This window comes from Streptomyces scabiei 87.22 (assembly GCF_000091305.1).
Lineage (GTDB): Bacteria > Actinomycetota > Actinomycetes > Streptomycetales > Streptomycetaceae > Streptomyces > Streptomyces scabiei.
In genome coordinates this window covers 2,764,169-2,879,511 of sequence record NC_013929.1, presented here as the reverse complement: position 1 = coordinate 2,879,511, position 115,343 = coordinate 2,764,169, and the positions used below count along the sequence as shown (strand labels likewise).

The following is a 115,343-nucleotide window of genomic DNA, read 5'->3' as shown; positions in this document are numbered from 1 at the left end:
AGGCGGAACGGTTCGACCTGCTGCGCCGCCTGGTCGTCGCCGACCCGGCCACCGGTGAGGGACCCCGCTATCTCGACGTGGTCTCCCGGCTCCTCGCGGCCCGCCCCGCCGCCGTACAGCCGCTGCTCACCCGCTGGTTCCTCGAGGACACCCCCCTGGTCGCGACCCCTGACGCCACCGTGGCGACGGCCGCGCAGGCGCTGCTCCACACCCATCGGCGGTGCGCCCTGGACGACCTGACCGAGGCGCTGGTCGACAGCGCGCACCGGCGCGGCGACGAACTGCTCGCCGTGCTGTCCGAGGAGGAGCCCTCGGCGGTCTGCCGGGCCGTCGACCGATGGGCGCACGACGACCGCCCGGCCCGCCGGGTCGCCGGGCTCACGTACGGGCTGCGGACCGCCGCGCACGTGAGCACCGAGGCCGACCGCGGACTGCTCCGCCACGCGGCCCTCGCCCTGCTGGGCCGTCCCGCCGACGTCACCCTGCACAGCGGCGCCCTCGCCCTGCTCGTACGGGATCCGCTGACCAGGCCGCGGTATCTGCCGCAGGCGCTGGAGCGCTTCGCCGCCGGGGACCCGCATCTGCCCGCGAGCGCCCTGGCCGGCGCGCTCACCACCCACCCGGACCCGGTGCTCGACGCCTTCCGCACCCGGCTGCGGACTCCGGGCGCCGAGGGCTCGGACGGCGAGGCCCTGCGCACCCTCGCCGAGGTCACGACGCCCGGGCTCGCGCGCCGCGTCACCGTCCTGGTGCGTGAGGTCGTCGCGCTGCGCCCGGAGGTCGCCGGACACGTGGCCGCGTACGTCGACCGCAGGCTGGAGCACGGTCCGGGCACCCGCGCCGTACTGTTCCCGCTGGTGAGCGGTCTGATCGTCGAGGGGCCCGTGCAGGTCCGCGCGGCCCTCGCGGCGGTCGTCGCCGACCCGGGAACCCCTGCCTCCGGCCCGTTGCGGCGTGAACTGCTCGACCTGGTGACGGCGACCGAGCGGGACCCGTCCGTCCTCGACGCCCTCCTGCGGGCGGCCGCCTCGCGCGGTGTGACCACGGATGCGCGGGGCACGAGGCCGGCCGGGGACGTCGCGGCCACGCGCTCGCTGGTCCACCAGGTGGGGATGCTGCTCGTCCGCACGCCGGAAGGGGCCACCCGGTTCGACTGGGCGCTCGTCGACCTGGCCCGTCATGTGCCGGGTTTCGCGGGGCTCGTGGCCGGCTGGCTCAACGGCACACCCCAGGAGTGGGCGGCGGTGGTCGGGCCGAGCACCCGGCGGATGATCGAGAACCTGGCGGGGGTACGGGGAGTGCGGGTGCCCGCGTGAACCGGTCCTTCCCTGTGTGGTCCCGGTCACGGCTTCCGGTGCTCCGGGTCACAGCCAGGATGCCGATGCGGGGCGAGGGCACCGGGCATGGCACCCTTAGACCTGCGTAAGGGATAGGCGTCAATACGGACACGGGTTCGACGAGGAGCGGTCACAGTGCAGCGCTGGCGTGGCTTGGAGGACATCCCCGAGGACTGGGGGCGCAGCGTCGTCACCATCGGTTCCTACGACGGGGTGCACCGTGGGCACCAGCTGATCCTTCGGCACGCCGTGGAACGAGCCCGGGAACGGGGCGTTCCCGCCGTCGCCGTGACCTTCGACCCGCACCCCAGCGAGGTCGTGCGCCCCGGCTCCCACCCTCCGTTGCTCGCCCCGCACCACCGCCGTGCCGAACTCATGGCCGACCTGGGTGTGGACGCCGTGCTGGTCCTGCCGTTCACGTCCGAGTTCTCGCGGCTGTCCCCGGCCGACTTCGTCGTCAAGGTCCTGGTCGACAAGCTGCACGCCAAGGCCGTCGTCGAGGGCCCCAACTTCCGCTTCGGCCACAAGGCCGCCGGAGACGTGGCGTACCTGGTCGAGCTGGGCAAGACGTACGACTTCGAGGTCGAGGTCGTCGACCTGTTCGTCACCGGCGAGGCGGGCGGCGGACAGCCGTTCTCCTCGACCCTGACCCGCAAGCTGGTCACCGAGGGCGACGTGGAGGGCGCGCGCGAGATCCTCGGCCGCCCCCACCGTGTCGAGGGCGTCGTCGTACGCGGGGCGCAGCGCGGTCGCGAACTGGGCTTCCCCACGGCCAACGTGGAGACGCTCCCGCACACCGCGATCCCGGCCGACGGCGTCTACGCCGGCTGGCTGCACGTCGACGGCGAGGCCATGCCCGCCGCGATCTCCGTCGGCACGAACCCGCAGTTCGACGGCACCGAGCGCACGGTCGAGGCGTACGCCATCGACCGCGTCGGACTCGACCTCTACGGCCTCCACGCCGCCGTCGACTTCCTCTCCTTCGTGCGCGGCCAGGCGAAGTTCGACTCGCTGGACGCGCTGCTCGTGGCGATGGGCGAGGACGTGAAGCGGTGCCGGGAGCTGATCGGTTCGTACCGGCCGGAATAGCCGGACCTGCCGGCCGGGCCTGAGCCTGAGCCGGCAGCCGAGAGGGCCCGTACCGTTCGTGGATCGCGAACGGTACGGGCCCTCTGGCTTGTTCGGCTGCTGCGTCTGCCCTGCCCCTACTGCGGCGGAGCAGGCGGGTAGGGCTGGCCCTGCTGCGGGTGCTGCGGGTGCTGCGGGTGCTGCGGGTGCTGCGGTTGTTGGGGCGGGTACGGGTGGCCGTAGGGCTGCGGGGCCTGGCCCGGGGCCGGCTGACCCGGGTAGGGCTGACCGGGGTACGGCTGGCCCTGCTGCTGCGGGTACGGCTGCTGACCGGGGATCTGCTGACCGGGCAGCGGCGGCGCCACCACCGGCGGCGGGTTGCCGTCCGAGGTCCACAGGCCGTGCGACTGCTGGTGCCTGGCGATGTCCTCGGCGACCATCGCGGCGAGGGTGAAGTACGCCTCCCGCACCTTCGGCCGCATCATGTCGAGGTCCAACTCGGCACCGGCCGACAGGTGTTCGTCGAAGGGCACGACCACCACACCGCGGCAGCGCGTCTCGAAGTGGGAGACGATGTCGTCCACCTTGATCATCTTCCCGGTCTCGCGCACCCCCGAGATGACCGTCAGGGAACGCGCCACCAGATCCTGGTAGCCGTGCGCGGACAGCCAGTCCAGTGTCGTACTGGCACTGCTCGCCCCGTCCACGGACGGCGTCGAGATGATGATGAGCTGGTCCGCGAGGTCGAGCACCCCGCGCATGGCGCTGTAGAGCAGTCCGGTACCGGAGTCGGTGAGGATGATCGGGTACTGCTTGCCGAGGATGTCGATCGCGCGGCGGTAGTCCTCGTCGTTGAACGTCGTGGACACGGCGGGGTCGACGTCGTTGGCGATGATCTCCAGCCCCGAGGCCGCCTGCGAGGTGAACCGCCGGATGTCCATGTACGAGTTGAGGTACGGGATCGCCTGGACGAGGTCACGGATGGTGGCCCCGGTCTCGCGCCGCACACGACGGCCGAGCGTTCCGGCATCCGGGTTGGCGTCGATCGCGAGGATCTTGTCCTGCCGCTCGGTGGCGAGCGTCGAGCCGAGGGCCGTGGTGGTGGTCGTCTTGCCGACGCCGCCCTTGAGGCTGATGACCGCGATGCGGTAGCAGGACAGCACCGGCGTCCTGATCAGCTCCAGCTTCCGCTGCCGCTCGGCCTCCTCCTTCTTGCCCCCCAGCCTGAACCGCCCGCCCCCGGACGCGGGGCGGCTGCTCTTCGTCTTCTGCTTCTTGCTGTTCAGCAGCCGGTCGGACGACAGCTCCACCGCGGCCGTGTAACCGAGGGGCGCCACACCGGGGTTGGTGGGCTGCCGCTGATCGTGCTGCACGGGCTGCGGCCAGGACGTGCCCGTACGGGGGTCCACGGGAGCGGACGGGTACCCCGGCGCACCGGGCGGGCCGGGGTGTCCCGGGTGCTCCGGCTGACCGGGCTGACCGGGCTGGGGGAAGCCGTACCCGCTGGGGGGAGTGGGGGCGCCGGGCGGACCCTGGGGGGCCGGGGCCCCGGGCGGGAAGCCGTAGCCGGGCTGAGGCGCGTGCTGTTCGGCCGGCGGCCCCGGCTGCGCCGGCTGCTGGGGGAAGCCGTAGCCGGCCTGCTGCGGGACGGGTGCCTGCGGGGGCACGGGTGCCTGCGGGGGCACGGGTGCCTGCGGGGGTACGGCCGCGCCGGGCTGCGGGAAGCCGTAACCGGGGGCGGGCTGGGCCGGGGGCGGGGTGGGCGCGGGGGCGCCGGGCTGCTGAGCCGAGGGCGCCACCTGCTGGGGGAAGCCGTATCCGGCGTGCTGGGGGACAGGCACACCAGGGGTCTGGGGGAAGCCGTAACCGGCGGGGGCGGGAGGGAGGTTGGGGGCTGGGGAAGCCGGCTGCTGCTGGTCGGGCGCGGGCGCCGGGGCCGACGGCTGGTGGTGGGGGGCGGGCGCCGGGGCCGGGGGCACCGGCGCGGCGGAGGGGTCAGGGGTGCCGGGTGCCGGGGGCGCACCGGGGGTGACCGGTGGACCGAAGGCATGGGGGCCGTCGGGGGGCACGGGTGCGCCGGGCGCGTCCGGAGCGCCGGGCGCGTCCGGAGCGCCGGGCGCCGCGGGGACGCCAGAAGCGCCGGGGGTCGCGGGCGTGCCCGGGGCGACCGGTGCGCCGAAGGCATGGGGGCCCGGCGGCACGGAGGCGCCAGGGGTGCCGGGCTCACCGGAGGCCAAGGGGACCTCGGGGGGAGCGGGCGTACCGGATCCGACAGATGCGCCGGGCCCATCGGCGGCACCGGACGAGGCGGTCACCGGGGCGCCCCAGGCCGCGGGCGGCGCACTTTGCGGTACCTGCGGGGGGAACGGCTGCTGCGGCGGCACGGGCGGCTCGCCCTGCGCTGCCGCGGGCTGAGGGCCGGGAGCCGCGGGCTGCTCCGGTGCCGTCGGCACGACCGGCGGCCACTGTGCTCCCACGCCGGGCGTTGCCGGTGCGGCCGGCTGATACGCGGGCGGCAACGGCGGAAGCGCACCCTGCGGCGCCGGAGGCGTCCAGGAGGGAGGCGTCTGCGCTACGCCACCGGGGGCGCCCGCGGCGACCTCGGGCGCGACCGCCTGCGGCGCGACGGCCCGGGGCTCGACCGGCTGAGGCGCGACCGGCTGAGGCGCGGCGGCCTGGGGCTCGACCGGCTGAGGCGCGGCGGCCCGGGCCCCGGCGCCGTCGCCGGGCTCGACGGGGGCGGCATCGTGCGAACCGGCGTTCTGCGCAGCGAGATCCTGCGGCGCGGCTGCCTGCGGAGCCGCGCCCTGAGCGGGAGCATCCTGCGGGGCGGACCCCGGCGACACGGCACCGTGCTCGACGACAACAGCCGCCTCGGCCCCGCCGGACACGACATCGGGGCGCACGGCACCAGCGGGCTGCTCGCCATCGGCGTCACCGGCATCGGCCGCACCGGTCGCATCGGCCACACTGGCCACACCGGCTTTCTCCCGCACGGCGTCGCCCTCTACGGCGACGGCCTCGGTGGCCCCGGCCTCGCCGGACGCATCGGTGGCGGCCGAACCCTCGACGGGCTGCGCGGCACCGGAGTCACCAGCACCACCGGCGTCACCGGCCGCAACCGCACTCTCCGCAACGGCATCGGCTCCCTCTGCCGCCTCCGCCGCCTCCGCCACCTGCGGCCCCCTCGGCGCGGCCGCGCCCTCGCCGCCACCCGAGGCCACCCCGGCGTCGGCGGACGCGGCACTCTCCGGCTCTCCGGCAGCGGCCTGCGGCGCGTGCAACGGGAAGTCACCGGCACCCTGGACAGAAGCCCCGTCCCCAGCCCCGTCACCGGTCTCACGCTTCATCGCGGCGGCGGAGATCCGCATGGTCGCGCCGCTCTCGATGTCGCCCTCGCTCCCGTCCTCGACGTCAGCCGCAGCCGCAGCCGCGGGCGCCGACGGAGGCCGAGGAGGCGGATACGAGCCGGGCACGCCGGACATGTCGAGAGGAGCGCCGACGGGCGGCGCGAACGGCAGCCCGGGCGGCGGCGTCACGGAGCCGGCGGCCGGAGGAACGCTCCCCGCGGCGCCGCCAGGACCGGCATCCGTGTCCGTGTCGGCGCTCGGCACCCACCCGGCTCCCGAGGTGGCGTTCTGCGTGTACCAGGCAGGCGGCGCGTAGTCGATGGTGAACTCGCCCGTCATCTCGATGGCGGACTCCGCGTCGGGCTGGTCATCGTCGGGTGTGGCCCAGCCCCCGCGCGTCCCGTCCCGATCGCTGCTCACAGTTCCTCCTGGTGTGGTCGAGCACCCTCATGGCGTGCTGGGGCGACCGTTGCTGTCGTCCGATGTCGCCGGGCCGATCCCCCTCGGGCCCCGGGCCAAGTCACACAGCCCGTACCACCCGCGTGCGGGCGACTCGCGACGTGCTGCACCCCAGCCTAATCATCACCACCCCGGGCCCGGCAGGCCCGTCTCTCCCGACCGGCGCCGACGAAGCGCCCAACCAGCCTGAAAAGGAGGAAACTTGGGCATGCCTCCCAGAATGGATCTTCGACGTCGGCCTCCCCACGCCCCGTCTGCCCCGCGCCCGGCCTCCTCACGCCGGCCGTCCCGTCGACGACCGAGGGCGCCCGGCCCACGAAGCGCGAGGGGCAGGCAACCGCCCCCGGCTGCCTGCCCCTCGCACCGCCGCCGTGGCGCCGCGCCCGCTACGCGCCCGGCCCGCTACACGCCTGACCCTCTATGCGCCCGGCCCGCGGCCCCCCGGAGCCGGCTCCAGATCGAACTCGCCGTCGCGCGCCCCCAGCACGAAGGCCCGCCATTCCCCCTCCGTGTACCGCAGCACCGTGTCGTGGTCGAGCGAGGACCTCATGGCGACGGCGCCCCCGGGGAGGTAGGCGATCTCGACCCGCTCCTCCTGATCCTCGGTCCCCGGCGCGCTGTGCCACTCGACGCCGGAGATGTCGAGGGCGTACAGCTCGTCCTTCTCCCGCTCCTTGCGCGCCTTGAGTTCCTTGTCCTCGGCCTCGGCCATCGCGGCTGGGTCCCTTCGTCCGTGCCGACGGGCTTCGTCGTGTCGACGAGCGTCGTGTCAACCAGCTGTCAGGTCACCCTACTTGTCCTTGTTCGCCCTGGTCAGGGGTTTGCCGATGTCCGCACACCGCCGTGCCGGCCCGCGCGCTGCCCGGCCGCCGGACGATGTCCGCCCGCCCCTTCGGGATGAAGGTTTCTCCTCCTGCGGGGATACGCCCGACAGGGCCGGGTCGGGCGTATCCCCGCAGGCTGGTACTCTGTCCCGTGGCCGTTTGTGTGCGCACCCCCGGATTCCGGAGGTAGCCCCCAGCGGACCCCGCCACCCGAGTCACAGAAGTCCCCCTGAGACGCAGACCAGGGGCACTCGGTGGCATCAACGAGACTCATGAGGAGTATCGCGTGTCGCTCGACGCCGCTACGAAGAAGCAGATCATCACCGAGTTCGGTACCAAGGAGGGCGACACCGGCTCCCCCGAGGTCCAGGTCGCGATGCTCTCCCGCCGCATCTCGGACCTGACCGAGCACCTCAAGACCCACAAGCACGACCACCACTCCCGTCGTGGTCTGCTGATCCTGGTCGGTCAGCGTCGCCGCCTGCTGCAGTACCTCGCCAAGAAGGACATCCAGCGCTTCCGTGCGCTGGTCGACCGCCTTGGCATCCGTCGCGGTGCGGCGGGCGCCAAGTAGGACGCGGTGAGGGGAGCGGTTCCCGGGAGATCGGGGGACCGCTCCCTTTGCTGTACGCACCCGCACGGCCGCGCACCGGAACGCCGGCCGCCCCCGGGAGGGGGCGCGCGGCCCCGACGCACGCGGGACGTACGGGTGGAAACGTGCGGAGTGTCACCACCCCTTTGTAGTGTGGTAGCACAACGCACGAGGCACGACATGGCGTGAGGCGCCCGGAGGGCACCGCACGCACACGTACGAGGAGAAGCGCACCTCGCCGCCGCCGGTCCTCGGTAGTGGCCCCCGGGGGATTGCGAACCCCGTGGGCTTCGATCGAAGACCGGCCCGCACCAGACGGAGCGCTTCTCCGCCACCGTCCCCCTGCCACACGGGCAGGCCCAGGGACGAAAGACGAAAAGTATCGGAGAATTTGCTAGTGGAGAACGAGACCCACTACGCCGAGGCCGTCATCGACAACGGCTCCTTCGGCACCCGCACCATCCGTTTCGAGACGGGCCGTCTGGCCCGCCAGGCCGCCGGTTCCGCCGTGGCCTACCTGGACGACGACACCATGGTGCTGTCGGCCACCACAGCTTCCAAGAACCCCAAGGACCAGCTCGACTTCTTCCCCCTCACGGTGGACGTCGAGGAGCGGATGTACGCCGCCGGCAAGATCCCCGGCAGCTTCTTCCGCCGTGAGGGCCGTCCCTCCGAGGACGCCATCCTCACCTGCCGCCTGATCGACCGCCCGCTGCGCCCCTCCTTCAAGAAGGGCCTGCGCAACGAGATCCAGGTCGTCGCCACGATCATGGCGCTCAACCCCGACCACCTGTACGACGTCGTCGCGATCAACGCCGCGTCCGCGTCCACCCAGCTGGCCGGCCTGCCCTTCTCCGGTCCGATCGGCGGCGTCCGCGTCGCGCTGATCAACAACCAGTGGGTGGCCTTCCCGACGCACACCGAGCTGGAGGACGCCGTCTTCGACATGGTCGTCGCCGGCCGTGTGCTGGAGGACGGCGACGTCGCGATCATGATGGTCGAGGCCGAGGCCACCGAGAAGACGATCCAGCTGGTCCAGGGCGGCGCCGAGGCGCCGACCGAGGAGGTCGTCGCCGCCGGTCTGGACGCCGCGAAGCCCTTCATCAAGGTCCTCTGCAAGGCCCAGGCCGACCTCGCGTCGAAGGCCGCCAAGCCGACCGGCGAGTTCCCGGTCTTCCTCGACTACCAGGACGACGTCCTGGAGGCGCTCAGCGCCGCCGTCAAGGACGAGCTGACGCAGGCGCTCACCATCGCGGGCAAGCAGGACCGCGAGGCCGAGCTGGACCGCGTCAAGGGCCTCGCCGCCGAGAAGCTGCTCCCGCAGTTCGAGGGCCGCGAGAAGGAGATCAGCGCCGCGTACCGCTCGCTGACCAAGTCCCTCGTGCGTGAGCGCGTCATCAAGGACAAGGTCCGCATCGACGGCCGTGGCGTCACGGACATCCGTACGCTCGCCGCCGAGGTCGAGGCCATCCCGCGCGTGCACGGCTCGGCGCTGTTCGAGCGTGGCGAGACCCAGATCCTGGGCGTCACCACCCTCAACATGCTCCGGATGGAGCAGCAGCTGGACACCCTCTCCCCGGTGACCCGCAAGCGCTACATGCACAACTACAACTTCCCGCCGTACTCCGTCGGCGAGACCGGCCGCGTCGGCTCCCCCAAGCGCCGCGAGATCGGCCACGGCGCGCTCGCCGAGCGCGCGATCGTGCCGGTCCTGCCGACGCGCGAGGAGTTCCCCTACGCGATCCGCCAGGTGTCCGAGGCCCTCGGCTCCAACGGCTCGACGTCCATGGGCTCGGTCTGCGCCTCCACCATGTCGCTGCTGAACGCCGGTGTGCCGCTCAAGGCCCCCGTCGCCGGTATCGCCATGGGCCTGATCTCGCAGGAGATCAACGGCGAGACGCACTACGTCGCCCTCACCGACATCCTCGGTGCGGAGGACGCCTTCGGCGACATGGACTTCAAGGTCGCCGGCACCAAGGAGTTCGTCACCGCCCTCCAGCTCGACACCAAGCTGGACGGCATTCCCGCCTCCGTCCTGGCCGCCGCCCTCAAGCAGGCCCGTGACGCCCGCCTCCACATCCTCGACGTGATGATGGAAGCGATCGACACGCCGGACGAGATGTCCCCCAACGCCCCGCGGATCATCACCGTCAAGATCCCCGTGGACAAGATCGGTGAGGTCATCGGCCCCAAGGGCAAGATGATCAACCAGATCCAGGAGGACACCGGCGCCGAGATCACGATCGAGGACGACGGCACCATCTACATCGGTGCCCAGCAGGGCTCGCAGGCCGAGGCCGCCCGCGCCACGATCAACGGCATCGCCAACCCGACCATGCCGGAGGTCGGCGAGCGCTACCTGGGCACCGTCGTGAAGACGACGACCTTCGGCGCGTTCGTGTCGCTGCTCCCGGGCAAGGACGGTCTGCTGCACATCTCGCAGATCCGCAAGCTCGCCGGCGGCAAGCGCGTGGAGAACGTCGAGGACGTCGTCGGCGTGGGCTCCAAGGTCCAGGTCGAGATCGCCGAGATCGACTCCCGCGGGAAGCTCTCCCTCATCCCCGTGATCGAGGGCGAGGACGGTTCCGAGGACAAGAAGGACGACGGCGACAAGTGACGTCCCGTAGCTCCAGGACGACGGCCCGCACCTCCACGGAGGCGCGGGCCGTCGCCCGTACCCAAACCCTGGTCAAGGGCAGAGACGGCATCGGCACGGTCCGCAAGACCACCCTCCCGGGCGGGCTGCGCATCGTCACCGAGACCCTGCCGTCCGTGCGCTCCGCCACCTTCGGCATCTGGGCGCACGTAGGCTCCCGCGACGAGACTCCCGCGCTCAACGGTGCCACCCACTACCTGGAGCACCTGCTCTTCAAGGGCACCGGACGCCGCAGCGCGCTCGACATCTCCTCCGCGATCGACGCGGTCGGCGGCGAGATGAACGCGTTCACGGCGAAGGAGTACACGTGCTACTACGCGCGCGTGCTCGACACCGACCTGCCGCTCGCCATCGACACGGTCTGCGACATGCTCACCGGCTCCCTCATCCGTGAGGAGGACGTCGACGTCGAGCGCGGCGCCATCCTCGAAGAGATCGCGATGACCGAGGACGACCCGGGCGACTGCGTGCACGACCTGTTCGCGCACACCATGTTCGGCGACACCCCGCTCGGCCGGCCGGTCCTCGGCACGGTCGACACCGTCAACGCGCTCACCGCCGACCGCATCCGCCGCTTCTACCGGAAGCACTACGACCCGACCCACCTCGTGGTCGCCTGCGCGGGCAACGTCGACCACAACAAGGTCGTACGCCAGGTCCGCGCGGCCTTCGAGAGCGCCGGCGCCCTCACCCGCGCCGACGCCACCCCGATCGCCCCGCGCGACGGCCGCCGTGCCCTGCGCACGGCCGGCCGGGTCGAGCTGGTCGGCCGCAGGACCGAGCAGGCCCACGTCGTGCTCGGCATGCCCGGCCTCGCCCGCACCGACGAGCGCCGCTGGGCCCTCGGTGTGCTCAACACCGCGCTCGGCGGCGGCATGTCCTCCCGCCTCTTCCAGGAGGTCCGCGAGAAGCGCGGCCTCGCCTACAGCGTGTACTCGTACACCTCCGGCTTCGCCGACTGCGGCCTGTTCGGCGTGTACGCCGGCTGCCGTCCGTCCCAGGTGCACGACGTGCTGAAGATCTGCCGCGACGAACTCGACCAGGTAGCCGAGCACGGACTGCCGGACGACGAGATCGAGCGCGCCATCGGCCAGCTCCGCGGCTCCACGGTCCTCGGTCTGGAGGACACCGGCGCGATCATGAACCGCATCGGCAAGAGCGAGCTGTGCTGGGGCGAGCAGATGTCCGTCGACGAGATGCTGGCCCGTATGGCGGCGGTGACCCCGGACGAGGTCCGTGAGGTGGCCCGCGAGGTCCTGGGCCGACGGCCCTCCCTGTCGGTGATAGGCCCGCTCAAGGACAAACAGGCGTCCCGTCTCCACGAAGCCGTCGCCTGACACCCCAGTTAAGGAACCAAGCAATGAGCAAGCTGCGCGTGGCGGTCATCGGTGCCCGGGGCCGTATCGGCTCCGAGGCCGTACGGGCCGTCGAGGCCGCCGAGGACATGGAGCTGGTCGCCGCCCTGAGCCGGGGCGACCAGCTGGAGACCCTGGCCGGGAGCGGCGCCCAGGTCGCCGTGGAACTGACCACCCCCGCCTCGGTCATGGACAACCTGGAGTACTGCGTCGGCCACGGCATCCACGCCGTCGTCGGCACCACGGGCTGGACCGACGAGCGCCTCGCGCAGCTGAACGGCTGGCTGGCGAAGTCCCCGGAGACGGGCGTCCTCATCGCGCCCAACTTCTCCATCGGGGCCGTCCTGAACATGAAGTTCGCGCAGATCGCCGCGCCGTACTTCGAGTCGGTGGAGGTCGTCGAACTGCACCACCCGAAGAAGGTCGACGCCCCCTCGGGCACCGCCACACGCACGGCCCAGCTCATCGCCGAGGCACGGCGCGCGGCAGGCACGGCCCAGGCCCCGGACGCCACGGAGACGGCTCTGGACGGTGCGCGCGGCGCGGACGTCGACGGGGTCCCCGTCCACTCCGTCCGTCTGCGCGGTCTGCTGGCCCACCAGGAGGTCCTCCTCGGCGGCGAGGGCGAGACCCTCACCATCCGCCACGACTCCCTCCACCACAGCAGCTTCATGCCGGGCATCCTGCTCGGGGCCCGACGGGTGGTGACGACCCCGGGTCTCACCTTCGGCCTCGAACACTTCCTCGACCTGGGCTGATCGGGCCGGGAGACGTCATGCGCGCGAAGCTCACCTACGCCGTCACGGCAGCCGTCCTGGTCGTCTACTTCGTCCTCGTCGGCAGCCGCGGGATCCTGCTCATAGAGACCGGCACACCGATCACGATCGCCTTCGGTGTCGCCGTGCTCGTGCTGCCCGCGATCGGCCTCTGGTTCCTCTGGAAGAACACCCAGTTCGTCCGCAGGGCCAACCAGCTCGCCGCCGAACTCGACGCCGAAGGGGGCCTCCCCGTCGACGAGTTGAAGCGGACCCCGAGCGGACGCATCGACCGCGACTCGGCCGACGAGGTCTTCGAGCGGCGCAAGGAGGAGACCGAGGACGCCCCCGACGACTGGCGCACCTGGTTCCGCCTCGCCGTCGCCTACCACGACGCCCGCGACACCCCCCGGGCCCGCAAGGCCATGCAACGCGCGATCGCCCTGCACGACGGCAGACCGGCACCGACCGCCTGACCTCCCGCCGCCGGCACACGCGTACGAGCGAGGGGCCGGTCCGCACCCGCGGACCGACCCCTCGCTCGTGTGTTCGCTACGCGGCGCGCCGGTGCTCCGCCGCCCACGCCTCGATCTTGTCGGCCGCCCGGTCGAAGGCTTCCGTACGCGCCAGGAAATCGGCGTTGTGCGTGGTCATCAGCGGTGTCACGTACTCCTGCACCCGGTCCGTGCGGACGAGGAGCAGCGCCTGCCCCTGCACGGACCGCGGCAGCCCGAGCCACCGCACCGGCTGCTGCACGGTGCGCACCGAGACGCCGGGCTCCCAGGACGCCGTACGCGTGCGGAAGAACCCCACCTGGCGCACTCCCCGCGCACTCACCCAGATGCCGACCCGCAGCAGCCGCAGGGCGCAGGCGATGACCAGCAGGGCCGCCCCGAAGCAGATCGCGCCGGCCCGCGGTGTCCCGGCAGCCGTGATGATGACCGCCGCCACCAGCACGTACGAGGTGAGCAGCAGCAGGAGCGCGGCCGCGCCGACCCGCCAGGGGCCGGGCCGGTAGGGGCGCCGCCAGCGGTCGCGGTCCTCGAACGGCAGCGCTTCGTCCACCGCCTGGTCGAAGGCGCGGTCGGCGGTCAGGAAGGGCAGGGGCACGGCTGGTCCTCACTCGATCCACGCACAGCTTTCGCCGGGTGAGGCTACCGAGCCGGGCCCCCGCCCACCACTTCCGGGGGGCCAACAGGGGCACAAGGGGCGCAACTCGGGGCATCCGGCATCTCATCGGCGTCGGCCCGTAGAGTGGGCGCCGCCCGAGAGCAGCCATGGGAAGGACCCTCCGCACCGTGTCAGAAACCCCCGCCGACGATCTCAAGCCCAGCTTCCGCAGTGATGTCACCGTCGACCTGGTGAAGCACAGCGCGGCCGACTCGGACGTGCTGTGGGCCGCCCGGGTCTCCACCGCCGGCGAACAGTCCCTGGAGGAGCTGCAGAAGGACCCCGAGCGCTCCAAGGGCCTCATCAACTACCTGATGCGGGACCGGCACGGCAGCCCCTTCGAGCACAACTCGATGACCTTCTTCATCAGCGCCCCCATCTTCGTCTTCCGCGAGTTCATGCGGCACCGGGTGGGATGGTGCATCGCCGGGGACACAGAGATCACGCTGGAGAGCGAAGCCGGCCATCTCAGGCGGCGCTCCATCGCAGAGCTCTACAAGCTCTGGCACCTCGGAGTCGAGGACCGTCTCCCGCATTCCGCCGGCGGAGTGACCTGGCACAGCCGGGCCGGTAAATGGATGGCGCAGGTCCGGCGCGGTGAGCAGAACCACTATCTCGGCCTGTACGAGAGTCGTGAGGCCGCCGAGTCCGCCGTGGCGGAATTCCGGGAACTGCACCCCAGCACTCGTATCCGCAAGCTCGAATCGGTCCGTCGCAACCATGTGCGCTGCTACGACGAGGAGACGCTGCTGGCCCAGCGAGCCAGGATCGTCGACGTCATCGAGTCCGGGGTGAAGCCGCTCATCAGGATCACCACGGAGTCCGGGAAGACGCTTCGCTGCACGGTCGATCACGCGGTGCTCACGCCCGAGGGCTGGAGCAAGGCCGGGGAGTTGGCCGTCGGCGACGCGGTCATGGCGGCGGGAACCGTCCCCCGCCCGTCGGAGGCACTGGTCCCGCCGAGCCTGCGTCGCGGCATCGGCGTGTGGACCTCCATGCAGCGAGAGCGGCTGATCAAGGAGGTCGACGCCTGCCACCTCTGTGGCCAGGACTACCCCCGGGCGGAACTCGCCCTGGACCACGTGGTTCCGGTGGCGGGCGACCTGACCCAGGCCCTCGACGAGAAGAACCTCGCCCCCGCGTGTGAACCGTGCCATGCGATCAAGAGTGCGGGAGAGCAGGCCCTGGCCCGTCGCGGCGGGAAGTTCGCCGAAGCCGTTCCGGACCGGATCGTCGTCGTCGAACAGGACGGCGAGGAGATGACGTACGACCTCTCCGTGGAAGGCCCCTGGCACAACTTCCTCGCCAACGGGATCGTCGTCCACAATTCGTACAACGAGGAGTCCGGCCGCTACCGGGAACTCCAGCCCCACTTCTACGTCCCCGACGAGGCCCGCAAGCTCGTCCAGGAGGGCCGGCCCGGCAAGTACGTGTTCGTGGAGGGCACCCAGGCGCAGCAGGAGCTGGTCGGGCGGGTCATGGAGGACTCGTACGTCCACGCCTACGAGGCGTACCAGGAGATGCTCGCCGCCGGAGTGGCCCGGGAGGTCGCGCGCGCGGTGCTGCCGGTGGGTCTCTTCTCCTCGATGTACGCCACCTGCAACGCCCGCTCGCTGATGCACTTCCTCGGCCTGCGCACCCAGCACGAGCTCGCGAAGGTGCCGTCCTTCCCCCAGCGGGAGATCGAGATGGTCGGTGAGCGCATGGAGGCGGAGTGGGCGAAGCTCATGCCGCTCACGCACGCGGCCTTCAACGCGAACGGTCGTGTCGCGCCCTAGCGGACCGTCGACTTTCGGCCAGGCACAGATGTACGGGTCAGCCGAGCGAAGTGTCCGTATTGCGGCATTTCGAGAAGTTCATCTAGCCTGATCAAACGGACCCGGCACTGCTTGAACCCCCGAGCAGGCAGTGCCGGGCTCCGCATTTGTCCTGACTTTTCCCGCCCCCCGGGGGCAGACCGTGCCCTGAGCAGCGAGTAGCGTGTTACCCATGGCTCCGACCTCGACTCCGCAGACCCCCTTCGGGCGGGTCCTCACCGCCATGGTCACGCCCTTCACGGCGGACGGCGCACTCGACCTCGACGGCGCGCAGCGGCTCGCCACCCACCTGGTGGACGCAGGCAACGACGGCCTGGTCATCAACGGCACCACCGGCGAGTCCCCCACCACCGGTGACGCGGAGAAATCGGACCTGGTACGAGCCGTCCTCGAAGCCGTCGGTGACCGTGCCCACGTCATCGCCGGCGTCGGCACGAACGACACCCGCCACAGCATGGAACTGGCCCGCGCCGCGGAGAAGACCGGCGCGCACGGCCTCCTCGTGGTCACGCCGTACTACAACAAGCCCCCCCAGGAGGGCCTGTACCGCCACTTCAAGGCGATCGCCGACACCTCCGCGCTGCCGGTGATGCTGTACGACATCCCGGGCCGCAGCGGCGTCCCGATCGACACCGAGACGATCGTCCGGCTCGCCGAGCACCCCCGCATCGTCGCCAACAAGGACGCCAAGGGCGACCTCGGCCGCGCCAGCTGGGCCATCGCCCGTTCCGGCCTCGCCTGGTACTCCGGCGACGACATGCTGAACCTCCCGCTCCTCTCGGTCGGCGCGGTCGGCTTCGTCTCGGTCGTCGGCCACGTCGTCACCCCCGAGCTGCGCGCCCTCGTCGACGCGTACGTCTCCGGTGACGTCCAGAAGGCCACCGAGATCCACCAGAAGCTGCTCCCCGTCTTCACCGGCATGTTCCGCACCCAGGGCGTGATGACCACCAAGGCGGCGCTCGCCCTCCAGGGCCTGCCCGCCGGACCACTGCGCGCCCCCATGGTCGAGCTCTCGCCCGAGGAGACGGCCCAGCTCAAGCTCGATCTCGGCGCCGGCGGGGTACAGCTCTAACACCGGACCCCGCACGACGTCACCACCAGACTTCACAACTGAATAGGCAGGACGACAAGCGCCTGCGTTCCCATCCACAACTGCTTCTGCACGAACGTCATGCGCGCCACGTGCCCCAGGTACGTGGCGTGCATGGTGAGGAGAGTCTTTTGAGTCATCCGCATCCTGAACTCGGCCCGCCGCCACCGCTCCCGGAGGGTGGCCTGCGGGTCACCCCGCTGGGCGGCCTCGGTGAGATCGGCCGGAACATGACCGTCTTCGAATACGGCGGCCGACTGCTCATCGTGGACTGCGGGGTGCTCTTCCCCGAGGAGGAGCAGCCCGGAATCGACCTGATCCTGCCGGACTTCTCGTCCATCAGGGACCGCCTCGACGACATCGAGGGCATCGTCCTCACGCACGGCCACGAGGACCACATCGGCGCGGTCCCGTACCTGCTGCGCGAGAAGCCCGACATCCCGCTGGTCGGCTCCAAGCTGACCCTCGCGCTCATCGAGGCCAAGCTCCAGGAGCACCGCATCCGTCCGTACACCCTTGAGGTGGTCGAGGGGAACCGCGAGCGCATCGGCCCCTTCGACTGCGAGTTCGTCGCGGTCAACCACTCCATCCCGGACGCCCTGGCCGTGGCCATCCGCACGCCCGCGGGCATGGTCGTCCACACGGGCGACTTCAAGATGGACCAGCTCCCGCTGGACAACCGTCTCACCGATCTACACGCGTTCGCGAGGCTGAGCGAGGAAGGCATCGACCTCCTCCTCTCCGACTCCACGAACGCGGAGGTGCCGGGCTTCGTTCCGCCCGAGCGCGACATCTCCAACGTGCTGCGCCAGGTCTTCGCCGGCGCCAGCAAGCGGATCATCGTGGCCAGCTTCGCCAGCCACATCCACCGCATCCAGCAGATCCTCGACGCCGCCCACGAGTACGGCCGCCGGGTCGCCTTCGTCGGGCGCTCGATGGTCCGGAACATGGGCATCGCCAGGGACCTGGGCTATCTCAAGGTCCCGCCGGGCCTGGTCGTGGACGTCAAGACGCTCGACGATCTGCCGCAGCACGAGATCGTCCTCGTCTGCACCGGGTCGCAGGGCGAACCGATGGCCGCGCTGTCCCGCATGGCCAACCGGGACCACCAGATCCGCATCGTCCAGGGCGACACGGTGATCCTGGCCTCGTCCCTGATCCCCGGCAACGAGAACGCGGTCTATCGCGTCATCAACGGCCTGACCCGCTGGGGCGCCAACGTCGTCCACAAGGGCAACGCCAAGGTCCATGTCTCCGGGCACGCGTCGGCCGGCGAGCTGCTGTACTTCTACAACATCTGCCGCCCGAAGAACCTGATGCCGGTGCACGGCGAATGGCGGCACCTGCGCGCCAACGCCGAACTGGGCGCCCTGACCGGCGTACCGCACGACCGCATCGTCATCGCGGAGGACGGCGTGGTCGTCGACCTCATCGAGGGCAAGGCCAAGATCTCCGGCAAGGTCCAGGCCGGTTACGTCTACGTGGACGGCCTCTCGGTCGGTGACGTGGGCGAGCCCGCCCTGAAGGACCGGAAGATCCTGGGCGACGAGGGCATCATCTCGGTCTTCCTCGTCCTGGACTCCTCCACCGGCAAGATCACCGGTGGCCCGCACATCCAGGCCCGCGGCTCCGGCATCGAGGACTCCGCGTTCGGCGCGGTCGTCCCGCGGATCACCGAGGTCCTGGAGCGGTCGGCCCAGGACGGGGTCGTCGAGCCCCACCAGCTGCAACAGCTCATCCGTCGGACCCTCGGCAAGTGGGTCTCCGACACCTACCGGCGCAGGCCGATGATCCTGCCTGTGGTGGTTGAGGTCTGACCCTCCGTCAGTGCCCGACCGGAGCGGGGCCCCTCGATTTGCATCGGGGCGCCCCGCTCCAGTACGTTTACGGCTCCGCCCAGGGGGGAACCCGACACAACTGCGTGTCAGGAGCCGCCCGGACCGGGTGGAAATTCCGACTCAGAACTTCTGATAAAGTCGGAACCGCCGGAAAGGGAAACGCGAAAGCGGGAACCTGGAAAGCACCGAGGAAATCGGAACCGGAAACGGTCTGATAGAGTCGGAAACGCAAGACAGCAAGACCGAAGGGAAAAGCCCGGAGGAAAGCCCGAGAGGGTGAGTACAAAGGAAGCGTCCGTTCCTTGAGAACTCAACAGCGTGCCAAAAATCAACGCCAGATATGTTGATACCCCGTCTCCAGCATCTGCTGGGACGAGGTTCCTTTGAAGTAAAACACAGCGAGGACGCTGTGAACCATCGGACTATTCCTCCGGTGGTTCCGCTCTCGTGATGTGTGCACCGACGCTTTTAATTAAGCACAGTCGGGTAAACATTCACGGAGAGTTTGATCCTGGCTCAGGACGAACGCTGGCGGCGTGCTTAACACATGCAAGTCGAACGATGAACCACTTCGGTGGGGATTAGTGGCGAACGGGTGAGTAACACGTGGGCAATCTGCCCTTCACTCTGGGACAAGCCCTGGAAACGGGGTCTAATACCGGATACGACACTCTCGGGCATCCGATGAGTGTGGAAAGCTCCGGCGGTGAAGGATGAGCCCGCGGCCTATCAGCTTGTTGGTGAGGTAACGGCTCACCAAGGCGACGACGGGTAGCCGGCCTGAGAGGGCGACCGGCCACACTGGGACTGAGACACGGCCCAGACTCCTACGGGAGGCAGCAGTGGGGAATATTGCACAATGGGCGAAAGCCTGATGCAGCGACGCCGCGTGAGGGATGACGGCCTTCGGGTTGTAAACCTCTTTCAGCAGGGAAGAAGCGAAAGTGACGGTACCTGCAGAAGAAGCGCCGGCTAACTACGTGCCAGCAGCCGCGGTAATACGTAGGGCGCGAGCGTTGTCCGGAATTATTGGGCGTAAAGAGCTCGTAGGCGGTCTGTCGCGTCGGATGTGAAAGCCCGGGGCTTAACCCCGGGTCTGCATTCGATACGGGCAGACTAGAGTGTGGTAGGGGAGATCGGAATTCCTGGTGTAGCGGTGAAATGCGCAGATATCAGGAGGAACACCGGTGGCGAAGGCGGATCTCTGGGCCATTACTGACGCTGAGGAGCGAAAGCGTGGGGAGCGAACAGGATTAGATACCCTGGTAGTCCACGCCGTAAACGGTGGGAACTAGGTGTTGGCGACATTCCACGTCGTCGGTGCCGCAGCTAACGCATTAAGTTCCCCGCCTGGGGAGTACGGCCGCAGGCTAAAACTCAAAGGAATTGACGGGGCCCGCACAGGCAGCGGAGCATGTGGCTTAATTCGACGCAACGCGAAGAACCTTACCAAGGCTTGACATACACCGGAAACGGCCAGAGATGGTCGCCCCCTTGTGGTCGGTGTACAGGTGGTGCATGGCTGTCGTCAGCTCGTGTCGTGAGATGTTGGGTTAAGTCCCGCAACGAGCGCAACCCTTGTTCTGTGTTGCCAGCATGCCCTTCGGGGTGATGGGGACTCACAGGAGACTGCCGGGGTCAACTCGGAGGAAGGTGGGGACGACGTCAAGTCATCATGCCCCTTATGTCTTGGGCTGCACACGTGCTACAATGGCAGGTACAATGAGCTGCGAAGCCGTGAGGCGGAGCGAATCTCAAAAAGCCTGTCTCAGTTCGGATTGGGGTCTGCAACTCGACCCCATGAAGTCGGAGTTGCTAGTAATCGCAGATCAGCATTGCTGCGGTGAATACGTTCCCGGGCCTTGTACACACCGCCCGTCACGTCACGAAAGTCGGTAACACCCGAAGCCGGTGGCCCAACCCGTAAGGGAGGGAGCTGTCGAAGGTGGGACTGGCGATTGGGACGAAGTCGTAACAAGGTAGCCGTACCGGAAGGTGCGGCTGGATCACCTCCTTTCTAAGGAGCATCTAGCTGCCGCAAGGCAGCCAGGGCCACAACGTCGGCGAATGTTCGACGGTGGTTGCTCATGGGTGGAACGTTGATTATTCGGCACTTTCAGTCATCTCGGGCTGCCAGTACTGCTCTTCGGAGCGTGGAACGCTGATCATGAGTGGCGAGGGTGTCGGGCACGCTGTTGGGTGTCTGAGGGTATGGCCGTATGGCTGCCTTCAGTGCCGGCCCCGGTAAAAATTCGCGTGAAGCGGGTTGTGACGGGTGGTTGGTCGTTGTTTGAGAACTGCACAGTGGACGCGAGCATCTGTGGCCAAGTTTTTAAGGGCGCACGGTGGATGCCTTGGCACCAGGAACCGATGAAGGACGTGGGAGGCCACGATAGTCCCCGGGGAGTCGTCAACCAGGCTTTGATCCGGGGGTTTCCGAATGGGGAAACCCGGCAGTCGTCATGGGCTGTCACCCTTGCCTGAACACATAGGGCAAGTGGAGGGAACGCGGGGAAGTGAAACATCTCAGTACCCGCAGGAAGAGAAAACAACCGTGATTCCGGGAGTAGTGGCGAGCGAAACCGGATGAGGCCAAACCGTATGCGTGTGAGACCCGGCAGGGGTTGCGTATACGGGGTTGTGGGATCTCTCTTTCACAGTCTGCCGGCTGTGAGACGAGTCAGAAACCGTTGATGTAGGCGAAGGACATGCGAAAGGTCCGGCGTAGAGGGTAAGACCCCCGTAGCTGAAACATCAGCGGCTCGTTTGAGAGACACCCAAGTAGCACGGGGCCCGAGAAATCCCGTGTGAATCTGGCGGGACCACCCGCTAAGCCTAAATATTCCCTGGTGACCGATAGCGGATAGTACCGTGAGGGAATGGTGAAAAGTACCGCGGGAGCGGAGTGAAATAGTACCTGAAACCGTGTGCCTACAAGCCGTGGGAGCGTCGGGCAAGCACTTGTGCTTGCCTCGTGACTGCGTGCCTTTTGAAGAATGAGCCTGCGAGTTTGCGGTGTGTTGCGAGGTTAACCCGGGTGGGGTAGCCGTAGCGAAAGCGAGTCCGAACAGGGCGTTTCAGTAGCACGCTCAAGACCCGAAGCGGAGTGATCTAGCCATGGGCAGGTTGAAGCGGAGGTAAGACTTCGTGGAGGACCGAACCCACCAGGGTTGAAAACCTGGGGGATGACCTGTGGTTAGGGGTGAAAGGCCAATCAAACTCCGTGATAGCTGGTTCTCCCCGAAATGCATTTAGGTGCAGCGTCGTGTGTTTCTTACCGGAGGTAGAGCACTGGATAGGCGATGGGCCCTACCGGGTTACTGACCTTAGCCAAACTCCGAATGCCGGTAAGTGAGAGCGCGGCAGTGAGACTGTGGGGGATAAGCTCCATGGTCGAGAGGGAAACAGCCCAGAGCATCGACTAAGGCCCCTAAGCGTACGCTAAGTGGGAAAGGATGTGGAGTCGCAGAGACAACCAGGAGGTTGGCTTAGAAGCAGCCACCCTTGAAAGAGTGCGTAATAGCTCACTGGTCTAGTGATTCCGCGCCGACAATGTAGCGGGGCTCAAGCGTACCGCCGAAGTCGTGTCATTCCAGCGTATAGGGCCAACGCCTGCTGGGATGGGTAGGGGAGCGTCGTGTGCCGGGTGAAGCCGCGCCGGAAGGCAGTGGTGGACGGTTCACGAGTGAGAATGCAGGCATGAGTAGCGATACAAACGTGAGAAACGTTTGCGCCGATTGACCAAGGGTTCCTGGGTCAAGCTGATCTGCCCAGGGTAAGTCGGGACCTAAGGCGAGGCCGACAGGCGTAGTCGATGGATAACCGGTTGATATTCCGGTACCCGCTGTGAAGCGTCAAACATCGAACCAGGCGATGCTAAGTCCGTGAAGCCGCCCCGGAGCCTTCGGGCAAAGGGGAGTGGTGGAGCCGACGAACCAGACTTGCAGTAGGTGAGTGATGGGGTGACGCAGGAAGGTAGTCCATCCCGGGCGGTGGTTGTCCCGGGGTAAGGGTGTAGGCCGTGATCTAGGTAAATCCGGATCACACAAGGCTGAGACCTGATGCCGAGCCGATTGTGGTGAAGTGGATGATCCTATGCTGTCGAGAAAAGCCTCTAGCGAGTTTCATGGCGGCCCGTACCCTAAACCGACTCAGGTGGTCAGGTAGAGAATACCGAGGCGTTCGGGTGAACTATGGTTAAGGAACTCGGCAAAATGCCCCCGTAACTTCGGGAGAAGGGGGGCCATCACCGGTGATAGCACTTGCTGCTTGAGCTGGGGGTGGCCGCAGAGACCAGCGAGAAGCGACTGTTTACTAAAAACACAGGTCCGTGCGAAGCCGTAAGGCGATGTATACGGACTGACGCCTGCCCGGTGCTGGAACGTTAAGGGGACCGGTTAGTCACTCTTCGGGGTGGCGAAGCTGAGAACTTAAGCGCCAGTAAACGGCGGTGGTAACTATAACCATCCTAAGGTAGCGAAATTCCTTGTCGGGTAAGTTCCGACCTGCACGAATGGCGTAACGACTTCTCGACTGTCTCAACCATAGGCCCGGTGAAATTGCACTACGAGTAAAGATGCTCGTTTCGCGCAGCAGGACGGAAAGACCCCGGGACCTTTACTACAGTTTGATATTGGTGTTCGGTTCGGCTTGTGTAGGATAGCTGGGAGACTGTGAAGCTCGGACGCCAGTTCGGGTGGAGTCGTCGTTGAAATACCAGTCTGGTCGTGCTGGATGTCTAACCTGGGTCCGTGATCCGGATCAGGGACAGTGTCTGATGGGTAGTTTAACTGGGGCGGTTGCCTCCCAAAGGGTAACGGAGGCGCCCAAAGGTTCCCTCAGCCTGGTTGGCAATCAGGTGGTGAGTGTAAGTGCACAAGGGAGCTTGACTGTGAGACCGACGGGTCGAGCAGGGACGAAAGTCGGGACTAGTGATCCGGCGGTGGCTTGTGGAAGCGCCGTCGCTCAACGGATAAAAGGTACCCCGGGGATAACAGGCTGATCTTCCCCAAGAGTCCATATCGACGGGATGGTTTGGCACCTCGATGTCGGCTCGTCGCATCCTGGGGCTGGAGTCGGTCCCAAGGGTTGGGCTGTTCGCCCATTAAAGCGGTACGCGAGCTGGGTTTAGAACGTCGTGAGACAGTTCGGTCCCTATCCGCTGCGCGCGCAGGAATATTGAGAAGGGCTGTCCCTAGTACGAGAGGACCGGGACGGACGAACCTCTGGTGTGCCAGTTGTTCTGCCAAGGGCATGGCTGGTTGGCTACGTTCGGGAGGGATAACCGCTGAAAGCATCTAAGCGGGAAGCCTGCTTCGAGATGAGTATTCCCACCCACTTGATGGGGTAAGGCTCCCAGTAGACGACTGGGTTGATAGGCCAGATATGGAAGCCCAGTAATGGGTGGAGTTGACTGGTACTAATAGGCCGAGGGCTTGTCCTCAGTTGCTCGCGTCCACTGTGTTGGTTCTGAAACCACGAACAACCCCATTCCCGTTTGGTCACGGGGGATGGTGCGGTTGAGTGTTTCATAGTGTTTCGGTGGTCATAGCGTGAGGGAAACGCCCGGTTACATTCCGAACCCGGAAGCTAAGCCTTACAGCGCCGATGGTACTGCAGGGGGGACCCTGTGGGAGAGTAGGACGCCGCCGAACAAATATTGAGAGCTGGTCCCCGAATTTCGGTTCGGGGACCAGCTCTTTTTTGTTGTGCGTCACTTGGAGTTCACGTTGCCCCACCAGGATCCGCAGCATGGGTACCGTTGGAATGCTCAGGGCCGCGGGTGTCGGCGCCGGTGACGAGGTCGTAGTGCCGGCGTTCGGTAATCCGGAGGTCGCGCAGGCGGTGAGTCTGGCGGGCGCCGTGCCGGTCTTCGCCGACATAGACCCGGCGACGTACTGCCTCGACGCGGCGGCCGTCGAGGCCGCGGTCACCTCGCGGACGGTCGCGGCGGTCGTCGTCCACCGCTTCGGCAGGTCGGCCGATATCGCGGCGCTGCGTCAGGTCGGGCAGCGCAACGGGCTGTTGGTGCTGGAGCAGGGCGAGTCGGAGACGCCGTACAGCGAACTGGGGGAGCGTCGGCGGCGGGCCGCGTACCTCAGTGCGAAGCTGAAGGGCGTACGGACGCCCGAAGGATGTGACGGGCACACCTTCCAGCAGTACGTCGTGAGGGTGCCCGGGAACGGGCGGCCCGACCGGGACGCGTTCGCGCGGGCCGTACGGGCCAAGGGAGTTGCGTGCGGCGTGCCGGTGAAGACACCCGTGCACCGGATGCCCGGATTCCGGCGGGACGTGTGCCTGCCCGAGACCGAGCAGGCGGCCGACGAGACGCTGGCGCTGCCGATCGGTGGCGAGATGTCGCGGCGCGAGCTGCAGAAGCTGGTGTCCGTGTGCAACGCCCTCGGCGGGCTGCTCCAACCGGCCTTCTAGGGCCGATCGGCAGCGGGCCGGGTGGTTCGAGACGGGCGCCGGTTCGGGGTATGATCTATCTCGTTGCCGCGAGGGAAACCTCGAACAGGTGACAGGCCCCTATAGCTCAGTCGGTAGAGCGTCTCCATGGTAAGGAGAAGGTCAACGGTTCGATTCCGTTTGGGGGCTCAGACGAAAGGCCCCGCCCTCTTGGGCGGGGCCTTTGTCGTACCCGGAGTCAGTCCGTCTGGAGGCCCGGGACCCGCATCGCCAGGATGGCCATGTCGTCGGAGGGCGCGTCGGAGGCGAAGCGTTCGACCGCGCGCATGACGCGGGCCGCGACCGCGCCCGCGGTGAGGCCGGTGCAGGTGGTGAGGACCTCGGCCAGGCCGTCGTCGCCCAACATGCGGGTGCCCTCGCGGCGTTCGGTGACGCCGTCCGTCACACACAGGAGCACGTCACCGGGGTCGAGGGTGACCGTCTGCTCGTACAGTTCCAGGTCCTCCATCACACCGAGGAGGGCCTGAGGTTCGGCGGCGGGCTCGACCGTGCCGTCCTGGCGCAGGCGCAGCGGGAGCGGGTGGCCGGCGCAGACCACCTTCAGGACGGCGCTGCCGTCCTCCTGGGGCCACAGCTCGCCGTACAGGAGCGTCAGGAAGCGGCTGCGGGCCCCCTCGTCGATGATGGCGGAGTTGAGGCGGTCCAGGACCGCCGGGCCGGCGTAGCCCTCGCGGGCGAGCAGGCGCAGGGCGTGGCGGGCCAGGCCGGTGACGGCGGCGGCCTCGGGGCCGGTGCCGCAGACGTCGCCGATGGCGAAGCCGTACGCGCCGTCGCGGATGGGGAAGAGGTCGTAGAAGTCACCGCCGACCTCGTTGCCCTCGCCGGCCGCGCGGTAGATGACCTCGACCTCGACGCCGTCGATCTGCGGGAGCTCGGGCGGGAGGAGGCTGCGCTGGAGGGACTGGCTGATGGCCACGCGCTCCGAGTACAGGCGGGCGTTGTCCAGGGCCAGGGCCGCGCGGCGGGAGAGATCCTCGGCCAGTTCCAGGATCTCCTGGCGGAAGTGTTCGTCGGTGGGCTTGCCGAGGGTCAGCATGCCGATGACGCGGTTGCGGGCCACGAGGGGCAGGACGACGGTCTCGCCGCCGACCGCCGAGGCGGTCGCCAGTGTCGTGCCGATGCCGGAGCTGACCGTGGCGGGCTCGCCGAGGCCGAGGCTGCGCATGGAGGTGCGCAGGGCCGCCTGGTGGGCCGCTTCGGCGGGGGCCGTCCAGACGCGGGCTCCCGGGGTCGGGATGGGCTCGGGCGGGCGGATCTTGGACAGGAGGGCCTTGAGGCCGTCGATGAGGTCCTCGTCCTCGTGCAGGACGTAACTGAGGTACGGGTCCGATGCCTGGTCGGCGATCGTGTAGACGGCGCACCAGGTGGCCAGTGTCGGGATCGTCATCTGGGCCATGAGGGCCAGGGTCTGGTCGCGGTCGAGGGTGCCCGCGAGGAGGTCGGATGCCTCGACCAGGAAGCTCAGCGAGCCGCGGCGCAGGCGTTCCAGCTCACCGAGCCGGGCGGACTCGACGGCCAGCGCGATGCGGTCGGCGGCGAACTGCAGGCGCAGGGCTTCCTCGTTGGAGTACCGGCCGTGGGACTCCGCGGCGACGCCCAGGGAGCCCGTGAGGCGGCCCTCGACCTTGAGGGGGACCGTGACGACGGAGCGCATGCCGGTGCCGTTGAGCAGGGGGACGGCTCCGGGGACGGCCATGAGGTCGTCGTGGACGGCGGGCATCCGGGCGGAGCCGTAGCGGCCGGGGCCGGCGTCCACGGGGACGCGGGCGAAGCGTTGGCGGGCGGAGGGGAGGCCGGTGGAGGCCCGGACCTCCAGCTCCGTCTCGTCGTCGGTCGCGAGGAGGAGGAAGGCCGAGTCCCCGTCGAGCATGTCGCGGGCGCGCTCGACCGTGCGCTGGAGGAGGCCGTCCAGGTCGTCGGGCGCGGGGGAGCCGATGAAGACCTCGAAGGGGTCCGTGGCCTGGCCCTCGCCGGAGCCGTCGCCGGCGGACATGCGCAGCGGAGTCTGCAGGACGGCGCGCTCGTGGTCGCGGACGAGGAGGCAGACCGTGGAGGGGTCGCCGGCGGTGTCGCGGACCCGGAGGTGGGAGGCGTAGACCGGAATCACACGGCCGCTGGCGCCGCGGATGCCGTAACTGCCTTCCCAGCGGGAGAGTTGGAGGGCCTCGGCGACGCCGGTGCTGGTGCCGGGGGTGTGCGGCCAGGCGGCGAGGTCGGTGAGGGGCTTGCCGATGACGTGGTCCGGGGCGTATCCGAAGAGTTCCTCGGCGTCCTCGTTCCAGGCGCCGATCGCGCCCGCGCGGTCGATCTGGACGACCGCGACGCGGACCCGGCCGTCGGCGAGCGGGAGCAGGTCGGGGGGCAGGGCCGGGCCGGCCGAGCGAGTGCCCACCGGGCGGTCGGGGAGGTCGAGTTGGAACCAGACCTGCTTGTGGGTGGAGGTGTACTCCACGCCCCAGCGGGAGGCCATCGCCGCGCACAGCTGCAGTCCGCGGCCGCCTTCGCGGTCCGGGCTGCCCATGTTGACGTGGCTGCCCTGGAGGGGGATCTCACGCTCGGGATATCTGTCCGCGACCTCGATGCGTACGCCGTCGTCGGCCCGCAGGCACAGGACGTCGGCGGAGGTGCCCGCGTGGACGACCGCGTTGGTGACGAGTTCGCTGGTGAGGACGACCGCGTCGTCGACGATGTCGGCGAAGCCCCAGCCCTGGAGGGTGTCGCGGACGAACGAGCGGGCGGTCGCGACGGATCGTGAGACGGCAGCGAAGCTGGCGGCCGCGCGCGCGGTGATCACAGCACTCCTTGTCCGGTTCTCGGTGTGGGGGGATCCTGGGACGGCCTCCTGCCGGGGCAGGGGCTGGTTCTCCGTCGGCCTGGGGTCCTGGGGGGTCTCCCCGGGATGCAGTCCGGTGGTCATGGTGAGGCCGCCCCTCCGATGCCTGCCCGCTCGTGCTCGTGCGCCACCGTCCAGGCCGGACGGGACCGGCATGGCTGGACAGCCGCATGCAAGGTTACTTACCTTCGCCGTCCATGCGGATGCCGGTCGTCTGTGTTTCCGTCCGGAGGTGTGCGGACCGTGTGCGAAGCTGCCGAACTGTTATGGCCTGGTTCGGCCATGGTGAAACACTGGGCAGGCTCCCAGGAGCAGGCCGGGCGGGTCCGAGTGCCTTTCCGGTGCGGCGGAGGGCGTCAGCCGGTCCGCCGGGTGTGAGTACCCGCGTACGAAGCGGTACGAGTGGTACGAGTGGTGTGAGCGATATGAAGCGTTCGAATGCGGCGTAGTACGTCCAGTAGGACCGGTCGACCCTTGCGGGAGGGACACAGTGGAGTCTGGCGCAGCGACGCGAGGCACGAAGGCGCGCGCGAAAGGCGGACCGTCCCTGAGTGAGCAGCGCAAAGCACGCAAATCGCGCAATGGGACCACCACTGTGGACACCGCTGCCCTGAACCGGCTGCTCACGGCGTTGGAAGCGATGCGGGACGGCAACTTCCGCAAGCGGCTGACGGTGTCGGGCGACGGGGTGATGTCCGAGATCGCCGCCGTGTACAACGAGGTGGCGGACCGGAACCTGCATCTGACGGGCGAGCTGTCGCGGGTGCGGCGCGTGGTGGGGCGTGAGGGCAAGCTCACCGAGCGGCTGGAGACGGGCGCCACCGAGGGGTCCTGGGCGGCCGCGATCGACGCGTCGAACGCGCTGGTCGACGACCTCGTACGGCCTGTCTCCGAAGTCAGCCGGGTGCTGTCGGCGGTCGCGGAGGGGGATCTGTCGCCCCGTATGGAGCTGCGGTCGCAGGGGCCGGACGGGACGGGGCATCCGCTGCGCGGTGAGTTCCTGAAGGTCGGACGTACGGTCAACAACCTGGTCGACCAGCTGTCGACGTTCACGGACGAGGTCACGCGCGTGGCCAGCGAGGTGGGCACCGAGGGCAAACTGGGCGGGCAGGCCAAGGTGCGGGGGATGTCCGGTTCGTGGAAGGACCTGACGGAGTCCGTCAACACCATGGCGCACCGGCTCACCGCGCAGGTGAGGGACATCGCGCTGGTGACGACCGCGGTCGCGAAGGGTGATCTGTCGCGCAAGGTCACCGTGCACGTGGCCGGCGAGATGCTGGAGCTGAAGGAGACCGTCAACACGATGGTCGACCAGCTCTCGGCGTTCTCCTCCGAGGTGACCCGGGTCGCCCGGGAGGTGGGCACCGACGGGCAGCTCGGCGGGCAGGCCGAGGTGCCGGGTGTGGCGGGTGTGTGGAAGGAACTCACCGATTCGGTGAACACCATGGCCGGCAATCTCACCGCGCAGGTGCGGGGGATCGCCCAGGTCACCACGGCGGTCGCCAACGGTGATCTGTCGCAGAAGGTCACCGTGCCCGCACGCGGTGAGGTCGCCAAGCTCGCCGAGACCATCAACCAGATGACCGAGACGCTGCGGATCTTCGCCGACGAGGTCACGCGGGTGGCGAACGAGGTGGGTGCCGAGGGCCGGCTGGGCGGTCAGGCGCAGGTGCCGGGCGCGGCGGGGACGTGGAAGGACCTCACCGACTCCGTCAACACGGTCTTCCGGAACCTCACGATCCAGGTGCGGGACATCGCGGCGGTGACCACGGCGGTCGCCGACGGCGATCTCTCGCAGAAGGTCACCGTGGACGTGGCCGGGGAGATGCTGGAGCTGAAGAACACCGTCAACGGGATGGTCGACCAGCTCTCCTCCTTCGGTGACGAGGTCACGCGGGTGGCGAACGAGGTGGGGGCCGAGGGCCGGCTGGGCGGTCAGGCGCAGGTGCCGGGCGCGGCGGGGACGTGGAAGGACCTCACCGACTCCGTCAACACGGCGTTCCGGAACCTCACCGGACAGGTGAGGAACATCGCGGCGGTGACCACGGCCGTGGCCAACGGCGACCTCTCGCAGAAGGTCACCGTCGATGTCGCGGGCGAGATGCTCGAACTGAAGAACACCGTGAACACGATGGTGGACCAGCTGTCGTCCTTCGCCGACCAGGTGACGCGGATGGCCCGGGACGTGGGCACCGAGGGGCGGCTCGGTGGTCAGGCCCGGGTTGACGGTGTGTCGGGGACGTGGAAGGAACTCACCGACTCCGTCAACTCGATGGCCGGCAACCTCACCTCGCAGGTGCGCAACATCGCGCAGGTGACGACGGCGGTGGCGCGGGGCGACCTGTCGCAGAAGATCGACGTAGACGCGCGCGGCGAGATTCTGGAACTGAAGAACACCATCAACACGATGGTCGACCAGCTCTCCTCCTTCGCCGACCAGGTGACCCGGGTGGCCCGGGACGTGGGTACGGAGGGCCGGCTCGGCGGTCAGGCGCAGGTGCCCGGGGTCGCCGGTGTGTGGCGGGACCTGACCGAGTCGGTGAACGGCATGGCCGGCAACCTGACCGGCCAGGTCCGCAACATCGCGCAGGTCGCCACGGCGGTGGCCCGCGGCGACCTGTCCCAGAAGATCACCGTGGACGCGCGCGGCGAGATCCTGGAGCTGAAGAACACGCTGAACACGATGGTGGACCAGCTGTCGTCGTTCGCGGAGGAGGTCACCCGGGTCGCCCGCGAGGTGGGTACGGAGGGCCAGCTCGGCGGTCAGGCCGAGGTGCAGGGCGTCTCCGGCACCTGGAAGGACCTCACGCAGTCGGTGAACTTCATGGCGAACAACCTGACGATCCAGGTGCGCCAGATCGCCGAGGTCACTACCGCCGTCGCCAAGGGCGACCTGTCGAAGAAGATCACCGTCGACGCCAAGGGCGAGATCCTCGAACTCGTCACCACCGTCAACACGATGGTGGACCAGCTGTCGTCCTTCGCCGAGCAGGTGACCCGGGTGGCCCGTGAGGTGGGCACCGAGGGCATCCTGGGCGGCCAGGCCCACGTGCCGGGCATCACCGGCATCTGGAAGGACCTCAGCGGCAATGTGAACCTGATGGCCAAGAACCTCACCATGCAGGTGCGGAACATCTCCCAGGTGGCGGCCGCCGTCGCCAACGGCGACCTGACCCGTACGGTGACGATCGAGGCGGCCGGCGAGGTCGCGGAGCTGGCCGACACCTTCAACAGCATGGTGAAGACGCTCAGTTCGTTCGCCGACCAGGTCACCAAGGTGGCCCGTGAGGTGGGCACGGACGGCATCCTGGGCGGCCAGGCGCACGTGCCCGGTGTGGCGGGCACGTGGAAGGACCTCACCGAGTCCGTGAACTCGATGGCCTCCAACCTCACCGGACAGGTCCGCAACATCGCGATGGTGACGACCGCCATCGCCAAGGGCGACCTGACCAAGAAGATCGACATCGATGCCCGTGGCGAGATCCTGGAGCTGAAGACGACCATCAACACGATGGTCGACCAGCTGTCGTCCTTCGCCGAGGAGGTCACCCGCGTGGCCCGCGAGGTGGGCACCGAGGGCCAGCTCGGCGGCCTCGCGCGCGTGCGGGACGTCGACGGCACCTGGCGGGACCTCACCGAGTCGGTGAACGAGATGGCCGGGAACCTGACCCGGCAGGTGCGCGCCATCGCGCGCGTGGCCACCGCGGTGACCCGGGGCGACCTGAACCTCAAGATCGACGTCGACGCGTCCGGCGAGATCAAGGAGCTGCAGGACTACATCAACAAGATGATCGCCAACCTGCGGGACACCACGATCGCCAACCAGGAGCAGGACTGGCTCAAGGGCAACCTCGCCCGGATCTCGGCGCTGATGCAGGGCCGCCGGGACCTGGACGACGTGGCCTCGCTGATCATGAGCGAGCTGACGCCGGTGGTGTCCGCGCAGCACGGCGCGTTCTTCCTCGCGCTGCCGTTCCTCGACGGCAAGGACCTGGCGCCGGACAACGACGAACAGTACGAGCTGCGCATGCTGGGCTCGTACGGCTACTCCATGGGGTCCATGCCGGCGTCGTTCCGGCCGGGTGAGGCGCTGGTGGGGACGGCCGCGAAGGAGAAGCGCACGATCCTGGTGGAGAACGCCCCGAGCGGTTATCTGAAGATCTCCTCCGGGCTGGGCGAGGCGCCCCCGGCGCAGGTCATCGTGTTGCCGGTGCTCTTCGAGGGGACCGTGCTCGGTGTGATCGAGCTGGCGTCGTTCACGCCGTTCACGCAGATCCAGAAGGACTTCCTGAACCAGATCGCGGAGATGATCGCGACCAGCGTCAACACCATCTCCGTCAACACCAAGACCGAGGTGCTGCTGAAGCAGTCGCAGGAGCTGACCGAGCAACTGCGGGAGCGGTCGGACGAGTTGGAGAACCGGCAGGAGGCCCTCCAGGCGTCCAACGCCGAGCTGGAGGAGAAGGCCGAGCTGCTGGCCCGGCAGAACCGTGACATCGAGGTCAAGAACACCGAGATCGAGGAGGCGCGGCAGGTCCTGGAGGAGCGTGCCGAGCAGCTCGCGGTCTCCATGCGCTACAAGAGCGAGTTCCTGGCGAACATGTCGCACGAGCTGCGCACTCCGCTCAACTCGCTGCTGATCCTCGCCAAGCTGCTCGCGGACAACGCCGAGTCGAACCTGACGCCCAAGCAGGTCGAGTTCGCCGAGACGATCCACGGGGCGGGCTCGGACCTGCTCCAGCTGATCAACGACATCCTGGACCTGTCGAAGGTCGAGGCGGGCAAGATGGACGTCTCGCCGACCCGTATCGCCCTCGTCCAGCTCGTCGACTACGTGGAGGCCACCTTCCGGCCGCTGACGGCGGAGAAGGGCCTCGACTTCTCCGTACGGGTCTCGCCGGAGCTGCCCGCCACGCTGCACACGGACGAACAGCGCCTGCTGCAGGTGCTGCGGAACCTGCTGTCCAACGCGGTGAAGTTCACGGACTCCGGGGCCGTGGAACTGGTCATCCGGCCGGCCGGCGCGGACGTGCCGGTGGCCATCAAGGAACAGCTGCTGGAGGCCGGTTCGCTGCGGGACGCGGACGCCGACATGATCGCGTTCTCGGTGACGGACACCGGCATCGGGATCGCGGCCAGCAAGATGCGGGTCATCTTCGAGGCGTTCAAGCAGGCGGACGGCACCACGAGCCGCAAGTACGGCGGTACGGGCCTCGGGCTGTCCATCTCGCGGGAGATCGCCCGGCTGCTGGGCGGTGAGATCCACGCACAGAGCGAGCCGGGACGCGGGTCCACGTTCACGCTGTACCTGCCGCTGCACCCGAGCGAACTGCCTCCGCAGGGCTACGCCCAGGCCGCCCCGGCCGCGCTGGAAGCGGGAGAGTTGCTGGCCTCCGAGAACGAACTGGCCGAACGCAGCGAGACACCGGCGGAGGTGAAGTCGTACCGCGAGACCCAGAACGGGGCCGCGGCGCTCTTCCGCCGGCGTCGCAGGTCCGTCCCGGCGAGCTCCGGCTCCGACCTGGTCCAGCAGGGCAACGGGCAGCCGCAGGAGCACTGGGCGCAGCAGGCGGCGGCGCAGCCGCGCCGGACCGTCCGCTTCGAGGGCGAGAAGGTGCTCATCGTCGACGACGACATCCGTAACGTCTTCGCGCTCACCAGCGTCCTGGAGCAGCACGGCCTGTCGGTGCTGTACGCCGAGAACGGCCGTGAGGGCATCGAGGTCCTGGAGCAGCACGACGATGTGACGGTCGTCCTGATGGACATCATGATGCCGGAGATGGACGGTTATGCGACGACGACGGCGATCCGCCGGATGCCGCAGTTCGCCGGGCTGCCGATCATCGCGCTGACGGCCAAGGCGATGAAGGGCGACCGGGAGAAGGCGATCGACTCGGGGGCCTCGGACTATGTGACGAAGCCCGTGGATCCGGATCATCTGCTGGGGGTCATGGAGCAGTGGATGCGAAGTGAGTGACAGGTGGTGCGGTCCGCGGTCACAATCCGTCGAAAGGCGTGCGGAGTTGCTGACTGAGTGTCGCCGAAGCCGTGTAGGAGCCCGCGATTCGGGGAACCTTCTGGTCCCCGCTTGCGTTTCTGCTACGAGCACAGTGACATCACGGTGACAGGGTGTGGCGACGGGCGGGGTGCGGCTACGATGACCGGCACAAGGACGGGTGGCGCGAGGGAGTCGTCCCCTGGGGTGACACCGACCGGTGTCGCGCCGAGTCCTGCGGACAGGGGAGGCCCCAAGCCGGGGCGAGGAGGACGGGCCATGGTGCAGAAGGCCAAGATCCTCCTGGTCGATGACCGGCCGGAGAATCTGTTGGCGCTGGAGGCCATCCTCTCCGCGCTCGATCAGACACTGGTGCGGGCATCGTCCGGGGAGGAAGCGCTCAAGGCGCTGTTGACGGACGACTTCGCGGTCATCCTGCTGGACGTCCAGATGCCGGGCATGGACGGCTTCGAGACGGCCGCGCACATCAAGCGGCGGGAACGGACCCGGGACATCCCGATCATCTTCCTCACCGCCATCAACCACGGACCGCACCACACGTTCCGCGGGTATGCGGCGGGTGCGGTCGACTACATCTCGAAACCGTTCGACCCCTGGGTGCTGCGCGCCAAGGTCTCGGTTTTCGTCGAGCTGTATATGAAGAACTGCCAGCTCAGGGAGCAGGCGGCGCTGCTGCGGCTTCAGTTGGAGGGCGGCGGCAAGGGCGCCGCGGGCGGTGCGAAGGAGCCTTCCGGCGGCATTCTCGCCGAGCTGTCCGCGCGGCTCGCGGCCGTCGAGGAGCAGGCGGAGGCGCTGTCCAAACAGCTCGACGACGACTCGGCGGACGCCGCGGCGGTCGCCACCGCGGCGCATCTCGAACGCAAACTCACCGGCCTGCGCCGGGCGCTGGACGCGTTGGAGCCGGGCACGGGCGGTCCGCCGTCGCTGCCGTCGCAGAACTGAGTGGGTTCCCGGGCATGTTCCGCCGGGGAATCCCGGGTGCGTGAACCGGTGGGTTGTCGGGCGCGGGCGGGGTCGGACAAGTGACCTCGGGCCGCGCCCGTTTCGTGCGGTCCCTGTGCGGGCCGAGGCCGTGTCACATCGCGTCAGCTTCGGGGCCCGGAGTTCGCGACACGAACGGGTGAAGCAGTGGGCACACGTGTCGGCTGTGGTCTCCACCGGTAACCTCACACCCATGGCCTCACGTCAGTCCGCAGCGAAGAAGCCGCCCGCGAAGAAGGCGGCCGCTCCGACGAAGGCTCCGGCGAAGAAGGCCCCCGCGAAGAAAGCCGCCGCCAAGAAGGCACCCGCCAAGAGGGCGGCGGCGAGGAAGACGGCCCCTCCGAAGCCGGCGCCCAGTCCCACCGGAGGCGTGTACCGCCTCGTACGCGCCGTCTGGCTCGGTGCCGCGCACGCCGTCGGCGCCGTCTTCCGCGGCATAGGGCAGGGCGCGAAGGGTCTCGACCCGGCGCACCGCAAGGACGGCGTCGCGCTCCTGCTGCTCGCCCTCAGCCTGATCGTCGCCGCCGGTACCTGGTCCAACCTGCGCGGTCCGGTCGGCGATCTCGTCGAGATGCTCGTCACCGGCGCCTTCGGACGCCTCGACCTGCTCGTGCCGATACTGCTCGCGGTCATCGCCGTGCGGTTCATTCGGCATCCCGAGAAGCCCGACGCCAACGGCCGCATCGTCATCGGGCTGTCCGCGCTCGTCATCGGCATCCTCGGCCAGGTCCACCTCGCGTGCGGCTCGCCCGCGCGCAGCGCCGGGATGCAGGCGATAAGGGACGCCGGGGGGCTCATCGGCTGGGGCACGGCCACCCCGCTGACCTACACCATGGGCGAGGCCCTGGCCGTGGCCATGCTCGTGCTGCTCACCGTCTTCGGACTGCTCGTCGTCACGGCGACACCGGTCAACGCGATCCCGCAGCGGCTGCGGCTGCTCGGGCAGAAGCTGGGCATCATCGCCGACGACGAGGACGATGTCGCCGAGTACGGCGAGGACGACGCCCGCTACGACGAGCAGTGGCGTGACGCGCTGCCCGCACGCCCCCGCGGGCGCGGCGCCGCCCCCGATCCGTACGACCCCGACGGCGCCGAGCAGGAGGCCCTCACCCGGCGTCGCCCGAGGCGTTCCGCGGTACGGCAGCCGGACCCGAACCGGCCGATGGACGCCGTGGACGTCGCGGCGGCGGCCGCCGCCGCGCTCGACGGGGCGGTGCTGCACGGAATGCCGCCCTCGCCGGTCGTCGCGGACCTCACCCAGGGCGTGAGCGTCGGCGACCGGGAGGAGACCACGCCCGTCCCGGCAGCGCGCAGCAAGCCGGCCAAGGAGGCACCCCCCGCCACCAGGCCGCCCAAGGGCGCCCGGCAGGACGCCCTGGTGCCGGACCTGACCAAGAAGGCCCCGGACGAGCCCCGCGAGCTGCCGGCGCGCGCCGAGCAGCTGCAGCTCTCCGGCGACATCACCTACTCCCTGCCCTCGCTCGACCTCCTGGAGCGGGGCGGCCCCGGAAAGACCCGCAGCGCCGCCAACGACGCCATAGTGGCCTCCCTGTCGAACGTGTTCTCGGAGTTCAAGGTCGACGCCGCCGTCACCGGCTTCACCCGCGGCCCGACGGTCACCCGGTACGAGGTCGAGCTGGGCCCGGCGGTGAAGGTCGAGCGGATCACCGCGCTGACCAAGAACATCGCCTACGCCGTCGCCAGCCCGGACGTGCGGATCATCAGCCCGATCCCCGGCAAGTCGGCCGTCGGCATCGAGATCCCCAACACCGACCGCGAGATGGTCAACCTGGGCGACGTCCTGCGTCTCGCGGACGCGGCCGAGGACGACCATCCGATGCTGGTCGCGCTCGGCAAGGACGTCGAGGGCGGCTATGTGATGGCCAACCTGGCGAAGATGCCGCACGTGCTCGTCGCGGGCGCGACCGGCTCCGGCAAGTCGTCGTGCATCAACTGCCTGATCACCTCGGTCATGGTCCGCGCGACCCCCGAGGACGTCCGCATGGTCCTCGTCGACCCCAAGCGCGTGGAACTGACGGCGTACGAGGGGATCCCGCACCTCATCACGCCGATCATCACCAACCCCAAGCGGGCCGCCGAGGCACTGCAGTGGGTCGTGCGCGAGATGGACCTGCGCTACGACGATCTGGCCGCGTTCGGCTACCGGCACATCGACGACTTCAACGAGGCCATCCGCAACGGCAAGGTCAAGCTGCCCGAGGGCAGCGAGCGGGAGCTGTCGCCGTACCCGTACCTGCTGGTGATCGTGGACGAGCTGGCCGACCTGATGATGGTCGCGCCGCGCGACGTCGAGGACGCGATCGTGCGGATCACGCAGCTGGCGCGTGCGGCCGGCATCCACCTGGTGCTCGCCACACAGCGGCCGTCGGTGGACGTCGTCACCGGTCTGATCAAGGCGAACGTGCCCTCCCGGCTCGCCTTCGCCACCTCCTCGCTCGCCGACTCCCGCGTCATCCTCGACCAGCCCGGTGCCGAGAAGCTGATCGGCAAGGGCGACGGGCTGTTCCTGCCGATGGGGGCGAACAAGCCGACCCGTATGCAGGGCGCGTTCGTGACCGAGGACGAGGTCGCGGCGATCGTGCAGCACTGCAAGGACCAGATGGCGCCGGTCTTCCGGGACGACGTCACCGTGGGCACCAAGCAGAAGAAGGAGATCGACGAGGAGATCGGCGACGACCTCGACCTGTTGTGCCAGGCGGCCGAGCTGGTCGTCTCCACCCAGTTCGGCTCGACCTCGATGCTCCAGCGCAAACTGCGCGTCGGCTTCGCCAAGGCCGGACGGCTCATGGACCTCATGGAGTCGCGGGGCATCGTGGGGCCGAGCGAAGGCTCCAAGGCACGTGACGTTCTTGTGAAACCCGACGAGCTGGACGGAGTGCTGGCCGTGATCCGGGGGGAGACTGAGGCGTAGGGGCCGCGGGCGGGACCGCGGAGGGGCGCGAGAAGGGCGCACGGCAGAAAGAAACCGGTTGTCCGGCGGGCTGAACGCGGATGCGACTACGGCATCCGGGTATTCGAACGTGACTCACCCGTAAGGAAATGGTGAGCAACCGTTTCCCTTCGGCGTACGTCAAGTTGGACGAGGGGACAGCCCCGTGCCCCACCCTCACCACCAGCAGGATGACCGGCCATTCTGATGGCGTACAAAGTCCCACCGCCCGGTTGCCCCACCCTTTCGTACCCCCCCTAGACTGAACCTCCAGCACAGGTGGCTACACGCTCGAAAGGCGCCCCCGTGTCCATCGGCAACTCCCCTGACGGCAACTTCCCCGAAGACGAGCGTCCGTTCGAAGACGACCGTGACGAACGCCCCTCGATCGGTCGTGCCCTCCAGCAGGCACGCATCGCGGCCGGGCTGACCGTCGACGACGTCAGCAACGCCACCCGGGTCCGCATCGCCATCGTGCACGCGATCGAGCAGGACGACTTCGCCCCCTGCGGTGGCGACGTCTACGCGCGCGGTCACCTCCGCACCCTCGCGCGTGCGGTGCGCACCGACCCCGCCCCGCTGCTCGAACAGTACGACGAGGCCCACGGCGGACGGCCCGCGCCGACGCCCGCGGCCCCCTTGTTCGAGGCGGAACGGATCCGGCCCGAGCGGCGCGGCCCCAACTGGACCGCCGCCATGGTCGCCGCGATCGTCGCGGTGATCGGCTTCGTCGGCTTCACCGCCTTCGACCGCGGGGACGACGACGGCTCCTCCGCCCGGGTCGCCGAGGGCTCCACGCCCACGACCAGCAAGCCCGCCCCGTCCAAGCCCAAGACCGACAAGCCCGACGCCGACCCCAAGGCCGACCCGACCGACAGCGCCATCGCGGCAGCGCCCCGCGACAAGGTGACCGTGCGGGTCAGCGCCTCCGACGGGCGCAGCTGGATCTCCGCCAAGGACCACAACGGCCGGCTCCTGTGGGACGGCCTCCTCAAGCAGGGCGAGTCCAAGACCTTCCAGGACGGGTCCAAGATCGACCTCGTCCTCGGCGACGCCGGCGCCGTCCAGCTCTACGTCAACGGCAAGAAGATCCAGGACGACTTCCGGCCCGGCCAGGTCGAACGACTGACGTACACGAAGGGCGACCCCGAGGTCGGCTGAGCGCCCGCCGGGTCCGGGCCACGCACCTCCGGACGCTGCGAAGAACGTGAGGGACGGGGTTGGCCAAGATCGGCCAACCCCGTCGACGTGGGCCGTCACTGGGACGAAGTAGTCTTGAGCCCATGCCTGAACGCCGTACCGTCGCACTCGTCACTCTTGGCTGCGCCCGTAACGAGGTGGACTCGGAGGAGCTCGCAGGCCGCTTGGAGGCGGACGGCTGGGAGCTCGTCGAGGACGCCGAGGAAGCGGACGTCGCCGTCGTCAACACCTGTGGCTTCGTCGAAGCCGCCAAGAAGGACTCCGTCGACGCGCTCCTGGAGGCCAACGACCTCAAGGGCCACGGCAGAACCCAGGCCGTCGTGGCGGTCGGCTGCATGGCCGAGCGGTACGGCAAGGAGCTGGCCGAGGCGCTGCCCGAGGCCGACGGCGTGCTCGGCTTCGACGACTACGCGGACATCTCCGACCGCCTCCAGACCATCCTGAACGGCGGCATCCACGCCTCGCACACCCCGCGGGACCGCCGCAAGCTGTTGCCGATCAGCCCGGCCCAGCGCCAGGAGTCGGCGGCCGAGGTCGCGCTCCCGGGCCACGCCCCGGTCGATCTTCCGGAAGGGCTCGCTCCGGCTTCCGGGCCGCGTTCGCCGCTGCGCCGCCGCCTGGACGGCTCGCCCGTGGCCTCCGTGAAGCTCGCCTCCGGCTGCGACCGCCGCTGCTCCTTCTGCGCCATCCCCTCCTTCCGCGGCTCCTTCATCTCCCGCCGCCCCTCCGACGTCCTGAACGAGACCCGCTGGCTGGCCGAGCAGGGCGTCAAGGAGGTCATGCTGGTCTCCGAGAACAACACCTCGTACGGCAAGGACCTGGGCGACATCCGGCTGCTGGAGTCCCTGCTGCCCGAGCTGGCCGAGGTCGACGGCATCGAGCGGGTGCGCGTCAGCTACCTCCAGCCCGCCGAGATGCGGCCCGGCCTCATCGACGTGCTCACCTCCACACCCAAGGTCGTGCCCTACTTCGACCTCTCCTTCCAGCACTCCGCCCCGGCCGTGCTGCGCTCCATGCGCCGCTTCGGCGACACCGACCGCTTCCTGGAACTGCTCGACACCATCCGCGGCAAGGCACCCGAAGCCGGCGTGCGGTCCAACTTCATCGTCGGCTTCCCCGGCGAGAGCGAGGACGACCTCGCCGAGCTGGAGCGCTTCCTGAACGGCGCGAGACTGGACGCGATCGGTGTCTTCGGCTACTCCGACGAGGACGGCACGGAAGCGGCGACGTACGAGAACAAGCTGCCCGAGGACGTCGTGGCCGAGCGGCTCGCACGGGTCTCGCGGCTGGCCGAGGAACTGGTCTCGCAGCGTGCCGAGGAGCGCGTCGGACAGACCGTGCGCGTGCTGGTCGAGTCCGTCGACGGCGAGGAGGGCGCGTACGGCCGGGCCGCCCACCAGGCACCCGAGACCGACGGTCAGGTGCTCTTCACGAGCGGCGAGGAACTGAGCGTCGGCCTTATGGTCGAGGCGAAGGTGGTCGGCACGGAAGGCGTCGATCTGGTGGCCGAGGTGCTTCCGGGCTCGCACGGCTCCCACGCGTGTACTGAGGAGGCGGCCAGATGACGGGAGTCCCGGCATCCGCGGCGGGCGGCACCTCCGGCGCCAAGGGCACGACGAGCGCCCCGGGCGTTCCCGGCGCCCCGGGCGCCGCCGCCTCCAGTGATGCCGGGGAGGCGCGGGCCGTGCGTGGCGGGAAGCTGGGAGCCGCCGCCGTCAACCAGGCCAGCCTCTGGAACATCGCGAACATCCTGACCATGGTCCGCCTGGTCCTCGTGCCGGGCTTCGTCGTGCTGATGCTCATGGACGGCGGATACGACCCGGTCTGGCGGGCCTGGGCGTGGGCCGCCTTCGCCGTCGCCATGATCACCGACGTCTTCGACGGCCATCTGGCCCGGACCTACGACCTCGTCACCGACTTCGGCAAGATCGCCGACCCCATCGCCGACAAGGCGATCATGGGGGCCGCGCTGATCTGTCTGTCCTACCTCGGTGACCTGCCGTGGTGGGTGACCGGCGTCATCCTCGGCCGCGAACTCGGGATCACACTGCTGCGCTTCGTCGTCATCCGGTACGGAGTCATCCCGGCGAGCCGCGGCGGCAAGCTGAAGACCCTGACCCAGGGCATCGCCGTCGGGATGTACGTCCTGGTACTGGAGGGTCCGCTGGCCACTCTGCGGTGGTGGGTGATGGCCGCGGCCGTCATTCTGACAGTGGTCACCGGAATCGACTATGTGAGACAGGCCATTGTGCTGCGCCGACAGGGAACCGCCGAACGCCGAGCCTCGGCGGAGGGAGCGGAACATTGACGTCCACGGCCGCCGAAGTGCTGCGACTACTGACGGTGAGGGGTGAGACGCTCGCCGTCGCCGAGTCGCTGACCGGTGGTCTGGTCGCGGCCGCGCTCACCGCGGCCCCCGGCTCCTCCCAGGCGTTCCGTGGCTCCGTCACCGCATACGCCACGCAGCTCAAGCACCAGTTGCTCGATGTCGACGCCACCCTCCTGGAGCAGCGGGGGGCGGTGGATCCGCAGGTCGCGGCCCAGATGGCCGAGGGTGTCCGTAAGGCGCTCGGCGCCGACTGGGGAATTTCGACCACCGGAGTGGCGGGTCCCGAACCGCAGGACGGCCAAGCCGTCGGCACCGTCTACGTGGCCGTCACCGGGCCGTCCGCCTCCGATTCCGGCGTATCACGTGGCGGGAAAGTGTCGTCGTTGCGGTTGAACGGCGGCCGGGCGGAAATCCGTATGGAGAGTGTACGGAGCGTACTCGCACTGCTTCTCGAGGAGCTTGCGGGCGAACAGACCGGAAATGAGCGGGCACAGGATACGGAACAGAACGGGGGGACCTGATGTTTGCAGCCCTGAGTGAACACAACAGCGCTCCCCGCACGGCCGCAGCGCAAGGCGGTACGGTGGGGCGTGAAGGATGCGGCTACGCGGTCCGAGGAGGGAGCCACCGATGATTCTGCTCCGTCGCCTGCTGGGTGACGTGCTGCGTCGGCAGCGCCAGCGCCAGGGCCGTACTCTGCGCGAAGTCTCCTCGTCCGCCCGAGTCTCACTCGGCTATCTCTCCGAGGTGGAGCGGGGGCAGAAGGAGGCGTCCTCCGAGCTGCTCTCCGCCATTTGCGACGCGTTGGACGTACGGATGTCCGAGCTCATGCGGGAAGTGAGTGACGAGCTCGCCCTTGCCGAGCTGGCCCAGTCCGCAGCGGCCACCGAGCCGGTGCCAGCACCAGTGCGTCGACCGATGCTCAACTCCGTCTCGGTGGCCGGTGTGCCGCCGGAGCGGGTCACGATCAAGGCACCCGCCGAAGCGGTGGACGTCGTCGCGGCCTGACCTGCCGCGAAGGTGTGCGTGCTGTGAGGCGCGTGCCGGTGAAGCAGTGAAAGAAGCGCAGTGGAGCCCCGGTCGGGGCCTCCAGGGAGACCTGGGGGCGCCGGCCGGGGCTTTCGCGTCACCCCTGCCGCGGGATCGAGGCCGAGGCAGGGAGCGGGGCCGGGGCCCGGATCGGGGGCCGGTGGCGTCCCGTTTGCCGGGGTGGTGGTGTGCGGTCATGGTGGAGAGGCGGAACGGGGACCTGCGCGCGACGCGTACACATGTGCGGGCGCACGGGGTCGTACGGTCGTCTCAAGAATCCGGAGCTGCGCTGATGTACGTGGTGAAGAGCCCGCTGTCCGAGGCCGACCTCAGGACCGTCTCCGAGGCGCTGCAGGGCGCCCTCGTCGATCTCGTCGACCTCTCCCTGGTGGCCAAGCAGATCCACTGGAACGTGGTCGGGCCGCGCTTCCGCTCGGTCCATCTCCAGCTCGACGAGGTCGTGGACACCGCACGGCTGCACTCCGACACGGTCGCCGAACGGGCCTCCACCCTGGGTGTCCCGCCGGACGGGCGGGCCGGGACGGTGGCCGGGAGCAGCGGCATCGGCACGGTCCCGGACGGCTGGGTCAAGGACGCGGACGCGGTGGGCACCCTGGTGGAGGCGCTCGGCGCGGTGATCACCCGCATGCGGACGCGGGTGGAGAGCACCGCGGAGGCGGATCCCGTGAGCCAGGACATCTTCATCCAGATCACGGCCGATCTTGAGAAGCACCACTGGATGTTCCAGGCGGAGAACGGTTAGCGCGACGTCGCCCCACGGCGCGGACCCGTGCCGTTCTTCCGCGCGCCTCCGGTCCGGTGGGCCGTGCGCCCCGGCGCCGGTGGGCGCGGCGGGGGCGTGCGGACGGCGGTGCATGGCCCCGGGGCGCTCGTGTGCGCCGGGTGCGCGGTTCGCGTGAGAGGGGCGTGCGTCCCTGTGCCGGTGGTGCGCCCTCTCCGGCCGCGACGAGGGCCCTCTAGCGTCGTGTCGGGGGCCCGGAGGCCTTGGAGGTGGCGGCCATGCGGATAGTTCGCTGGGGGGCGGCTCTGGGGCTCGGTGCGCTGTGGTGGTGGGGTGTGCTGCGGCTCGCGCTGGTGCCGGACGCCGGCGCGGTGGAGGGGGCCGTCGCGGCCGGGGGGTGGGGGCTGAGCCTCCTGCCTGTGCACTGCGTACCGAAGGGACGGGCACCGGGACGGCCGGGGGGCGCGTCAGGGGGCGCGAGGGGTGGTCCGGTTCTGGAGGACGCGGTGGGGGCCGCGATCACCAGGGCATGGCCACCCCGCCGTTCGGGCGGAGAATCTGACCCGTCGTGAACGCCGAGGCGTCGGAGGCGAGATGCAGCACGGCGTGCGCGATGTCCTCGGGCTCGCCGACCCGGCTCAGCGGTGACAGCCGCGCCATGAAGGACTCCGTGCGCGCCTGCGCCTCGCCGTCGTGGCGGTCGGTCATGGGCGTACGGACCCAGCCCGGGGCCACCGCGTTGACGCGGATGCCGTGGGTGCCGACCTCGGTGGCCAGGGTCTTCGTCAGCTGGACCACCGCCGCCTTGGTCACGCCGTAGCAGAGCAGCCCCGGCCCGCCGGTGTCGACCGCGCCCGAGGCCATGGTGACGATGCTGCCGCGGGTCCCGTCGGCGATCATCCGGGCGGCCGCCGCCTGGCAGGCGTGCAGGACACCCTTGAAGTTGACGCTCCACACCCGTTCCAGGTCCTCGTCCCGGGTCTCCAGAACCGGGCTGCTGTGCATGATCCCGGCGATCGCCGCCATCACGTGGAGCCGCTCGCAGGCGGCTACGGCCCGCGTGAGCCGGGCGCGGTCGGTGACGTCGACATGGTGGGTGTGGGCGGTGGCGTTCCTGGCCTTGATGAGGGTCGCCGTCTCGTGCAGGCCGGCCGCGTCGAGGTCCGCGCAGTGCACGGCCGCGCCCGCCTCGGCGAGCAGGACCGCCGTCGCGCGGCCGATACCGCTGCCGGCGCCGGTGACGAACGCGGTGCGGCCGCTGAGGTCGTACGCCGGGAGGGGCATGACTCGACGGTACGAGCGTTTCTAACGGTCCGTCAATTAGTCGTGCGGCGCTGAACTCGGCTATGCGAGCGGGGCGTTCGCGTGGCTCCCGGGAGTGGGGCCGGGCCCGGCTGGCAGGTCGGGCACCAGTAGGTGGGGCGTTCGCGGGAGCCGTCCCCCTGGTCGGCCGCGCGCACGGGGGTGTGGCAGCGCAGACACGGGCGGGGGGCCCGGCCGTACACGAACAGGTCATGGCGGCGGTGGCCCGTCGTGTTGCGGATCGGGCGGTCGCGGTTGGCTTCGAGCACCTTCTTGGCGAGGTCGGGCAGCCGCGCGGCGACCTCCGCCGGGAGGGCGCCCACGGGGATCCACGGGGTGACCCTGAGCAGGAAGCACAGCTCGCTCTTGTACACGTTGCCGATACCGGCGAGGTTGCGCTGGTCCAGGAGCGCCTCCCCGAGCGCCCGGCCCGGGTCGCCGAGGAGGTTGGCGAGAGCGAGTTCGGGGTCCCAGTCCGGGCCGAGCAGGTCGGGGCCGAGGTGGCCGACGGCACGGTGTTCGTCGGCGGTGCGCATCAGCTCCAGTACGGGCAGGCGGTAACCGACGGCCGTGCGCTCGGTGGTGCCGAGGATGGCGCGGATCTGGTGCGTCGGGCCCCCGCGCCAGCGCTCACCGCTGGCGTACACCTTCCAGGAACCGTCCATCCGCAGATGCGAGTGCAGCGTCAGGCCGCCTTCGACGCGGGTGAGGAGGTGCTTGCCGCGCGGGGTGACGTCCAGGACGGTACGGCCGGTGAGGTCGGCCGTGGCGTACTTCGGCACACGAAGGTCGGAGCGGGACAGCATCTGGCCGGCGAGGGCGGTGTCCAGTCGCCTCGCCGCTTGCCAGACGGTGTCACCTTCGGGCATGGGTCAAGGGTGGCACGGGTTCGGGAGCGCGGGCAGGCGTCGGGCGGCCGGGGGCGGGAAGCTGGCTGTGGCTGTGGCTGTGGCTGTGGCTGTGGGCGTGGGCGTGGGCGTGGGCGTGGGCGTGGGCGTGGGCGTGGGCGTGGGCGTGGGCGTGGGCGTGGGCGTGGGCGTGGGCCTGGGCCTGGGCTTCGGTGGTCATGCTCGGATGCGCAGGCCGCGCGGGGTCGCGATGAAGCCCGCCGCTTCCAGGAGGGGGCCGTGGGGGGAGGTGAGGGCGGAGGCGCCGTTCACGCGCTCCACCGTGACCGTGCCGAGGGAGCCCGCGCGGGCGGCTCCCGCCAGGGCTTCGGCGGCCGGGCGGAGGCGCGGGTCGTCCAGGGGCCTGGCGTCCGGGTCGGCGGGCCAGGCCAGGAGTGTCTTGCCGCCGCGCTCCATGTACACGGTCAGCTCGCCGTCGACCAGGACGACCAGGGAGCCCGCCTTGCGGCCCGGCTTGTGTCCGGCCTCCGTGGGCGGATCGGGCCAGGGGAGGGCGGCGCCGTAGGCGTTCGCGGGGTCGGCCGCGGCCAGGACGACGGCTCGGGGGGAGGGTGCGCTGCGGGTGCGGTGCGGGTCCCGGCCGGCGCGGGCGCGGGGGCCGGCCTCGAAGGCCGCCGGGGCGGGGAAGGCGGCAGCGGCGTACGGCTCGTCCGGGCCGGGGGCGCGGAGGCCGGGTACGTCGGGGAAGTCGTCCCAGGGGGTGTGGGCCGGGAGTGTGCCGGGGGTCTCGGCCGGGCCGTTGGGTGCCGAGCCGTCGGGTGCCGAGCCGTTCGGCGCGGGGTTTCCCAGGGGCTCGCCGCGGTCGCGGGCGTTGGACACCGCGCGGAGGCGGTCCACGGCGCCGTCCATCGCGAACTGGGCGGCGCCCAGACCCTCGACGACGTAGCCGCGGCGGGCCTGGCCGCTCTCCTCGAAGACGGACAGGACGCGGTACACGGCGGAGAAACCGCCCTCGACACCCTCGGCGCCCACCGCGCCACGGGTCACCACGCCGTGGCGGTCGAGGAGTGTGCGGGCCCGGGCGTGGGCGCGGACGGTGGCGTCGGGTTCGTGGGTCGGCAGGAGGGACCAGCGGCCGGCGACCGTGGGCGGGCCCGTACGGGACTGGGGCCGGGCGGCGGCGGTCAGGGATCCGTACCGGCCGCGCGGGATCGTGCGCTTGGCACGGTGGGCGGTGGAACCCGCGGTGCGGCCCGAGCCCAGGAGGGAGCGCATGGGGGTGAGCGTGTCGTTGGTGAGCCGTCCGGACCAGGCGAGATCCCATACGGCATCGGCCAGTTGGGGATCGGTGACGTCGGGGTGGGTGGTCGCGCGGATCTGGTCGGCGATCTGGCGGAAGAAGAGGCCGTAGCCGCCCGAGAGGCTGGTCATGATCGACTCATGCAGTGCGGTCTGCTCCAGGGGGTGCGGCGGTGGAAGGAGGAGCGGGGCCGCGTCCGCCAGATACAGCGAGACCCAGCCGTCCTTGCCGGGGAGTGCGCCGGCGCCCGCCCAGACGACCTCGCCGGCCGCGGTGAGCTCGTCGAGCATCGCGGGGGCGTAGCCTGCGACCCGGGACGGCAGGACCAGCTTCTCCAACGCGGAGGCGGGCACGGAGGCCCCCTGCAGTTGCTCGATCGCACGCACCAGTCCGTCGATGCCGCGCAGTCCGTGACCGCCGCCCACGTGCTGCCACTGGGGCAGGAACTGGGCGAGCGCGGCGGGCGGCACCGGCTCCAGTTCGTGCCGAAGGGCCGCCAGCGAGCGGCGGCGCAGGCGGCGCAGCACGGCCGCGTCGCACCACTCCTGGCCGATGCCCGCCGGATGGAACTCACCCTGGACGACACGGCCGTTCGCCGCCAGGCGATGGAGCGCCCCGTCCGTGACGGCCACGCCGAGGCCGAAGCGGGCGGCGGCCGTGGCCGAGGTGAACGGGCCGTGGGTGCGGGCGAACCGGGCGAGCAGGTCGCCGAGGGGATCCTTGACGGGCTCGGTGAAGGCTTCCGGGACACCCACCGGCAGGGCCGTGCCGAGCGCGTCCCGCAGCCGGCCCGCGTCCTCGACCGCCGCCCAGTGGTCGGTGCCGGCGATACGGACACGGATGGCGCGGCGGGCCCCGGCCAGCTCCTGCGCCCACCCCGGCTCGGCGCCGCGCTCGGCCAGCTCGGCGTCCGTGAGCGGGCCGAGGAGCCGGAGCAGGTCCGCCACACCCTCGGCGTCCTTGGCCCGCCGGTCGTCTGTGCGCCACTGGAGCTCCCGCTCCAGCTCGGCCAGCACCTCGGCGTCGAGCAGTTCGCGCAGCTCCGCCTGACCCAGCAGCTCGGCCAGCAGCCGGGAGTCCAGCGACAGGGCGGCGGCGCGGCGCTCGGCGAGCGGGGAGTCGCCCTCGTACAGGAACTGGGCGACGTATCCGAAGAGGAGGGAGCGGGCGAAGGGGGAGGGCTCCGGGGTGGTCACCTCGACGAGGCGGACCTTGCGGGACTCGATGTCGCCCATCAGCTCGCTGAGACCGGGGACGTCGAACACGTCCTGCAGGCATTCGCGGACCGCCTCCAGGACGATCGGGAACGAGCCGAACTCGCTGGCCACCTGAAGCAGTTGGGCGGCGCGCTGACGCTGTTGCCACAGGGGCGTGCGCCTGCCCGGATTGCGGCGGGGCAGCAGCAGCGCGCGGGCGGCGCACTCGCGGAAGCGGGACGCGAACAGCGCCGATCCGCCCACCTGGTCGGTGACGATCTGGTCGACCTCGCCCTTGTCGAAGGCGACGTCCGCCGCGCCGAGCGGGGCCTGCTCCGTGTCGGCCGCCGTGTCCAAGGGGGTGCCCGTCTTCATGGGCTCCATGTCGAGCAGGTCCAGGCCCATCAGATCGGCGTCGGGCAGGCGGAGCACGATGCCGTCGTCCGCGTGCATGACCTGGGCGTCCATGCCGTACCGCTCGGCGAGCTTCGCCCCCAGGGCAAGGGCCCAGGGGGCGTGGACCTGTGCGCCGAAGGGGGAGTGGACGACGACCCGCCAGTCGCCCAGCTCGTCGCGGAAGCGCTCGACGACGATCGTGCGGTCGTCGGGGACGTGGCCGCAGGCCTCGCGCTGTTCGGCCAGGTAGGACAGGACGTTGTCGGCGGCCCAGGCGTCGAGTCCGGCGGCCAGCAGACGCAGCCGGGCGTCCTCCTCGGAAAGGGCGCCGACCTCGCGCAGGAACGCGCCCACCGCGCGCCCCAGTTCGAGCGGGCGGCCGAGCTGATCGCCCTTCCAGAACGGCAGGCGCCCCGGGACGCCGGGCGCGGGGGAGACCAGCACCCGGTCGCGGGTGATGTCCTCGATCCGCCAGGAACTGGTGCCGAGGGTGAAGACGTCCCCGACCCGGGACTCGTACACCATCTCCTCGTCGAGCTCCCCGACCCGGCCGCCGCCCTTCTTGGGGTCGGAGCCGACGAGGAAGACCCCGAAGAGGCCGCGGTCCGGGATCGTGCCCCCGGACGTCACCGCGAGCCGCTGGGCGCCGGGCCGTCCCGTGATCGTGCCCGCGACCCGGTCCCAGACCACGCGCGGGCGCAGCTCCGCGAACGCGTCGGACGGATAGCGGCCCGCCAGCATGTCGAGGACGGCCGTGAAAGCGGACTCGGGAAGGGCGGCGAAGGGCGCCGCGCGCCGGACGGTGGCCAGGAGATCGTCGAACTGCCAGGTGTCCATCGAGGTCATGGCGACGACCTGCTGCGCCAGGACGTCCAGGGGATTGCCGGGGATCCTCATGGACTCGATGGCGCCGCTGCGCATCCGTTCGGTGACGACGGCCGACTGGACGAGATCGCCGCGGTACTTGGGGAAGACCACGCCCGTCGAGACCGCGCCCACCTGGTGGCCCGCGCGGCCCACGCGCTGCAGTCCGGAGGCGACCGAGGGCGGTGACTCCACCTGGACGACGAGGTCCACCGCGCCCATGTCGATGCCCAGTTCGAGGCTGGAGGTGGCGACCACCGCCGGCAGCCGGCCCGCCTTGAGATCCTCCTCGACCAGGGCGCGCTGCTCCTTGGAGACCGAGCCGTGGTGGGCCCTGGCCAGCACCGGGGGCGCCCCCTGGGCCGCGCCGGAACCGCCCATCAGCTCCGCCGGCCCGTGGTGTTCGTCCAGGGGCTCACCGGTGGCCCGCTCGTACGCGATCTCGTTGAGCCGGTTGCACAGCCGCTCGGCGAGGCGGCGGGAGTTGGCGAACACGATCGTGGAGCGGTGGGCCTGCACGAGGTCGGCGATCCGCTCCTCGACGTGCGGCCAGATCGACGGGCGTTCCGCACCCTCGTTGCCGTCGGCGACCGGGGAGCCGCCCAGCTCTCCCAGGTCCTTCACCGGCACGACCACCGACAGGTCGAACTCCTTGCCGGACGGAGGCTGGACGATCTCCACCCTGCGGCGCGGGGAGAGGTAGCGCGCGACCTCGTCGACGGGACGCACGGTGGCGGACAGGCCGATGCGGCGGGCCGGCCGGGGCAGCAACTCGTCCAGGCGCTCCAGGGTGAGGGCCAGATGGGCGCCGCGTTTGGTGCCCGCGACCGCGTGCACCTCGTCGAGAATGACCGTCTCCACGCCCGTGAGCGCGTCACGCGTGGCCGACGTCAGCATCAGGAACAGGGACTCGGGCGTGGTGATCAGGATGTCCGGCGGCCGGGTGGCCAGGGCCCGGCGCTCGGCGGGCGGGGTGTCCCCGGAGCGGATGCCCACCTTCACCTCGGGCTCGGGCAGTCCCAGCCGCACCGATTCCTGGCGGATACCGGTCAGCGGACTGCGCAGGTTCCGCTCCACGTCCACCGCGAGCGCCTTCAGCGGTGACACGTACAGGACCCGGCAGCGCTTCTTCGGGTCGGCCGGGGGCGGGCTCGACGTCAGCTGGTCCAGCGCGGCGAGGAACGCGGCCAGCGTCTTGCCGGAACCGGTCGGGGCGACCACCAGCACGTCCGAGCCCTCGCCGATCGCCCGCCACGCCCCGGCCTGGGCCGCGGTGGGCGCGGAGAACGCCCCCGTGAACCAGCCGCGGGTCGCGGGGGAGAAGCCGTCGAGGGCTCGATCTGCGGAGCTGACCATGCCACCATCCTGCACCCGACCACTGACAATGGCCCGGACCTGCGAAGACGCAGGGGCGGCGGTCCGGTTCGCCGATCGGGCCGTCACCTCCTCCGTTCCTCCGTCCACTGGCGCGGCACGGCGCTGCCGTCACGCCTCCGCAGCGGTGACCACGTCCCCGCATCCGTGCACTTCGCCGCCGGGACCGGCCACCCCGCACACTGGGGACATGGCGGGTTCGGCGGAGCGGGCGAGGCACTGGCGCTACGAGGAGCTGCCCGGTGTCGATCTGCTGCGGGCGAGGTACGTCGAGAAGAAGTTCGTACGGCACACCCACGAGCACTTCGTGATCGCGGCGATCACCGACGGGGTCGAGGTGTTCCACCACGGGGGCGCCGACCGGTACGCGGGCCCGGGAGCCCTGGCCCTGGTCAACCCCGACACCCCGCACACCGGCCGCGCGGGCGTGCCCGAGGGCTGGCGGTACGGCGCCGTCTACCCGTCGCCGGACGTGGTGGCCGAGATCGCCGCCGAGACCACCGCGATCCGTGGCACCCCCGGCTTCGTGAACCCCGTGCTCCAGGACCCGTACGCCGCGGGCCTCGTCCACCAGGTGCTGCGGGCCGTCGACGAGGGCAACGCGCTGGCGGCGGACACCCTGCTGCGCGTGGCAGTGACCCGGCTGCTGCGCCTGAACGGCGGGCCGCTGCCCCAGCGCACCGTCCGCACGGCGGGGGCGACCGTCGCGGCACGCGCGCGTGCCGTGCTCGAGGAGCGGATGACCGACCCGCCGACCCTGGAGCGGCTCGCCGCCGACCTCGGCACCAGCCCCTTCGCCATCCTGCGGGCCTTCCGCACGGCCTACGGCATGCCGCCGCACGCCTGGCTGACCGACGCGCGCGTGCGCCGGGCGCGCGGCCTGCTCGACACGGGTACGTCTCCCGCCGAGGCCGCCGTCGCCGTCGGCTTCACGGACCAGCCGCACCTCAACCGCCACTTCAGTCGCATCGTGGGTGTGCCGCCGGGCGCGTACCAGCGGGAACGCGCGAGCGGCCGGATCGACGACGCACCGCGGGGCCGGGCACGCCGTTCGTGAGCGGCGGGACGGCGGGGGCGCGGCGGCCGGCGCGGGCGCGCGGAAGAACGCGGGCGTGCGCTAGAACGCCGGATGTGCGGAGGAACGCGGGCGTGCGCAAGAACGTACAAGACCCGTGTACACACCCGCGCGTACCGTCCCGGGCGTGGTGACTGAACAGACTGGTCTCGTGGAGACGCAAGAACATGCCGGCGCGAAACCCGACAAAGCCGTGGTCAGGGACGCCCTCGGCGTCGGGGTCGCCGTCGGTCTGTCCGGGTTCGCGTTCGGAGTGACCTCGGCCGGCAGCGGGCTCAGCCTGCTCCAGACCTGCGCGCTGAGCCTCCTGGTGTTCACCGGGGCCTCCCAGTTCGCGCTGGTGGGCGCGCTCGCGGCCGGTGGCAATCCGTTCACCGCGGCGGCCGGAGCGTTCTTCCTGGGCGTGCGCAACGCGTTCTACGGGCTGCGTCTGTCCCAGGTGCTGGCCCTCCCGCGCACGGTGCGGCCGTTCGCCGCCCAGTGGGTCATCGACGAGACCACGGCCGTCACCCTCGCCCAGCCCACCCGCCGAGCCGCCCGCATCGGCTTCACGGTCACCGGGCTCAGCCTGTACGTCCTGTGGAACCTCACCACGCTGCTCGGCGCGCTCGGCGCCGAGGCCATCGGCGACACCGACACGTGGGGGCTCGACGCGGCCGGGCCCGCCGTCTTCCTGGCCCTCCTCGCGCCCATGCTGCGGACCACCGCGGAACGGGCCGTCGCCGGCATCGCCGTCGTCCTGGGACTCGGCCTGCTGCCCTTCCTGCCCGCCGGGGTCCCGGTCCTCGTCGCCGCGGTGGCCGCCCCGGCCGTCCTCTGGGCGGAGGGCCGCCGCCGGGCCGACGACCCGGAAGGCGGAGACCCGGAGCGCGGGGACCTGGAAGGCCACGACCTGGAAGGCGGCGACCGATGAACGTCTGGGTCGCGATCATCGGCACCGCCGTCGGCTGTTACGCCGTCAAGCTCATCGGTCTGCTCGTCCCCGAGGGCGTGCTCGAACGTCCGATCGTCCAGCGGCTCGCCGCCCTGCTGCCCGTGGCCCTCCTCGCCGCCCTCACGGCCCAGCAGACCTTCGCCGACGGGCACGCCCTGGTGCTCGACGCGAGGGCCGCCGGGCTCACCGCCGCCGCCGTGGCACTGCTCCTGCGGGCCCCGTTCCTGGTCGTCGTGGCCGCGGCGGTGATCGTGACGGCGGGGGTGCGGGCGCTGGCGGGCTGACGCGCCCAGCCGTGCCCCCGCGCGTCGTGGCGTCCGGTCTCAGCCGATCGGCCGTCCATACGCACGCAACGTCCGCAGCGCCTCGATCGTCACGGTCGGACGGCTCTCCATCGCGGTGCTCGGTGCCCACTGGCGCCAGCGGACCGGCCAGCCACCGTCCTCCGCCTGTTCGCTCGCCAGGAAGTCGAGGGAGCGCGACATCTCCTCGTCGGTGAACCACGCGCGTGCCGGCGATTCCGGGGTGGGCGCGAAGTCGTGCGGGTAGTGGTGCTCACCCGGCGCGTAACCGGCGGACACCGGGTAGTCGTCCGGCCGTCCCGGATCCAGCGTGGCGAGCCGGTGTTCGCGCACCAGGCGCCCGAGCCGGTCGGCGGCGGCCCGGGCACGCGCGCGGTCGGGCGCGGACTCCAGGAACGCCACGGCGGCGTGCACCTCGTAGGGGTGTGACTTCTGCAGGGACTCGATCGCCTGCCAGCAGAAGTCGGTGGCCCGGAACAGCCACGCGTGCCACACCTGGTTGCGGTGCAGCAGACCCACCACGGGCCCGGTGGCCAGCAGATCACTGGGCGGGTCGTCGACGATCGGCACGAACGGGGCCACCGGGTAGCCGCGCTGGCCGGGATGCACGGCGGGAAGGGCACCGTCCCGCGTCGACACCGACGTCAGATAGCGGCACACACGCTCCACCCGCTGTCCGCCGCAGCGGCCGATCGAGTCCAGCACCCGCAGCGCGTGCGCGGTGTGCAGCGGCTGGCTCACGGGTCCGCGCAGATCGGGTTCGAGCGCGTGACCGTAGCCGTCGTCGGCATTGCGGTACGCGGACAGCGCGGTCTCCACCGCGTCGGCTCCCCCGTCCAGGAAGTGGTACGCGAAGCGCCGCTGCTCCAGTACGCGCGCGGTCAGCCAGACGAACTGTTCGGCGCGAGCCAGCGGGGTCTGCGCCGGGGACGACAGGGGGAGGGGGGATGCTCCGGTTTCGGACATGGCTCCGACCGTAGGGCGGAAAGCGGTATCGGCAAGCCGTCCCGGCCAGGCCCACCCCCTGGGGCGGGATACTGGACTCATGCGGTTGACGGTCTTCTGGCAGCGGATGGCGGATCACTTCGGTGAGGGGTACGCCGACACCTTCGCGCGCGATCATGTGATGTCCGGCCTGGGCGGGCGCACGGTGAGCGAGGCGCTCGACGCCGGCTGGGAGGCCAAGGACGTGTGGCGTGTGGTGTGCGCGACCATGGGTGTTCCGGCGGAAAACCGCTGAAAAGCAACGCACTTCACCGAACGGACGCCACCCGTCGGCCCGGAAGGACCGGGGGCGGCGTCTGATTGTCGGTGTCGTGGGCGAGACTTGGTCCGTGGCACCCACTGACGAGACCGCGCAGTACCGGCACCAGACACCCCCGTCCGGCACGACACCGCCCCCGGGCCCGCCGGCCGGCCCGGGACCCGGTGCCGCGTCGGACGGACGCATGCCCCGCTGGCTGCCGCGCGCGATGGTGCTGGCGCTCTCCCTCATCGCGGTCTTCCAGTTCGGCAGCTGGGCGTTCCATCAGCTCATCGGCTTGCTGGTCAACATCCTCATCGCGTTCTTCCTGGCGCTCGCGATCGAGCCCGCGGTGAGCTGGATGGCCTCCAAGGGGATGCGCCGGGGCTTCGCCTCGTTCCTGGTCTTCCTGATCACGCTGATCGGGGCCGCCGGATTCGTCACCCTGCTCGGTTCGATGCTCGCCGGCCAGATCATCAAGATGGTCGAGGACTTCCCGGCGTACCTCGACTCCGTCATCAGCTGGATCAACACGAGCTTCCACACCGAGCTCAGACGCGTCGACATCCAGGAGGGGCTGCTCCGCTCCGACTGGCTGCAGAAGTACGTGCAGAACAGCGCCACGGGGGTCCTCGACGTCTCCGCGCAGGTGCTGGGCGGCCTCTTCCAGCTCCTGACGATCGCGCTGTTCTCGTTCTACTTCGCCGCCGACGGCCCCCGGCTGCGCCGCGCGCTGTGTTCCGTCCTGCCGCCCTCCAAGCAGGCCGAGGTGCTGCGCGCGTGGGAGATCGCGGTCGACAAGACCGGCGGCTATCTGTACTCCCGCGGCCTGATGGCACTGATCTCCGGAGCGGCGCACTACGTCCTGCTGGAATACCTCGACGTGCCCTACGCGCCCGCGCTCGCGGTCTGGGTCGGCCTGGTCTCGCAGTTCATCCCCACGATCGGCACCTACCTGGCCGGTGCCCTGCCGATGCTGATCGCCTTCACGGTCAACCCGTGGTACGCGCTGTGGGTCCTCGTCTTCGTGGTCATCTACCAGCAGTTCGAGAACTACGTGCTGCAGCCCAAGCTGACCGCCAAGACCGTGGACATCCATCCGGCCGTCGCGTTCGGCTCGGTCATCGCGGGCACCGCGCTCCTCGGCGCCGTGGGCGCGCTCATCGCCATCCCCGCCGTCGCCACCCTGCAAGCCTTCCTGGGCGCGTACGTGAAGCGGTACGACGTCACGGACGACCCCCGTGTGCACGGGCATCGCAGACGCGGCACGGGAAACCTCGTCGCCAGGCTGCGCGGACGCCCGCTCCGGACGGAGGAGGACGAGGACGGGGCCGACGGCGACGTCCTGACCCGTATGCGCAGGCGGCTGAAGGACAGGCTCGGCCACAGGCGCGGCACGAGACCGTCGGCGGACGATTCCACGCAGGCCCGCGGGGACGGCGACGACTCCACGGACACGCGCGGGGACGAGGACGGCACCGCCCCGTAGGGCTGCTGCCGCGGTACCCCCGCCCGCTGCCGCCACCCGGCGCCGGGCCTTCCTCTCGGCCGCGGCCCCCGGGTCTCCAGTGGGCCGTCCCGTGTCACCCGCTCTCCCGGAAGTGCTCCGGGTGCCGCGTGGTGCGCTTGACACTAAATTCGAACATCCATTCTTATGGAGGCTCCGGCGAAGGATCTCGGCCGGAGTTCGGCAGGGTTTTCGTGGAGAAGCGCCCGAGTTATCCACAGGCCGGGCGGACGTCGGGGCCCATTGTCAGTGGCAGGCGTTAGCGTCTTTCACGTGAAGCGAACGACTCAAGCAAATCGGGTGGAACCCATGGCAGGAACCGACCGCGAGAAGGCGCTCGACGCCGCGCTCGCACAAATTGAACGGCAGTTCGGCAAGGGTGCGGTGATGCGCCTGGGCGAGCGGCCGAACGAGCCCATCGAGGTCATCCCCACCGGGTCGACCGCACTCGACGTCGCCCTCGGTGTCGGCGGCCTCCCGCGCGGCCGGGTGATCGAGGTGTACGGCCCGGAGTCCTCCGGTAAGACGACCCTGACCCTGCACGCGGTGGCCAACGCACAGCGGGCCGGCGGCCAGGTGGCCTTCGTGGACGCCGAGCACGCCCTCGACCCCGAGTACGCCAAGAAGCTCGGCGTCGACATCGACAACCTCATCCTGTCGCAGCCGGACAACGGCGAGCAGGCCCTGGAGATCGTGGACATGCTGGTCCGCTCCGGCGCCCTCGACCTCATCGTCATCGACTCCGTCGCCGCGCTCGTCCCGCGCGCGGAGATCGAGGGCGAGATGGGCGACAGCCACGTGGGTCTGCAGGCCCGTCTGATGAGCCAGGCCCTGCGGAAGATCACCAGCGCGCTCAACCAGTCCAAGACCACCGCCATCTTCATCAACCAGCTCCGCGAGAAGATCGGAGTGATGTTCGGCTCCCCGGAGACCACGACCGGTGGCCGCGCGCTCAAGTTCTACGCTTCGGTGCGCCTCGACATCCGTCGCATCGAGACCCTGAAGGACGGCACCGACGCCGTGGGCAACCGCACCCGCGTCAAGGTCGTCAAGAACAAGGTCGCGCCGCCCTTCAAGCAGGCCGAGTTCGACATCCTGTACGGACAGGGCATCAGCCGCGAGGGCGGCCTGATCGACATGGGTGTGGAGAACGGCTTCGTCCGCAAGGCGGGTGCCTGGTACACCTACGAGGGCGACCAGCTCGGTCAGGGCAAGGAGAACGCCCGCAACTTCCTGAAGGACAACCCCGACCTCGCCAACGAGATCGAGAAGAAGATCAAGGAGAAGCTGGGCGTCGGCGTCCGGCCCGAGGAGCCCACCGGACAGCCGGGCGCGGACGCGGCGGTCTCCGCCACACCCGCGGACGACACCGCGAAGGCGGCTCCGGCGTCGGCTGCCAAGACCGCCAAGACCAAGGCCGCGGCGGCGAAGAGCTAGTCCGTGACACGCAGAACGGACTGGGGCGAGTACGCATCCCCCCAAGCCCCCGAGGGCCGGGGGCGCGGGGGAAGCGGTGAGGGCACCGGGGCAGTCACCGCGGACGGGCACGGACGTGGACCGTACGACGACCCACCGTCGTACGGCACGGACGGGCCCGGGGACGGTGAGCCCTACGACGACCGACCGTACGACGATAGGCCGGACGACGATCGGTCGTACGGCGACCGTTTTTTCGACGGCGAAGGCCTAGGGGGCGGTGACGCCGGTCCGCGGGCGGACGACTCGCGCTCCGGTGCGGGTTCGGCCGCCGGCACCCGTCGGCGCGGCGGCGGTGACGCACGTGGCACGCGGGGCAGACGCGGCGGCCGGGGCGAGCGGCGGCGTGGCTTCGGGGAATCGGGCGACGGCCCGGACGGCGGGGGGCCACAGGACGGGGGTTCGTCTTTCTCGTCGAGGGCCGAGAAAGAGGAATCCTCAGGGGACCCGGCTGAGCGGGCGCGCGCCATCTGCCTGCGCCTGCTCACCGGGACCCCGCGCACCCGCAAGCAACTCGCGGACGCCCTGCGCAAACGAGAGATCCCCGAGGACGTGGCGGACGCGGTGCTGTCGCGGTTCGAGGAGGTCGGTCTGATCAACGACGGCGCGTTCGCGGAGGCATGGGTGGAGTCCCGGCACCACGGCCGGGGCCTGGCCGGGCGAGCGCTCGCCCGGGAGCTGCGCGCCAAGGGCGTCGACTCGACACTGATCGACGAGGCCGTCTCCCAGCTCGACTCCGAGCAGGAGGAGACCACCGCGCGCGAGCTCGTCGCCCGCAAGCTGCGCTCCACGCGAGGTCTCGACCGCGACAGACGTCTCCGCCGTCTCGCAGGCATGCTCGCCCGCAAGGGCTACTCCGAGGGCTTGGCCCTCCGTGTGGTCCGTCAGGCGCTGGAGGAAGAGGGGGAGGACACGGAAGGGCTGGAGGGCGAGGGGTTCTGAGCTGCGGCCGCGGCTACGGACGCGGCCATGGGACGAGGGACGGCGAGGCGGAGTACCGGGCCGAGCGACGAGAGGCGATTCCCGCGTCGACCCACGGCGTTCGGGACGCCCGGACCCTCGCTCGGGCCCGGCCGGCCCCGAGCCGGGATCACTGCCAGTCGGTCGGACGCTCCACGTGCTCCAGACGCAGCACCTGTCCTGTGCGGCTGTAGCGGCGGATGCGCGGGAGGGGCGGGTAGTAGGCGTGGACCGACACCGCGTGCTCCTCGGTGGACTCGTTGAGCACCTCGTGGATATGGTGGCGCCCGAAGGAGCGGCCCTTGCCGGCGGACAACCGACGTTCACGGTCGACGCCTTCGGTGAGTTCGAGGGTCTTCCAGCCGTCGGTGGGCAGCCGGGCGGCGAGTGAGTACTCCTTGAGTGCGCCCGCGGCGGTCACGAAGGCGCCGACCGAGTCGGCGTGGTCGTGCCAGCCGGTGCCGGTGCCGGGCGGCCAGCCGATGAGCCAGGCCTCGCTGCCACCGGGGCCTTCGAGCCGCACCCACGTGCGGCCCTCGGGGTCGAGCGGGAGCGAGGCGATCAGTTCCGCGTCGGCGGCCGTACGGCGCGCGAAGTCGAGCAGTTCGGCCTGCGTGGGGGCGGAGAGGGGCGGGACGGGGGCGGGGGTGGGGGGAACAACGGGAGACACAGACACGGGTACCGTCCTGAAGTGCGTTCGCCCCGAAGCGCGCGGCGGCACACGGAAGGCGCGCGCGGAGGGCGAAAGGATGCCGAGGGATGCGAGTTCAGCAGGACGGACGACACACGCAGCCCGCGTAGCGGACGAGGTCCATATGGACCCTCCGCCACAGGCGCGTCGAGGTGTCGGTCACGGTCCGGAGTAGACCATGACGGCGCGGACCGGTCAACCGACCGTCACTATGTGGACACACAGTGACGGTCGCCCCGACGGCCGCGGGGGTGTCACCGGGTGCTCGAAGCCGCCCCGGTCGCCTCGGACCGCTGTTCCGCCCCGCCCAGCGTCGCCGCTGCCGCCGTGTACAGGTCGGCCGGGCGCACACCGCTCAAAGCTGTGACGAGGTATCCGTCGGGCCGGACGAGGAGGACGGTGTGGGCGCCCGCACCCGGATAGGACTCGGCGACCAGCAGCTCGGCCGGACGCGGCAGGGCGGAGACGGCGGCGGCCAGGCGCGGCATGATCCCGGCGCTCATCCAGTGCTTGCGCGCCCACACACCGGTACCCGGCGCGATCAGCACCACCAGCAGCGCCCCGCGCCCGAGCCGGTCCCGCAGCGGTACGAAGGAGCCGTCCTCCGCGGTCACCTCCACGTCCACGACCTGAGTGCCCGGCAAGGTGTCGATCGGGGTCTCCGCGTCGGAGTGCGCAGGCATGAGCGGGGAGTCGGTGTACGCCCCCGGCGCACCCAGCGCTCCGCGCCCCAGATGCCCGTCGGAGAGCAGCGCGTCATGACCCCGGGAGGAGCCGGGGACGTACGAGCGCAGCCCCTTGGCGCCGCGCAGCAGGGGAAGTACCTGGTCGGCGGCGCGCAGACGGGTGGCGACGACCGCGCGCCGCTCCGCCTGGTAGCTGTCCAGCAGTGCCTCGTGCGGGCCGTGGTGCCAGGCCAGAGCGAGTTTCCAGGCGAGGTTGTCGGCGTCCCGCAGGCCCTCGTCGAGACCCTGGGTGCCGAGCGCCCCGAGCAGGTGCGCGGCGTCCCCGGCCAGGAAGACCCGGCCGACCCGCCACCGCCGGGCGAGCCGGTGGTGCACCGTGTGGACGCCGGTGTCCAGCAGGTCGTACGGCGGGGTGGAGCCGCCCGTCCAGCCGGCCAGGGTCTCCCGGACGCGGGCCACGAGCAGCTCGGGCGTCACGAGGTCCTTGCCCGGAGGCAGGAGCCAGTCCAGCCGCCAGACCCCTCCGTCGAGCGGCCGGGCGGTGATCTCGCCGCCGGAGGGGCCCGACGTGCGCCACGGCGGCATGCGGTGCAGCAACGCCTCGCCGGGCCAGGGAAGTTCGGCGCGCAGTGCGGCGACCGCGTGCCGCTCCACCGCGGTGCGGCCGGGGAAGCGGATGTCCTGGAGCTTGCGGACCGTCGAGCGCGGGCCGTCGCAGCCCACCAGGTAACTGCCGCGCCACCAGGTGCTCTTGGGCCCGCGTGTGTGGGCCGTGACGCCGGACTTCTCCTGCTCGATCGCGTCGAGACGGCTCTCCACGGCGACCTTGACGAGCGGTTCGCCGATGATGGCCTCGCGCAGAGCGGCGGTCAGGACGTGCTGGGCGATGTGGAGCGGAGGGAGGCCCGCGGAACCCTCGACGACCTCCTCCGGGCCGCCGCGCCCCGCTGTCGGGCCCTCCCGGGGCGGGGTGTCCTGCTCGTCGAGGCCGCCGTCCCCGAACCGGACCTGACGCATCACCTGCTTGCGCCGCATCGACCGCCATCCGGCCCAACGGCAGCCGGCCCGGGAGAGCGGGACTCCGGACAATCGTTCCAGCAGTGCGGCCGTGTCCTCGTTCAGCACCACCGTCCGGGCGAGCCGCTGCTCGTCCTTCCCCGGTCCCTCGTCGAGGACCACGGACGGCACCTGCTGCCGTGCCAGCGCAAGGGCGAGCGTGAGCCCCACGGGCCCCGCTCCGACGATGATCACCGGGTCCACGGCGCGGCGCCCCCTGCCCGACGTGACGTCCAGGCGGACGTGGGTGAACAGAAAGTTGGAGCAGGGTGCGCGATCACAGAACGTATGCAACCCATTGCCGGTGCTTGCGTCAAGTGACGGAGGGCAGTGGCGATCATGCCACTGCCCTCCGAGGAGTGAAACGGGGGACATCCTGGGCGGACGTCACCTGATCATCTGTCAGGTCCCGCCGCCGCCCGCGCCGGTCGCCGCGGTGCCCTGGACCGTCTCGGGAGCGAGAACGGCGCCGGTCGACTTCTTGCCCCGCCGCAGCCGCTGCTCCAGCCAGCTCGCGAAGCTGGTGATGATGAAGTTCAGGATGATGTAGATGATCGCGACGACGACGAAGCTGGGCACCACGTTGGCGTACACGGCAGCCAGCGTCGCGCGTCCGCTGAGCAGTTCGGTGAAACCGATCATCACGCCGCCGAGCGCGGTGTCCTTCACGATGACCACGAGCTGGCTGACGATGGCCGGCAGCATCACCGTGACGGCCTGCGGCAGCAGGATGAAGGACATCGTCTGGCCCTTGCGCAGACCGATCGCCTGGGCGGCCTCCGTCTGCCCCTTGGGCAGGGCGAGGATGCCGGCCCGTACGACCTCGGCGAGGACCGAGGCGTTGTACAGCACCAGACCGGCGACGACCGCCCAGAGCTGCCGTTGCTCGGTGGTGACGTTCATCGAGCGGGCGATGACCTCGTTGGCGAACAGCATCAGCAGCAGGACCGGGATGGCGCGGAAGAACTCGACCACCGCACCGGCCGGGACGCGGACCCACAGGTGGTCGGAGAGACGTGCGATGCCGAACAGCGCACCGAGGGGCAGGGCGATCACGACGGAGATCGCCATGGCCTTGAGCGTGTTGGCGAGACCGGGCAGCAGATACGTCGTCCAGGCCTCGGAGGTGAAGAACGGCTTCCAGAGCTTCCACTCCAGCTGGTTCCTGCTGTCCAGCGCTCCCCAGAGCCACCACGCGAGGAGGGCCAGCAGGACGACGAAGACCACCGTGAGGATCACGTTGCGCCGTTTGGCCCGGGGGCCGGGGGCGTCGTAGAGAACGGAACTCATCGCTTCACCGCCAGTCGCTTGCTCAGCCAGCCGAGGATCAGGCCGGTGGGAAGGGTCAGAACCACGAATCCGAAGGCGAAGATCGCGCCGATGAGCAGGGTCTGCGCCTCTTTCTCGATCATGCCCTTCATGAGATAGGCGGCTTCCCACACGCCGATCGCCGCGGCCACGGTCGTGTTCTTGGTCAGCGCGATCAGCACGTTGGCCAGCGGTCCGATGACGGCCCGGAACGCCTGCGGCAGCACGATGAGGCCGAGGACCTGGGTGAAGTTCAGTCCGATGGCGCGCGCCGCCTCCGCCTGGCCGACGGGCACGGTGTTGATGCCCGAGCGCAGCGCCTCGCAGACGAATGCCGCCGTGTAGGCCACGAAACCGAGAATGGCGAGCCGGAAGGCCGTGGCCTTGACGTCGTTGCCCGCGCCCATCGTCACCCGGAAGATGTCGGCGAGGCCGAGCGAGCTGAAGACGATGATGACGGTCAGCGGAATGTTCCGCACGACGTTCACATAGACGGTGCCGAAGCCGCGCATCAGGGGTACCGGGCTCACGCGCATGGCCGCGAGCACTGTCCCCCAGATCAGGGAGCCGATGGCTGAGAAGACGGTGAGCTTGACCGTCATCCAGAACGCACCCAAGAAGGTTGGGTCGTTGTAGTTTGAAAGGAAGTCGAACACAGTCTCCCGCGCTTCCGGGTGTGTGGCGTACGAGGCAGGCGACGCACCGCGCCGCCGCCTCTACCGCGCGGAGCGGCGGGCGACGGCGCGACTACGAGAACCGCGCTGGGTGCGGATGTCCGCTTACTTGATGTCGCCGATCTTCGGGGCGGGCTCGTTCTTGTAGTCCGCCGGGCCGAAGTTCTCCTTGACCGCGGTCTCCCAGGCGCCGTCGCTGACCATCTTCTCCAGGGCGGCGTTGATCTTGTCGACGGTCGCCTTGTCGCCCTTCTTGACACCGATGCCGTAGTTCTCGTTGCTGAGCTTCAGGCCCGCGAGCTTGAACTGGCCCTTGTAGTTGTCCTGCGCGGCGAAGCCCGCGAGGATCGAGTCGTCGGTGGTGACCGCGTCCACGGCGCCGCTCTGCAGACCGGCGATGCACTCCGAGTAGCCGCCGTACTCCTTCAGCTGGGCCTTCGGAGCGATGTCCTTCTTGACGTTCTCGGCCGAGGTGGAGCCGGTCACCGAGCAGAGGGTCTTGCCGTTGAGGTCGGTGCCCTTGCTGATGTCGGAGTCGGCCTTCACCAGCAGGTCCTGGTGGGCCAGCAGGTACGGGCCGGCGAAGTCGACCAGCTTCGCGCGCTCGGGGTTGATCGAGTAGGTGGCCGCGATGAACTTGACGTCGCCACGGGCCAGCGCGTTCTCGCGGTCGGCGCTCTTGGTCTCGACGAACTCGATCTGCTTGGGGTCGTAGCCGAGCTCCTTGGCCACGTACGTTGCCACGTCCACGTCGAAGCCGGAGAAGGAACCGTCGGGGTTCTTCAGGCCGAGACCTGGCTGGTCGTACTTGATACCGACCTTGATCTTGTCGCCGCCACCGGAACCGGAGCCCGAGCCACCCTCCTTGTTGCTGCTGTCGTCGCCACCGCAGGCGGTCGCGGTCAGGGCGAGGACGAGGGCGGTGGCGGCTGCGGCGGAGACCTTGCGGAGCTTCATGGTGAACATCCTTTGACTGGTGAACAGATGCGGACCGTCATGGTGCGGGTGCCGGTGGCCGTACGCGGCGTCGGCAGGGCCGTCAGTGGTGCAGGATCTTCGACAGGAAGTCCTTGGCCCGGTCGCTGCGGGGGTTGCTGAAGAACTGGTCCGGCACAGCCTCTTCGACGATGCGGCCGTCGGCCATGAACACCACCCTGTTGGCGGCCGAACGGGCGAAGCCCATCTCGTGGGTGACCACGACCATGGTCATGCCGTCCCGGGCCAGCTGCTGCATGACCTCAAGGACCTCGTTGATCATCTCGGGGTCGAGCGCCGAGGTCGGCTCGTCGAAGAGCATGACCTTGGGGTCCATGGCCAGCGCCCGTGCGATGGCGACGCGCTGCTGCTGACCGCCCGAGAGCTGTGCGGGGTACTTGTCCGCCTGGGTGCCCACGCCGACCCGGTCCAGCAGGTTGCGGGCCTTCTCCGCGGCCTGCTTCTTGTCGGCCTTGCGGACCTTGATCTGCCCCAGCATCACGTTCTCGAGCACGGTCTTGTGCGCGAAGAGATTGAACGACTGGAACACCATGCCGACGTCCGCGCGCAGCCGGGCGAGCGCCTTGCCCTCGGCGGGCAGCGGCTTGCCGTCGATCCGGATGTCGCCGGAGTCGATCGACTCCAGCCGGTTGATGGTGCGGCACAAGGTGGACTTGCCGGACCCGGAGGGTCCGATCACCACGACGACCTCGCCCCTGGTGATCGTCAGATCGATGTCCTGGAGTACGTGCAACGCGCCGAAGTGCTTGTTGACGCTCTTCAGGACGACCAGGTCGTCGGCCGCGGGCACCGCGTCCTTGACCACCGAAACTTCGGTCATCGCTTTAAGGCTCCGTCCTCCTCGGTTTCGGAGGACAGTAGTGACCCGCGACGACCAGCGTCATTACATCTGAGCGAGAATTGAGCATAACGATCTGGTAGCCGGACGATCACTGCACGTGACGGGCTCGCGGGGGCGGGTTCCGGCAGAGCGGCGGAACCCGTTCGGAACTCGTACGGCCTTGACGGCGTCCTCACTCATCAGTGTGACCGGCAAGAGAGCGATGCGCCCGTGCCTGGGATGCGGATCCGCGTAATGTGTGGCAGCCGAGGCGTACACATGACCGAACTCGGCAGACTGACGCGAGTCGGAAAACCGGTTGAGCCTCAAAGGACCGAGCGAACCCCGAAAGACCGACTGAACCTCGGGAAAACGACCGAAACCCGAAAGAACGGCTGAATCCCGGGAAACCGACCGAAGCCGAAAAACTGATCTGACCCGAAAGACTGATCGAACCGGAAGGGGCCGAATGAGGCTGCTCCTCGTCGAGGACGACAACCACGTCGCCGCCGCCCTGTCCGCGGTCCTGGCCCGGCACGGCTTCGACGTCACCCATGCCCGCAGCGGCGAGGAGGCCCTCCAGGCTCTCGTCCCGGAGGGGAACGGCTTCGGCGTCGTCCTGCTCGACCTCGGCCTGCCCGACCAGGACGGCTACGAGGTCTGCGGCAAGATCCGCAAGCGCACCAGCACCCCGGTGATCATGGTGACGGCCCGCTCCGACGTCCGCTCCCGGATCCACGGCCTGAACCTCGGCGCCGACGACTACGTGGTCAAGCCGTACGACACCGGCGAGCTCCTCGCCCGTATCCACGCCGTCGCCCGCCGCCGGGCCCCGGACGAGGCCGCAACGCCCGGTGACAGCGGGCTGCGCCTCGGCCCCGTGCTCATCGAGCTGCCCACCCGCCAGGTCAGCGTGGACGGCACGCCCGTCCAGCTGGCCCGCAAGGAGTTCGACCTGCTGGCGCTGCTGGCGCAGCGGCCCGGGGTGGTGTTCCGCCGCGAGCAGATCATCAGCGAGGTGTGGCGGACCAGCTGGGAAGGGACCGGCCGCACCCTGGAGGTGCACGTCGCCTCCCTGCGGTCCAAGCTGCGGATGCCCGCCCTGATCGAGACGGTGCGCGGGGTCGGGTACCGGCTGGTCGCCCCGACGCCGTAGCGTGCCCGCGTGCGCACTCGTCTTCTTCCGCTGCTCATCGTCCTGATGGCCGCCGTGCTGCTCGCCCTCGGCGTTCCGCTGGCGGTGAGCCTCGCGGCGGCGCGGCAGCAGGAGGTGGTCGTCGACCGCATCGACGACACCGCACGCTTCGCGGCGCTGGCCCAGTTCGTCACCGAGGCGCCGAGCGGGTCCCGGACCGACGGCGCGACCGACGGCCGCCGGGAGACGTTGCAGCACGAACTCGATCAGTACTTCCGCGTCTACGGCATCAAGGCCGGTGTCTTCTACCGCGCCGGGAACGGCCGGACCATGGCCAATGCCCCCTACAACTGGGCGGTCCCCGACGAGGGCGAGGGACTCGCCGCGTTCGACGAGGCGCTGCTGGGGCGCCGCCCGCACAACCCGGACCAGGTGTGGCCCTGGCAGCGCGGCCGGCTCGTCGTCGCCTCGCCGGTCATCCACGACGGCGACGTGATCGCCGTCGTCGTCACCGACTCGCCCACCGGCCAGATGCGGTCCAAGATCCTGCGAGGCTGGCTGGTCATCGGCGCCGGCGAGTTCGCCGCGATGCTCCTCGCCGTCGGCGCCGCGCTGCAGCTGACCGGCTGGGTCCTCAAGCCGGTACGCGTCCTCGACACCACCACTCACGCCATCGCCTCGGGGCGGCTGAAGTCCCGGGTCGCCGTGGCCAGTGGACCACCCGAACTCCGGCGTCTGGCACGGTCGTTCAACGAGATGGCCGACAACGTCGAGGACGTGCTGGAGCAGCAGCGCGCCTTCGTCGCCGACGCCTCGCACCAACTGCGCAATCCACTGGCGGCGTTGTTGCTGCGCATCGACCTCCTCGCGCTCGAACTGCCCGAGGGCAACGAGGAGATCGCCTCCGTGCGCACCGAGGGCAAGCGGCTCGCTCAGGTCCTCGACGACCTGCTCGACCTGGCCTTGGCCGAACACGTCGAGGCCGATCTGCGGCTCACCGACATCGGCGAGCTGGCCGCCGAGCGGGTCGCCTCCTGGTCGCCGCTGGCCGACGACAAGGGGGTGACGCTGATCGGCGAATGTCCCGCCACCACCGCCTGGGCCGACCCGGTCGCGCTGTCCAGCGCCCTGGACGCGGTGATCGACAACGCGCTGAAGTTCACCCCTGCCGGGGAGAGCGTCGAGGTCAGGGTCGCCTCGAACGGGCAGGTCTCCACGGTCGTCGTCACCGACGCCGGGCCGGGTCTCAGCGACGAGGAGCTGGAACGGGTCGGCGACCGCTTCTGGCGCAGTACCGCACACCAGAACATCAAGGGGTCCGGGCTCGGCCTCTCCATCTCGCGGGCACTGATCGTGGCGGGCGGCGGCGCCATCGCCTATGCCCACCACGAACCCCACGGCCTGAAGGTGACCGTGACGGTGCCCAGGACCCGCCCGACCCACTGAGAGCTACGGCTTGACCGACCGGTAGTACTCCTTGGCGCCCTTCTGCAGGTACAGCGGGTCCGTGTAGATGGCGGTGCGCAGGTCCACCAGCTGCGCCGCGTGCACTTCCTTGCCGATCCGGTCCCGGCTCTTGATGACCATGCGGGTCAGCCACTCCGTCAGCCGGGGATCCATGTCCTCGCGGGTGATGAGCAGGTTCGCCACCGTGATGGTGGGCACGGTGGAGTTCCGCAGGATGGCCGGGTAGGCGTCGGCGGGCATCACGGCGGCCCGGTAGTGCACGAAGGAGTCGTCCTCGCCGTGCAGCTTCGCCACCAGCTCGCTCCCGATGGGGATGAACCGGAATTCGTACCCCGTCTTCGCCAGATCGGAGAGGCCCTTCGTGGGCAGCCCGCCCGACCAGAAGAAGGCGTCGATCCGGCCGCGGCGGAGCTCGCCGGGGCTGGTGCGGATGGTGTCGGGTCGGGACCGGATGTCCTTGTCGATGTCCAGCCCCTCCGCGGCCAGCACGCGCCCCGCTATGAGCCGTACGCCGGAGCCCTCGGGCCCGACGGCCACGCGTTTGCCCTTCAGGTCCGCGACGGTCTGGATCGGCGAGGTGACCGGGACGACCACCTGCACATAGTCGTCGTACAGCCGTGCCAGGCCCCGCAGCTTCCCGGCGCCGGGCCTGTTCTCGTCCAGGTACGTCTGCACGGCGTCGGCCGCGGCGATGGCGAAGTCGGATTCGCCGGTGGCGACCCGTTCGACGTTCTCCTGGGAGCCGTCGCTGGACTTCAGGTCGATCGTCAGGCGGGGCATGTCCCGGGCGATGGCGGTCTTCATCTGCTGGCCGTACTGCTGGTAGACACCGCTCTCGGCCCCGGTGCTGAGCGTGATCGTCCCGCTCGGCGGCTCCTCGCGCGGCCACAGCCACCACGCGAGCAGCCCGAGGACCACCAGCGCGGCCACCGAGCCCAGCAGCGCCTGCCGCGTGCCGATGCGTGGGAGTACCTGGACCATGCGCGAAATCCTGCCAGGTCACCGGACGGGCGGCCAGGACCGGACCCATCCGGTGCGAGGCTGTGACCTCGCCCACCGCCTTCTCCTCCCGCGTGCCGCTCGGGCGCGGGTGCAGAGGGGTCCGCCCCGACGGCCGGTCGATAGGGTCGCCGGATGAGTTCCTCTCCCGCACACCTGGTCCGCGAGTTCCACCGGGCCTTCGGCCTCGACACCCGGACCGCGCCCACCGAGGTGTCGCCCGAGCTGGCCGCCCACCGTGGCGAGCTGCTGGCCGAGGAGGCCGCGGAGGTGGCCGAGGTGGCGGTCGACGGGCCGCTCGACCGGCTGGCCCACGAGCTGGCCGACGTCGTGTACGTGGCGTACGGCACGGCCCTCGTCCACGGCATCGACCTCGACCCGGTCATCGCCGAGATCCACCGCTCCAACATGACCAAGCTGGGCCCGGACGGACGGGTCGCCCGCCGGGAGGACGGCAAGGTGCTCAAGGGGGACCACTACCGGGCGCCCGACGTCTCCGCGGTGCTGCGCCGGCAGGGGTGGACCGGCGGGACGTCCTGACCGACGAGCGGGCCCCGGCCGCTGCCTTAGGCTTACGGAGTGACCAACAGCAGCGACCGGAGTCAGGCAGTGGGCGTCAAGACATACGAAGTGCGTACTTATGGATGTCAAATGAACGTCCATGACTCCGAACGCCTGTCCGGTCTGCTGGAGGACGCCGGGTACGTCCGCGCACCCGAGGACGCCGGCGAGGGCAACGCCGACGTCGTCGTCTTCAACACCTGCGCCGTACGGGAGAACGCCGACAACCGCCTCTACGGCAACCTCGGCCGCCTCGCCCCGATGAAGACCGCCCGCCCCGGTATGCAGATCGCCGTCGGCGGCTGCCTGGCCCAGAAGGACCGGGACACCATCGTCAAGAAGGCGCCCTGGGTGGACGTCGTCTTCGGCACGCACAACATCGGCAAGCTCCCCGTCCTGCTGGAGCGCGCCCGCGTCCAGGACGAGGCCCAGGTCGAGATCGCCGAGTCCCTGGAGGCCTTCCCCTCCACCCTGCCGACCCGCCGCGAGAGCGCCTACGCCGCCTGGGTCTCCATCTCCGTCGGCTGCAACAACACCTGCACGTTCTGCATCGTCCCGGCCCTGCGCGGCAAGGAGAAGGACCGCCGCACCGGCGACATCCTCGCCGAGATCGAGGCCCTGGTCGCCGAGGGCGTCTCCGAGATCACCCTGCTCGGCCAGAACGTGAACGCGTACGGCTCCGACATCGGCGACCGCGAGGCGTTCAGCAAGCTGCTGCGGGCCTGCGGAAAGATCGAGGGCCTGGAGCGCGTCCGCTTCACCTCGCCCCACCCCCGCGACTTCACCGACGACGTGATCGCCGCGATGGCCGAGACCCCGAACGTGATGCCGCAGCTGCACATGCCGCTCCAGTCCGGTTCGGACACGGTCCTCAAGGCCATGCGCCGCTCGTACCGCCAGGAGCGCTACCTCGGGATCATCGAGAAGGTCCGCGCCTCGATCCCGCACGCGGCCATCACCACCGACATCATCGTGGGCTTCCCCGGCGAGACCGAGGAGGACTTCGAGCAGACCATGCATGTGGTCCGCGAGGCCCGGTTCACCCAGGCGTTCACCTTCCAGTACTCCAAGCGGCCCGGCACGCCCGCCGCCACCATGGAGAACCAGATCCCCAAGCAGGTCGTGCAGGCCCGCTACGAGCGCCTCGTCGCCCTCCAGGAGGAGATCTCCTGGGACGAGAACAAGAAGCAGGTCGGCCGCACCCTGGAGCTGATGGTCGCCGAGGGCGAGGGCCGCAAGGACGGCGCCACCCACCGCCTCTCCGGCCGCGCCGCCGACAACCGGCTGGTCCACTTCACCAAGCCGGACCAGGAGGTCCGCCCGGGTGACGTCGTGACCGTCGAGATCACGTACGCCGCCCCGCACCACCTCCTCGCCGAGGGCGCGGTCCTCGACGTGCGCCGCACCCGGGCGGGGGACGCCTGGGAGAAGCGCAACGCCGCGCCCGCGCAGACTCCGGCGGGCGTGATGCTGGGGCTGCCGAAGATCGGGGTCCCGGAGCCGCTGCCGGCGGCCGCCACGGGCGGCTGCGGCAGCCACTGACCGGCGCACCATGAGCGTCGGCCGCACCGGCAGGCGGTGAACGGGGCGGGCTCCCTGAACAGGCCGCCCGCCCTCGCGCCCGTCGCGGAAGTTACCCTGCGGATCATGCTTGTAGCCGCCGCCGTGTGCCCCTGCCCCCCGCTGCTCGTACCGGACGTCGCCGCGGGCGCCGCGCCCGAGCTGGACCCGGCGCGGGACGCCTGCGCGGACGCGCTCGGGGTGCTCGCCGCGGCCCGGCCCGACCGGCTGGTCGTCGTGGGACCCGGCGGGCGGGACGCCTCGTATCCGGAAGGCGCGCGCGGCTCCTTCCGTGGCTTCGGTGTGGACCTCGACGTCCGGCTGGGACGCGGGGCGGAGAGCGCGCCCGCCACGCTGCCCGCCTCCCTCGCCGTGGCCGCCTGGCTGCTCGACCGCACCGGCTGGGCCGACGCGCCCGTGGAAGGGCTCGGCGTGGCGGAAGCGCTCCCCGTCGAGAGCTGTGTCCGTACCGGACGCGACCTCGCGGGGCGGGCCGGCCGGGTGGCCCTGCTGGTGATGGGGGACGGCAGCGCCTGCCGGACGCTGAAGGCCCCGGGGTACCTGGACGCCCGCGCGGCCGGCTTCGACGCGGAGATCGCCCGGGCGCTGGGCGCCGCCGACCTCGCGGCGCTGCGGGCGCTGGATCCCGGCCTCGCGCGCGAGCTGCGGGCCGGCGGCCGGGCCCCCTGGCAGGTGCTCGCCGGCGCCGCGGAGGACGCGGGCCTGGGCGGCAGCCTGCTGTACGACGACGCGCCTTACGGCGTGGGGTATCTGGTGGCCGCCTGGTCGTAGGCCGGACACGGCGGACGGCCGGGAGCGGGGTGCTCCGCGGCCGTCCGGCGATGTGAACCGTTCAGGAAGCCGGCGGCGGCGTGGTGCCGCCACCCGGAGGCGGGGGCGTGGGACCGCTGTCCGCGGGCGGAGGGGCGTGTCCGCCGCCCGCCGGCGGCGAGGTGCGCCCGCCGTCGTCCGTGTGCGCGAGTCGGCCCATGGCGTGCTTCGCCTTGCCCGTGCCCGACTGGATCCGGTCGCTGTACTTGCCCTTGGTCTTCCTGTCGACCGTGTGCGCGGCCTTGTCGAGACCGTGGTGGATCTTGTCCTCGTGCTTCTGCGCGAGGTGCGCGACCTTGTCCTTGGCCGGGGAGAGTTTGGCCTTCAGGTTATGCAGCAGACTCATGGTTCACCTTTCCGCGCGGGGCAGTCATGTGCGGGCGCCCTCGCCGGCCTCGTTGTCGGCCGCCTGGTCGGCGGTCTGCTGCTTGGGGATCTCCACGTCGTCCGCCGCCTCGACGGTCTCCGCCGCGGGCTCGGCCGGTTCGCTCCCGGTCGTGGCCTCCTCCTCGGGCCGGGCGGCCTCGGTGGATCCCTTCGCCTCCGACTCCTCCGCCTCGGTATCGGCGCCCGGTGCGGCCGCCGTCACGACGGCGTCGTCCGCGTTCTTCGCCTTGCGCCGAAACATCGAAAAAACGCCCATATCAACCTCAATGCTAATCATGCGGGCTAATTCCCGCGCTCTCCCGGAGCGTCCCATTGCGTCATCCGGGCCGCCGGAACTCGCGTCCGGCGCTACGAACTCGCAACACGCAACGACGCCGGCTCCCTCGCGTCACGTAGCTCGTTCGAGATGAGGCACCGACATTTGCGAGACTGGGGCGGTGAGTAGCGCAGTTCCCCCTTCGCGGGTCATCGCCGTCGTCGGACCGACCGCGGCCGGAAAGTCCGATCTCGGCGTCTTCCTCGCCCAGCGTCTGGGCGGCGAGGTCGTCAACGCCGATTCCATGCAGCTCTACCGGGGGATGGACATCGGCACCGCCAAGCTGACGCCCCTGGAGCGCGACGGAGTCCCGCACCACCTCCTGGACATCTGGGAGGTCACGGCCGCCGCCAGCGTCGCCGAGTACCAGCGGCTGGCCCGCGCGCGCATCGACGCCCTGCTCGCCGAGGGCCGCTGGCCGATCCTCGTCGGCGGTTCCGGGCTGTACGTGAGGGGGGCCGTCGACAACCTGGAGTTCCCCGGCACCGACCCCGAGGTCCGGGCCCGCCTGGAGGAGGAGCTGACCCTGCGCGGGTCCGGCGCGCTGCACGCCCGGCTCGCCGCCGCCGACCCCGAGGCCGCCCAGGCGATCCTGCCGAGCAACGGCCGCCGGATCGTGCGCGCCCTCGAAGTGATCGAGATCACCGGAAAGCCCTTCACGGCGAATCTGCCGGGCCACGACTCCGTCTACGACACCGTCCAGATCGGTGTCGACGTGGCGCGTCCCGAACTCGACGAGCGCATCACCCGCCGGGTCGACCGCATGTGGGACGCCGGGCTGGTCGAAGAAGTGCGCGCACTGGAGGCGCAGGGGTTGCGCGAGGGGCGTACGGCGTCGCGTGCGCTCGGCTACCAGCAGGTCCTCGCGGCGCTGGCGGGGCAGTGCACCATGGACGAGGCGCGAGCCGAGACCGTACGTGCCACCAAACGCTTCGCGCGCCGCCAGGATTCATGGTTCAGACGCGACCCGCGGGTGCATTGGCTCAAGGGGGGCCTCGCCGACCTGGCGGAACTCCCGCAGCTCGCACTGGCGTTGATCGAACGACCGGTCACAGCCTGATCACGTCATGGCATCGGGTCGCCCCGGCGGTCATCCCGGCTTGCGGGGGCGTGCCATCATCGAGCTTCGATCGACCAAGTGGAGTCCGAGTGGGAGGGCGCGTGGCGATGGAGGCCGGCCCTCGTGACACCGCACAAGGCGCGGAGCGCGGCGCCGCGGAGGACGTGGAACAGCTGGTTACCGAGGGGTACGCACTGGATCCCGACGACGACCCGCTGAGCCCCGACGGTCCCGACGACCAGACTCCCGGTGGTGTGAGCGACGACGGACCGGAACCGGACGAGATGACCGGTCCGGAGGTCGAGGTCGAGCTGCGCCCCCAGCGCAGGCTCCGGCTCTGGCAGCTCGCGCCCATCGTGGGCCTCGCCGCCGTCGGCTCCCTGATGTTCGCCTTCCCGCTCGCCTTCGAGTTCGGCGACGGCGGTGCCGTGGTCGCCATGCTCGGCCTGCTGATCTGCGCCACCGCGGCGGGCTGGGGCATGATGGCCGCCCGCCGCGTCGGTTACACGTGGCCCGGCCTGCCCGCCCGGGGCTCCGGCCGCCGCCCGGACTGGCGGATGGCCCTGCTCTACCTCCTGATCGTCGCCGCCGTGGTGGCCCTGGCCGTGTGGCGGGTGGCGCGGCTCCGCTAGAGCCCCGAAGCCCGGTGAAGACCGTTCCGCCCTGCGCCGAGCGCTCCCGTACGATCGAGGAATGAGCACGCGGATCGCCTTCCTCAAGGGACACGGGACCGAGAACGACTTCGTGATCGTCCCGGACCCCGAGAACGCCATCGACCTCTCCCCGGCCGCCGTCGCGGCGCTGTGCGACCGTCGCGCGGGCATCGGGGGCGACGGCGTGCTCCATGTCGTACGGTCCGCCGCGCACCCCGAGGCGCGGGAACTGGCGGCCGAAGCGGAATGGTTCATGGACTACCGCAACGGCGACGGCTCCGTCGCCGAGATGTGCGGCAACGGCGTCCGCGTCTTCGCCCGGTACCTGCTGCACGCCGGTCACGTCGCCGAGGGCGACCTCACCGTCGCCACGCGCGGGGGCGTGAAGCGGGTCCACATCGACAAGGACGGTGACGTCACGGTCGGTATGGGCGGCGCGCGCCTCCCCGAGGGCGACGTCACGGTGAGCGTCGGCGAGCGCAGCTGGCCCGCGCGCAACGTGAACATGGGCAACCCGCACGCGGTCGCCTTCGTGGACGACCTCGCGCAGGCGGGCGACCTGCTCTCCCCGCCCCCCTTCAGCCCCGCCTCGGCCTACCCGGACGGCGTCAACGTCGAGTTCGTCGTGGACCGCGGCCCCCGGCACGTCGCGATGCGCGTCCACGAGCGCGGCTCCGGCGAGACCCGCTCGTGCGGCACCGGCGCGTGCGCCGTCGCCGTGGCCGCCGCCCGCAGGGACGGCGTCGATCCGGCGATCACCGGCACCCCGGCCACCTACACCGTCGACGTGCCCGGCGGCACGCTGGTGATCACCGAACGGGCCGACGGCGAGATCGAGATGACCGGTCCGGCGGTGATCGTCGCCGAAGGCGAGATCGACGCCAAGTGGCTTGAAACGGCGGCCCGTTGATGTGTGGTAGGGCTTGACTTGATGGTGTCCAGGCCATGGACGCCGTGCATATCCAAGCCTGCCGCGCGGTCAGGGGTGCGAATCCATGGCGCACCCCAGGAGGGGCGGCCCGAAACCGCAAGCCCCGGCACCATCCCTCGAATGGGTGATCCGTTTCACGCTCGGCGAGAGGCGGTCGGACGGGCGTGATGGGCTCGGTAGCATCAAGCACCGGCACGGACGGGGGAACGACACGATCCCCTGAGCCGCCGCACGCCATGGGGCACCCGTCCGCCGGTCCACGCAGCCGGAGGTGCCCATGAGCGCGGAGGCCACGAACCCCGCCGTATCGCCCGCCCCTGCGCCGCCGCCAGCGCACCGCAGGAAGGGCCGACCTCGTATCGACCTGCGCCGTCTGGGCCGCGCCGCACTCCTGGGTCCGACGACACGCGACCGGTTGCCCGACGCGATCAGCCACGTCGCCGAGGCCCACCGCGCCCACCACCCCGACGCCGACCTGGAGCCGCTGCGCCGGGCGTACGTCCTCGCCGAATCCTCGCACCGCGGTCAGATGCGCAAGAGCGGGGAGCCGTACATCACGCACCCGCTCGCCGTGACCCTCATCCTCGCCGAACTGGGCGCGGAGACCACGACCTTGACGGCCTCGCTGCTCCACGACACCGTCGAGGACACGGATGTGACCCTCGATCAGGTGCGCGAGGAGTTCGGCGAGGAGGTGCGGTACATCGTCGACGGCGTCACCAAGCTGGAGAAGGTCGACTACGGGGCCGCCGCCGAGCCCGAGACCTTCCGCAAGATGCTTGTCGCCACCGGCAACGACGTCCGCGTGATGTCGATCAAACTCGCCGACCGGCTGCACAACATGCGCACCCTCGGCGTGATGCGCCCCGAGAAGCAGGAACGCATCGCCAAGGTCACCAAGGACGTTCTCATCCCGCTCGCCGAACGGCTCGGCGTCCAGGCACTCAAGACCGAACTGGAAGACCTCGTCTTCGCGATCCTCCACCCCGAGGAGTACGCCCACACCCGCGAGCTCATCGCCGAGAACGCGGCCCGCCCGAGCGACCCGCTCGCGGAGATCGCCGACGAGGTGCGCGGAGTCCTGCGCGAGGCGGGCATCCAGGCCGAAGTCCTCATAAGGCCGCGCCACTTCGTCTCCCTGCACCGGGTCTCGCGAAAGCGCGGTCAGTTGCGCGGCTCCGACTTCGGCAGGCTCCTGGTCCTCGTGGGCGAGGACGCCGACTGCTACGCGGTCCTCGGCGAACTGCACACCTGTCTGACGCCCGTGGTCTCGGAGTTCAAGGACTTCATCGCCGTACCGAAGTTCAACCTCTACCAGTCGCTGCACACCGCCGTCGCCCGCGGCGACGGCCAGGTCGCCGAAGTCCTCGTGCGCACCCACCAGATGCACAAGGTCGCCGAGGCCGGCGTCATCGCGCTGGGTAATCCCTACGCCGCCCCCGCGGAGGAACAGACCGACGGGGAGGGTGAGCGCATCGACCCCACCCGCCCCGGCTGGCTCTCCCGGCTCCTCGACTGGCAGGAGGCGGCGCCGGACGCGGACATGTTCTGGTCCACCCTGCGCGAGGACCTCGCCCAGGACCGCGAGATCACCGTGTTCCGGCCCGACGGGGGCACGTTGGGGCTGCCCGAGGGCGCCAGTTGCGTCGACGCGGCGTACGCGCAGTACGGCGAGGACGCGCACGCCTGCATCGGCGCCCGGGTCAACGGCCGTCTGGTGCGGCTGAGCACCGTCCTGAAGGACGGCGACACCGTCCAGCTCCTGATGGGCCAGGACCCGGCCTCCGAGCCCTCCAGGGAGTGGCTGGAGCACGCCCACACACCCGGCGCGCGCATCGCCATCCAGCGCTGGATCGCCACCCACCCCTCGCCCGCCGCCGACGAGCGGCCCGAAGAGGGCGACGGCGCGCGCAAGGACGGCACACCGGCCCTGCGCCCGGCCATCGACGAGCCCGCCGCCACCTCCGACTCCGTCGGCGCCGCGGTCGTCGTCGACCGGCCCGGGGCGACGGTACGTCTCGCGGGCTGCTGTACGCCCGTACCGCCCGACGAGGTCACCGGCTTCGCCGTCCGCGGGGGAGTGGTGACCGTGCACCGCGTCGCCTGTCCCGCCGTCACGCGCATGAAGAACCTCGGGCGCCCCGAGATCGAGGTGCGCTGGGGGGACACCACCGAGTTCCGGGTCACCCTCGTCGCCGAGTCCTTCCAGCGGCCCCACCTGCTCGCCGACCTCACCGAGGCCATCGCCCTGGAGGGCGTCGCCATCGTCTCCGCCACCGTCGAGCCGCCGACCCAGCAGCGCGTGCACCACACCTACACGCTGCAACTCCCGGACGCCGCCCACCTCCCCGAGCTGATGCGGGCCATGCGGAACGTGCCCGGCGTGTACGACGTGGGCCGCGCCCAGCACCAGGCCGTGGCCGCCGAGTGAGCCGGGCCGGCCGTCCGCCGACGTCAGCGGGCGGCCGCCGTGTGACCCCCGAGGGTGAAGGGGGCCGGGCGGACCGTCGGCCGCTCGTTCGGGTGGGCCCGCCGCGCGTCGGCCACGCGCGGCGCGGACGCGCTGGTAGCGGTGGTCCATGCCGCTCACCCCACGCTCCGGGAGCCGCCGCGTCCAGGCCGCGCTGCTCGCCTCCGCCGTCTCCGTCTGCCTGATCGCCGCGAGCGCCCCCTCACCCGCCGTGCCCCTGGGCGTCGGCGACCGCCTCTTCCCGCACCTCGGCAACCCCGGGTACGACGTGCGGTCGTACGACCTCACCCTCAGCTACCCCGGCGGCAACCGGGAGCCGCTCACGGCCGTCACCACGATCGACGCCCGGACGACCTCCCGGCTGGAACGGATCAATCTCGACTTCTCGCACGGAAAGGTCGGCTCCGTCGACGTCGACGGGGAACCCGCCGCCTTCACGAGCGCGGGCGAGGACCTGGTGATCACGCCCCGGGAGCCGCTGTCCGAGGGCAGCCGGACCCGTATCACCGTGCGGCACACCAGCGACCCCGTGTACCCGCAGGGCGTGGAGGGCGGCTGGCTGCAGACCGCCGACGGGCTCGCGATGGCCAACCAGGCCGACGCGGCGCACGTGGTCTTCCCCTGCAACGACCACCCCTCCGACAAGGCCATGTTCACCGTCCGCGTCACCGTGCCCGACGGCTACACGGCCGTCTCCAACGGCCTCGCCACCCGTACGGACCGCGCCGCCGGCACCACCACCTGGACCTACCGCACCCAGCACCCCATGGCCACCGAACTGGCCCAGGTCTCCATCGGCCGCTCCGCGGTCGTGCGCCGGATGGGACCGCACGGTCTGCCGGTGCGTGACGTGGTTCCCGCGAAGGACCGCGAGAAGCTCGAACCGTGGCTCGCGAAGACCCCGGCACAGATCGAGTGGATGGAGGACAAGGTCGGCCCCTACCCCTTCGAGACGTACGGCGTGCTGATCGCCGAGGCGCAGACCGGGTTCGAGCTGGAGACGCAGACCCTCTCCCTCTTCGAGCGGGAGCTGTTCGTGCGCCCCGAGTACCCCCGGTGGTACGTCGAGTCGATCATGGTGCACGAGCTGGCCCATCAGTGGTTCGGCAACAGCGTCAGCCCCCGCACCTGGTCCGACCTGTGGCTCAACGAGGGACACGCCACCTGGTACGAGGCCCTGTACGCCGAGGAGGTCGCGGGCAGGACCCTTGAGGCGCGGATGAAGGCCGCGTACGGCGCCTCCGACCGCTGGCGCGCCGCCGGGGGACCTCCCGCCGCACCCAAGGCGCCCAAGGACGGCCAGAAGATCGGCATCTTCCGCGCCAACGTCTACGACGGCGCCGCGCTCTTCCTCTACGCCCTGCGCCAGGAGATCGGAGCGCCCGCCTTCGACCGGCTGCAGCGGGCCTGGGTCACCGTCCACCGCGACGGTGTCGCCTCGACTTCCGACTTCCGGGACCTCGCGTCCGTCATCGCGGGCCGTGACCTGGGCGCCTTCTTCCACGCCTGGCTGTACGAGCTGCGGACGCCGCCCATGCCGGGGCACCCCGACTGGAAGCCGGTCCCGGCGGCGGCACCGGCCAAGCGGTAGCGGGCGGCGGGAGGGGCGCCGGCGGTGGGAGCACGGGGCGGGCGGTGGCCGGCTCCGTCGGGGTGTGGCCCCGGTGCGGACGGGAAATAACCCGGGTGACGAGACGGGGCGTGCCGTGCGACCATCATCGGGTCGGCGACGGGAATCTCCCGGAAGCCCCGGGCGTTGTCGCCAGTGACGGATCGTGGTTCGTGCCGTGATGCGTCGCCTTCGGTATCCCTATCGACGTAAGGACCCAATGACCTCCTCTTCTTCCCCTTCCCAGGCCGCACAGAGCGCCTTCGCGCAGAACAACCCCGAGAACCTTCGGGCCGATGCCCTGATGGAAGAGGACGTCGCCTGGAGCTTCGAGATCGACGGAGAGCGGGACGGCGACCAGTTCGACCGCTCCGACCGCGCGGCTCTGCGCCGCGTCGCGGGCCTCTCCACCGAACTCGAGGACGTCACCGAGGTCGAGTACCGACAGCTCCGCCTGGAGCGCGTCGTACTCGTCGGTGTCTGGACCACGGGAACCGTGCGGGACGCGGAGAACTCGCTGGCGGAGCTGGCCGCCCTCGCGGAGACCGCGGGCGCGCTCGTGCTCGACGGCGTGATCCAGCGTCGCGACAAGCCGGACGCGGCCACCTACATCGGCTCCGGCAAGGCCAACGAGCTGCGGGACGTCGTCCTCGAATCGGGCGCGGACACCGTCATCTGCGACGGTGAGCTGAGCCCCGGCCAGCTCATCCATCTCGAAGACGTCGTCAAGGTCAAGGTCATCGACCGTACGGCCTTGATCCTCGACATCTTCGCCCAGCACGCCAAGTCCCGCGAGGGCAAGGCACAGGTCGCGCTCGCGCAGATGCAGTACATGCTGCCGAGGCTCCGCGGCTGGGGTCAGTCGCTGTCCCGTCAGATGGGCGGCGGCAAGGGCGGCGGCCTCGCCACCCGTGGTCCCGGTGAGACGAAGATCGAGACGGACCGGCGGCGGATCCGCGAGAAGATGGCGAAGATGCGCCGGGAGATCGCGGAGATGAAGACCGGCCGCGAGATCAAGCGCCAGGAGCGCCGCCGGAACAAGGTGCCCTCGGTCGCCATCGCCGGCTACACCAACGCCGGCAAGTCCTCCCTGCTCAACCGCCTCACGGGCGCGGGCGTCCTGGTGGAGAACGCGCTGTTCGCGACCCTCGACCCGACCGTGCGCCGGGCCGAGACACCGAGCGGTCGGCTGTACACGCTGGCGGACACCGTCGGCTTCGTCCGTCACCTGCCGCACCACCTCGTCGAGGCGTTCCGCTCCACGATGGAGGAGGTCGGCGACGCCGACCTGATCCTGCACGTGGTCGACGGCTCGCACCCCGCCCCGGAGGAGCAGCTGGCCGCCGTGCGCGAGGTCATCCGTGACGTGGGCGCGACCAAGGTCCCCGAGATCGTGGTGATCAACAAGGCGGACGCGGCCGATCCGCTGACACTGCAGCGGCTGCTGCGGGTCGAGAAGCGCTCCATCGCGGTCTCCGCCCGTTCCGGCCAGGGCATCCAGGAACTGCTCGCCCTGATCGACAACGAGCTGCCGCGCCCCTCGGTCGAGATCGAGGCACTCGTGCCGTACACGCACGGCAAGCTCGTCGCCCGCACCCACACCGAGGGCGAGGTGATCTCCGAGGAGCACACCCCGGAGGGCACCCTGCTCAAGGCCCGGGTCCACGAGGAGCTGGCGGCCGACCTGGCGCCGTACGTTCCGGCGGCGACGGTCTGACGGTCCCACGGCCCGGGACCTGACGGCAGCGCGGGAACCCCCGGGTCACCCGCACGCGTGCACACCCAGAGGCCCGTCCCCTCCACCGAGGGAGCGGGCCTCCGGCATGCGTGTGTCGTGGTCGTACGACACACGCAGCCGCGCGTCAAGCCCCCAGGGGGACGGCAGAGGGCGCGTGGTCTGTCGATCCCACGCGCCCTCCGCCGTCGTCAGCGCCCGGCCGGCGTCACTGCGCGAACTTGTCGCTCACCGCCTGGTACACGCCCTCGGCCTCCTTGCCCAACCGCGGGCCCGCGAGCCAGCCGGCGCTCGCCGGGCCGATGGAGGTGTTGGACACCAGCGCGGGCCGACCGTCCGAACCGGTCGCCACCCAGCCACCGCCGGACGAGCCGCCGGTCATGGAGCAGCCGATGCGGTACATCGTCGGGTCGGACGCGACGAGCGAGAACCGTCCGGGCTTGTCCTGGCACTGGTACATCGTCTCGCCGTCGTACGGAGCTCCGGCCGGGTAGCCCGTCGCCGTGATGCTCTTCACCTGCGGCACGGCGGGCGCGTCGAAGTCCACCGGCAGCGCCGAACCGACCGTCTCCTCCAGCGACTTGCCCCCGCTGCCCCCCTCCGGCGTCACATGGATCACCGCGAAGTCGTACGGCGCTCCGTCACCGCCGGTCTGGCCGCCCTGCTCGATCCACTGGTCCGAGGTCTGTGCCCAGTCGCCCCACCAGACGCCGTACGGAGCGACCTCTTCCTTGGTGGCGGTCTTCAGGTCCGACGCCGACCTGCCACTGTCGTTGTACGAGGGTACGAAGGCGATGTTGCGGTACCAGCCGCCCGCCTTGCCGGCGTGCACGCAGTGGCCGGCCGTCCACACCATGTTGGACTTCCCCGGGTTGGCCGGGTCCTGCACCACGGTCGCGGAGCAGACCATGGTGCCCTCGGGCGCGTCGAAGAACACCTTGCCCGCCACGGGCACGTTCGCGTGGTACCTCGCCGACACCGCCGTGGCGTCGACGGCCCGCGGGGTCGGGTCGGTCACGCCCTGGTCACCGGTGAGGTCGCTCTCGTCGACCTCCTTCTCCGGCTCCTCGGCGTCCCGCATCCGGTCCGGGTCCCACAGGTCCTTGATGACCGGGTTGACGTAGTCCTCGGCCTCGCGCAGCCAGTCGTCCTTGTCCCAGTTCTTCCAGGCACCGCCCCGCCACTTGTCGAGGTCGATCCCGTGTTCCTTCAGCTTGTCCTTGATGTCGTCCGGAATACGGATCTTACCGTCGCCCGGGCTGCCGCTGTCCTGAGCGGACGCCGACGCGTCGGCGTTCGCCGTGGTGTCGCCCGAGCCGCAGGCGGTGGCGGTCAACGACAGAACCGTGGCAAGGCCGACCGCGGCCACCACCGGGGAGGTTCTGCGGCGCGTGCTCCTCCCACGACGGGCGGCGAAGAGCGGTCGTATGGGTCGCATGGTCTGAACTCCCCTGGGGCGGTTGAGAACTCTGTGCTGCCGAGGCGGGTCACGCACGGTCCCCCGCGCGCCCACCGCCTCCTTGTACGTAACCGACACGGCATCGCGCGGCTCCGTACCTCAGTTTCTTCGTACGCGGTCGTCTGCCTCGACCGTGGCCGTCCGGCACGGTCGCCGTACTCGGGAGACGTACCCGGCAGCCGTCTGCGCGGCCTGCCACGGATTCGCCGATCCGCGTCCTTCGGAACGGCACCACACCCTATGCGGTCGTTGTGAGGGACATCCGAGGGAAGGGCAACGGTTCCGTCACGGCAAGGATCTTCGTCCCACCCGCTTCCCCGTGCGAGTCCCGTCGTTGGAAGGTGCGGGGACCCGCCGGTGCTCGGTGACCCCTGCCAACTCGCCTTCGGACAGCGGGAGGAAGTGCAGTCGTGGCGGTGACCGAGTCTGCTGTGACGCCGACGGGCCACGAGCCCGGGCGAACACGTTCGGGACACGAGGACGAACGGGCCCGCACACGACGGGAAGACGACGGACCGGCCCGGGCGCACGAGAGGATCCTGCGGCGGCAGGCAGCCCGCGAGCCGGCGGCGCGCACCTATGCGCACACCCTGCCCCTCGTGCCCGTCCGCGCACGAGGGCTGACCATCGAAGGCGCCGACGGCCGCCGCTACCTCGACTGTCTGTCCGGCGCCGGCACCCTCGCCCTCGGCCACAACCATCCGGTCGTCCTCGAAGCCATCCGGAAGGTGCTCGACTCGGGCGCTCCCCTTCAGGTCCTCGACCTGGCCACTCCGGTGAAGGACGCCTTCGTCACCGAACTGTTCCGCACCCTTCCCCCAGGGCTCGCGGACCGCGCACGCGTCCAGTTCTGCGGACCCGCCGCCACGGACGCGGTCGAGGCGGCCTGCGCCCTGGTCCGTGCGGCGACCGGACGCACAGGGATGCTCGCCTTCACCGGCGCCTGCCACGGCACGACCACCGGGGCACTGGACGTGGCCGGAGGCTCCCAGGGCGCGCGGCTGACACGTCTGCCCTACCCGCAGGACTACCGCTGTCCCTTCGGCACGGGCGGCGAACGCGGCGCCGAACTCGCCGCCCGCGCGACCGAGTCGGTCCTCGACGACGTCAGGCACGGCGTACCCCGGCCGGCGGGCATGATCCTCGAACCGGTCCAGGGCGAGGGAGGAGTCGTTCCCGCCCCGGACGGCTGGTTCCGCCGCATGCGCGAGATCACCGCGGCCCGCTCGATCCCGCTGATCGCCGACGAGGTCCAGACGGGAGTGGGCCGCACCGGCCGGTTCTGGGCCGTCGAACACAGCGGCATCGTCCCCGACGTGATGGTCCTGTCCAAAGCCATCGGCGGCAGCCTCCCGCTCTCCGTCGTGGTCCACCGCGACGACCTCGACGTCTGGCAACCGGGCGCCCCCGCGGACACCTTCCGTGGCAACCAGCTGGCCATGGCCGCCGGTACCGCCACCCTCGCCCACGTCCGTGAGAACGGCCTCGCCGCACGTGCCGAGCTGCTGGGCACCCGAATGCTCACGCAACTCCGGGGCCTCGCGGATCATTTCGCCTGTGTCGGTGATGTGCGCGGCCGTGGGCTGATGCTCGGTATCGAGATGGTCATCCCCGGAGTGTGCTCTCCTCCCGAGGGCACGGGTCCGCCCCCGCCCGCCCCCAGCCTGGCCACCGCCGTCCAGCGTGCATGCCTCCGTCGCGGCCTGATCGTCGATCTGAGTGGCGGCCAGGCCGGCGTCGTCCGCCTCCTCCCACCCCTCACGATCACCGACGAGCAGGCGGAGGCCGTACTCGACCGCCTGACGGACGCGATCGCCTCGGTGGCCGCCACCGCCGACGAGCGCCATTCGGTGCGGCCGGTGCCCGAGCGTGCCGGAGGCCCGGGAGACCCGCCCGGCGGCTGAGCAGCGAGCCGACCCGCCATACCGCCCGGCGCGGCCTCCACCCCGTCCCCGGACCAGCCACGCACCCCGGGCACCGACCCATCCGGCCACCAGCCCACGACCGAGCCGGACATGTCCTCGAAGCACCGACACCCCGCCCCCTTCCGCAGCTCCACAACTCACAGCCCCACAGCCCCCGCACTTGCCCCGGCCACGCCGGACCGCGGGCACCCCGCGACTGCCCTCCGCACGAGCAACCCCAGGAACCGCCTTGAAGCCGCAGCCCGACCCCGAGGCCCACACTCACGATCACGACACGAAGGCATGCGCCTCCCTGTCCCCGAGCCGACCCGACGCCGAGCCATCGCCTGCCCACAGGGACATGAGGGTCGGCCAACTCGGGCCGCGGTTCGATCGGGTTGCGCCGCGTTCCGGCGTGCCCGCCACCCCTGTCCCGGAGCGCGCGCTCCTGGCCTCCGGCCCGACCACCCTGGCCCCGGGCTCTCCCGCCCCGGCCTCCGGCTCGACCGCCATCGGCCCCGACTCTCATGCCCTCGCCTCCGACCCGGCGGCCCCTGGGCGCGGCCCGGCCACCCCGACGCCCGGCCGGTCCGAGAGAGGGGCCGTCTCGGTCGTACAGAGGCCCATGCGGCCTGCGGCGGAGTCCCGTGACACCGAGCCATCGCCCGGTCAGGTCCTGCCGGTCCCTCGCCAAGCCGCACCCGCTCAGCCACCTGCCGAGCCAGGCCAAGAGCACCACCAGCCGGCCCTTGGCCACGCCGACAGGATCCGGATCGTCGAGCCGCCGCACGCCCCGTCCACCGACCCCCTGCACCACCCCGACCCGCACACCGCGGCCCAGGCGGCGGCGACCGAGAACCTGTTGCGCTGCTGGGTTCGCGAACACAACCTCACCTGCCCCCACGACGGCACCCTCCACATCCCCCTCCCCACTTCGGGCACAGCACTCCATGTCCCGGTGCACTACTGGTCCCTCACCGGCTGGCACCGCTTCGGCCCGCCGTACCTTGCCGGCACCCCCGAGAACACACCGCCTCTCGACGCGGCCGCGGTGGCGGCCCTGCTGGTGGGTGGACCGACCACGCGAGGTTCACGCCTGACGGGCACCCAGGCGCCGCGGCCCACCGCAACGCACGCCCCCACGCCCCTCACCACGAGCGCACCGGACCACCCCGAGCCGCTCGACCACCCCGACACGCTCGATCAGACCGACCCCTGCGATCTGATCGGACGGGTCGCCGACTCCGCCCGCCGCGTGGCCATGTTCCTCGCCGAGCGTCGGGCCGCGCCCGCCGACGGTCCGGACCGGTTCCGTGCCGCCGAGCAGGGGCTCCTCCTCGGTCACCCCCTGCACCCCACCCCCAAGAGCCGGGACGGTCTCTCGGAGATCGAGGCCCGGCTCTACTCACCGGAGTCGCGCGGCTCCTTTCCGCTGAACTGGCTGGCGGTCGCTCCCTCCGTCCTGTCCGCCGACTCGGCCTGGACCGAGCGCGGTCGTGTCGTCCCCGCCGACCAGCTGACCGCCCGGCTGGCCGGTCCGGGACTGCCGTTGCCGGAGGGCCACGGCGCCCTGCCCGTGCATCCCTGGCAACTCCGTGAAGTCCGACGCCGTACGGCCGTCGCCGCGCTGTTCGACGCCGGCCTGATCAGGGACCTGGGTCCGCACGGTGACCCGTGGCATCCAACCTCCTCCCTGCGTACCGTTCACCGGACCGACACCCCCGCGATGCTGAAGCTCTCGCTGGGCCTGTGCATCACCAACTCCCGTCGCGAGAACCTCCGCAAGGAACTCCACCGCGGTGTCGAGGTCCACCGCCTGCTCCGCTCCGGCCTGACCGCCCAGTGGCAGGCGGCCCACCCCTGCTTCGACATCGTTCGCGACCCGGCGTGGCTGGGGGTCACCACACCCGAGGGCGGCCCCCTGCCCGGTCTGGACGTGATCGTCCGGCACAACCCCTTCGGCGCGGCGGACGACGTGTCCTGCGTCGCGGGACTCGTCTCACCGAGGCCGTACGCCTCGGCTCATCCGACGCGGCCCGCCGACGGCGTCGTCCACCACGGAGTCGACGCCCCTGCTGATGTACACCTCCTCATGCGGTCACGACTCGCCGACGTCCTCACCCGTCTCACCGTGCGCACCGGCCGTCCCCGAGGAGCCGTCGCCGTCGAGTGGTTCCTGCGCTATCTGGAGCAGGTCGTGCGGCCCGTGCTGTGGCTGGACAGCGAGGCCGGGATCGCCCTCGAAGCGCACCAGCAGAACACGCTCGTCCTCCTTGACCCCGACGGCTGGCCCGTCGGGGGCCGGTACCGGGACAACCAGGGCTACTACTTCCGTGAGTCCCGCCGCGCGGATCTCGCAGCCCGACTGCCCGGCATCGGCGAGCGCAGTGACACCTTCGTCTCCGACGAGGTCGCAGACGAACGCTTCGCGTACTACCTCGGTATCAACAACGTGCTCGGCCTGATCGGTGCGTTCGGCTCGCAGGGCCTCGGCGACGAGCGACTCCTGCTGGCTGCCTTCCGCCGCTTCCTCACGCACATCGCCACCGGCCCTGCCCGGTTGAACACCAGCCTGCCGGCCCGGCTGCTCGACTCACCTGTCCTGCGCTGCAAGGCAAACCTCCTGACCCGTCTCCACGGCCTGGACGAACTCGTGGGCCCCGTCGACACCCAGTCCGTCTACGTCACGATCACCAACCCCCTCCACCGCTGACCGGCCCGGCCGCCGCACGGCCCGCTCGTCCGCGTCGATGCGCCTCCCTTCAGCCCCGAGGAACATGACCCACCCGATCTCCTGAGAGGAACGTCGCCGTGGCTCCCACAGACGCGAGCACCCACGCGAGCACCGGAGCGAGCATGCACACCGGCCCCGCCTCGACCCCGACGTGCAATGAGGACACGCTGGAACTGCGCCTGACCGACGACTTCCTGGCACTGCTGTCCGAGGACGGCGACGCACGCGTCGGGGAGACCGAGGCGGGCCAGCAAAGCTCGCCGGCCAAGGGCGAACTGCTCGACCACCTCGCCGACTGGGGGCCGGTCGTCACCCCGGCGGGCACTCTGCACCTCGTCCCCGTTCGCCTCGAACGGGAGCTACCGCTGATCTCCCACTGGATGAACGACTCGACCGTGGCCTCCTACTGGAAGCTGGCCGGACCCGAGGACGTGACCGCGGACCACCTGCGGACCCAGCTCGCCGGGGACGGCCGCAGCGTGCCCTGCCTCGGCGTGCTGGACGGCACCCCGATGAGCTACTGGGAGATCTACCGGGCGGACCTCGACCCCCTCGCCCGCCACTACCCCGCCCGTCCGCACGACACGGGAGTCCATCTCCTCATCGGCCCCGTGGCCGAGCGGGGGCGCGGTCTCGGCGCCATCCTGCTCCGCTCCGTCGCCGATCTCATCCTCGACAGAAGACCTTCCTGTGCCCGCGTCGTGGCGGAACCCGACCTTCGCAACTTTCCCTCCGTCTCCGCGTTCCTGAGCGCGGGATTCCGGTTCTCCGCGGAGGCCGACCTGCCCGACAAGCGGGCCGCCCTCATGATCAGAGACCGACTCCTGCGCGACTTGATGTAGATCCGACGGTCCGTCGTGGATCCGACCCGGGTCCGACGTGGATCCGCTGCGGTGCCGTCATTTTTGGTACACCGCCCGCGCCGGATCGGTTCCCGGTTCGCGCCGACGCGATTTCCGGCCCCCGGGGAATCCGCCCGCTCCGACGAAGAGAAGACGAAGAGAAACGCCCTTGAATCCGCCCCTCACGCCCCGTGACTCCGCCTTGATAACCCGTTTGTCAGTGGTGACCCGTAGGGTGGTCGCGCTATGACGAAGCCCTCACTCCACGAACTCCTGCACGCCGCCGTCGCCGCCGTCGGCGGTACGGAGCGCCCCGGCCAGGTGACCATGGCCGAAGCCGTCGCGGAGGCGATCGACGACGGCTCCCATCTGCTGGTCCAGGCGGGCACCGGCACCGGAAAGTCGCTCGGCTACCTGGTGCCCGCGCTCGCCCAGGGGGAGCGCGTCGTCGTCGCGACGGCGACCTTGGCCCTGCAGCGCCAGCTCGTGGAGCGGGACCTGCCGAGAACGGTCGACGCGCTGCATCCGCTGCTGCGCCGCCGCCCCGAGTTCGCCATGCTCAAGGGTCGGTCGAACTACCTCTGCCTGCACCGCCTGCACGAAGGCGTGCCGCAGGACGAGGAGGAGGGCCTCTTCGACCAGTTCGAGGCGGCCGCGCCCTCCAGCAAGCTGGGCCAGGACCTGCTGCGGCTGCGGGACTGGTCCCAGGAGACCGAGACGGGCGATCGGGACGACCTCACCCCGGGTGTCTCCGACCGGGCATGGTCACAGATCTCGGTGTCGTCCCGGGAGTGCCTGGGCGCATCGAAGTGCGCGTACGGCGCCGAGTGCTTCGCCGAGATGGCCCGGGAGCGGGCCAAGCTCGCCGAAGTGGTCGTCACCAACCACGCGCTGCTCGCGATCGACGCCATCGAGGGCGCGCCGGTGCTTCCGCAGCACGAGGTGCTGATCGTGGACGAGGCGCATGAACTCGTGTCGCGCGTGACGGGTGTGGCGACCGGCGAGCTCACGCCGGGCCAGGTCAACCGCGCGGTGAAGCGGGCGGCGAAGCTGGTGAACGAGAAGGCCGCCGACCAGCTCCTGACCGCTGCCGAGGGGTTCGAGCGGGTCATGGAGCTGGCCCTGCCGGGCCGTCTGGAGGAGGTCCCCGAGGATCTCGCCTACGTGCTGATGGCGCTGCGGGACGCCGCCCGTACGGTGATCTCGGCGATCGGCAGCACGCGGGACAAGTCTGTCCAGGACGAGGACGCCGTGCGCAAGCAGGCGCTGGCGGCCGTGGAGAGTGTGCACGACGTGGCGGAGCGGATCAGCAACGGCTCCGAGTGGGACGTCGTCTGGTACGAACGCCATGACCGGTTCGGCGCGTCCCTGCGTGTCGCCCCGATGTCCGTGTCGGGACTTCTGCGGGAGAAGCTCTTCGCGGACCGGTCGGTCACCCTGACCTCGGCCACGCTCAAGCTGGGCGGCGACTTCAACGGCGTGGGCGCGTCCCTGGGGCTGGCGCCGGAGGGCACCGAAGGGGACGACCTCCCGCAGTGGAAGGGCGTGGACGTCGGATCGCCGTTCGACTACCCGCGGCAGGGCATTCTCTACGTCGCCAAGCATCTGTCGCGGCCCGCGCGGGACGGCGACCGGGCGGACATGCTGGACGAGCTGACGGAGCTGATCCAGGCGGCGGGCGGTCGGACCCTCGGTCTGTTCTCGTCGATGCGGGCCGCCCAGCTGGCCGCGGAGGAGCTGCGGGTCCGGATCCCGGAGTACCCGATCCTGCTCCAGGGTGAGGAGACCCTCGGCGAGCTGATCAAGGGCTTCGCGGCCGACCCGAGAACCTGCCTCTTCGGCACGCTGTCGCTCTGGCAGGGCGTGGACGTGCCCGGCCCCAGCTGCCAGCTGGTCGTCATGGACAAGATCCCGTTCCCGCGCCCCGACGATCCTCTGATGAGCGCCCGGCAGAAGGCCGTCGAGGAGGCGGGCGGCAATGGCTTCATGGCCGTCGCCGCCACCCACGCGGCCCTGCTGATGGCCCAGGGCGCCGGCCGCCTCGTACGGGCGCAAGGCGACCGTGGTGTGGTCGCCGTCCTGGATCAGCGGCTGGCGACCGCGCGGTACGGCAGCTATCTGAAGGCATCCCTGCCCGACTTCTGGTACACGACGGACCGCAACCAGGTCCGCAGGTCGCTCGCCGCGATCGACAGCGCGGCGAAGGACAAGGCGGAAGACAAGGCGGAAGACAAGGCGGAAGACAGGGCAGAAGAGGCGGAAGCCGAGACGGCGGAAGCGTGACCAACGGCCGGCGGCCCGACCCGAACCATCGGGTCGGGCCGCCGGCCGTTCCGCGCACGGTGTCGGGCCCGCAGCATGCATGCTCTCGGCGGGTCCTGGACAGCCCAGGACCCCGGAACCGGCGCAGTGGATTCCGGGGCCCGGATCAGGGGCGGGGACGGGCACGGGCCGTCCGCCGCGGTGGGTCAGACGCGGCGCAGAACGGCCACCACCTTGCCGAGGATGGTCGCGTCGTCACCCGGGATGGGCTCGTAGGCGGCGTTGTGCGGGAGCAGCCAGACGTGGCCGTCCTCGCGCTTGAAGCGCTTGACCGTGGCCTCGCCGTCCAGCATGGCGGCCACGATGTCGCCGTTCTCGGCGACGGGCTGACGGCGGACCGTCACCCAGTCCCCGTCACAGATGGCGGCCTCGATCATGGAGTCGCCCACGACCTTGAGGACGAAGAGCTCGCCGTCACCCACCAGCTGGCGGGGCAGCGGGAACACGTCCTCGACGGACTCCTCGGCGAGGATCGGGCCACCGGCGGCGATCCGGCCCACGAGCGGCACGTACGAGGCGGCCGGCTTGCCCGCGGTGTCCGTCGGCTGGGCCGAGGCCTGGTCGGAGCCGCGGACCTCGTACGCACGCGGGCGGTGCGGGTCGCGCCGCAGGAAGCCCTTGCGCTCCAGCGCCATCAGCTGGTGTGCCACGGAGGACGTGCTGGACAGGCCGACCGCCTGGCCGATCTCGCGCATCGACGGCGGGTATCCACGCCGCTGCACCGAGTCCCTGATCACCTCGATGACCCGGCGCTGCCGATCGGTGAGCCCGGAGCTGTCCGCCCTGATGCCTGGAGGTCGGCCGGGCAGGGCTCGCTTGGGCCCTTCATGGTTCGTGGATTCGTTCATCGCATGCACCGGCTCGAGTCGGCTCTGGGAGCGGTCCTGGGCAGTGATGGTGGCACTGTCAGCGGTGGTGGTCACGTCGGCCCCTCTCGATGGTCTCCCGTGCAGCACAACGGTAGTTGCTTTCGAAAGGTTGCGCCAAACACACGTTCGAGTGAAAAACCGTGGATTACCTGACGTGGCCATCTTTGGGGGTGTAGGGCCTGCGGCTGGAGCGGACAAAAGCACTGATTGCTGTACTCTTCACCGCCGGGGCGACGGGCCTTGTGGGCCGCTGTCGCCGCGTGGCCCAGTCTGCCACCCGGTGGTCCACCGGCCGAGTACCGACCCCTTCTTCTCCGGCCTACCGCCGCCGCCCCGTCCGCTCCGCGACCGTGCGGCTGCGCTCCGCGACGGAGCCTCCGTGCGGCGTCCCGCCCCTGTGCGGGCGACACGCGCGTCGTAGGTGGATTTACGTGCCTAGCCCTACATGTAGTGCTTGGATTGCCGCAACAGCCCAGAAGTTGTGGTCCCCCGGGTCCTAGGGCTCTTGGTCATCCCCTATGCTGGGTCTGCTTCCGCGGGGCCCAAGAGGCGTGTGGGGGCTATCGAGTCGTGCTGTGAGGAGGGTTGGAGTTATGCACTGTCCCTTCTGCAGGCACCCCGACAGCCGTGTCGTCGACAGTCGTACGACGGACGACGGCACGTCGATCCGCAGGCGCCGTCAGTGTCCCGACTGCTCCCGCCGTTTCACGACGGTGGAGACGTGTTCGCTGATGGTGGTCAAGCGGTCCGGCGTGACCGAGCCCTTCAGTCGCACGAAGGTCATCAACGGCGTTCGCAAGGCGTGCCAGGGGAGGCCCGTCACCGAGGACGCGCTCGCCCAGCTGGGGCAGCGGGTCGAGGAGGCGGTGCGGGCGACCGGGAGCGCCGAACTGACCACCCATGACGTGGGGCTGGCCATACTCGGCCCGTTGCAGGAGCTGGACCTCGTCGCCTACTTGCGGTTCGCCTCGGTCTACCGGGCGTTCGACTCGCTGGAGGACTTCGAGGCCGCCATCGGGGAACTCAGGAACGAGCAGCACAGGCACCCCGGCGCGGACGACGAGGACGTCGAGAACGCGGCCGAGGAGTGCCCGAGGAGCGACCGCGGGTCCGGAGGGGCTGCGCAGGTCCCCGTGCCCGCCCACGCCGCCGACTGACGGCGGGCCGCACCGCCGGACCGAGGGTCCGGACGATCGGCGGCGATCCAGGCCTGTCGTGAACGGCTGTCCAGCCGGGTCGCGACACAAGACAGAACACCGTGTCACGGGAACAACGTGACACTTCAGGGCGTTTACGCCCGTACAGGGAGGCGGCATGACAGAGACGGCGAGCGGTCCGGCACGGAGTTCCCGCGCCAAGGGCACCAAGGCGAGCAAGGGCCTGCGTATCGAGCGCATCCACACCACTCCCGGCGTGCACCCGTACGACGAGGTGATCTGGGAGCGGCGTGACGTCGTCATGACCAACTGGCGCGACGGCTCGGTCAACTTCGAGCAGCGTGGCGTCGAGTTCCCCGACTTCTGGTCGGTGAACGCGGTCAACATCGTCACCAGCAAGTACTTCCGCGGTGCCGTGGGCACCCCGCAGCGCGAGACCGGCCTGAAGCAGCTGATCGACCGCATCGTGAAGACCTACACGAAGGCCGGTGAGGACAACAGGTACTTCGCCTCGCCCGCCGACGCCGAGATCTTCGAGCACGAACTGGCGTACGCCCTCCTGCACCAGGTCTTCAGCTTCAACAGCCCCGTCTGGTTCAACGTGGGCACCCCGCAGCCTCAGCAGGTCTCCGCCTGCTTCATCCTGTCCGTCGACGACTCCATGGAGTCGATCCTCGACTGGTACAAGGAAGAGGGCATGATCTTCAAGGGCGGCTCCGGCGCCGGCCTGAACCTCTCCCGCATCCGCTCCTCCAAGGAGCTGCTCTCCTCCGGCGGCAACGCCTCCGGTCCGGTCTCCTTCATGCGGGGCGCCGACGCCTCCGCCGGAACGATCAAGTCGGGCGGCGCCACCCGCCGCGCGGCCAAGATGGTCGTCCTCGACGTGGACCACCCGGATGTCGAGGACTTCATCGCCACCAAGGTGAAGGAAGAGGAGAAGATCCGCGCCCTGCGCGACGCGGGCTTCGACATGGACCTGGGCGGCGACGACATCACGTCCGTCCAGTACCAGAACGCCAACAACTCGGTCCGCGTGAACGACGAGTTCATGACGGCCGTGGAGAACGGCACCGAGTTCGGCCTGCGCGCCCGTATGACCGGCGAGGTCATCGAGAAGGTCGACGCCAAGGCGCTGTTCCGCAAGCTGGCCGAGGCCGCGTGGGCCTGTGCCGACCCGGGCATCCAGTACGACGGTGTGATCAACAACTGGCACACCTGCCCCGAGTCCGGCCGCATCACCGCGTCCAACCCGTGCAGCGAGTACATGCACCTGGACAACACGTCCTGCAACCTCGCCTCGCTGAACCTGATGAAGTTCCTCAAGGACGACGGCCTCGGCCGCCAGTCCTTCGAGGTCGAGCGCTTCGCCAAGGTCGTCGAGCTCGTCATCACCGCGATGGACATCTCCATCTGCTTCGCCGACTTCCCGACCCAGAAGATCGGCGAGAACACCCGCGCCTTCCGTCAGCTCGGCATCGGTTACGCCAACCTCGGCGCCCTGCTCATGGCGACGGGTCACGCGTACGACTCCGAAGGCGGCCGCGCCCTCGCCGGCGCCATCACCTCCCTGATGACCGGCACCGCGTACAAGCGTTCGGCGGAACTCGCCGCGGTCGTCGGCCCGTACGACGGCTACGCCCGGAACGCCGACGCCCACAACCGCGTCATGAAGCAGCACTCCGACGCCAACGGCACGGCCGTGCGCATGGACGACCTGGACAGCCCGGTCTGGGCCGCCGCCACCGAGGCATGGCAGGACGTCCTGCGCCTCGGTGAGAAGAACGGCTTCCGCAACTCGCAGGCCTCCGTGCTCGCGCCCACCGGCACGATCGGGCTGGCCATGTCCTGCGACACCACCGGTGTCGAGCCGGACCTGGCGCTGGTCAAGTTCAAGAAGCTGGTCGGCGGCGGCTCGATGCAGATCGTCAACGGCACGGTCCCGCAGGCCCTGCGCCGCCTGGGCTACCAGGAGGAGCAGATCGAGGCGATCGTCGCCCACATCGCCGACCACGGCAATGTGATCGACGCCCCGGGCCTCAAGCAGGAGCACTACGAGGTCTTCGACTGCGCCATGGGCGAGCGCGCCATCTCCCCGATGGGCCACGTCCGCATGATGGCCGCGATCCAGCCGTGGATCTCCGGCGCCATCTCCAAGACGGTCAACATGCCGGAGACGGCGACCGTCGAGGAGGTCGAGGAGATCTACTTCGAGGCCTGGAAGCTGGGCGTCAAGGCGCTCGCGATCTACCGCGACAACTGCAAGGTCGGCCAGCCGCTCTCCGCCAAGACCAAGGAGTCGGAGAAGGCCGAGATCACCGAGAAGGCCGAGGAGACGATCCGGGCCACGGTCGAGAAGGTCGTCGAGTACCGCCCGGTTCGCAAGCGTCTCCCGAAGGGCCGCCCCGGCATCACCACGTCCTTCACCGTCGGCGGTGCCGAGGGCTACATGATCGCCAACTCCTACCCGGACGACGGCCTGGGCGAGGTCTTCCTGAAGATGTCCAAGCAGGGCTCGACCCTCGCGGGCATGATGGACGCCTTCTCGATCGCCGTCTCGGTCGGTCTGCAGTACGGCGTGCCGCTGGAGACGTACGTCTCGAAGTTCACCAACATGCGCTTCGAGCCGGCCGGTATGACGGACGACCCGGACGTGCGGATGGCGGCGTCGATCGTCGACTACATCTTCCGCCGCCTGGCGCTGGACTTCCTGCCCTTCGAGACGCGCTCCGCACTCGGGATCCACTCCGCCGACGAGCGTCAGCGTCACCTGGAGACCGGTTCGTACGAGCCGATCCTGGACGACGTGGAGGTGGACGTCGAGGGTCTGTCCCAGTCGGCGCCGCGACAGTCCCTGAAGGCAGTCTCCGCTCCGAAGGCCGACGAGGAGGGCGCCAAGCCCGCCCCGAAGCAGGCCCACACCAGCGCCGAGCTGGTGGAGATGCAGCTGGGCATCCAGGCCGACGCCCCGCTGTGCTTCTCCTGCGGTACGAAGATGCAGCGCGCCGGCTCCTGCTACATCTGCGAGGGCTGCGGCTCGACGAGCGGCTGCAGCTGATCTGAGCGCCTCCGGGCGCGAACCGGCACGTCAGGGCGGTGGAGTCGAAGTCCGGCTCCACCGCCCTCGGCGTGTTCGCACCCCTACGGAAGGGGCCGTGGGTCAGGACCGGGGCGGACGGCCCATGACGCGGGCGAAGGCCGCCGGGTCCTCGTCGTATCCGGTGATGCCCGGGTGGAAGGTCCACTCACCGGACGGGTCGCGGACGAACACGGCGACGGTCGCCGCGGTGGAGCCGGGGACGGTGCCGAAGTCGTCCTCCGCGAGGACTGTGTAGCCCTCGCGGATGCGCAGGCCGGGGTTGCGGACACCGGCGAAGGTCTTCGTGCCGGATCCCTGCTGTATGGCGACACCGATGACGACCCGCCCGTAGCGGCCGTCGAGGCGGTTCAGCTCCACCGTCATCATCTCGTCCCAGCCGAAGCCCTGACCGTTCTTGCTGTCGCGGTTCAGGGTGATGGTGCCGTCGGGCGAGCGGCTGTCGAAGTGGACGACATAGGCGGGATCGCCACTCGGATCGGCCGCGGTGTAGGTCGCCGCGATGATGTCGAGGTCCGTCGGCGGCTGTCCGGTGGGGCTCGGGTCCCACTTCAGCGACACCTCGACCTTGCGGATGCCCTTGTTGAGGCCGTTCAACAGAACTCTCCTCCCCGTCCTTCTGTGCGTGCGGGCCGAACTGCCTGGCGGTCCAGGCCAGTTGTCCATCCTCGCACGCGCGCCGGGGCGCTCGCCCGGGTGCAACCGGCCGGAGAGTGACCGCCGCCACGTTCCGTGGCCTTACCATGGCGCCGTGCTGGTCAAGTGGATTCGCTGCACCGTGGTGGACCGCCGTGGGTTCGAGCGGGGGCAGCGAAAGTGGGCGGGGCTTCCGGGGGAGCCGGGTTTCCGGGGACAGGGTGGGGGTTGGAGCCGGGCTCGGCCCGGCGTGGCGCACATCTTCTCGTTCTGGGAGAGCCGCGCCTTCTACGACTCCTTCATGGCACGCTCCCACGACCGGCTCGCCGCGTCGCAGTCCGGCACGTTCAAGGACCTGCAGGTCAAGCTCTTCGACCACCGCTTCGACGTGAAGACCGGTTTCGAGCCCCGCTTCACCGACGCCGATGTGGTGCGGGTGGCGCACTGCCGTGTCCACGAGGAACGCGCCGAGCACTTCACCCTCATGCAGGAGAAGGTCTGGAACCCGGCGATGGCCGGCTCTCCGGGGATGGTGCGCGGGCTGTTCGGCGAGGCGCCGGGCCATGAGTTCGTGATCCTCTCCATGTGGCGGTCGGCCGCCGAACACGGCAAGTACCGCGCCGAACGCATCGAGCGCCTCGCCCTGCGGGCCCAGCTGGAGGCCGACGTCGCGGCCCTGGCGGGCGACATCGTGGAACTGGAGCCGAGCTGGACGGTGTGATCGCCGGACGGTCCGGTGGTCGCACGCGCCCGGCGCCGGGCATCGGACCTGTGCGTTCGGCGGGTGGGACCTGTGTGACCTACGCCGTATGCCACCCGGAGAAGTGCCCGATCCGGCCTCGTCCCCTTTAGGGTCTTGGCATGGCACGACCACGGCGCATCATCCTTGTCCGACACGGCGAGTCAACGGGCAATGTTGATGACACCGTGTACGAGCGCGAGCCCGACCACGCTCTCGCGCTCACCGATCTGGGCTGGCAGCAGGCGGAGGAGACGGGAAAACGCATCCGCGACGTCCTCGGCCCCGAGCGCGTCAGCGTCTACGTCTCCCCGTACCGCCGTACCCACGAGACGTTCCAGGCGTTCCGCCTGGACCCCGAACAGGTGCGGGTGCGCGAGGAGCCCCGGCTGCGCGAACAGGACTGGGGCAACTGGCAGGACCCCGACGACGTACGGCTCCAGAAGGCGTACCGGGACGCGTACGGGCACTTCTTCTACCGCTTTGCGCAGGGTGAGTCCGGCGCGGACGTGTACGACCGGGTCGGCGGCTTCCTGGAGAGCCTGTTCCGCAGCTTCGAGGACCCCGACCACCCCCCGAACGTCCTGCTGGTCACCCACGGGCTCGCCATGCGGCTGTTCTGCATGCGCTGGTTCCACTGGACGGTGGCGGAGTTCGAGTCGCTGTCGAATCCCGGGAACGCGGAGGTGCGGATGCTCGTTCTCGGAGAGGACGGCAAGTACACCCTCGACCGGCCGTTCGACCGCTGGCGGGACCCGGAGTCGTACGGGGCCACCGGATAGAGTGGCAGGGCGATGACCGCTGACTCCTCTTCCGACGGCCGCCTGGAGCGCGCCCTGTCCAGCCTGCGCGGACTCGCCGTGGGGGACGCGCTGGGCTCGCAGTACTTCGTGCCGGTGAACTATCCGCTGCTCAAGCGCCGAGAGGTCCCGTCCGGGCCCTGGCAGTGGACCGACGACACCGAGATGGCCTGTTCCGTGGTCGCCGTCCTGGCGGCGCACCGCCGGATCGACCAGGACGAGCTGGCCCGCTCCTTCGCCCTGCACCACGACTTCGACCGGGGCTACGGGCCGGCGGTCAACCGCCTGCTGCGCCTGGTGCGGGAAGGCGGCGACTGGCGGGAACTGGCCTCCGCGCTCTTCAACGGCCAGGGGTCCTGGGGCAACGGCGCGGCCATGCGGATCGCCCCTCTGGGCGCCTGGTACGCGGACGACCCCGAGCAGGCCACCCACCAGGCGGAGATCTCGGCCTACCCCACGCACCAGCACCGTGAGGCCGTCGTCGGCGCCATGGCGGTCGCCGCTGCCGCCGCCCTCGCGGCCGACCCGGCCGGACCTCCGAGCGCGGGCGCGCTACTCGACGGCGTGATCGCGCTGGTCCCGAAGAGTGCCGTCGGCGCGGGGCTGCGCCGTGCCCGGGACATGCTCGACTACGCCGACGCGGACACCGTGGCCGCGGTACTGGGCTGTGGGCGGCGTACGACCGCGCACGACACCGTGCCGTTCGCGCTCTGGTCGGCGGCCCGTGCCCTCGGTGACTACGAGCAGGGTTTCTGGACGACGGCCCAGGTGGGCGGCGATGTCGACACGACGTGCGCCATCGTCGGTGGAGTCGTCGCCTCCGGAAAGGCCGGGACGCCCCCCGAGTCCTGGGTGGAGCAGACCGAGTCGTTCCCGGAGTGGCTGCGGGTGGGTTAGCGGCCGTCAGGGGCCGGGCCGTCCGTATCTCGTCCCCGTACCTGGTCTCCGTACCTCGTCTGTCTCAACCGTCCCGACTGTCACAGGAGTGCCACAGTGCGTTCCCCGGTCGGCCCTGGGTGCGCTCCTGCGGCATAGCCTGTCCGCCACGCCGCCTGTTGATCATGGCACGTCGCGGCGACGAGGTACCGGCCGCGCGGCTTCTGCCGTGGCCATGCGCCGTCCACGGGTGCGAGGGGGCCGGTCGGGGGAGGGGGTCCCATGTCCGAGACACCGTCGGTACCAGCCGGGCCGGAGCCGGAAGGCACGGCGGCCGGGCCGGAGCCGGAAGGCACGGCGGCCAGGGCGCGTGCCGCGAGCGGGGAGAGCCGCTCCGGGCCGGAAGGGCAGGGAGCCGCCCCGCCGCGGGACGGGACCGGCGGGCCCGCGCGGGTCCGGACATCCGCTCCGCCCCAGGTGCCCAAGGCGATCGACCTCAGCCCCGGGGTACCCGCGCCCATCGGCACCACGCCCCTGTGGGCGGCCCTGGCCACCGGCGTCCTCAGCATGCTGCTGCTGGACGAGGGCCTGGCGGTGAACATACTCGTCGTCGCCGTGCCCGCCACGATCGCCGTGTACGCCGCCGGGCGGCGAGCGGGCCGGCGCCCCCGGCCTTGGGCGCTGGTCTGGGGCGCGGCCGGGGCCGCCCTGCTGACCGTGCCCGCGCTGCGCGCCGCCGAATGGCCTTCGTTTCTCGCCGTCGTCACCGCGCTCGCGGTGGGCTCGCTCGCCCTGCACGGCGGCCGTACCTGGCCCGCCGTCCTGCTGGGCCCGATCGGGGTGTTCACCTCGCTGGTCACCGGCCCGGCCTGGGCCTGGCAGGGAGTGCGCGAGCGGGTGGGCGGGGACCGTGGCCGTCTGGCTCCCGTGTTCCGGGCGGTCGTCGTGGCAGCGGTCCTGCTCTTCGTCTTCGGCGCCCTGTTCGCCGGGGCCGACGCGGCCTTCGCCGATCTGCTCGGCGCCCTGGTGCCCGACGTCTCGGTGTCCGACGGGCCCTGGCAGATCCTGCTCCTCGCGCTGGGCCTGTTCGGGACCCTCGCGGCGGCCCACACGGCGGCGGCGCCGACCCGCTGGGACCGCGTGCGGGTGCCGGCGGGACGCGCGCGCGGGCGCGTGGAGTGGGCGCTGCCCCTGGTCGGGCTCGTCGCGCTCTTCGCCGTCTTCAACGCCGTCCAGCTGGCCGTGCTCTTCGGCGGCTACGACGCCGTCCTGAAGGAGACCGGCCTCACCTACGCCGAGTACGCGCGCCAGGGGTTCTGGCAGTTGCTCATGGCCACGCTGCTCACCCTGCTGGTCATCGTGATCGCCCTGCGCTGGGCGCCCCGCACGCGTCCGAGCGACCGGACGCTCGTGCACGGGGTGCTGGGAACCCTGTGCGCGCTGGCGCTCGTGGTCGTGGCCTCCGCCGTACGCCGTATGGACATGTACGTGGACGCCTACGGACTCACGCGGCTGCGAATCTCGGTGCTGGCCATGGAACTCTGGCTCGGCCTGGTCATCGTGCTCATCATGGCCGCCGGGGTGTGGGGCGCCCGCCGGCTCCCGCGCGCCGTCGCTGCCGGAGCGGTCGCCGCGGTGCTGGTCTTCGGGCTCGCGTCGCCCGACGCGCTCATCGCCGGGCGCAACGTCGACCGGTACGAGACGACCGGCCGCTTCGACCTCCCCTACGCCAGAGGGCTGTCCGCCGACGCGGTGCCCGCCCTGGACCGGCTGGAGGAACCCATGAGGTCGTGCGCCCTGCGGGACATCAAGGAGGAGCTGGACGAGCGGCAGCACATCCCCTGGTACGCCACGAGCCGGGGCGAGGCCGAGGCGAGGCGGATTCTGGAAGAGCGGCCGCTCGTGCCGGGGGCGAGCGGGCCGGCGTGCGGCGAGTCGGAATGGGAATCGGAATCGGAATCGGAGTTCTACCGCTGAGAGGTGCTGGTGCGCTCGCGCCCGCCCGGGCCCAGGCTCGCTGTGCTCGGCGCCCATGCTCCCTGTGCTCGGCCTGCCGGGAGTGGTCCGGCAGACCGAGCGCCGATCGGGTGCCCGCCCGGTCAGCCTCCGGCGGCGGGTCCGGCCGTGCCGGAGAGGGCCTCCAGGTCGCTCTTGCGGACCCTGATCACGAAGACGGCTGTGACCAGGGCCAGTACGGCCATCGCGACAGCCGGGACGAACGCCGTCGAGATGCCCTGCGCGAGCACCTCATGACTCCAGGGCGCGGGGAGCTGCTGGGTCCTGGCGAACTCGGCCTTCTGTTCGGCGGTGGCCTGCGCCATGAAGAGCTGCACCTGCTTCTCCGCCTCGTCACGGCTGGCCGTACCGAAGACCGTGGTGAGGATGGAGAGGCCGAGCGAGCCGCCCACCTGCTGGGTGACGTTGAGCAGGCCGGAGGCGGCACCCGCTTCGTGCGGGGCGACCCCGGAGACCGCGGTCAGGGTGAGCGTCACGAAGTTGAGCCCCATGCCGAAGCCGAACATGACCATCGGGCCGAGCACCCCGCCGAGGTACGAGCTGTCGGGGCTGATCATGGTCTGCCAGCCCAGGCCCAGAACGACCATCGTGGAACCGGCCATCATGAACGGCTTGGGTCCGAGCACGGGCAGGAACCGCTGGGACAGTCCGGCGCCCGTGACGATCGCGACGGTCACCGGGAGGAAGGCCAGGCCGGCCTCGATCGGCGTGTACTGCAGGACGTTCTGCACGAACAGCACGATGAAGAAGAACATCCCGAACATCGCGGCCGCGAGGCTCAGCATGATCACGTAGGTGCCCGAGCGGTTGCGGTCGGTGAACATCTTCAGCGGGGTGATCGGTTCCCTGGCGCGCCGTTCGATGAGGCCGAACATCAGCAGCAGGACCGTGGCCGCCGTGAAGGACCCGATGGTCAGGCTGTCGCGCCAGCCTTCCTCCGCCGCGCGGATGAAGCCGTAGACCAGCGAGGCCATACCGGCCGTCGAGGTGAGGGCGCCCGCGACGTCGAACCGTCCCGGGTGCCGTTCGGACTCGCTGATGTACATCGGGGCGAGGACGGCGATCAGTACGCCGATGGGTACGTTGACGAAGAGCACCCATCGCCAGTCGAGCCACTCGGTGAGCATGCCGCCCGCGAGCAGACCGATGGCTCCGCCGCCCGCGGAGACCGCGGCGAAGACGCCGAACGCCCGGTTCCGCTCGGGGCCTTCGGGGAACGTCGTGGTGATGAGCGCCAGCGAGGTCGGTGACGCGATCGCCCCGCCGACGCCCTGGAGGGCGCGTGCCGCCAGCAGCTGCCAGGGCTCCTGGGCGAGTCCGCCGAGCAGTGAGGCGAGCGTGAAGACGAGGATTCCGGTCATGAACACACGGCGGCGGCCGAGGATGTCACCGGCCCGGCCGCCGAGGAGCAGCAGGCCGCCGAAGGTCAGTGTGTAGGCGCTGACCACCCATGTCAGGTCGGTGGTGCTGAACTTGAGCGCGTCTTGAATGTGCGGGAGTGCGATGTTCACAATCGTCGCGTCGAGTACCACCATGAGTTGGCAGGCCGCGATGACGGTGAGCGCGATGCCGGGACGCCCCTCCCGGCGGGCGGCTCCCGGCTTCTGATCCTGAATCAACGGAGAGGTTGTCACTATGGGTCCCCCACAACTGCCTTAGTGAACGCTTGCGTTCACTGACGCGTCCACGGTAGTGAGTCCCCCTTAGTGAACGCAAGCGTTCATTGAAGCCGCTGTCGTGGAGGCGTCGCGCCCTCGTTTCCGCTCCCCGCATCCCCACCCCCTCGGCTCAACGGAGAAACACAGATGGTCACTTCGCGCTGGACGGCCGCTCCCGCTCAGACGGCCTCCCCGCGTCGGCGCGGCGCCGTACTGGAGCGCGCGATCCTCGATGCCGCGCTCGAACAGCTCAGTACGGTCGGCTGGAGCGGCCTCACCATGGAGGGAGTGGCGGCGGGCGCCCAGACGGGCAAGGCGGCCGTCTACCGGCGCTGGCCCTCCAAGGAGGACCTCGTGGCCGACGCGCTCCGGGCCGGACTGCCCCGCTTCGAGGAGTCGCCGGACCTCGGGAGCGTGCGCGAGGATCTGCTGGAGCTGTGCCGTCAGGCGCGCGCGGCGATGTTCTCCCGGCCCGGCTTCGCCTTGCGTTCGGTCATTCACGAATGCGACAACCTCCAAGCCGAACGCTTCCACGGCGTGATCATCGGTGGCGTCGTGGAGCCTACGGTCAGGCTGTTGAGAGAGGTCGTCGAGCGGGGAATCCGGCGCGGCGAAGTGCGTCCCGACGCGGCGAACAGCTACGTCTTCGACGCGATCCCGGCCATGATGATGTACCGCTCGAAGGTGTGCGGGAGCGAATGGAGCGAGCGGGACATCGAGGAACTGATCGACCAGCTGATGGTGCCGCTGCTACGGCGACGGGGTGTTTGAGCCGGGGCGCCGACAGGGGTGAGGCGGACCCGGGAAACCTGGGTGTCGGGGAGGGGCGCGGGCGGCGTAGGCTAAGGGCGCCATGCCGTACGAACCACCTACCCACACCGTCGAGCGCTCTCTGCGTGCCACGACCGGAGCGAAGATCGTCGCCGGTGTCGACGAGGTGGGGCGCGGAGCGTGGGCCGGTCCCGTCACCGTCTGCGCGGCGGTCACCGGACTGCGCCGACCGCCCGAGGGCCTCACCGACTCCAAGCTGCTGACGATCAAGCGACGCGAGTCGCTCTCCGAGGAACTGCTGAAGTGGGTGACCTCGCACGCCCTCGGTCACGCCTCTCCGGAGGAGATCGACGACCTGGGTATGACGGCCGCTCTGCGGCTGGCGGCGGTACGGGCCCTGGAAGCCCTTCCCGTACGGCCCGACGCGGTCATCCTCGACGGCAAGCACGACTACCTGGGCTCGCCCTGGCGGGTCCGCACGGTGATCAAGGGTGACCAGTCCTGTGTCGCCGTGGCGGCCGCCTCGGTGATCGCCAAGGTTCAGCGCGACAAAATGATGGCCGAACTGGGTGTCGACCATGCAGACTTCGGTTTCGCGGCCAACGCCGGGTATCCGTCGCCTGTCCACAAGGCCGCGCTGGCGGAGCGGGGCCCCACCCCGTACCACCGACTGTCGTGGGCGTATCTTGATGCGCTGCCCCGGTGGCGGCACCTCAAGAAGGCCCGCAACTGGGCGGACGGAAACGTTCCGGAGATCGAGGGCCAGCTCGGCTTCGATTTCTGACCGATCTGTTCGCACTCATGTGCCACCCGCCGACGCGAGTCGCACCGGCGTTTGATAAAAATCAGCTCATGCCTCTCCCTCCCGAGGAGCCTCAGATTCACGAGAGTGCCCAGGGCCCGCGTGCCACTCCGGCCAGCGGCCGGGTCGCACCGACCCCCCGTCCCGTACCCGGTCCCCGTCCCGCGGCTCCGCCGCGTCCCGGTCGTCCGGGTCCTGCCCGGCCGGTGCCGGCCCAGCGTGCGGCGCATGCCGCTCCCAGGCCCGGGCCGTCCGCTCCTGCCGCCGCCCCTCCTGCCGCGACCCCGCAGATCCAGCTGATCCCGGCCTCGGCCGAGGGGGCGCTGGACGCCGCCGAGGAAGCCGTCGACCTGCTGTTGGAGTCGGGCCGTGCCCCCGGCGACGTGCTGGTGATCACCACCGGCGAGCCGCACCCATGGGCCGCCCACGAACTCTCCTTCGGCGAGGCCGCCTACTGGGCGCAGCACGACGCGGGCGACGACGTCTTCTACGCCGATGCCTCGGCCACCGAGCGGGCCGCGTCGCGTCCCGTGGTCGTGGTCGCCGTCAACGGCGGGACCGATGCCGTCGCCGCGCACGCGCTGCCCAAGGCCCTCGGCCGGGCCCGCGCCCTGTTGATCGTGTGCGGCGACCCGCAGGCGATCAACTCGGTACTGGGCGCCGGAGTCTGAGCGACTGCGGAATCCGCCCCGGTCGGCCCTCAGGGGTCACCGGGGAGCCGTTGCGCGTCCGGACGACGGTCCGGGTGCCCTGACGGCCACACCCCGCGACGGGGCGCTTCGGCGTACCTGCGGGGTGTTTCGGCATGTCCGGGGGCGCCTCACGGGGTCCCGTTGGGCCGGGAACGGGGGCGGCGCGCGGTGGCGTGCGGGTGTCGCGTGGTCCGGAGCAGTGTGCCGCGGTGCCGCCGCCGGTCCGAGGCCGGCCGGCTCGGTCCGACCGGCTTGGTGCCGTTCGGCCCGGGGCGGGGTGGACGGCACCGGGGCGCCAGTGCGAGGGCGGTGAGTCGGGGTGCGGTGATCAGGGCCGGGTGATCGGGGTGCGGTTGTTGCCGCACCGCATCAGGCGGCCCGGATGCGGGTCGACCCTCGGCCGACCCGCACCGGACATGCACCAGTGGCCGCAGCCTCAGTCGCTCACCGTGCCGCGGCGCGGCGGAGTACCTCCGAGGCGACGCCGCCGGTGCGCGGCATGGGCGGCGGCGCCACGGCCGTGGCGAAGGGCTCGGCCGGCGAGTCCGCGTGGGGACGGCGACCGCCCCGGCCCTCCCCTAGAACCTGCCAGCCGTCACGTGTCAGCGTGATGTACGCGCCGCAGCGCAGCCCGTGCAGCGTGCAGGCGTCCCGCAGCCCCCACATCCACGCCCCGTCCTCCTCCGTCCAACGCGCGTCACCGTCACGGCAGTAGAGCAGCACCGCCGTCCGCACCGGGGTCCGTCGGCGCAGATCATGCGGAATCACCCGCCTCAGCTGGGCGAGGAGCGCGTTGCGGAACATCCAGCCGTCGGCCGGCGCCGGACGCCGGATGAACGAGGCACTCGCCCGCAGCCGTTCGTCCGGATCCAGGACGGCGATGACCGCCGTCGAGGGCCGGGGCTGATGCCGCGCGTGCAGCCCATTGACGACCTCCCGGGGATTGCGCAACAGCGGAATCCCGGCGGCGGCCCATTCCGCGGGCTCGAGCATCCGGTTGGCGGAAGCGGCGGACAGGTCGGCAGACGTCGACACGGAGGCCGCCGAGGACGGAGCGAATCCGAAGGTCACGATCCTCCCTTCGGCTACGCGCCCACTCTGAGGGCGAGGGTCGGACTTGGGGGAGCGCACGCCGCGGCAGAAGCCCTACCGATTCACGGTGAGGCCGTGCGGGGAGCGGACTCCAATTCTTCCTGGCGAACTTGGTTGCGGCAACGAGCAATTGGGGCCACTGGCAGTTTTGTGGTGATTCACAGCTTATATCCCTGCACAGAGGACTCGGCGGCAACGCCCGGGCAGCACGGCACCCGGCCGGGCCACCCGCCGGTCACGCCCGGACGGCCAGCACGAGAGGCAACACCCCCTGTGCGCCCGCGCGCCGGAGCATGCGCGCGGTGACCGCGAGTGTCCAGCCGGTCTCCGTGGCGTCGTCGACCAGGAGCACCGGCCCGCCCGCCTCCCGCAGGGCATCGGCCAGCTCGGGCGGCACCGTCAATGCCCCGTCGAGTGCCTTGAGCCTCTGCGCGCTGTTGCTCCGGGTGACCTGGGAGACCGCGCCGGTGTACGCCACCGACCCCAGCAGCGGCATACGGCCGATCTCGGCGATCCGCGCGCCCAGGGAGCCGATCAACTGCGGCCGGGAACGGGAGGCCATGGTCACGACACCCACCGGACGGGGCGGCGCGTCGGGCTGCCCGGAGGCCCAACCGCCGGGCCCCTTCGCCCAGTCGGCCAGCACGCCGACCACGGCCTTGGCCACATCGTCCGGAACCGGCCCGTCCGGGGACTGGGGGGCGAGCATCGGCCGCAGGCGGTTGCCCCAGCCGATGTCCGACAGTCGCCCCAGGGCCCGCCCAGGAGCGGCCTGCTCCCCGGCCGGAATGCGCCCCTTAAGATCGACCCCCACGGCAGGCAGCCCCGTCGGCCACATCTTGCGGGGCTCTACCTCGACTCCCGCGCGCCCCAGCTCGCCGCGCGCCGCGTCCAGAGCCGCCGGGGAGACGGACTCCGCGAATCCGGTCTTCGTGCAGGTGTCGCACCGCCCGCACGGGGCGGCTTCCTCGTCGTCCAACTGCCGCCGCAGGAACTCCATGCGGCAACCCGGTGTCACCACGTAGTCACGCATGGCCTGCTGCTCGGCGGCGCGCTGCTTGGCGACCCAGGCATAGCGCTCGGCGTCGTACACCCAGGGGGTGCCGGTGGAGATCCAGCCGCCCTGGACGCGTCGGACCGCACCGTCCACGTCGAGGACCTTCAGCATGGTCTCCAGACGAGACCGCCGCAGTTCCACCAGGGGTTCGAGGGCGGGGAGGGACAGCGGTCGCTCCGCGTGCGCGAGGACGTCCAGTGTGCGGCGAACCTGCTCTTCCGGGGGAAAGGCGACCGAGGCGAAGTACTCCCAGATCGCCTGGTCCTCCTTGCCGGGCAGCAGCAGCACCTCCGCGTGCTCCACGCCACGGCCGGCGCGGCCCACCTGCTGGTAGTACGCGATGGGGGAGGAGGGCGAGCCCAGGTGGACCACGAAGCCCAGGTCGGGCTTGTCGAAGCCCATGCCCAGCGCGGAGGTGGCGACCAGGGCCTTGACCCGATTGGCGAGCAGGTCCTCCTCGGCCTGCTGCCGGTCCGCGTTCTCGGTCTTGCCGGTGTACGACGCCACCGTGTGCCCGCACTGGCGGAGGAAGGCGGTGACCTCCTCGGCCGCGGCCACGGTGAGCGTGTAGATGATCCCGGAGCCCGGCAACTCCTCCAGGTGGTCGGCGAGCCAGGCCATGCGGTGGGCGGCGTCGGGCAGTTCGAGCACCGCCAGGCTCAGGCTCTCGCGGTCCAGCGGCCCTCGCAGCACCAGCGCGTCGGTGCCGCCGCCGGTGCCCAGCTGCTCGGCCACATCGGCGGTCACGCGCGCGTTGGCCGTCGCGGTGGTGGCGAGCACCGGGACGCCGGGCGGGAGGTCGGCCAGCATGGTGCGCAGCCGGCGGTAGTCGGGGCGGAAGTCGTGGCCCCAGTCCGAGATGCAGTGTGCCTCGTCCACCACGAGGAGACCGGTCGCGGCCGCCAGCTCGGGCAGCACCTGGTCACGGAAGTCCGGGTTGTTGAGCCGCTCGGGGCTGACCAGGAGCACGTCGACGGTGCCCGCGGTGACCTCCTGGCGGATCGTGTCCCACTCCTCCGTGTTCGAGGAGTTGATGGTCCGTGCCGCGATTCCGGCGCGGGCGGCCGCCTCCACCTGGTTGCGCATCAGCGCGAGGAGCGGCGAGACGATGACGGTGGGGCCCGCGCCCCGCTCGCGCAGCAGCGCGGTCGCGACGAAGTACACCGCGGACTTGCCCCAGCCCGTGCGCTGCACCACCAGGGCTCTGCGCTTGTCCGCGACCAGTGCCTCGATGGCGTGCCACTGGTCCTCGCGCAGTCTCGCGGCGCCCGCCGGGGCGCCGACGAGTCGGGCGAGCACGGCATCGGCGGTCGTGCGCAGATCTTGGCGGTCAGTGGTGGGCCGGTCTTCGTCGCTCATGGCCCCATGCAACCCGATGCCTCGGACATCGCGCGAACGAGCGGGTCGAACTGTGGACAACTTCTGACGTGGTCATGTTCGGACTTATCCACAGGGCGAAGCGGAATTTCAAGATCCGCGAGATGGTCGCCGCATGACGAATCACAGCGAAGCGGCCGGGACCTCCGGCAACAGTGACATCAGCGGGCAGAACGGGTGCGGCGGGAGCCACGAGTCCCCCGTCCATCCTGGACACGGCACGGCCGCCGCAAGCCGCGGGGAACCGCAGGTGACCCTCCGCACCCCCGCCGAACTCGCCGACGCGCTGCCCTACCTGTTGGGCTACCGCCCCGAGGACAGCATCGTCCTCGTCGCACTGCACGACCGGGACACCCGTGGCCGGTTCGGCGGCCGGGCACGGCTGGGCATCCCGGCCCAGACGGACGACTGGCCGTCCGTCGCCCACCAGCTGGCCCGTGGTCTGGTCACCGGCAGCGAGCGCCGGGGAGCCAAACCGGAGAGCATGGTCGCCTTCCTCTGCCAGGACCCGGCGAGCGGCGAGTCCGCACGTGACGTCATGGAACGCCTGAGGCCGCTCGCCCAGCTGCTGCGCAGGGCCTGCGGCAGCATGGATGTGCCGGTGGTCGAGGCCCTGTGCATCTCCGACGGCCGTTTCTGGTCCTACTGCTGCCCGGGCAACGGATGCTGCGCGGCCGGCGGGGAACCGATGGGACTCCCGGGCACCTCGGTCCTGGCCGCTGCCGCCACCTACGCCGGCCTTCAGGTCCGGGGCTCGCTGAGGGAACTGCGGGCCAGGCTCATGCCGTGGGAGACCGCCGCCGCGCTCCAGCAGGAAGCAGCTCTCGACTCCGCGCAGTCCGCCCTCATCCCCAGGATTCTGGACGTGGACAGCCGGACGGAGGTGGCGGACGAGACCCTCGCGGTGGCACGGCGCGTCATCGGGCGCCTGGCGGACGTCCCGCCCGGCCCCGCCACACTGGACGCGGACCTCCGCGACGACGCACTCGTCGGACACGACGACGCGGCCACCCTGATCCTCGGACTCCAGGACCGGGCCACCCGCGATCGAGCCGCCGAATGGATGGAAGGCGACGAAGCGGGCCCTGCGCTCCGTCTCTGGCGCGCCCTCGCCCGCCGCTGCGTCGGGCCCTACGGCGAGCACGCCGCCGCCCCGCTCACACTCGTCGGCTGGGTCGCCTGGTCCTCCGGAGACGAACTGGAGGCCCGCGAAGCCCTGGCCATGGCCCTGGCCGCCGACCCCGAGTACCTCTTCGCCCGCCTCCTCCACCAGGCATGCAACGACGGGCTCGACCCCGAGACCATTCGCCGCTGTCTGCGCGCGGAACGCCGGGGACGCGATCTCGCGGCTGCCCCCGTCGGCGCGGAGACCGGTAGCCGGACCAGCTGCCCCGCCCCGTCGCCCGACCCGCTCCCGGTCTCGGACCTGCCCTGCGTCGTCACCGGCACCCGCCGCCGACGCAGGCCCCGGACGGAAGGAGGCATCGGGGACCGTGCCGTCCGGCGGTCGTCCGGTGCCCCGCCCGCCCGCCGCGCACGCTCCGCCGACGGCAGCCCCCCGGTCGGCCGGAAGCCGGGGCGTACGGCGAACGTGGCGAGCGGCCGGGCACGGGCACGCCGCGGCACCGGAGGGCAGTCCAAGGAGAGCGAGTCGTGAGCGCACGGATCCGGTCGCGCCCACCCTTGCCCGTGCCGTGCCGGTCCAGCCCTCCCCTCCCTGTGCCGTGCCGGATCCGGGCGTGCCCTTCCCTCCGCGTGCCGTGCTGGATCCTGGCGTGCCTGAGTCCGGTGCTCGCCCTCCGGGCTCGTGCGAGCCGAGCCCGGAGAGCCGGCGTGAGTGCCTCCCCCTGGCTCTTGCGGCACGTGGTCATCCTGTTCGATATCGCCGCCCGCCGGGCTGCGTCGCTCCGGCCGTGGGGCCGCACCGGGCCAGAGCGCCGGCGCGGTGCGCGCCTTCTGTCCCGCAGGGTTGCGACGGCGTGCCCACGGCCCGCGCGCCGCCCGCGTCCAGCACCACGGCTGCGCGCCGATCCGGGGCCGCCCAAGTCCGGCGGCCGTCGCGTTCCGGCTCCGTGCGCACGGCGGCACGAGGTGCTGGTTCGGAAGGCTTCTCCCGACAGGGGCCGTGACCCGGAGCGCAGCCGTTCCGTTCACCTGTGTGGCGGTACCCATGGCCTGGTCCCGCCGCTTCGTGACCCCGTCCCTCTCCGGCTCCCCACCTGGTGCCGAGCGCACCCCGAGCGCGCTGAACACAGAAGAAGCCGCCCCATGCCCCTCTCCTCGCTGCCCGACGCCCCGGACGACGTCCCGACCATCCGCACGCCCGTCCAGCCCTCGCCCCGCACCCGTGGGGACGGCATCGACACTCCCCGTCCGGACGTCCGCATCCCGGCCGGTAGCGCCCTTGCGCCCCACACCCCGGCGGCCCGCGCCGCCGGCTCACGGCCAGGCGGCCCGGGCGGCCCCGGTGCCCCCGCGCCCGGTACCGAGGGCCCTTCGGCACCCGGGCGTTCGGGTAGGGCGAGCACTTTGGCTCCGCAAGCTCCTCCCGCCCCTGGCGCGCGCCGCCCCAGGGAGCTGCCCCCGGCCCACAGCACGCTGATCTGTGTCGCCCTGCCGGGCCTCGCGATCTCGACGGACCAGGGCCAGCTGAACGGCAGCGGGCTGGAGGGTTTCTACCGCGCGGGACGGCGCATGCTCTCCCGCTGCCAGGTGAGGGTGGCCGGACGCGAACCGCTCGCCGTGCAGGCCCGGATGGTGACCGCCGACCGAGCCCGGTTCGTGGCGACGCTGCGTCTGTCCGCGGACGCCGGACCGGATCCGGACGTCATGGTCGAGCGCACCCGCTACGCCGACGGCACGGAGCGGATCACCCTGCGGAACACGGCCCTCCGGCCGTTGTGCCTGCCCGTCGAGGTGTCCCTGGGCACGGATCTGGCGGAGCTGGGGGCGGTCGCCTCCGGCGGCGCGGGCCCGGAACTGCCCGCGACCGTCCACGGCTCGGGCCTGCGCTGGTCCTGCGCGAAAGGGCACTCCACGGTGTCCGCCCACCCTCCGCCCGCCGACGCTCTGGCCTCCGCGGGACTGCTGCGCTGGGAGCTGCACCTCCCGCCCGGCGGCAGCCGGAGCGTGGAACTGCGCGTGCGACCCGACGGCACAGGACCCATCAGACCGGTGGGACGCGGCGCCACCAGCCCGCTCGCCCGGGCCCGCGTCGCGGGAGACGACCTGGTGGCGCAGTCGCTGCTGCCCACCTGTCTGGAAGATCTGGAGGCGCTGCTGCTGCGCGACCCGAGAAACCCGGCAGACACCCACCTCGCGGCCGGCGCGCCCTGGCGCTGCGGACTGTCACCGGCCGACGCACTCGTCGCGGCCCGGATGACGCTGCCGCTCGGCACGCGCCTCGCGGCAGGCACCCTGCGTACCCTGGCCCGCACCCAACTCGCGGGCAGGGACGCCCGGTCCGGCATGATTCCTGGACCCCGGCGGGACGCGGGCCCGCATCTGCCACCGGGGTGCACGGGCACGGAGGCGACCCTGTTGTTCCCCGTACTCCTCGCGGAGGCCCGGAGATGGGGACTCCCCGAGCAGGAGACGGAGGCACTGCTGCCCGCCGCCGAGCGTTGCCTGCGCTGGCTGCTGGAGGCGGTCGGCAGCGGTGTCTACCTGCCCGACCCGCATCCCGGCGGACCGCTGCGCTGCGAGACCCAGGCCCAGGCACACCGGGCCGCGCTGCTGGGCGCCGACCTTCTCGGCGCGTACGGCCGACGGGGCGGCGCCGAGCTGCGGGACTGGGCGGGAGAGCTGCGGAGCCGCTTCGGGGCGGACTTCTGGATCGACGACCGGGGCGGCGGCAGACCCGCGGCCGCCCGCACCCCGGACGGGCGTCCCGTGCCGCACCTGGGTGCCGGTGCCGCCCATCTTCTCGACACCGGGCTGCTCGGCGGGGGAGAGCAGGCTGAGGGACTCCTCGACAAGGTCCGGACCGAGCAGCTCGCCCGACTGCTCGGAGGGCCCGCGATGGACTCGGGGTGGGGGCTGCGGAGCCTGGGGGCGAGAGAGGCCGCGTACAACCCCTTCGGTCATCGCAGCGGTGCCGTGCGTGTCCACGAGACGGCGGTCGCGGTCGCGGGACTGGCGGCCGCCGGATACGAGAAGGAGGCGAGCGCCCTGCTGAGGGGCGTGCTGGCGGCGTCGGAGAGCTTCGGCCATCGGCTGCCGGAGATGTACGCGGGGGAGCAGAGGACCGCCGGTGGGGCCCCGCTGCCGCACCCGGCCGCCTGCAGACCGGCCGCGACGGCGGCGGCCGCCGGGGTGCTGCTGCTCACCACCCTCGTCGGGATCCGACCCGACGCCCCCGCCCGGGCGGTGACTCTGCGGCCGGTGCGCAGTGCGCCGCTGGGCGAGATCGGCATGACGGGACTGCGCGTCGCCGGCGCCCCCTTCGCCGTACGCGTCAGCAGACTGGGGCTCGCGATGGTCGAGGAAGCCGCCGACGGACTGCAGTTGGGGGTGTGACCTCGCGCGACACGGGACGGCACCACGGACGGCGTCGGCTCTCCGTGTCCCGAGGGCGGCCTGCGGGACAGGGGGCGGACCGAAGTGGATCACGTGGGGAAGCGACCGCGAAGGGAGTGTTTATCGTCAGGCAGACGACTATGATCGCGGCATGCCCTACGACCCGTCGGACTATCCGCCCTTCGCCGTCACCGTGGACCTGGTCGTGCTGACCGTCCGTCGCCACGCGCTCTGCGCACTGACGGTACGGCGGGGCGAACAGCCGTTCCAGGGGCGGTGGGCGTTGCCCGGTGGCTTCGTGCGGCCGGACGAGGACCTGTCGCAGGCCGCTGCCCGGGAGCTTGCCGAGGAGACGGGCCTGACCGCCCATGAACCGTCCGAGCCGGCTCAGGACAACGGCGCGCACCTGGAGCAGTTGGCGACCTACGGCGACCCGAAGCGCGACCCCCGGATGAGGGTCGTCAGCGTCGCCCACCTCGCCCTCGCCCCCGACCTGCCCGCGCCCCGGCCGGGAGGCGACGCCAACAGCGCACGCTGGGCGCCCGTGGAGGAGTTGCTGGAGCAGGGCGGCTACGGGCGTGACGGTGACCCGGTGGCACCCTTGGCCTTCGACCATGCGCAGATCCTCGCGGACGGGGTGGAGCGTGCCCGTTCCAAGATCGAGTACTCGTCGCTGGCCACCGCCTTCTGCCCGCCGGAGTTCACGGTCGGCGAGCTGCGCCGTGTCTACGAGGCGGTGTGGGGTGTGGCGCTGGACCCGCGCAACTTCCATCGCAAGGTGACGGGAACGCCGGGATTCCTGGTGCCCACCGGCGGTACCACCACGCGGCAGGGGGGCCGGCCCGCCCAGCTCTTCCGCGCCGGCGGCGCCACCCTCCTCAACCCGCCGATGCTGCGCCCCGAGGTCTGATCCGGCGGAGAGAGGGAGCGTCCGCCGCCGGGCGCGGTGGTCTCGCCCGTGGGAGCCGCCGAGGTGCCGACGGGAGGGCGCGGTGAAGTGCGGGGCTCGCGAACCGTGCGTGGCTCGCCCGGTGACCGCGAGGCGCTCCGCGAAGTACAGCGCAAGGTACCCAGGAAAACGGACATATCGCGCTATCTTGCCTAGGGTGATCCAGGCCATCGGATTGACCAGCAATCCCCGCAAGGAGTTCCCGCCCGCCGTCGACGATGTGTCCTTCGAGGCGCACTCCGGCCGTGTCACCGCACTCCTCGGGGCTCCCGGTGCGGGCAAGTCGACGGTTCTGAGACTCGCCCTCGAACTCCAACACGGCCGTGGGGTGGCCTACTTCAGAGGGCGCCTCCTCCATCGCATCGCCCATCCCACGCGTGAGGTGGGCGTCCTCCTCGGCGACGTGCCCGGGCACCCCGCCCGCACGGTCCGGGGTCATCTGCGGATGCTGTGCGCGGCCGCCGGGCTGCCCGGGCGGCGTGCCGACGAAGTCCTGGAGGTCGTGGGGCTGGTCAGCCTCCGCGATGCACGGCTGAACACACTCTCGCGAGGCATGGACCGTCGGCTCGGCCTGGCCTGCGCCCTGCTGACCGACCCGCACACCCTGGTGCTGGACGACCCCGCCGGCGGGCTGGCGGTGCGTGAGGGGCGGTGGCTGCACGGGATCATGCGGGCGCACGCCGACCAGGGGGGCACGGTCCTGTTCACCACCGGCGACCCGAAGGAGGCGGCGCGCACCGCCGACCGGGTCCTCACCCTCGAACGAGGCAGGCTCGTCGCCGACCAGGAGGTCGCGGACTTCTCCCGCACCCGGCTCCGGCCCAGGGTCGCCGTCCGCACCCCGTACGCCGCCCGGCTCGAAGTGCTTCTCGCGAAGGAGGCCCGGACGGCGCGACGTTCCGTGGAGGTCGTGCGGGAGGGCGGCAACAGGCTGTCGGTGTACGGCAGTACCTGTGCCGAGATCGGCGAGACCGCTTTCCGGCACGGCGTCCTCGTCCATCAACTCGCCGACGAGATCGGGGACATGGGGCCCACGCCGTCGCCGTCGGGGGTGCCGTCCACGCCCGCGTCGGTTGCCGGGGAAGGCATGGGGCCGGCCGAGGTCGCGTGGGGCCCGGGCGGGGAGGCCGAAGGGCCGGCGGAGGAGTGCCCGGGGCCGGCTGACGAGCTCTGCGCACCCGGGGCCGACGGTGCCACCGCCGCGCCCGCGGACGGTCCTCGGTCGGCTCCGGTCGAGCCGTGGATCTGTGCTGACGAGGCGTCGGAGGTCAACCCGGCGCCTCTCGTCGACCTCGGACCCGCTGAGCCCTGCGCACCCCACGCGGATCCCGGGACGAGTGATCATTTCGGTCCGCGTGATGATCCCGGCCCCCGTGGCGACCTCGGGCTCCGCCCGGATCACGACCCGCGCGATGCGCCCTACGCCGAGCCGCAGTCGCAGAATCAGCCGCTGCCGTCGCTGCCCCCACCCATCACCGTGCGTCCGGCGCCGAGCCCGCTGCGGCCGTTGCGCTACGAGCTGCGGCGGGCGGGCGGGGTCGGCACCGCCTACGTCACCGCCGCGGCCGTACTCGTCACCTCCGCCCTCGTGGCGGTGTTCCTGGCAGGGATCGGGCACACCCCGCAGCCACGGCTGCTGGCGGCGTGGCCGCGTGAGCTGCCGCTGCCGCCCGCGGCCATCGGGGCGGGGCTGCTCGGAGCCATCGCCTTCGGTGACGAGTTCCGCCACCCCGCCCTTGCCGCGGACCGCGGCACCGTCCCCCGCCGCTTGGGGCTGCTCCTCGCGAAACTCCTCGTCGCGGCGGCCACCGCACTGCTGCTCGCCGTCCTCACCGTGGGCTGCGACCTCGAAGTGCTCTATCTCGTCTACGGACCGGAACTCGTCTCGGTTCCGGCCGGCTGGTTCCCGCTCGGCGCGAGCTGGCTCGGTCTCGTCGTGGGGTGCGCCTGGGCCGGGGTGCTCGCGGCGGGCGTCTTCCGGTCCACGTCCGCCGGGCTCGCGGCCGTGGTCGCCGTCCCCCTCGTCGTCGTACCCCTGGTGCAGCAGGCGCTGGAGGGGGCGACCGTGCGGAGCGCGGTCGGGTTTCCGGTGCGGCTGCGTGAACTCCTGCTGGTGCAGTGGCCGTTCGGGGGAGAGCGGTACCTGGAGGCCGTGGCCCGGGCGATCTCCCAACCCGTGGGAGGGGCGCTGCTGTTGTCGCTGGCGGCACTGCTGGGGGCCTACGTGTTCACCAACCTCCGCGCCCGGGTCAGGTGATGATCGTCCTCATCCTTTCGTGCTCACTGTCCGTGCCCTTCCGTTGGTGCAATGCGCACAACTCCTCGTAGAACGCCCATTTCTTTCCGATAAGGCGTCAATTGCGACGGGGTGAGCGATCACCCTTTCGTGTGCTTTTCACCAAAGACCTCAAGGGAGTTGGAAACGCAGCCGACAAAGGATGCGTGAGTACCCTTGCGCACACCATGATGACCGCCGCCCGCTCCGCCGCCTCCGGCCTCGCAGGACCGGGCGAACTCGACCGCTACCCCTACGCCGAACCCGCGAGCGTCGACCGCGTGGGCCTCCCCGCCTGGGACGGCGCGGACCCCGAGCTGGGCCGCGTGGGCCGCCGCGCCGCCGGGAGCCGTGGACGCGGACTGCACGGCCAACTCGTCCAGCAGCTCGGCCAGATGATCGTCTCCGGCGACCTCGGCGCGGACCGCCCCCTCGTCCCCGAGGAGATCGGCCAGCGCTTCGAGGTCTCCCGCACCGTCGTCCGTGAATCCCTGCGTGTCCTGGAGGCCAAGGGCCTGGTCAGCGCACGCCCGAACGTCGGCACGCGCGTCCGGCCGGTCAGCGACTGGAACCTGCTCGACCCCGACATCATCGAATGGCGGGCCTTCGGTCCGCAGCGCGACAACCAGCGGCGCGAGCTCAGCGAGCTGCGGTGGACGATCGAGCCGCTGGCCGCCCGTCTCGCCGCCGGCCACGGGCGCGACGACGTGCAGCAGCGCTTGGCCGACATGGTCGAGCTCATGGGCCACGCCATGGCCCAGGGCGACCCGCTGACCTTCTCGCGCGCCGACGCCGAGTTCCACTCGCTGCTCATCCAGCTCGCGGGCAACCGGATGCTGGAGCACCTCTCCGGGATCGTCTCCTCCGCCCTCCAGGTCTCCGGCGGCCCGGCCACCGGTTGTGACCGGCCGACCGAGTCGACCCTCACGCACCACGCCCGGATCGTCGACGCCCTCGCGGCGGGCGACGGAGGGGCCGCCGAGGCGGCCATGCGGCAGCTGCTCACCGTCCACCCCGAGGTGGAGCGTGTGGTGCCGGCGCCGCGCGAGCACTGAGGGCGCGCCGCGAGCGGTACGAGGCCGGCGCGGCCGGGGCGCCGACCCCTGGGTGGCGTCACTCGGCC

82 protein-coding genes, 1 tRNA gene, 3 rRNA genes and 3 pseudogenes (1 of these 89 cut by a window edge) are annotated in these 115,343 nt (G+C 70.8%); 63 read left to right on the top strand and 26 right to left on the bottom strand.

Features of this window, described 5'->3' with window-relative positions; translation table 11 throughout:
• Positions 1–1,316, top strand: partial view of a trypsin-like peptidase domain-containing protein gene (locus SCAB_RS11955; RefSeq protein ID WP_013000326.1) — the 3' end only. The gene continues 2,431 nt to the left of window position 1, outside the view; the window shows 1,316 of its 3,747 coding nt (coding positions 2,432–3,747); the start codon falls outside the window, past its left edge; the stop codon is at positions 1,314–1,316.
• A 156-nt stretch (positions 1,317–1,472) separates the two neighbouring features.
• Complete coding sequence (locus SCAB_RS11950) at positions 1,473–2,426, top strand: bifunctional riboflavin kinase/FAD synthetase (protein ID WP_013000325.1); 954 nt, start codon at positions 1,473–1,475, stop codon at positions 2,424–2,426.
• Positions 2,427–2,542: 116 nt separating this feature from the next.
• On the opposite strand, the gene SCAB_RS44735 is transcribed toward SCAB_RS11950, so the two are convergent.
• Together SCAB_RS44735 and SCAB_RS11940 are read right to left on the bottom strand one after the other, a co-directional pair.
• Positions 2,543–6,175, bottom strand: a complete 3,633-nt coding sequence (locus SCAB_RS44735) for an SCO5717 family growth-regulating ATPase (protein ID WP_086022855.1) — start codon at positions 6,173–6,175, stop codon at positions 2,543–2,545.
• Positions 6,176–6,632: 457 nt separating this feature from the next.
• The gene (locus SCAB_RS11940; RefSeq protein WP_013000322.1) at positions 6,633–6,926 is read right to left on the bottom strand and encodes a DUF397 domain-containing protein; all 294 of its coding nucleotides are present in this window, start codon (positions 6,924–6,926) and stop codon (positions 6,633–6,635) included.
• A gap of 398 nt (positions 6,927–7,324) precedes the next feature.
• Here SCAB_RS11940 and rpsO point away from each other — a divergent pair, with 398 nt between their 5' ends.
• The 5 genes from rpsO to SCAB_RS11915 all read left to right on the top strand — a co-directional run bounded on the left by rpsO (position 7,325) and on the right by SCAB_RS11915 (position 12,872).
• The gene (gene rpsO / locus SCAB_RS11935) at positions 7,325–7,612 is read left to right on the top strand and encodes a 30S ribosomal protein S15 (RefSeq protein ID WP_005479656.1); all 288 of its coding nucleotides are present in this window, start codon (positions 7,325–7,327) and stop codon (positions 7,610–7,612) included.
• 415 nt (positions 7,613–8,027) lie between these two features.
• A complete protein-coding gene (locus tag SCAB_RS11930; protein WP_037728277.1) occupies positions 8,028–10,247 on the top strand; it encodes a polyribonucleotide nucleotidyltransferase in 2,220 nt (739 codons plus the stop codon).
• The gene (locus tag SCAB_RS11925) at positions 10,244–11,623 is read left to right on the top strand and encodes a M16 family metallopeptidase (protein WP_013000320.1); all 1,380 of its coding nucleotides are present in this window, start codon (positions 10,244–10,246) and stop codon (positions 11,621–11,623) included. Before SCAB_RS11930 ends, SCAB_RS11925 begins: the two co-directional genes overlap by 4 nt.
• 23 nt (positions 11,624–11,646) lie before the next feature.
• Positions 11,647–12,399, top strand: a complete 753-nt coding sequence (gene dapB, locus SCAB_RS11920) for a 4-hydroxy-tetrahydrodipicolinate reductase (RefSeq protein ID WP_013000319.1) — start codon at positions 11,647–11,649, stop codon at positions 12,397–12,399.
• A 17-nt stretch (positions 12,400–12,416) separates the two neighbouring features.
• Positions 12,417–12,872, top strand: a complete 456-nt coding sequence (locus tag SCAB_RS11915; RefSeq protein WP_013000318.1) for a tetratricopeptide repeat protein — start codon at positions 12,417–12,419, stop codon at positions 12,870–12,872.
• A gap of 76 nt (positions 12,873–12,948) precedes the next feature.
• Here the strand turns inward: SCAB_RS11915 and SCAB_RS11910 are convergent, their stop codons facing one another.
• Positions 12,949–13,506, bottom strand: coding sequence for a hypothetical protein (locus SCAB_RS11910; protein WP_013000317.1), 558 nt, complete (start codon positions 13,504–13,506; stop codon positions 12,949–12,951).
• A gap of 188 nt (positions 13,507–13,694) precedes the next feature.
• Here SCAB_RS11910 and SCAB_RS48395 point away from each other — a divergent pair.
• The 4 genes and pseudogenes from SCAB_RS48395 to dapA form a co-directional block, all read left to right on the top strand.
• A pseudogene (locus tag SCAB_RS48395) lies at positions 13,695–13,985 on the top strand (FAD-dependent thymidylate synthase); the annotation flags it as partial.
• Positions 13,965–14,891 (top strand): annotated as a pseudogene (locus SCAB_RS48390) (HNH endonuclease); the annotation flags it as partial. The pseudogenes SCAB_RS48395 and SCAB_RS48390, both read left to right, overlap by 21 nt.
• 3 nt (positions 14,892–14,894) lie before the next feature.
• A pseudogene (gene thyX, locus SCAB_RS48385) lies at positions 14,895–15,344 on the top strand (FAD-dependent thymidylate synthase); the annotation flags it as partial.
• 211 nt (positions 15,345–15,555) lie between these two features.
• Positions 15,556–16,455: a 4-hydroxy-tetrahydrodipicolinate synthase gene (gene dapA / locus SCAB_RS11900; RefSeq protein ID WP_013000315.1), complete on the top strand. Its 900-nt coding sequence runs from the start codon at positions 15,556–15,558 to the stop codon at positions 16,453–16,455.
• 32 nt (positions 16,456–16,487) lie between these two features.
• On the opposite strand, the gene SCAB_RS49010 is transcribed toward dapA, so the two are convergent.
• On the bottom strand, positions 16,488–16,613 hold the full coding sequence (locus SCAB_RS49010; RefSeq protein WP_267888856.1) for a hypothetical protein: 126 nt from the start codon (positions 16,611–16,613) through the stop codon (positions 16,488–16,490).
• On the opposite strand from SCAB_RS49010, the gene SCAB_RS11895 reads away from it, so the two are divergent.
• The 6 genes from SCAB_RS11895 (at position 16,605) to SCAB_RS11870 (ending at position 24,908) form a co-directional block, all read left to right on the top strand.
• Complete coding sequence (locus SCAB_RS11895; protein WP_041669101.1) at positions 16,605–18,290, top strand: ribonuclease J; 1,686 nt, start codon at positions 16,605–16,607, stop codon at positions 18,288–18,290. The two genes, SCAB_RS49010 and SCAB_RS11895, sit on opposite strands and share 9 nt — an antisense overlap.
• Before the next feature lie 514 nt (positions 18,291–18,804).
• Positions 18,805–20,328 (top strand): 16S ribosomal RNA (locus SCAB_RS11890).
• A gap of 305 nt (positions 20,329–20,633) precedes the next feature.
• A 23S ribosomal RNA gene (locus SCAB_RS11885) occupies positions 20,634–23,754 on the top strand.
• A gap of 94 nt (positions 23,755–23,848) precedes the next feature.
• Positions 23,849–23,965: ribosomal RNA gene (gene rrf / locus SCAB_RS11880) — 5S ribosomal RNA — on the top strand.
• Together the 16S, 23S and 5S rRNA genes form the textbook arrangement of a ribosomal RNA operon.
• Positions 23,966–24,077: 112 nt before the next feature.
• Positions 24,078–24,740: a DegT/DnrJ/EryC1/StrS family aminotransferase gene (locus SCAB_RS11875; protein WP_013000313.1), complete on the top strand. Its 663-nt coding sequence runs from the start codon at positions 24,078–24,080 to the stop codon at positions 24,738–24,740.
• Between the two features lie 95 nt (positions 24,741–24,835).
• Positions 24,836–24,908 (top strand) — tRNA-Thr (locus SCAB_RS11870).
• Between the two features lie 49 nt (positions 24,909–24,957).
• Here SCAB_RS11870 and SCAB_RS11865 read toward each other — a convergent pair.
• Complete coding sequence (locus SCAB_RS11865; RefSeq protein WP_013000312.1) at positions 24,958–27,696, bottom strand: SpoIIE family protein phosphatase; 2,739 nt, start codon at positions 27,694–27,696, stop codon at positions 24,958–24,960.
• 406 nt (positions 27,697–28,102) lie between these two features.
• Between SCAB_RS11865 and SCAB_RS11860 the strand changes: the two genes are divergently transcribed.
• The 10 genes from SCAB_RS11860 to SCAB_RS48380 all read left to right on the top strand — a co-directional run bounded on the left by SCAB_RS11860 (position 28,103) and on the right by SCAB_RS48380 (position 43,431).
• Positions 28,103–33,589 carry a HAMP domain-containing protein gene (locus SCAB_RS11860; protein ID WP_086022854.1) on the top strand — a complete coding sequence of 1,829 codons (5,487 nt, stop codon included), beginning with the start codon at positions 28,103–28,105 and terminating at the stop codon, positions 33,587–33,589.
• Positions 33,590–33,886: 297 nt separating this feature from the next.
• A complete protein-coding gene (locus SCAB_RS11855) occupies positions 33,887–34,570 on the top strand; it encodes a response regulator (RefSeq protein WP_013000310.1) in 684 nt (227 codons plus the stop codon).
• 232 nt (positions 34,571–34,802) lie between these two features.
• A complete protein-coding gene (locus SCAB_RS11850; RefSeq protein WP_231884979.1) occupies positions 34,803–37,541 on the top strand; it encodes an FtsK/SpoIIIE family DNA translocase in 2,739 nt (912 codons plus the stop codon).
• A gap of 324 nt (positions 37,542–37,865) precedes the next feature.
• Entirely contained in the window at positions 37,866–38,720 is an 855-nt protein-coding gene (locus SCAB_RS11845; protein WP_013000307.1) for a helix-turn-helix domain-containing protein, read from the top strand.
• A 122-nt stretch (positions 38,721–38,842) separates the two neighbouring features.
• A complete protein-coding gene (rimO, locus tag SCAB_RS11840) occupies positions 38,843–40,324 on the top strand; it encodes a 30S ribosomal protein S12 methylthiotransferase RimO (protein WP_037723960.1) in 1,482 nt (493 codons plus the stop codon).
• Positions 40,321–41,067 (top strand): CDP-diacylglycerol--glycerol-3-phosphate 3-phosphatidyltransferase, encoded by a 747-nt coding sequence (gene pgsA / locus SCAB_RS11835; protein WP_013000305.1) that lies wholly within the window; start codon positions 40,321–40,323, stop codon positions 41,065–41,067. Before rimO ends, pgsA begins: the two co-directional genes overlap by 4 nt.
• Entirely contained in the window at positions 41,064–41,609 is a 546-nt protein-coding gene (locus tag SCAB_RS11830; RefSeq protein WP_013000304.1) for a CinA family protein, read from the top strand. The genes pgsA and SCAB_RS11830 overlap by 4 nt, the downstream gene beginning before the upstream one ends.
• Positions 41,610–41,718: 109 nt before the next feature.
• A complete protein-coding gene (locus SCAB_RS11825; RefSeq protein WP_005481441.1) occupies positions 41,719–42,096 on the top strand; it encodes a helix-turn-helix domain-containing protein in 378 nt (125 codons plus the stop codon).
• Positions 42,097–42,409: 313 nt separating this feature from the next.
• Positions 42,410–42,880, top strand: coding sequence for a Dps family protein (locus SCAB_RS11820; RefSeq protein ID WP_013000303.1), 471 nt, complete (start codon positions 42,410–42,412; stop codon positions 42,878–42,880).
• Positions 42,881–43,137: 257 nt separating this feature from the next.
• Positions 43,138–43,431, top strand: a complete 294-nt coding sequence (locus SCAB_RS48380) for a hypothetical protein (protein ID WP_078580308.1) — start codon at positions 43,138–43,140, stop codon at positions 43,429–43,431.
• Here the strand turns inward: SCAB_RS48380 and SCAB_RS11815 are convergent.
• The 4 genes from SCAB_RS11815 to SCAB_RS11805 are packed head-to-tail and all read right to left on the bottom strand — an operon-like array spanning position 43,379 to position 50,121.
• On the bottom strand, positions 43,379–44,143 hold the full coding sequence (locus SCAB_RS11815) for an SDR family NAD(P)-dependent oxidoreductase (protein WP_013000302.1): 765 nt from the start codon (positions 44,141–44,143) through the stop codon (positions 43,379–43,381). The genes SCAB_RS48380 and SCAB_RS11815 overlap by 53 nt on opposite strands.
• A 32-nt stretch (positions 44,144–44,175) precedes the next feature.
• The gene (locus SCAB_RS11810; RefSeq protein ID WP_013000301.1) at positions 44,176–45,030 is read right to left on the bottom strand and encodes an Fpg/Nei family DNA glycosylase; all 855 of its coding nucleotides are present in this window, start codon (positions 45,028–45,030) and stop codon (positions 44,176–44,178) included.
• A complete protein-coding gene (locus SCAB_RS46925) occupies positions 45,017–45,229 on the bottom strand; it encodes a hypothetical protein (RefSeq protein ID WP_013000300.1) in 213 nt (70 codons plus the stop codon). Before SCAB_RS46925 ends, SCAB_RS11810 begins: the two co-directional genes overlap by 14 nt.
• Positions 45,226–50,121 carry an ATP-dependent helicase gene (locus SCAB_RS11805; protein WP_013000299.1) on the bottom strand — a complete coding sequence of 1,632 codons (4,896 nt, stop codon included), beginning with the start codon at positions 50,119–50,121 and terminating at the stop codon, positions 45,226–45,228. The genes SCAB_RS46925 and SCAB_RS11805 overlap by 4 nt, the downstream gene beginning before the upstream one ends.
• Before the next feature lie 208 nt (positions 50,122–50,329).
• Between SCAB_RS11805 and SCAB_RS11800 the strand changes: the two genes are divergently transcribed.
• The 3 genes from SCAB_RS11800 (at position 50,330) to SCAB_RS11790 (ending at position 52,432) form a co-directional block, all read left to right on the top strand.
• Positions 50,330–51,196, top strand: a complete 867-nt coding sequence (locus SCAB_RS11800) for an AraC family transcriptional regulator (protein ID WP_013000298.1) — start codon at positions 50,330–50,332, stop codon at positions 51,194–51,196.
• Between the two features lie 148 nt (positions 51,197–51,344).
• A complete protein-coding gene (locus SCAB_RS11795; RefSeq protein ID WP_037724074.1) occupies positions 51,345–52,127 on the top strand; it encodes an AzlC family ABC transporter permease in 783 nt (260 codons plus the stop codon).
• Positions 52,124–52,432: an AzlD domain-containing protein gene (locus tag SCAB_RS11790; RefSeq protein ID WP_013000296.1), complete on the top strand. Its 309-nt coding sequence runs from the start codon at positions 52,124–52,126 to the stop codon at positions 52,430–52,432. Before SCAB_RS11795 ends, SCAB_RS11790 begins: the two co-directional genes overlap by 4 nt.
• Positions 52,433–52,471: 39 nt before the next feature.
• On the opposite strand, the gene SCAB_RS11785 is transcribed toward SCAB_RS11790, so the two are convergent.
• Complete coding sequence (locus SCAB_RS11785) at positions 52,472–53,416, bottom strand: hypothetical protein (RefSeq protein WP_013000295.1); 945 nt, start codon at positions 53,414–53,416, stop codon at positions 52,472–52,474.
• Positions 53,417–53,495: 79 nt separating this feature from the next.
• Here SCAB_RS11785 and SCAB_RS11780 point away from each other — a divergent pair, with 79 nt between their 5' ends.
• From SCAB_RS11780 to recX, 4 genes are all read left to right on the top strand, one after another.
• Positions 53,496–53,690 (top strand): DUF3046 domain-containing protein, encoded by a 195-nt coding sequence (locus SCAB_RS11780; protein ID WP_005481459.1) that lies wholly within the window; start codon positions 53,496–53,498, stop codon positions 53,688–53,690.
• A 94-nt stretch (positions 53,691–53,784) separates the two neighbouring features.
• Complete coding sequence (locus SCAB_RS11775; protein WP_374194890.1) at positions 53,785–55,182, top strand: AI-2E family transporter; 1,398 nt, start codon at positions 53,785–53,787, stop codon at positions 55,180–55,182.
• Between the two features lie 327 nt (positions 55,183–55,509).
• Positions 55,510–56,637 (top strand): recombinase RecA, encoded by a 1,128-nt coding sequence (gene recA, locus SCAB_RS11770; RefSeq protein ID WP_013000293.1) that lies wholly within the window; start codon positions 55,510–55,512, stop codon positions 56,635–56,637.
• A gap of 3 nt (positions 56,638–56,640) precedes the next feature.
• On the top strand, positions 56,641–57,618 hold the full coding sequence (gene recX, locus SCAB_RS44025) for a recombination regulator RecX (RefSeq protein ID WP_013000292.1): 978 nt from the start codon (positions 56,641–56,643) through the stop codon (positions 57,616–57,618).
• Between the two features lie 148 nt (positions 57,619–57,766).
• Here recX and SCAB_RS11760 read toward each other — a convergent pair whose 3' ends face one another.
• From SCAB_RS11760 to SCAB_RS11735, 7 genes are all read right to left on the bottom strand, one after another.
• Positions 57,767–58,312: a cupin domain-containing protein gene (locus tag SCAB_RS11760; RefSeq protein ID WP_013000291.1), complete on the bottom strand. Its 546-nt coding sequence runs from the start codon at positions 58,310–58,312 to the stop codon at positions 57,767–57,769.
• Positions 58,313–58,403: 91 nt separating this feature from the next.
• Complete coding sequence (locus SCAB_RS49260) at positions 58,404–58,490, bottom strand: putative leader peptide (RefSeq protein WP_316731559.1); 87 nt, start codon at positions 58,488–58,490, stop codon at positions 58,404–58,406.
• Between the two features lie 91 nt (positions 58,491–58,581).
• Positions 58,582–60,273 (bottom strand): FAD-dependent monooxygenase, encoded by a 1,692-nt coding sequence (locus tag SCAB_RS11755; protein WP_013000290.1) that lies wholly within the window; start codon positions 60,271–60,273, stop codon positions 58,582–58,584.
• 198 nt (positions 60,274–60,471) lie between these two features.
• Positions 60,472–61,359 (bottom strand): amino acid ABC transporter permease, encoded by an 888-nt coding sequence (locus SCAB_RS11750; protein WP_013000289.1) that lies wholly within the window; start codon positions 61,357–61,359, stop codon positions 60,472–60,474.
• Positions 61,356–62,033 carry an amino acid ABC transporter permease gene (locus SCAB_RS11745; protein ID WP_013000288.1) on the bottom strand — a complete coding sequence of 226 codons (678 nt, stop codon included), beginning with the start codon at positions 62,031–62,033 and terminating at the stop codon, positions 61,356–61,358. Before SCAB_RS11745 ends, SCAB_RS11750 begins: the two co-directional genes overlap by 4 nt.
• Positions 62,034–62,156: 123 nt before the next feature.
• The gene (locus SCAB_RS11740; protein ID WP_013000287.1) at positions 62,157–63,008 is read right to left on the bottom strand and encodes a glutamate ABC transporter substrate-binding protein; all 852 of its coding nucleotides are present in this window, start codon (positions 63,006–63,008) and stop codon (positions 62,157–62,159) included.
• Between the two features lie 82 nt (positions 63,009–63,090).
• Complete coding sequence (locus SCAB_RS11735) at positions 63,091–63,867, bottom strand: amino acid ABC transporter ATP-binding protein (protein WP_013000286.1); 777 nt, start codon at positions 63,865–63,867, stop codon at positions 63,091–63,093.
• A 469-nt stretch (positions 63,868–64,336) separates the two neighbouring features.
• On the opposite strand from SCAB_RS11735, the gene SCAB_RS11730 reads away from it, so the two are divergent.
• Together SCAB_RS11730 and SCAB_RS11725 are read left to right on the top strand one after the other, a co-directional pair.
• Positions 64,337–65,023 (top strand): response regulator transcription factor, encoded by a 687-nt coding sequence (locus tag SCAB_RS11730; RefSeq protein ID WP_013000285.1) that lies wholly within the window; start codon positions 64,337–64,339, stop codon positions 65,021–65,023.
• A 9-nt stretch (positions 65,024–65,032) separates the two neighbouring features.
• On the top strand, positions 65,033–66,448 hold the full coding sequence (locus SCAB_RS11725) for a sensor histidine kinase (RefSeq protein ID WP_013000284.1): 1,416 nt from the start codon (positions 65,033–65,035) through the stop codon (positions 66,446–66,448).
• 3 nt (positions 66,449–66,451) lie between these two features.
• Here the strand turns inward: SCAB_RS11725 and SCAB_RS11720 are convergent, their stop codons facing one another.
• Positions 66,452–67,450 (bottom strand): TAXI family TRAP transporter solute-binding subunit, encoded by a 999-nt coding sequence (locus SCAB_RS11720; RefSeq protein WP_013000283.1) that lies wholly within the window; start codon positions 67,448–67,450, stop codon positions 66,452–66,454.
• A gap of 153 nt (positions 67,451–67,603) precedes the next feature.
• Between SCAB_RS11720 and SCAB_RS11715 the strand changes: the two genes are divergently transcribed.
• The 3 genes from SCAB_RS11715 to SCAB_RS11705 all read left to right on the top strand — a co-directional run bounded on the left by SCAB_RS11715 (position 67,604) and on the right by SCAB_RS11705 (position 70,381).
• Positions 67,604–68,008, top strand: a complete 405-nt coding sequence (locus tag SCAB_RS11715; protein ID WP_013000282.1) for a pyrophosphohydrolase domain-containing protein — start codon at positions 67,604–67,606, stop codon at positions 68,006–68,008.
• 39 nt (positions 68,009–68,047) lie between these two features.
• Positions 68,048–69,571, top strand: coding sequence for a tRNA (N6-isopentenyl adenosine(37)-C2)-methylthiotransferase MiaB (gene miaB / locus SCAB_RS11710; RefSeq protein ID WP_078580100.1), 1,524 nt, complete (start codon positions 68,048–68,050; stop codon positions 69,569–69,571).
• 105 nt (positions 69,572–69,676) lie between these two features.
• Positions 69,677–70,381 (top strand): class III extradiol dioxygenase subunit B-like domain-containing protein, encoded by a 705-nt coding sequence (locus SCAB_RS11705; protein ID WP_013000280.1) that lies wholly within the window; start codon positions 69,677–69,679, stop codon positions 70,379–70,381.
• 61 nt (positions 70,382–70,442) lie between these two features.
• Here SCAB_RS11705 and SCAB_RS11700 read toward each other — a convergent pair whose 3' ends face one another.
• Both SCAB_RS11700 and SCAB_RS11695 read right to left on the bottom strand, forming a co-directional pair.
• A complete protein-coding gene (locus tag SCAB_RS11700; RefSeq protein ID WP_013000279.1) occupies positions 70,443–70,766 on the bottom strand; it encodes an antitoxin in 324 nt (107 codons plus the stop codon).
• 24 nt (positions 70,767–70,790) lie between these two features.
• Positions 70,791–71,063, bottom strand: coding sequence for a hypothetical protein (locus tag SCAB_RS11695; protein WP_041669098.1), 273 nt, complete (start codon positions 71,061–71,063; stop codon positions 70,791–70,793).
• Between the two features lie 181 nt (positions 71,064–71,244).
• Between SCAB_RS11695 and miaA the strand changes: the two genes are divergently transcribed.
• From miaA to hflX, 6 genes are all read left to right on the top strand, one after another.
• Positions 71,245–72,183, top strand: coding sequence for a tRNA (adenosine(37)-N6)-dimethylallyltransferase MiaA (gene miaA, locus SCAB_RS11690; RefSeq protein WP_013000277.1), 939 nt, complete (start codon positions 71,245–71,247; stop codon positions 72,181–72,183).
• 101 nt (positions 72,184–72,284) lie between these two features.
• On the top strand, positions 72,285–72,815 hold the full coding sequence (locus tag SCAB_RS11685; protein ID WP_013000276.1) for a hypothetical protein: 531 nt from the start codon (positions 72,285–72,287) through the stop codon (positions 72,813–72,815).
• 61 nt (positions 72,816–72,876) lie between these two features.
• Positions 72,877–73,746 (top strand): diaminopimelate epimerase, encoded by an 870-nt coding sequence (dapF, locus tag SCAB_RS11680; protein WP_013000275.1) that lies wholly within the window; start codon positions 72,877–72,879, stop codon positions 73,744–73,746.
• 298 nt (positions 73,747–74,044) lie between these two features.
• Entirely contained in the window at positions 74,045–76,198 is a 2,154-nt protein-coding gene (locus tag SCAB_RS11675; RefSeq protein WP_173402865.1) for a RelA/SpoT family protein, read from the top strand.
• Between the two features lie 148 nt (positions 76,199–76,346).
• The gene (locus tag SCAB_RS11670) at positions 76,347–77,828 is read left to right on the top strand and encodes a M1 family metallopeptidase (protein WP_013000273.1); all 1,482 of its coding nucleotides are present in this window, start codon (positions 76,347–76,349) and stop codon (positions 77,826–77,828) included.
• 238 nt (positions 77,829–78,066) lie between these two features.
• Positions 78,067–79,563, top strand: a complete 1,497-nt coding sequence (hflX, locus tag SCAB_RS11665) for a GTPase HflX (protein ID WP_013000272.1) — start codon at positions 78,067–78,069, stop codon at positions 79,561–79,563.
• Between the two features lie 226 nt (positions 79,564–79,789).
• Here hflX and SCAB_RS11660 read toward each other — a convergent pair whose 3' ends face one another.
• Positions 79,790–81,019, bottom strand: coding sequence for a trypsin-like serine peptidase (locus SCAB_RS11660; protein ID WP_173402864.1), 1,230 nt, complete (start codon positions 81,017–81,019; stop codon positions 79,790–79,792).
• 431 nt (positions 81,020–81,450) lie between these two features.
• Between SCAB_RS11660 and SCAB_RS11655 the strand changes: the two genes are divergently transcribed.
• The 4 genes from SCAB_RS11655 (at position 81,451) to SCAB_RS11640 (ending at position 88,803) form a co-directional block, all read left to right on the top strand.
• Positions 81,451–82,944 (top strand): diaminobutyrate--2-oxoglutarate transaminase family protein, encoded by a 1,494-nt coding sequence (locus tag SCAB_RS11655; protein WP_041669096.1) that lies wholly within the window; start codon positions 81,451–81,453, stop codon positions 82,942–82,944.
• A 625-nt stretch (positions 82,945–83,569) separates the two neighbouring features.
• On the top strand, positions 83,570–85,657 hold the full coding sequence (locus tag SCAB_RS11650) for an IucA/IucC family protein (protein WP_013000269.1): 2,088 nt from the start codon (positions 83,570–83,572) through the stop codon (positions 85,655–85,657).
• Between the two features lie 98 nt (positions 85,658–85,755).
• On the top strand, positions 85,756–86,520 hold the full coding sequence (locus tag SCAB_RS11645; protein WP_041669091.1) for a GNAT family N-acetyltransferase: 765 nt from the start codon (positions 85,756–85,758) through the stop codon (positions 86,518–86,520).
• 246 nt (positions 86,521–86,766) lie between these two features.
• Positions 86,767–88,803, top strand: coding sequence for an ATP-dependent DNA helicase (locus SCAB_RS11640; RefSeq protein WP_013000267.1), 2,037 nt, complete (start codon positions 86,767–86,769; stop codon positions 88,801–88,803).
• A gap of 185 nt (positions 88,804–88,988) precedes the next feature.
• Here the strand turns inward: SCAB_RS11640 and lexA are convergent, their stop codons facing one another.
• Positions 88,989–89,765 (bottom strand): transcriptional repressor LexA, encoded by a 777-nt coding sequence (gene lexA, locus SCAB_RS11635; RefSeq protein ID WP_013000266.1) that lies wholly within the window; start codon positions 89,763–89,765, stop codon positions 88,989–88,991.
• Between the two features lie 539 nt (positions 89,766–90,304).
• On the opposite strand from lexA, the gene nrdR reads away from it, so the two are divergent.
• Positions 90,305–90,868 (top strand): transcriptional regulator NrdR, encoded by a 564-nt coding sequence (gene nrdR, locus SCAB_RS11630; RefSeq protein WP_013000265.1) that lies wholly within the window; start codon positions 90,305–90,307, stop codon positions 90,866–90,868.
• A gap of 157 nt (positions 90,869–91,025) precedes the next feature.
• Positions 91,026–93,923, top strand: a complete 2,898-nt coding sequence (locus SCAB_RS11625) for a vitamin B12-dependent ribonucleotide reductase (protein ID WP_013000264.1) — start codon at positions 91,026–91,028, stop codon at positions 93,921–93,923.
• A gap of 102 nt (positions 93,924–94,025) precedes the next feature.
• Here SCAB_RS11625 and SCAB_RS11620 read toward each other — a convergent pair whose 3' ends face one another.
• Positions 94,026–94,559, bottom strand: coding sequence for a TerD family protein (locus tag SCAB_RS11620; protein ID WP_013000263.1), 534 nt, complete (start codon positions 94,557–94,559; stop codon positions 94,026–94,028).
• A 154-nt stretch (positions 94,560–94,713) separates the two neighbouring features.
• Between SCAB_RS11620 and SCAB_RS11615 the strand changes: the two genes are divergently transcribed.
• The 4 genes from SCAB_RS11615 to SCAB_RS11600 all read left to right on the top strand — a co-directional run bounded on the left by SCAB_RS11615 (position 94,714) and on the right by SCAB_RS11600 (position 98,990).
• Positions 94,714–95,319 (top strand): YdbC family protein, encoded by a 606-nt coding sequence (locus tag SCAB_RS11615; protein WP_037723996.1) that lies wholly within the window; start codon positions 94,714–94,716, stop codon positions 95,317–95,319.
• 140 nt (positions 95,320–95,459) lie between these two features.
• Entirely contained in the window at positions 95,460–96,119 is a 660-nt protein-coding gene (locus SCAB_RS11610) for a histidine phosphatase family protein (RefSeq protein WP_041669088.1), read from the top strand.
• Positions 96,120–96,131: 12 nt separating this feature from the next.
• Positions 96,132–97,034 (top strand): ADP-ribosylglycohydrolase family protein, encoded by a 903-nt coding sequence (locus SCAB_RS11605; RefSeq protein ID WP_013000260.1) that lies wholly within the window; start codon positions 96,132–96,134, stop codon positions 97,032–97,034.
• Between the two features lie 261 nt (positions 97,035–97,295).
• Entirely contained in the window at positions 97,296–98,990 is a 1,695-nt protein-coding gene (locus SCAB_RS11600; protein ID WP_231884977.1) for a DUF4153 domain-containing protein, read from the top strand.
• 122 nt (positions 98,991–99,112) lie between these two features.
• Here the strand turns inward: SCAB_RS11600 and SCAB_RS11595 are convergent, their stop codons facing one another.
• Positions 99,113–100,663: an MFS transporter gene (locus SCAB_RS11595; protein WP_013000258.1), complete on the bottom strand. Its 1,551-nt coding sequence runs from the start codon at positions 100,661–100,663 to the stop codon at positions 99,113–99,115.
• 171 nt (positions 100,664–100,834) lie between these two features.
• Between SCAB_RS11595 and SCAB_RS11590 the strand changes: the two genes are divergently transcribed.
• From SCAB_RS11590 to SCAB_RS11580, 3 genes are all read left to right on the top strand, one after another.
• Positions 100,835–101,458, top strand: coding sequence for a TetR/AcrR family transcriptional regulator (locus SCAB_RS11590; RefSeq protein WP_013000257.1), 624 nt, complete (start codon positions 100,835–100,837; stop codon positions 101,456–101,458).
• Between the two features lie 82 nt (positions 101,459–101,540).
• Positions 101,541–102,242, top strand: a complete 702-nt coding sequence (locus tag SCAB_RS11585) for a ribonuclease HII (protein WP_013000256.1) — start codon at positions 101,541–101,543, stop codon at positions 102,240–102,242.
• A gap of 68 nt (positions 102,243–102,310) precedes the next feature.
• Complete coding sequence (locus SCAB_RS11580) at positions 102,311–102,931, top strand: hypothetical protein (protein WP_078580099.1); 621 nt, start codon at positions 102,311–102,313, stop codon at positions 102,929–102,931.
• Positions 102,932–103,396: 465 nt separating this feature from the next.
• On the opposite strand, the gene SCAB_RS11575 is transcribed toward SCAB_RS11580, so the two are convergent.
• Entirely contained in the window at positions 103,397–104,023 is a 627-nt protein-coding gene (locus SCAB_RS11575) for a hypothetical protein (RefSeq protein ID WP_013000254.1), read from the bottom strand.
• A gap of 256 nt (positions 104,024–104,279) precedes the next feature.
• Entirely contained in the window at positions 104,280–106,460 is a 2,181-nt protein-coding gene (locus SCAB_RS11570) for a RecQ family ATP-dependent DNA helicase (RefSeq protein ID WP_013000253.1), read from the bottom strand.
• Positions 106,461–106,593: 133 nt separating this feature from the next.
• On the opposite strand from SCAB_RS11570, the gene SCAB_RS11565 reads away from it, so the two are divergent.
• From SCAB_RS11565 to SCAB_RS11545, 5 genes are all read left to right on the top strand, one after another.
• A complete protein-coding gene (locus tag SCAB_RS11565; protein ID WP_013000252.1) occupies positions 106,594–108,135 on the top strand; it encodes a DUF4192 domain-containing protein in 1,542 nt (513 codons plus the stop codon).
• Positions 108,136–108,746: 611 nt separating this feature from the next.
• On the top strand, positions 108,747–110,996 hold the full coding sequence (locus SCAB_RS11560; protein WP_374194889.1) for a glycogen debranching N-terminal domain-containing protein: 2,250 nt from the start codon (positions 108,747–108,749) through the stop codon (positions 110,994–110,996).
• 151 nt (positions 110,997–111,147) lie between these two features.
• The gene (locus SCAB_RS11555) at positions 111,148–111,906 is read left to right on the top strand and encodes an NUDIX hydrolase (RefSeq protein WP_013000250.1); all 759 of its coding nucleotides are present in this window, start codon (positions 111,148–111,150) and stop codon (positions 111,904–111,906) included.
• A gap of 196 nt (positions 111,907–112,102) precedes the next feature.
• Complete coding sequence (locus tag SCAB_RS11550) at positions 112,103–114,202, top strand: ABC transporter ATP-binding protein (RefSeq protein ID WP_013000249.1); 2,100 nt, start codon at positions 112,103–112,105, stop codon at positions 114,200–114,202.
• Between the two features lie 185 nt (positions 114,203–114,387).
• Complete coding sequence (locus SCAB_RS11545) at positions 114,388–115,275, top strand: FadR/GntR family transcriptional regulator (protein WP_078580098.1); 888 nt, start codon at positions 114,388–114,390, stop codon at positions 115,273–115,275.
• Positions 115,276–115,343: the final 68 nt, after the last annotated feature.

Excerpts from the sequence above, each read along its gene's own strand:
- SCAB_RS11800 (WP_013000298.1), top strand. The coding sequence starts at position 50,330 with ATGGCGGGTTCGGCGGAGCGGGCGAGGCACTGGCGCTACGAGGAGCTG.
- SCAB_RS11555 (WP_013000250.1), top strand. The coding sequence starts at position 111,148 with ATGCCCTACGACCCGTCGGACTATCCGCCCTTCGCCGTCACCGTGGAC.
- pgsA (WP_013000305.1), top strand. The coding sequence starts at position 40,321 with ATGACGGGAGTCCCGGCATCCGCGGCGGGCGGCACCTCCGGCGCCAAG.
- SCAB_RS11730 (WP_013000285.1), top strand. The coding sequence starts at position 64,337 with ATGAGGCTGCTCCTCGTCGAGGACGACAACCACGTCGCCGCCGCCCTG.
- SCAB_RS11940 (WP_013000322.1), bottom strand. The coding sequence starts at position 6,926 with ATGGCCGAGGCCGAGGACAAGGAACTCAAGGCGCGCAAGGAGCGGGAG.
- SCAB_RS11785 (WP_013000295.1), bottom strand. The coding sequence starts at position 53,416 with ATGTCCGAAACCGGAGCATCCCCCCTCCCCCTGTCGTCCCCGGCGCAG.
- SCAB_RS11720 (WP_013000283.1), bottom strand. The coding sequence starts at position 67,450 with ATGGTCCAGGTACTCCCACGCATCGGCACGCGGCAGGCGCTGCTGGGC.
- dapB (WP_013000319.1), top strand. The coding sequence starts at position 11,647 with ATGAGCAAGCTGCGCGTGGCGGTCATCGGTGCCCGGGGCCGTATCGGC.
- SCAB_RS11625 (WP_013000264.1), top strand. The coding sequence starts at position 91,026 with ATGACAGAGACGGCGAGCGGTCCGGCACGGAGTTCCCGCGCCAAGGGC.
- SCAB_RS11580 (WP_078580099.1), top strand. The coding sequence starts at position 102,311 with ATGCCTCTCCCTCCCGAGGAGCCTCAGATTCACGAGAGTGCCCAGGGC.
- nrdR (WP_013000265.1), top strand. The coding sequence starts at position 90,305 with ATGCACTGTCCCTTCTGCAGGCACCCCGACAGCCGTGTCGTCGACAGT.
- SCAB_RS11735 (WP_013000286.1), bottom strand. The coding sequence starts at position 63,867 with ATGACCGAAGTTTCGGTGGTCAAGGACGCGGTGCCCGCGGCCGACGAC.
- SCAB_RS11650 (WP_013000269.1), top strand. The coding sequence starts at position 83,570 with ATGCGGCCTGCGGCGGAGTCCCGTGACACCGAGCCATCGCCCGGTCAG.
- SCAB_RS11600 (WP_231884977.1), top strand. The coding sequence starts at position 97,296 with ATGTCCGAGACACCGTCGGTACCAGCCGGGCCGGAGCCGGAAGGCACG.
- SCAB_RS11820 (WP_013000303.1), top strand. The coding sequence starts at position 42,410 with ATGTACGTGGTGAAGAGCCCGCTGTCCGAGGCCGACCTCAGGACCGTC.
- SCAB_RS11865 (WP_013000312.1), bottom strand. The coding sequence starts at position 27,696 with ATGACCACCGGACTGCATCCCGGGGAGACCCCCCAGGACCCCAGGCCG.
- SCAB_RS11660 (WP_173402864.1), bottom strand. The coding sequence starts at position 81,019 with ATGCGACCCATACGACCGCTCTTCGCCGCCCGTCGTGGGAGGAGCACG.
- SCAB_RS11915 (WP_013000318.1), top strand. The coding sequence starts at position 12,417 with ATGCGCGCGAAGCTCACCTACGCCGTCACGGCAGCCGTCCTGGTCGTC.
- SCAB_RS11610 (WP_041669088.1), top strand. The coding sequence starts at position 95,460 with ATGGCACGACCACGGCGCATCATCCTTGTCCGACACGGCGAGTCAACG.
- dapA (WP_013000315.1), top strand. The coding sequence starts at position 15,556 with ATGGCTCCGACCTCGACTCCGCAGACCCCCTTCGGGCGGGTCCTCACC.
- SCAB_RS11805 (WP_013000299.1), bottom strand. The coding sequence starts at position 50,121 with ATGGTCAGCTCCGCAGATCGAGCCCTCGACGGCTTCTCCCCCGCGACC.
- SCAB_RS46925 (WP_013000300.1), bottom strand. The coding sequence starts at position 45,229 with ATGACCACCGAAGCCCAGGCCCAGGCCCACGCCCACGCCCACGCCCAC.
- SCAB_RS11705 (WP_013000280.1), top strand. The coding sequence starts at position 69,677 with ATGCTTGTAGCCGCCGCCGTGTGCCCCTGCCCCCCGCTGCTCGTACCG.
- SCAB_RS11605 (WP_013000260.1), top strand. The coding sequence starts at position 96,132 with ATGACCGCTGACTCCTCTTCCGACGGCCGCCTGGAGCGCGCCCTGTCC.
- SCAB_RS11790 (WP_013000296.1), top strand. The coding sequence starts at position 52,124 with ATGAACGTCTGGGTCGCGATCATCGGCACCGCCGTCGGCTGTTACGCC.
- SCAB_RS11675 (WP_173402865.1), top strand. The coding sequence starts at position 74,045 with ATGAGCGCGGAGGCCACGAACCCCGCCGTATCGCCCGCCCCTGCGCCG.
- SCAB_RS11590 (WP_013000257.1), top strand. The coding sequence starts at position 100,835 with ATGGTCACTTCGCGCTGGACGGCCGCTCCCGCTCAGACGGCCTCCCCG.
- SCAB_RS11815 (WP_013000302.1), bottom strand. The coding sequence starts at position 44,143 with ATGCCCCTCCCGGCGTACGACCTCAGCGGCCGCACCGCGTTCGTCACC.
- SCAB_RS11740 (WP_013000287.1), bottom strand. The coding sequence starts at position 63,008 with ATGAAGCTCCGCAAGGTCTCCGCCGCAGCCGCCACCGCCCTCGTCCTC.
- SCAB_RS11570 (WP_013000253.1), bottom strand. The coding sequence starts at position 106,460 with ATGAGCGACGAAGACCGGCCCACCACTGACCGCCAAGATCTGCGCACG.
- SCAB_RS11875 (WP_013000313.1), top strand. The coding sequence starts at position 24,078 with ATGCTCAGGGCCGCGGGTGTCGGCGCCGGTGACGAGGTCGTAGTGCCG.
- SCAB_RS11695 (WP_041669098.1), bottom strand. The coding sequence starts at position 71,063 with ATGGGCGTTTTTTCGATGTTTCGGCGCAAGGCGAAGAACGCGGACGAC.
- SCAB_RS11565 (WP_013000252.1), top strand. The coding sequence starts at position 106,594 with ATGACGAATCACAGCGAAGCGGCCGGGACCTCCGGCAACAGTGACATC.
- dapF (WP_013000275.1), top strand. The coding sequence starts at position 72,877 with ATGAGCACGCGGATCGCCTTCCTCAAGGGACACGGGACCGAGAACGAC.
- SCAB_RS11585 (WP_013000256.1), top strand. The coding sequence starts at position 101,541 with ATGCCGTACGAACCACCTACCCACACCGTCGAGCGCTCTCTGCGTGCC.
- SCAB_RS11850 (WP_231884979.1), top strand. The coding sequence starts at position 34,803 with ATGGCCTCACGTCAGTCCGCAGCGAAGAAGCCGCCCGCGAAGAAGGCG.
- recA (WP_013000293.1), top strand. The coding sequence starts at position 55,510 with ATGGCAGGAACCGACCGCGAGAAGGCGCTCGACGCCGCGCTCGCACAA.
- rimO (WP_037723960.1), top strand. The coding sequence starts at position 38,843 with ATGCCTGAACGCCGTACCGTCGCACTCGTCACTCTTGGCTGCGCCCGT.
- SCAB_RS11825 (WP_005481441.1), top strand. The coding sequence starts at position 41,719 with ATGATTCTGCTCCGTCGCCTGCTGGGTGACGTGCTGCGTCGGCAGCGC.
- SCAB_RS11750 (WP_013000289.1), bottom strand. The coding sequence starts at position 61,359 with ATGAGTTCCGTTCTCTACGACGCCCCCGGCCCCCGGGCCAAACGGCGC.
- SCAB_RS11780 (WP_005481459.1), top strand. The coding sequence starts at position 53,496 with ATGCGGTTGACGGTCTTCTGGCAGCGGATGGCGGATCACTTCGGTGAG.
- SCAB_RS11855 (WP_013000310.1), top strand. The coding sequence starts at position 33,887 with ATGGTGCAGAAGGCCAAGATCCTCCTGGTCGATGACCGGCCGGAGAAT.
- SCAB_RS11700 (WP_013000279.1), bottom strand. The coding sequence starts at position 70,766 with ATGAGTCTGCTGCATAACCTGAAGGCCAAACTCTCCCCGGCCAAGGAC.
- SCAB_RS11560 (WP_374194889.1), top strand. The coding sequence starts at position 108,747 with ATGCCCCTCTCCTCGCTGCCCGACGCCCCGGACGACGTCCCGACCATC.
- SCAB_RS11670 (WP_013000273.1), top strand. The coding sequence starts at position 76,347 with ATGCCGCTCACCCCACGCTCCGGGAGCCGCCGCGTCCAGGCCGCGCTG.
- SCAB_RS49010 (WP_267888856.1), bottom strand. The coding sequence starts at position 16,613 with ATGACTCAAAAGACTCTCCTCACCATGCACGCCACGTACCTGGGGCAC.
- SCAB_RS11715 (WP_013000282.1), top strand. The coding sequence starts at position 67,604 with ATGAGTTCCTCTCCCGCACACCTGGTCCGCGAGTTCCACCGGGCCTTC.
- SCAB_RS11810 (WP_013000301.1), bottom strand. The coding sequence starts at position 45,030 with ATGCCCGAAGGTGACACCGTCTGGCAAGCGGCGAGGCGACTGGACACC.
- SCAB_RS48380 (WP_078580308.1), top strand. The coding sequence starts at position 43,138 with ATGCGGATAGTTCGCTGGGGGGCGGCTCTGGGGCTCGGTGCGCTGTGG.
- hflX (WP_013000272.1), top strand. The coding sequence starts at position 78,067 with ATGACCTCCTCTTCTTCCCCTTCCCAGGCCGCACAGAGCGCCTTCGCG.
- SCAB_RS11640 (WP_013000267.1), top strand. The coding sequence starts at position 86,767 with ATGACGAAGCCCTCACTCCACGAACTCCTGCACGCCGCCGTCGCCGCC.